General features: G+C 31.7%; 99 protein-coding genes, 2 pseudogenes, 1 riboswitch and 1 other annotated feature (1 of these 103 running past the window's edge). Of the genes and pseudogenes, 25 read left to right on the top strand and 76 right to left on the bottom strand.

Translation table 11 applies throughout. The features are described from left to right. From EDC18_RS03080 to truA, 3 genes are all read right to left on the bottom strand, one after another. Positions 1-144 carry the 5' portion of a hypothetical protein gene (locus EDC18_RS03080; protein WP_132250188.1) on the bottom strand. 477 nt of this gene lie to the left of the window's left edge, so only the first 144 of its 621 coding nucleotides appear in the window; its start codon is at positions 142-144; the stop codon falls past the left edge of the window. Positions 145-285: 141 nt separating this feature from the next. Next, on the bottom strand, positions 286-813 hold the full coding sequence (locus tag EDC18_RS03075; protein WP_132250186.1) for a hypothetical protein: 528 nt from the start codon (positions 811-813) through the stop codon (positions 286-288). 318 nt (positions 814-1,131) lie between these two features. After that, complete coding sequence (gene truA / locus EDC18_RS03070) at positions 1,132-1,878, bottom strand: tRNA pseudouridine(38-40) synthase TruA (protein ID WP_132250184.1); 747 nt, start codon at positions 1,876-1,878, stop codon at positions 1,132-1,134. Between the two features lie 261 nt (positions 1,879-2,139). On the opposite strand from truA, the gene EDC18_RS03065 reads away from it, so the two are divergent. The 3 genes from EDC18_RS03065 (at position 2,140) to EDC18_RS03055 (ending at position 6,267) form a co-directional block, all read left to right on the top strand. Beyond that, positions 2,140-2,565 carry a MarR family winged helix-turn-helix transcriptional regulator gene (locus tag EDC18_RS03065; protein ID WP_132250182.1) on the top strand — a complete coding sequence of 142 codons (426 nt, stop codon included), beginning with the start codon at positions 2,140-2,142 and terminating at the stop codon, positions 2,563-2,565. 100 nt (positions 2,566-2,665) lie between these two features. Then, positions 2,666-4,423: an ABC transporter ATP-binding protein gene (locus tag EDC18_RS03060; RefSeq protein WP_132250180.1), complete on the top strand. Its 1,758-nt coding sequence runs from the start codon at positions 2,666-2,668 to the stop codon at positions 4,421-4,423. Further along, positions 4,423-6,267, top strand: coding sequence for an ABC transporter ATP-binding protein (locus tag EDC18_RS03055; protein WP_132250178.1), 1,845 nt, complete (start codon positions 4,423-4,425; stop codon positions 6,265-6,267). The genes EDC18_RS03060 and EDC18_RS03055 overlap by 1 nt, the downstream gene beginning before the upstream one ends. 58 nt (positions 6,268-6,325) lie before the next feature. Here the strand turns inward: EDC18_RS03055 and EDC18_RS03050 are convergent, their stop codons facing one another. Both EDC18_RS03050 and EDC18_RS03045 read right to left on the bottom strand, forming a co-directional pair. After that, positions 6,326-6,961: a DUF421 domain-containing protein gene (locus EDC18_RS03050; protein ID WP_165878457.1), complete on the bottom strand. Its 636-nt coding sequence runs from the start codon at positions 6,959-6,961 to the stop codon at positions 6,326-6,328. A gap of 133 nt (positions 6,962-7,094) precedes the next feature. Then, positions 7,095-8,564 (bottom strand): protein adenylyltransferase SelO, encoded by a 1,470-nt coding sequence (locus EDC18_RS03045; RefSeq protein ID WP_132250173.1) that lies wholly within the window; start codon positions 8,562-8,564, stop codon positions 7,095-7,097. Between the two features lie 239 nt (positions 8,565-8,803). On the opposite strand from EDC18_RS03045, the gene EDC18_RS03040 reads away from it, so the two are divergent. Next, positions 8,804-9,862: a serine hydrolase domain-containing protein gene (locus EDC18_RS03040; RefSeq protein WP_132250171.1), complete on the top strand. Its 1,059-nt coding sequence runs from the start codon at positions 8,804-8,806 to the stop codon at positions 9,860-9,862. A gap of 143 nt (positions 9,863-10,005) precedes the next feature. On the opposite strand, the gene EDC18_RS14835 is transcribed toward EDC18_RS03040, so the two are convergent. The 5 genes from EDC18_RS14835 to EDC18_RS14480 all read right to left on the bottom strand — a co-directional run bounded on the left by EDC18_RS14835 (position 10,006) and on the right by EDC18_RS14480 (position 12,161). Then, complete coding sequence (locus EDC18_RS14835) at positions 10,006-10,110, bottom strand: protein adenylyltransferase SelO family protein (protein ID WP_279230900.1); 105 nt, start codon at positions 10,108-10,110, stop codon at positions 10,006-10,008. 121 nt (positions 10,111-10,231) lie between these two features. After that, entirely contained in the window at positions 10,232-10,849 is a 618-nt protein-coding gene (locus tag EDC18_RS03030) for a GNAT family N-acetyltransferase (protein WP_132250169.1), read from the bottom strand. Positions 10,850-10,903: 54 nt separating this feature from the next. Next, positions 10,904-11,545, bottom strand: a complete 642-nt coding sequence (locus EDC18_RS03025; RefSeq protein WP_132250167.1) for a DUF998 domain-containing protein — start codon at positions 11,543-11,545, stop codon at positions 10,904-10,906. 21 nt (positions 11,546-11,566) lie between these two features. After that, the gene (locus EDC18_RS03020) at positions 11,567-11,959 is read right to left on the bottom strand and encodes a DUF8058 family membrane protein (RefSeq protein ID WP_165878456.1); all 393 of its coding nucleotides are present in this window, start codon (positions 11,957-11,959) and stop codon (positions 11,567-11,569) included. A 25-nt stretch (positions 11,960-11,984) separates the two neighbouring features. Next, a complete protein-coding gene (locus tag EDC18_RS14480) occupies positions 11,985-12,161 on the bottom strand; it encodes a hypothetical protein (RefSeq protein WP_165878455.1) in 177 nt (58 codons plus the stop codon). Positions 12,162-12,278: 117 nt separating this feature from the next. Between EDC18_RS14480 and EDC18_RS03015 the strand changes: the two genes are divergently transcribed. Both EDC18_RS03015 and EDC18_RS03010 read left to right on the top strand, forming a co-directional pair. Next, positions 12,279-12,770 carry a hypothetical protein gene (locus EDC18_RS03015; protein ID WP_132250163.1) on the top strand — a complete coding sequence of 164 codons (492 nt, stop codon included), beginning with the start codon at positions 12,279-12,281 and terminating at the stop codon, positions 12,768-12,770. Positions 12,771-13,009: 239 nt separating this feature from the next. After that, a complete protein-coding gene (locus EDC18_RS03010; RefSeq protein ID WP_132250161.1) occupies positions 13,010-14,836 on the top strand; it encodes a sensor domain-containing diguanylate cyclase in 1,827 nt (608 codons plus the stop codon). 143 nt (positions 14,837-14,979) lie between these two features. On the opposite strand, the gene EDC18_RS03005 is transcribed toward EDC18_RS03010, so the two are convergent. Continuing rightward, entirely contained in the window at positions 14,980-16,167 is a 1,188-nt protein-coding gene (locus EDC18_RS03005; RefSeq protein ID WP_132250159.1) for an aminotransferase class I/II-fold pyridoxal phosphate-dependent enzyme, read from the bottom strand. A 169-nt stretch (positions 16,168-16,336) separates the two neighbouring features. Between EDC18_RS03005 and EDC18_RS03000 the strand changes: the two genes are divergently transcribed. Next, the gene (locus EDC18_RS03000; protein ID WP_132250157.1) at positions 16,337-16,891 is read left to right on the top strand and encodes a cupin domain-containing protein; all 555 of its coding nucleotides are present in this window, start codon (positions 16,337-16,339) and stop codon (positions 16,889-16,891) included. 69 nt (positions 16,892-16,960) lie between these two features. Here EDC18_RS03000 and EDC18_RS02995 read toward each other — a convergent pair whose 3' ends face one another. From EDC18_RS02995 to EDC18_RS02960, 8 genes are all read right to left on the bottom strand, one after another. Continuing rightward, complete coding sequence (locus tag EDC18_RS02995) at positions 16,961-19,324, bottom strand: transglutaminase TgpA family protein (protein ID WP_132250155.1); 2,364 nt, start codon at positions 19,322-19,324, stop codon at positions 16,961-16,963. Between the two features lie 3 nt (positions 19,325-19,327). Continuing rightward, complete coding sequence (locus tag EDC18_RS02990; RefSeq protein WP_132250153.1) at positions 19,328-20,536, bottom strand: DUF58 domain-containing protein; 1,209 nt, start codon at positions 20,534-20,536, stop codon at positions 19,328-19,330. Next, entirely contained in the window at positions 20,537-21,475 is a 939-nt protein-coding gene (locus EDC18_RS02985; RefSeq protein WP_132250151.1) for an AAA family ATPase, read from the bottom strand. It lies immediately after the preceding gene. Between the two features lie 292 nt (positions 21,476-21,767). After that, positions 21,768-23,297, bottom strand: coding sequence for a cardiolipin synthase (gene cls, locus EDC18_RS02980; protein WP_243115047.1), 1,530 nt, complete (start codon positions 23,295-23,297; stop codon positions 21,768-21,770). A gap of 184 nt (positions 23,298-23,481) precedes the next feature. Further along, the gene (locus EDC18_RS02975; RefSeq protein WP_132250147.1) at positions 23,482-24,306 is read right to left on the bottom strand and encodes a tRNA 2-thiocytidine biosynthesis TtcA family protein; all 825 of its coding nucleotides are present in this window, start codon (positions 24,304-24,306) and stop codon (positions 23,482-23,484) included. Between the two features lie 23 nt (positions 24,307-24,329). Then, positions 24,330-25,439, bottom strand: a complete 1,110-nt coding sequence (locus EDC18_RS02970) for a cysteine desulfurase family protein (RefSeq protein WP_132250145.1) — start codon at positions 25,437-25,439, stop codon at positions 24,330-24,332. A 152-nt stretch (positions 25,440-25,591) separates the two neighbouring features. Then, positions 25,592-26,779: a class I SAM-dependent rRNA methyltransferase gene (locus EDC18_RS02965; RefSeq protein ID WP_132250143.1), complete on the bottom strand. Its 1,188-nt coding sequence runs from the start codon at positions 26,777-26,779 to the stop codon at positions 25,592-25,594. Between the two features lie 48 nt (positions 26,780-26,827). Further along, positions 26,828-27,811: an aldo/keto reductase gene (locus EDC18_RS02960; RefSeq protein ID WP_132250141.1), complete on the bottom strand. Its 984-nt coding sequence runs from the start codon at positions 27,809-27,811 to the stop codon at positions 26,828-26,830. A gap of 215 nt (positions 27,812-28,026) precedes the next feature. Here EDC18_RS02960 and EDC18_RS02955 point away from each other — a divergent pair, with 215 nt between their 5' ends. Both EDC18_RS02955 and EDC18_RS02950 read left to right on the top strand, forming a co-directional pair. Continuing rightward, complete coding sequence (locus tag EDC18_RS02955) at positions 28,027-28,860, top strand: NAD-dependent epimerase/dehydratase family protein (protein WP_132250139.1); 834 nt, start codon at positions 28,027-28,029, stop codon at positions 28,858-28,860. Between the two features lie 267 nt (positions 28,861-29,127). Next, positions 29,128-29,217, top strand: a riboswitch (glycine riboswitch). Positions 29,218-29,464: 247 nt separating this feature from the next. Next, entirely contained in the window at positions 29,465-30,820 is a 1,356-nt protein-coding gene (locus tag EDC18_RS02950) for an alanine/glycine:cation symporter family protein (RefSeq protein ID WP_132250137.1), read from the top strand. 52 nt (positions 30,821-30,872) lie between these two features. On the opposite strand, the gene tyrS is transcribed toward EDC18_RS02950, so the two are convergent. The 5 genes from tyrS to EDC18_RS14725 form a co-directional block, all read right to left on the bottom strand. Then, a complete protein-coding gene (gene tyrS / locus EDC18_RS02945) occupies positions 30,873-32,084 on the bottom strand; it encodes a tyrosine--tRNA ligase (RefSeq protein ID WP_132250135.1) in 1,212 nt (403 codons plus the stop codon). Between the two features lie 102 nt (positions 32,085-32,186). Further along, positions 32,187-32,444, bottom strand: a binding site (T-box leader). A 77-nt stretch (positions 32,445-32,521) separates the two neighbouring features. Continuing rightward, complete coding sequence (locus tag EDC18_RS02940) at positions 32,522-33,226, bottom strand: ABC transporter ATP-binding protein (protein ID WP_132250133.1); 705 nt, start codon at positions 33,224-33,226, stop codon at positions 32,522-32,524. After that, positions 33,219-34,379 carry an ABC transporter permease gene (locus tag EDC18_RS02935; RefSeq protein ID WP_132250131.1) on the bottom strand — a complete coding sequence of 387 codons (1,161 nt, stop codon included), beginning with the start codon at positions 34,377-34,379 and terminating at the stop codon, positions 33,219-33,221. Before EDC18_RS02935 ends, EDC18_RS02940 begins: the two co-directional genes overlap by 8 nt. A gap of 101 nt (positions 34,380-34,480) precedes the next feature. Continuing rightward, positions 34,481-35,107, bottom strand: a complete 627-nt coding sequence (locus EDC18_RS02930) for a response regulator transcription factor (protein ID WP_132250129.1) — start codon at positions 35,105-35,107, stop codon at positions 34,481-34,483. Positions 35,108-35,174: 67 nt separating this feature from the next. After that, the gene (locus EDC18_RS14725; protein ID WP_243115046.1) at positions 35,175-36,239 is read right to left on the bottom strand and encodes a sensor histidine kinase; all 1,065 of its coding nucleotides are present in this window, start codon (positions 36,237-36,239) and stop codon (positions 35,175-35,177) included. Between the two features lie 171 nt (positions 36,240-36,410). Between EDC18_RS14725 and EDC18_RS02920 the strand changes: the two genes are divergently transcribed. From EDC18_RS02920 to EDC18_RS02880, 9 genes are all read left to right on the top strand, one after another. Next, positions 36,411-37,340 carry an ABC transporter ATP-binding protein gene (locus EDC18_RS02920; RefSeq protein ID WP_132250840.1) on the top strand — a complete coding sequence of 310 codons (930 nt, stop codon included), beginning with the start codon at positions 36,411-36,413 and terminating at the stop codon, positions 37,338-37,340. Between the two features lie 11 nt (positions 37,341-37,351). Next, positions 37,352-38,467, top strand: a complete 1,116-nt coding sequence (locus EDC18_RS02915) for an ABC transporter permease (RefSeq protein WP_132250127.1) — start codon at positions 37,352-37,354, stop codon at positions 38,465-38,467. Continuing rightward, the gene (locus tag EDC18_RS02910; RefSeq protein ID WP_132250125.1) at positions 38,454-39,620 is read left to right on the top strand and encodes an ABC transporter permease; all 1,167 of its coding nucleotides are present in this window, start codon (positions 38,454-38,456) and stop codon (positions 39,618-39,620) included. The genes EDC18_RS02915 and EDC18_RS02910 overlap by 14 nt, the downstream gene beginning before the upstream one ends. Positions 39,621-39,869: 249 nt before the next feature. Next, positions 39,870-41,117, top strand: coding sequence for a sensor histidine kinase (locus tag EDC18_RS02905; protein WP_132250123.1), 1,248 nt, complete (start codon positions 39,870-39,872; stop codon positions 41,115-41,117). Further along, on the top strand, positions 41,117-41,764 hold the full coding sequence (locus EDC18_RS02900; protein ID WP_132250121.1) for a response regulator transcription factor: 648 nt from the start codon (positions 41,117-41,119) through the stop codon (positions 41,762-41,764). The genes EDC18_RS02905 and EDC18_RS02900 overlap by 1 nt, the downstream gene beginning before the upstream one ends. 192 nt (positions 41,765-41,956) lie before the next feature. Continuing rightward, the gene (locus tag EDC18_RS02895; RefSeq protein WP_132250119.1) at positions 41,957-43,141 is read left to right on the top strand and encodes an FtsX-like permease family protein; all 1,185 of its coding nucleotides are present in this window, start codon (positions 41,957-41,959) and stop codon (positions 43,139-43,141) included. A gap of 17 nt (positions 43,142-43,158) precedes the next feature. Further along, positions 43,159-43,836 carry an ABC transporter ATP-binding protein gene (locus EDC18_RS02890; RefSeq protein WP_132250118.1) on the top strand — a complete coding sequence of 226 codons (678 nt, stop codon included), beginning with the start codon at positions 43,159-43,161 and terminating at the stop codon, positions 43,834-43,836. Next, on the top strand, positions 43,833-44,936 hold the full coding sequence (locus tag EDC18_RS02885; protein ID WP_132250116.1) for an ABC transporter permease family protein: 1,104 nt from the start codon (positions 43,833-43,835) through the stop codon (positions 44,934-44,936). Before EDC18_RS02890 ends, EDC18_RS02885 begins: the two co-directional genes overlap by 4 nt. A gap of 150 nt (positions 44,937-45,086) precedes the next feature. Then, positions 45,087-45,311 (top strand): hypothetical protein, encoded by a 225-nt coding sequence (locus EDC18_RS02880; protein ID WP_132250114.1) that lies wholly within the window; start codon positions 45,087-45,089, stop codon positions 45,309-45,311. Positions 45,312-45,398: 87 nt separating this feature from the next. On the opposite strand, the gene EDC18_RS02875 is transcribed toward EDC18_RS02880, so the two are convergent. Both EDC18_RS02875 and EDC18_RS02870 read right to left on the bottom strand, forming a co-directional pair. After that, positions 45,399-45,923, bottom strand: coding sequence for a 3-isopropylmalate dehydratase small subunit (locus EDC18_RS02875; protein ID WP_132250112.1), 525 nt, complete (start codon positions 45,921-45,923; stop codon positions 45,399-45,401). A 15-nt stretch (positions 45,924-45,938) separates the two neighbouring features. Continuing rightward, on the bottom strand, positions 45,939-47,225 hold the full coding sequence (locus EDC18_RS02870) for a 3-isopropylmalate dehydratase large subunit (protein ID WP_132250110.1): 1,287 nt from the start codon (positions 47,223-47,225) through the stop codon (positions 45,939-45,941). 345 nt (positions 47,226-47,570) lie between these two features. On the opposite strand from EDC18_RS02870, the gene EDC18_RS02865 reads away from it, so the two are divergent. Further along, a complete protein-coding gene (locus EDC18_RS02865) occupies positions 47,571-48,452 on the top strand; it encodes a LysR family transcriptional regulator (RefSeq protein WP_132250108.1) in 882 nt (293 codons plus the stop codon). 165 nt (positions 48,453-48,617) lie between these two features. On the opposite strand, the gene EDC18_RS02860 is transcribed toward EDC18_RS02865, so the two are convergent. After that, positions 48,618-50,675, bottom strand: a complete 2,058-nt coding sequence (locus EDC18_RS02860; RefSeq protein ID WP_132250106.1) for a glycoside hydrolase family 65 protein — start codon at positions 50,673-50,675, stop codon at positions 48,618-48,620. A gap of 14 nt (positions 50,676-50,689) precedes the next feature. After that, positions 50,690-51,820, bottom strand: a complete 1,131-nt coding sequence (locus tag EDC18_RS02855) for a hypothetical protein (protein ID WP_165878454.1) — start codon at positions 51,818-51,820, stop codon at positions 50,690-50,692. A gap of 292 nt (positions 51,821-52,112) precedes the next feature. On the opposite strand from EDC18_RS02855, the gene EDC18_RS02850 reads away from it, so the two are divergent. Together EDC18_RS02850 and EDC18_RS02845 are read left to right on the top strand one after the other, a co-directional pair. Then, positions 52,113-52,487, top strand: a complete 375-nt coding sequence (locus tag EDC18_RS02850) for a hypothetical protein (protein ID WP_132250102.1) — start codon at positions 52,113-52,115, stop codon at positions 52,485-52,487. Then, entirely contained in the window at positions 52,484-53,188 is a 705-nt protein-coding gene (locus EDC18_RS02845; protein WP_132250100.1) for a polysaccharide deacetylase family protein, read from the top strand. Before EDC18_RS02850 ends, EDC18_RS02845 begins: the two co-directional genes overlap by 4 nt. 127 nt (positions 53,189-53,315) lie before the next feature. Here EDC18_RS02845 and EDC18_RS02840 read toward each other — a convergent pair whose 3' ends face one another. From EDC18_RS02840 to EDC18_RS02800, 9 genes are all read right to left on the bottom strand, one after another. Beyond that, on the bottom strand, positions 53,316-55,280 hold the full coding sequence (locus EDC18_RS02840; RefSeq protein ID WP_132250098.1) for a serine hydrolase domain-containing protein: 1,965 nt from the start codon (positions 55,278-55,280) through the stop codon (positions 53,316-53,318). A gap of 135 nt (positions 55,281-55,415) precedes the next feature. After that, positions 55,416-55,961, bottom strand: coding sequence for a hypothetical protein (locus tag EDC18_RS02835; RefSeq protein ID WP_442929342.1), 546 nt, complete (start codon positions 55,959-55,961; stop codon positions 55,416-55,418). Positions 55,962-56,172: 211 nt separating this feature from the next. After that, the gene (locus EDC18_RS02830) at positions 56,173-57,324 is read right to left on the bottom strand and encodes a hypothetical protein (RefSeq protein WP_132250096.1); all 1,152 of its coding nucleotides are present in this window, start codon (positions 57,322-57,324) and stop codon (positions 56,173-56,175) included. A gap of 59 nt (positions 57,325-57,383) precedes the next feature. Next, a complete protein-coding gene (locus EDC18_RS02825; protein WP_132250094.1) occupies positions 57,384-59,573 on the bottom strand; it encodes a sensor histidine kinase in 2,190 nt (729 codons plus the stop codon). A 269-nt stretch (positions 59,574-59,842) separates the two neighbouring features. Continuing rightward, positions 59,843-60,538 (bottom strand): response regulator transcription factor, encoded by a 696-nt coding sequence (locus tag EDC18_RS02820; RefSeq protein WP_165878453.1) that lies wholly within the window; start codon positions 60,536-60,538, stop codon positions 59,843-59,845. A gap of 208 nt (positions 60,539-60,746) precedes the next feature. Further along, a complete protein-coding gene (locus EDC18_RS02815) occupies positions 60,747-61,994 on the bottom strand; it encodes a hypothetical protein (protein WP_132250090.1) in 1,248 nt (415 codons plus the stop codon). 343 nt (positions 61,995-62,337) lie between these two features. Further along, entirely contained in the window at positions 62,338-62,946 is a 609-nt protein-coding gene (locus tag EDC18_RS02810) for a YczE/YyaS/YitT family protein (protein ID WP_132250088.1), read from the bottom strand. 146 nt (positions 62,947-63,092) lie between these two features. After that, positions 63,093-63,806, bottom strand: coding sequence for a nucleotide sugar dehydrogenase (locus tag EDC18_RS02805; protein WP_132250086.1), 714 nt, complete (start codon positions 63,804-63,806; stop codon positions 63,093-63,095). Positions 63,807-64,467: 661 nt separating this feature from the next. Beyond that, positions 64,468-65,772: an alkaline phosphatase family protein gene (locus EDC18_RS02800; protein WP_132250084.1), complete on the bottom strand. Its 1,305-nt coding sequence runs from the start codon at positions 65,770-65,772 to the stop codon at positions 64,468-64,470. Between the two features lie 246 nt (positions 65,773-66,018). Between EDC18_RS02800 and EDC18_RS02795 the strand changes: the two genes are divergently transcribed. Further along, positions 66,019-66,363 carry a hypothetical protein gene (locus EDC18_RS02795; RefSeq protein ID WP_132250082.1) on the top strand — a complete coding sequence of 115 codons (345 nt, stop codon included), beginning with the start codon at positions 66,019-66,021 and terminating at the stop codon, positions 66,361-66,363. Positions 66,364-66,636: 273 nt separating this feature from the next. Here the strand turns inward: EDC18_RS02795 and EDC18_RS02790 are convergent, their stop codons facing one another. From EDC18_RS02790 to EDC18_RS02760, 7 genes are all read right to left on the bottom strand, one after another. After that, complete coding sequence (locus EDC18_RS02790; protein ID WP_165878452.1) at positions 66,637-66,825, bottom strand: nucleotidyl cyclase domain-containing protein; 189 nt, start codon at positions 66,823-66,825, stop codon at positions 66,637-66,639. A 1,068-nt stretch (positions 66,826-67,893) separates the two neighbouring features. Beyond that, positions 67,894-68,109 (bottom strand): hypothetical protein, encoded by a 216-nt coding sequence (locus tag EDC18_RS02785; RefSeq protein ID WP_132250078.1) that lies wholly within the window; start codon positions 68,107-68,109, stop codon positions 67,894-67,896. Between the two features lie 46 nt (positions 68,110-68,155). After that, entirely contained in the window at positions 68,156-71,545 is a 3,390-nt protein-coding gene (locus EDC18_RS02780) for a tetratricopeptide repeat protein (protein ID WP_132250076.1), read from the bottom strand. A 13-nt stretch (positions 71,546-71,558) separates the two neighbouring features. Then, positions 71,559-72,350, bottom strand: a complete 792-nt coding sequence (locus tag EDC18_RS02775) for a PP2C family serine/threonine-protein phosphatase (RefSeq protein ID WP_132250074.1) — start codon at positions 72,348-72,350, stop codon at positions 71,559-71,561. 12 nt (positions 72,351-72,362) lie between these two features. After that, a complete protein-coding gene (locus EDC18_RS02770) occupies positions 72,363-73,067 on the bottom strand; it encodes a vWA domain-containing protein (protein ID WP_132250072.1) in 705 nt (234 codons plus the stop codon). A 19-nt stretch (positions 73,068-73,086) separates the two neighbouring features. Continuing rightward, complete coding sequence (locus EDC18_RS02765) at positions 73,087-75,846, bottom strand: hypothetical protein (RefSeq protein WP_132250070.1); 2,760 nt, start codon at positions 75,844-75,846, stop codon at positions 73,087-73,089. 1,069 nt (positions 75,847-76,915) lie between these two features. Then, the gene (locus EDC18_RS02760; protein WP_132250068.1) at positions 76,916-78,601 is read right to left on the bottom strand and encodes a methyl-accepting chemotaxis protein; all 1,686 of its coding nucleotides are present in this window, start codon (positions 78,599-78,601) and stop codon (positions 76,916-76,918) included. A gap of 545 nt (positions 78,602-79,146) precedes the next feature. Here EDC18_RS02760 and EDC18_RS02755 point away from each other — a divergent pair. Then, positions 79,147-80,046 carry a cobalamin-dependent protein gene (locus EDC18_RS02755; RefSeq protein WP_132250066.1) on the top strand — a complete coding sequence of 300 codons (900 nt, stop codon included), beginning with the start codon at positions 79,147-79,149 and terminating at the stop codon, positions 80,044-80,046. Between the two features lie 225 nt (positions 80,047-80,271). Here the strand turns inward: EDC18_RS02755 and EDC18_RS14720 are convergent, their stop codons facing one another. The 14 genes from EDC18_RS14720 to EDC18_RS02685 form a co-directional block, all read right to left on the bottom strand. After that, entirely contained in the window at positions 80,272-80,448 is a 177-nt protein-coding gene (locus EDC18_RS14720; protein WP_279230899.1) for a type II toxin-antitoxin system RelE/ParE family toxin, read from the bottom strand. Between the two features lie 124 nt (positions 80,449-80,572). Then, positions 80,573-80,881: a type II toxin-antitoxin system Phd/YefM family antitoxin gene (locus EDC18_RS02745; protein WP_132250064.1), complete on the bottom strand. Its 309-nt coding sequence runs from the start codon at positions 80,879-80,881 to the stop codon at positions 80,573-80,575. A 152-nt stretch (positions 80,882-81,033) separates the two neighbouring features. After that, positions 81,034-81,624, bottom strand: a complete 591-nt coding sequence (locus EDC18_RS02740; protein WP_132250062.1) for a 4Fe-4S single cluster domain-containing protein — start codon at positions 81,622-81,624, stop codon at positions 81,034-81,036. After that, on the bottom strand, positions 81,581-83,422 hold the full coding sequence (locus EDC18_RS02735; protein WP_132250060.1) for an AAA family ATPase: 1,842 nt from the start codon (positions 83,420-83,422) through the stop codon (positions 81,581-81,583). The genes EDC18_RS02740 and EDC18_RS02735 overlap by 44 nt, the downstream gene beginning before the upstream one ends. 5 nt (positions 83,423-83,427) lie before the next feature. Beyond that, positions 83,428-84,543, bottom strand: coding sequence for a hypothetical protein (locus tag EDC18_RS02730; protein WP_132250058.1), 1,116 nt, complete (start codon positions 84,541-84,543; stop codon positions 83,428-83,430). Further along, complete coding sequence (locus EDC18_RS02725; RefSeq protein WP_132250056.1) at positions 84,521-86,737, bottom strand: hypothetical protein; 2,217 nt, start codon at positions 86,735-86,737, stop codon at positions 84,521-84,523. The genes EDC18_RS02730 and EDC18_RS02725 overlap by 23 nt, the downstream gene beginning before the upstream one ends. Continuing rightward, entirely contained in the window at positions 86,727-91,610 is a 4,884-nt protein-coding gene (locus EDC18_RS02720; protein WP_132250054.1) for an AAA domain-containing protein, read from the bottom strand. The genes EDC18_RS02725 and EDC18_RS02720 overlap by 11 nt, the downstream gene beginning before the upstream one ends. 171 nt (positions 91,611-91,781) lie before the next feature. Then, positions 91,782-92,138, bottom strand: a complete 357-nt coding sequence (locus EDC18_RS02715; protein WP_243115045.1) for an inorganic diphosphatase — start codon at positions 92,136-92,138, stop codon at positions 91,782-91,784. A 4-nt stretch (positions 92,139-92,142) separates the two neighbouring features. After that, positions 92,143-93,231, bottom strand: a complete 1,089-nt coding sequence (locus tag EDC18_RS02710; protein WP_165878451.1) for a radical SAM protein — start codon at positions 93,229-93,231, stop codon at positions 92,143-92,145. A 1-nt stretch (position 93,232) separates the two neighbouring features. After that, complete coding sequence (locus EDC18_RS02705; protein WP_132250050.1) at positions 93,233-94,657, bottom strand: B12-binding domain-containing radical SAM protein; 1,425 nt, start codon at positions 94,655-94,657, stop codon at positions 93,233-93,235. A 9-nt stretch (positions 94,658-94,666) separates the two neighbouring features. Continuing rightward, positions 94,667-96,148: a B12-binding domain-containing radical SAM protein gene (locus tag EDC18_RS02700; RefSeq protein WP_165878450.1), complete on the bottom strand. Its 1,482-nt coding sequence runs from the start codon at positions 96,146-96,148 to the stop codon at positions 94,667-94,669. 4 nt (positions 96,149-96,152) lie between these two features. Beyond that, positions 96,153-96,770: an AAA family ATPase gene (locus tag EDC18_RS02695; RefSeq protein WP_165878449.1), complete on the bottom strand. Its 618-nt coding sequence runs from the start codon at positions 96,768-96,770 to the stop codon at positions 96,153-96,155. A gap of 17 nt (positions 96,771-96,787) precedes the next feature. Then, positions 96,788-97,930 (bottom strand): amidohydrolase family protein, encoded by a 1,143-nt coding sequence (locus EDC18_RS02690; protein WP_132250044.1) that lies wholly within the window; start codon positions 97,928-97,930, stop codon positions 96,788-96,790. Between the two features lie 117 nt (positions 97,931-98,047). After that, positions 98,048-98,236 carry a hypothetical protein gene (locus EDC18_RS02685; RefSeq protein ID WP_132250042.1) on the bottom strand — a complete coding sequence of 63 codons (189 nt, stop codon included), beginning with the start codon at positions 98,234-98,236 and terminating at the stop codon, positions 98,048-98,050. A gap of 131 nt (positions 98,237-98,367) precedes the next feature. Between EDC18_RS02685 and EDC18_RS02680 the strand changes: the two are divergent. Further along, positions 98,368-98,514 (top strand): annotated as a pseudogene (locus EDC18_RS02680) (IS3 family transposase); the annotation flags it as partial. 518 nt (positions 98,515-99,032) lie between these two features. On the opposite strand, the gene EDC18_RS14935 reads toward EDC18_RS02680, so the two are convergent. The 6 genes from EDC18_RS14935 to EDC18_RS02655 form a co-directional block, all read right to left on the bottom strand. Further along, positions 99,033-99,419 carry a DUF6273 domain-containing protein gene (locus tag EDC18_RS14935; protein ID WP_371829306.1) on the bottom strand — a complete coding sequence of 129 codons (387 nt, stop codon included), beginning with the start codon at positions 99,417-99,419 and terminating at the stop codon, positions 99,033-99,035. 509 nt (positions 99,420-99,928) lie between these two features. Further along, entirely contained in the window at positions 99,929-100,135 is a 207-nt protein-coding gene (locus EDC18_RS02675) for a zinc ribbon domain-containing protein (RefSeq protein WP_132250038.1), read from the bottom strand. A 321-nt stretch (positions 100,136-100,456) separates the two neighbouring features. Continuing rightward, positions 100,457-102,112 (bottom strand): DnaJ domain-containing protein, encoded by a 1,656-nt coding sequence (locus EDC18_RS02670; protein ID WP_165878448.1) that lies wholly within the window; start codon positions 102,110-102,112, stop codon positions 100,457-100,459. 21 nt (positions 102,113-102,133) lie between these two features. Next, the gene (locus tag EDC18_RS02665) at positions 102,134-103,324 is read right to left on the bottom strand and encodes a tetratricopeptide repeat protein (RefSeq protein ID WP_132250034.1); all 1,191 of its coding nucleotides are present in this window, start codon (positions 103,322-103,324) and stop codon (positions 102,134-102,136) included. 29 nt (positions 103,325-103,353) lie between these two features. Further along, entirely contained in the window at positions 103,354-105,072 is a 1,719-nt protein-coding gene (locus EDC18_RS02660; RefSeq protein WP_132250032.1) for an Hsp70 family protein, read from the bottom strand. A 27-nt stretch (positions 105,073-105,099) separates the two neighbouring features. Next, entirely contained in the window at positions 105,100-105,651 is a 552-nt protein-coding gene (locus tag EDC18_RS02655; protein ID WP_132250030.1) for a nucleotide exchange factor GrpE, read from the bottom strand. A 276-nt stretch (positions 105,652-105,927) separates the two neighbouring features. Between EDC18_RS02655 and EDC18_RS02650 the strand changes: the two are divergent. Next, a pseudogene (locus EDC18_RS02650) lies at positions 105,928-106,050 on the top strand (IS3 family transposase); the annotation flags it as partial. A gap of 301 nt (positions 106,051-106,351) precedes the next feature. On the opposite strand, the gene EDC18_RS02645 reads toward EDC18_RS02650, so the two are convergent. From EDC18_RS02645 to EDC18_RS02600, 12 genes are all read right to left on the bottom strand, one after another. Next, a complete protein-coding gene (locus EDC18_RS02645; protein WP_132250026.1) occupies positions 106,352-106,663 on the bottom strand; it encodes a type II toxin-antitoxin system RelE/ParE family toxin in 312 nt (103 codons plus the stop codon). After that, complete coding sequence (locus tag EDC18_RS02640; protein ID WP_132250024.1) at positions 106,653-106,913, bottom strand: type II toxin-antitoxin system prevent-host-death family antitoxin; 261 nt, start codon at positions 106,911-106,913, stop codon at positions 106,653-106,655. Before EDC18_RS02640 ends, EDC18_RS02645 begins: the two co-directional genes overlap by 11 nt. 829 nt (positions 106,914-107,742) lie before the next feature. Next, the gene (locus tag EDC18_RS02635) at positions 107,743-107,925 is read right to left on the bottom strand and encodes a hypothetical protein (protein ID WP_165878447.1); all 183 of its coding nucleotides are present in this window, start codon (positions 107,923-107,925) and stop codon (positions 107,743-107,745) included. Positions 107,926-108,131: 206 nt separating this feature from the next. Continuing rightward, positions 108,132-109,076 (bottom strand): DUF2971 domain-containing protein, encoded by a 945-nt coding sequence (locus EDC18_RS02630; RefSeq protein ID WP_165878446.1) that lies wholly within the window; start codon positions 109,074-109,076, stop codon positions 108,132-108,134. A 464-nt stretch (positions 109,077-109,540) separates the two neighbouring features. Next, on the bottom strand, positions 109,541-110,086 hold the full coding sequence (locus EDC18_RS02625) for a hypothetical protein (protein WP_132250018.1): 546 nt from the start codon (positions 110,084-110,086) through the stop codon (positions 109,541-109,543). Between the two features lie 13 nt (positions 110,087-110,099). After that, positions 110,100-111,272, bottom strand: a complete 1,173-nt coding sequence (locus EDC18_RS02620) for an amidase domain-containing protein (RefSeq protein WP_165878445.1) — start codon at positions 111,270-111,272, stop codon at positions 110,100-110,102. Positions 111,273-111,825: 553 nt separating this feature from the next. Beyond that, complete coding sequence (locus EDC18_RS14905) at positions 111,826-112,326, bottom strand: recombinase zinc ribbon domain-containing protein (protein WP_341472704.1); 501 nt, start codon at positions 112,324-112,326, stop codon at positions 111,826-111,828. Positions 112,327-112,332: 6 nt separating this feature from the next. Next, complete coding sequence (locus EDC18_RS14900) at positions 112,333-113,205, bottom strand: recombinase family protein (protein WP_341472703.1); 873 nt, start codon at positions 113,203-113,205, stop codon at positions 112,333-112,335. Positions 113,206-113,279: 74 nt separating this feature from the next. Beyond that, complete coding sequence (locus tag EDC18_RS14930) at positions 113,280-113,429, bottom strand: SPOR domain-containing protein (RefSeq protein WP_371829309.1); 150 nt, start codon at positions 113,427-113,429, stop codon at positions 113,280-113,282. Positions 113,430-113,438: 9 nt separating this feature from the next. Continuing rightward, on the bottom strand, positions 113,439-113,570 hold the full coding sequence (locus tag EDC18_RS14830) for a hypothetical protein (RefSeq protein ID WP_279230893.1): 132 nt from the start codon (positions 113,568-113,570) through the stop codon (positions 113,439-113,441). A gap of 237 nt (positions 113,571-113,807) precedes the next feature. Further along, positions 113,808-114,458, bottom strand: coding sequence for a nucleotidyl transferase AbiEii/AbiGii toxin family protein (locus tag EDC18_RS02605; protein WP_132250014.1), 651 nt, complete (start codon positions 114,456-114,458; stop codon positions 113,808-113,810). Positions 114,459-114,544: 86 nt separating this feature from the next. Next, complete coding sequence (locus EDC18_RS02600) at positions 114,545-115,138, bottom strand: type IV toxin-antitoxin system AbiEi family antitoxin domain-containing protein (protein WP_165878444.1); 594 nt, start codon at positions 115,136-115,138, stop codon at positions 114,545-114,547. Between the last annotated feature and the right edge of the window lie 205 nt (positions 115,139-115,343).

Here is a 115,343-nt window from a genome sequence, read left to right as displayed (position 1 = left end):
GTCTAATGCACCAAAGTATTGCATCTCTCCAAATTCAATTGCTAACTCAGTTGTTTGTGGAATTGTTGCATCAACAAATGCTCTAAATGTCTGTCTAGTATGTATTACCCCACTCTCATCTTGTGCTCTTATTGTGTGATTCATACTCCACCCACTTATATCCTTTATATATAATCCTCTATAAAATTCTATGATTCCTATTTGAAATATATTATTTATAAGTATAAAAAAAGCCAAATACCTAAGTAACTAGATAAATGACTTTAAAAATAATTCGTTATATGGTTAAAATTGATCTAAATGACCTACTCTCAGGACCTTATATTCTCCTGTATCAATATCTAAATCATAAATGTTAAAGTTTGTTTTTATATCGAAGCCTTCACTATGTTCCGCTAAGTTTAAAGAAGCAGAGCCTTCTTCACCACTTACTATTCTATGAAAAACATTAGTGGACCATACAAGTACAGCCCCCTCATTGCAAATAACTTTCCCCTCTGATACAACTTTATTAGGTGTTACAGTAAAGCTTTTCATAACTTTATGTTCCAATGAATAAATATCTACATGCCTTGTACCGTAGAGAACCATTAAATTATCTGCTTGGTGCGGATGCATATACCAAGGCCTCTTAACATCACCAATAGCTCCTGGTGAAACTGCAGCACTTTTATGTATAACTCTGTCAATTGCATGAATATCAGGAATATGAGACTTAGGCAAGATATCAAAATCCACTCCTGGAGTTCTTCGAAATTCTTTTAGTTTTATAATCTTATAAAACCCCTTTACTTCTTCAATAATATAGTCCATAATAAACCTCCTTAACAGCCGTTTATAATACTATTATACCATTTATCAATATAATTTCAAGGAACTAATTTTTTTTATCTTTTAATAATTGTTATCCTCGATATACCGTTATACTTTCTCTGTTCACCTCCTAACGAATTCCTTGGAAAAGGGCGATTACCAATACCAGCTTTACATTTTTATATCCATATAATATATGGTCAAGTTAATATATTTATAACTTCTTGTCTTTTATCTATTACTTTTTATTATTCTTTAATAAATAAAGCTAAGGTTGAATTTTTCTCCCTTAGCTTTATCTAATATATAAACAAACTATTAATATTCTACATCAATTAAACACAATGCATGTCCCATTGCTTTATGCCCGATATCTTCTTTCTTTTTATATTTAAAAGCACGCTCTATAGAATCTATCTTTTTCTGACCAAGGCCTATTTGAACCAATGTTCCTACTATGATTCTTTCCATATTTAGTAAGAAACCATCTGCCTTTATTTTTATGATTACTTCATTGTTTGTTTCTTCAATATCCAATGCCATAATATTTTTTTCTGAACTATTCACTTTACTTTTAGTTGAAAAAGCACTAAAGTCATGTTCACCCAAGAAAGATATTGCAGCTTTTTTCATTTTCCCTACGTCTAAAGGACTTTCCATCACTTTGACATATTGTCTTTCAAACAATGGGCGATTACGCGTATCTTTTTTCCACAAACGGTATTCATAGGTCAAACTTTTTATATTATACCTACTATGAAATCTATCTTCTACTTCTTCAACCGATATCACAACAATATCATCTGGTAAAAATTCCTCAAAATAATGATAAATACCAGCCTCAGTCATTTTTGAATCTGGCACCTTAAAATGTACAACTTGTTGTAGGGCATGTACACCAGCGTCTGTATTAACAGCACTTACAACTTCTATTTGAGATTCAAACAGTTTAAAAAGTATCATTTCTAACTTACCTTGAATGGTTTTATCATCATTGTCTTTTGTTTTTCTAAAACCTTTATATCTTCTACCATCATAGGCTACAACCATTTTATAATTTTTCATTTCTTTAACACGTCCTTTTTATAATAGTTCGTAACAATAGACTTATTCTACCATAGCTACACAAATAATACTATCTAACTATAAAGAGTTGGCTTATAATACATTCATCTTCTATAAAAGTCATCTATATTCTTCACATATTATCATCTTTTTAACATTAATACTATTATTTTGTCATATAAACCTAAAAACTATTGAAAAGTATAAAAAAACAAATTATAATAGTTAGTACACTAACATAATTTCTAATAGGGGTGCATAATGGAAGATAAAAGAACCATTGGTTTTGAACTAAGAACCTTGACCAATTTAATAAGAAGGCGTATGGAAAGTCGCTCTCATTTAAATAGTATAACACCGATGCACAGTTGGGCAATCACATTCCTATATGAAAATCGTAATAAAGATATTTTTCAAAAGGACTTTGAAGACGAATTTTCAATCAGACGTTCCACTTCAACTAAAATTCTACAGTTAATGGAAAAGAATGGTCTTATCACCAGACATTCTGTAGAGTATGATGGAAGACTAAAAAAAATCGTACTGACTCAAAAAGCCATTGAGTATTATTTTATCATCGCTGAAGAAATTAATTTATTAGAAGAACTGTTTATAAAAGGTATTTCCCAAGAAGAGTTAGATGCTTTCTTTGCAACCATGGATAAGATAAAAAAAAATCTAGAATAAGTCGCAAATGAGTCGGCTTAAAAATATGATTATATTGTTAGCACACTTACAATTTCAAATCTAACAATCTCAATAATTAAGTATAAAGGAGAAAACTTTAATGGTAAAAATTTTTAAATATCTAAAGAAAAAAGAATGGGCAATCATTGGTTTTAGTCTTATTTTTATTGTTGCTCAAGTTTACTTTGATCTAAAACTACCTGACTATATGGCAGAGATCACATTATTGGTTCAAACAGATAGCAATGCACTCTCAGAAATTTTTATAGCGGGAGGATGGATGTTACTTTGTGCACTACTTAGCCTAGTGGCTTCCTTTATTGTTGGATACTTTGCTGCAAGAGTTGCCGCTGGATTATCCAAAAGACTACGTTCCAAATTGTTTAGTAAAGTAGAATCTTTTTCTATGGAAGAGATCAATGGTATTTCTACATCAAGTTTAATAACACGTTCAACTAACGACATTACCCAATTACAAATGGTTGTGGCAATGGGCTTACAGGTTATCGTAAAAGCGCCTATTCTCGCAATTTGGGCCATTATAAAAATATCAGGCAAAAGCTGGCAATGGAGTGCTGCTACTGGTGGTGCTGTAGGGGTTTTACTTTTAATGATCCTAACAATTGTTATATTTGCCATACCAAAATTCAAAAAAATTCAAGGTCTTACAGATAATCTTAATCGTGTTACAAGAGAAAACCTTTCAGGTCTTCGTGTTGTTCGTGCCTATAATGCAGAAAGCTATCAAGAAGAAAAATTTGAAAAAGCTAATGGTGAATTGACATCTACCCAACTCTTTGTTAATCGAGTAATGGCAATCATACAACCTGGTATGGGTGTCATTATGAGCGGCTTGAGTCTTTCAATTTATTGGATAGGTGCTTATCTCATTAACTCAGCAGGAATGGGCAATAAGCTAATACTATTTTCTGATATGGTTGTTTTTTCTGCCTATGCTATGCAAATTGTTATGGCCTTTATGATGCTTACAATTATATTTATTATGCTACCTCGTGCAGCTGTTTCTGCAAAGCGTATTAATGAAGTTTTAGATACAAAGCCAACTATTATTGACGGTCATATTACAGATTCAACTAATGGTATTGAGGGTGAATTAGAATTTCGTAATGTGAGTTTTAAGTACCCTGACTCTTCTGATTATGTCCTTAAGAATATTAACTTTAAAGCACATAGAGGTGAAACCGTTGCCTTTATAGGTTCAACTGGTAGCGGTAAAAGTACATTAATTAATCTTATTCCTAGATTTTATGATGCAACAGAAGGTGAAGTTTTAGTAAATGGTATCAATGTAAAAGACTATCAACAAAAATCACTACACAACAAACTTGGTTATGTGCCCCAACGGGCTGTACTTTTTAGTGGCACCGTTGCTTCAAATGTTGGTTACGGTGATAGTGGCTGTAATACATATTCCCTTAATGATATTGAAAAAGCCCTATCAATTGCACAAGCCTCAGAATTTGTTGAGAAGATGGAAGGTCGATATGAAGCTTCTATATCACAAGGTGGTGCCAATGTCTCAGGTGGTCAGAAACAACGTATTTCCATTGCTCGTGCAGTCTGTAGAAAACCAGAAATCTATATTTTTGATGATTCCTTTTCTGCTCTTGATTATAAAACTGATCGAATCCTTAGAAGTGTTCTTAAAAAAGAAACTTCTAATGTAACAAACCTTATTGTGGCTCAAAGAATTGGCACCATAAAGGATGCTGATAAAATTATTGTCCTTGATGAAGGAAAAATCGTTGGCATTGGCAAACATCACGAATTACTGGAGTCTTGTGAGGTTTATCAACAAATTGCATATTCACAATTGTCTAAGGAGGAACTGGCATAATGAGTAGAAATGAATACACTATCGGTGATCATAAAAAACACAACAGGCGTCAGAGCCATTTAGGAGGACCTCCAGGTATGCGACCAGGAGAAAAACCAAAAGAATTTAAAAAAACTTGGGGCAAATTAATGAATTATTCCAAGTCATATGTTCCTGCAATTATAATTGCTCTTTTATTCTCTGCTATAGGGACTGTTTTTACTATCATTGGGCCAAGTCAACTCCGTAAAATAACAGACCTCATAACTGCCGGACTTATAACAGGTATTGATATTAATGCCATTGTAACCATATCTACAACTTTGGTTATTTTATACGGCCTTAGCGCAGTATTAACTTTTAGCCAAGGATTTATTATGGCAACAATTACTCAGAGAATTTCTAAAAGCCTACGTACTTCAATCTCTAAAAAAATAAATCGTTTGCCTCTAAAGTACTTTGATACCAATAGTTATGGGGACGTTCTCAGCCGTGTAACCAATGATGTGGATACCATTGGTCAGACCATGAACCAAAGTCTTGGTACCCTTGTAAGTGCTATAACATTGTTCTTTGGATCTTTATTTATGATGTTAATCACAAATGTGCTTATGACAGTGGCAGCTATTTTTGCTACCATTATTGGTTTTGTTCTGATGATGATTATTATGGGTAAATCTCAAAAACATTTTATGCGCCAACAAGAGTACTTAGGTGCTATTAATGGTCATATAGAAGAAATTTATGCCGGACATAATATTGTAAAAGTATATAACGGTGAAGAAAAAGCAAAAGAAACTTTTGAAAAAATAAATAACGATCTTTATGAAAGTGCCTTTAAATCTCAGTTTTTATCCGGTCTTATGATGCCTATTATGACTTTCATTGGTAACTTAGGATATGTTACTGTTTGTGTTGTAGGTGCTGCCCTTGCAATGAATGGGTATATTACTTTCGGTGTAATTGTTGCTTTTATGATTTATGTTAGGCTTTTTACTCAACCTTTGTCACAAATGGCTCAAGCAGCAACGAATTTACAGTCAACAACGGCAGCTAGTGAACGTGTTTTTGAATTCTTAGAAGAAAAAGAATTAGAAGATGAAAGCCATAAAAGTGAGATTCTGACAATAACACAAGGCAATATTGAATTTAGAAATGTGAAATTCGGTTATGACGAAGACAAAATTATTATTAACGGATTTTCAGCTAAAGCAAAAGCTGGGCAAAAAATTGCTATCGTAGGTCCTACAGGTGCAGGTAAAACTACAATCATCAATCTTTTAATGCGTTTTTATGAGACCAATGAAGGAGAGATTCTCATTGATGGTACACCTATTAGCCAATTAACACGTGAAAAAGTGCATGCATTATTTTGTATGGTACTTCAAGACACTTGGCTCTTTGAAGGAACTATTCGAGAGAATATTGTTTATAGCAAACCTAATGTGAGCAATGAAGCATTAGAAAAAGCCTGTAAAGCTGTTGGTATAGATCATTTTATCCGTACATTACCTAATGGTTATGATACGGTTCTGAATGACAAAGCCAATCTTTCTCAAGGACAAAAACAATTGATTACTATTGCCCGTGCTATGATTGAAAATGCGCCTATGTTGATTCTTGATGAGGCAACAAGTTCTGTGGATACTAGAACAGAACTTCTTATTCAAGAAGCAATGGATAAATTAACAATAGGTAGGACCTCTTTTGTCATTGCACACCGACTTTCTACCATTAAAAATGCTGATTTAATCCTTGTTATGAAAGACGGAGACATTATTGAAAGTGGCAAGCACGATGACCTTCTTGAACATAATGGTTTTTATGCAGAATTGTATAATAGCCAATTTGAGCAAGCATCCTAATTAAAGAATCCTAACTTAACCCAGCCTATAAAAGCTTTAGTCTTAAGGTTTTATAGGCTTATCTTTTTTGTTTCATTTCAATAAAAAACTCTCCATTCATATAACTGCAATAAAAAATATCCTTAATTTTTTTATACCCTTTAATGTCTAATTCAGATAATAACCACTCCTTATTCTTTTTAATAATTCTTAAATTATCATCTAATAAATCCCCATCTTGAATCAAAGGTACTGTAAAATTATCTCCCTTTTTAAATATAGATAAGTTACCAGATCTTTCTAAGACTGCATATTCTACTTCCCTTATATCTGAAATACCTTGTTCTCTTAGCTGAAATAACATATCGTCAAGATCATATTTGTTTTTTTTCATATTATGCTGATTCAACTTGCCCTCTTCAATAATCATAACAGGTCTTCCTTCTACTATATCTCTGAAGGCTTGACTTTTTAGTTCAATGGATTCCAGGCTTAATTGAAGGAATCCTAGTAAAAGTATGGGGGATATACCTCTAATTAATGATACTTCTAAATCCTCAATTGCAATAACTGCTAATTCTGCTATCATTAAGGATACGGCGAAATCTATTATTGTCAGTTCTCCAAACTCTTTTTTTCCAAGTAACCTAAATACAAATAATACAACTACGAACATTATGACTGTTCTCATTAATATAGTTACTATTTCGCTCATACTTCCCACTCCTTTTGTCATTATTGAACGTTCAGTATTAACTATTAGTTTTTCCATAATATTACTTTATATAACTTATAATAAAAATTCTCTCGAAACTTTCGAGAGAATTTATTGTTTTGTATCTCTATAATTAAGTGCCACAAAAAGTTCGATAAGAACTACAAGATGCATCAGGTAGTGTTGTATAAGCCTCTTGTTCTTCAGTATAATCATATGGTTTGGAAAGAACTTCCAATAGTCTTTCCATAACACTACTATCACCATTGTTCACTGCTGCTTCTAATGCTTCTTCTACCCTATGATTTCTGGGAATTACTGAAGGATTATTTCTTTTCATTAATTTATAAGAATCTTCTTTTGATTCTTTTTGTCTACTTCTTCTCTTATCCCACATTACTAACCACTGACTAAAGTCTTCTTTGTCAAAGAGAGCTGTTCTTTCTATCTTATTTAATGTTAATCCACGAAATGTATTTGTAAAATCTACTTTGTATTTTTCCATCGTTATCAACAAATTTTCTATGAGTTCTTTATCTTCTACTTCCTCATTAAATAGACCAAGTTTAGCTCTCATTCCAGAAAGCCAATATTTTTCATATAACTCACCATATTCTGTAATGGCATCTTGAGCCAATATTAAGCCTTCATCTTCATCTATGTGGAGTAGTGGGACTAATGTTTCAGCAAGTCTCGAAAGATTCCAACCTCCAATATGAGGTTGATTACCATAAGCATATCGCCCTTGCCTATCAATTGAACTAAAAACAGTTAAAGGATTGTAGGTATCCATAAAAGCACAAGGTCCATAATCAATACTTTCCCCACTGATGGTCATATTATCAGTATTCATAACACCATGGATAAAGCCAACCATTTGCCATTTTGTAATCAATTGTGCTTGTCTTTTTATCACTTCTTTAAGAAGGTAGAGGTATTTGTTTTCTTCTGATTTATAATCTGGAAAATGTCTTTCCAAAGTATAATCGGCTAATGCCCTTAAGTCATCAACTGATCCCCATCTTGCAGCATATTCAAAGGTACCAACTCTTAAGTGAGAAGCTGCCACACGGGTTAGAATTGCACCTGGTAAAACTGTTTCTCTAATAACGTCCTCACCCGTGGTTACAACTGCTAAGCTACGAGTCGTTGGAATCCCAAGACCATACATGGCTTCACTAATAATATATTCCCGTAACATAGGGCCTAAGGTTGCTCTTCCATCTCCGCCTCTAGAATAAGGTGTTCTCCCAGAGCCTTTAAGTTGAATATCTACTCTTTCACCAGAAGGTGTTATTTGTTCACCTAATAAAATAGCTCTGCCATCTCCTAACATTGTAAAATGCCCAAATTGATGACCTGCATATGCTTGTGCAACAGGAAAGGCATCTTTAGGTATATAATTTCCTCCAAGAATTTCTAATCCATTTTTATGTTCCAATGCGTGAGCATCTAAGCCAAGCTCTTTTGCTAGTTTATTGTTTATAATGCTAACTTTTGGTGCTTTTACAGGCATTGGTTTAAGATGTGAATAAAATATTTTGGGCAATTGAGCATAACTGTTATCAAAATTCCATATTATATCATCTTTCTTATCAATCATTTTATCTCCTTCTTATTTATCAAGTATTTAAACTATTATTTACATAAAACAATACAGTATTATTTTCTTCTAATGAAAAAATTATTATACTATTATTTATTAGTATAAATATATTATATATATCTATTTTAGCTTATTACAAGAAAACATAAAAAACTTCTTATATTATTATATTGACAGTTTTAAATCCTTAAACTATAATATTACATATGTAATATTATAGTTTAAGGGGGTTTACAATGATAGCTAAAATGAAAGTTTATTTCATTATTACCTTAATAATTACTACACTCCTTGGGTGTACTCAAAGTTCAAATACCAACACTCATGTTGTTGATGATGCATCTAATCAAATACTTGTTGATTTTCAAACGAAGGTTGATGACTATTTAAATAACTTGGAATTCAACGGTTCAATTTTATTAGCAAAGAATGGACAAATTTATGTTCATAAAGGATATGGTTATTCAAATGGTACAAATCTTCAAAATACTGAAGATACAATTTATTATATAGGGTCTATAACAAAACCCATTACTGCTATGGCTATTATGCAGCTTCAAGAAGCAGGAAAGCTGAATGTAATGGATACCATTGATAAATACTTCCCTGATTTTATTGGGGGCGAGAAAATTACCATACACCATTTGCTTACCCACACTTCTGGTTTAGACAGAAATAATTATTTCAGTATAGTTAATGAAAATAGTATTATGTCCGATGATTTCTTTAATCAATTTTATGAATTTACAAATAGTCTGTCAAGAAATGCTTTGCCTGGTGAGAGATATTCTTATAGCAATACAGGTTATATGATATTAGGTAAAATAATAGAACTAGTAAGCGGTTTATCTTATGGTGATTATATCAATGAATATATATCGAAACCTCTAGATATGCCTGATACAGGGTTTACAATATACCCTCCAGAAAGACTAGCTAATCCCTTTACATTTACATTTAAAACAACTTATTTTCATCCATCATTATACTATTCAACTGGAGGTATTTATTCTACTGTAGAAGATTTATATGAATTTGTTAGAGCTATTAAAAATAATACACTAATTAATGAAAAAACCACTAAAGAAATGCTTACTCCCTATAAGGATTCCTATTCTTATGGGTGGATTATAAACAACACAAGAGTAAGCCACAATGGATATATTGATGGGTATCACTCCTACCTTTTTTATAATATGAAAGATGATACAGCTATTATAATTTTGTCTAACGATCATAAATCAAATATGGATGCTATTATAATAAAATTCATAAGGTATATGGCGGATATTTAAGGTGCTACGAAGCGAAATCTTTATAATCATATTTATTATAATTAAAAGTTCTCTCAAATATGAGAGAACTTTATTAGTTAAATATGGTTAAATTACTAGTACCTATATCTTCATAATATATTGTAAAATAAATTGGATATTCATCACCACTGCTCCATTAATGGTGTTATTTGTTCGCCTAATAAAATAACTCTGCCATCACCTAACATTACAAAATGCCCAAATTGATGACCAGCATAAGCACCAATAGAAATGCTACAGAACTATTAAAAACCAAAAATTTCTCATACCTATTAGGGTAATGAGAAATTTTTTATGCTTATATATTAAATTTTTCAATACTCTCAAAATAATACGAGAGAACTTTTATTAACCTATTGTATTAATTACTTGTTGATATAATGCTTCTGTATCATTTATATCAGAATGAATAACCTCGTATACTTTCTTAATAGAACCCATTATATGATTCTTAGTTAGTATCATATTATTAATTGATTGATACATAAGATACATTTCAAATCCCCCATCATTAGTTGGAAGTTTATACTCCATTGATACAATAGATGCTCCAAGTTTTTTATAATAATTTAATCTTCTTTCTTGATTGATATCATTTCCGTCAGGCATTTCAACCTCCATAAACATACCTATGTATTCCTTTCCAAAATACTTGAGTATCTTATTGAAAAATTCACTTCCCACCCCTTTGCCTTTATATCCTTCTTGAATGACTATGTAGTCAAGCCATAGGGTCTTTTGATCATTTATTATATATACAAATGCATAGCCATTTATCTCACCTTTTTGAGCCTCTTTTAATAAGAGTAATTTATAATCCCCTGTGATCATCAATTTTTTTAGCTGTTCTAAACTTTTTCTTTCATTTTCTGGAAATGCTTTAGAATATCTTATATATATGTCTTCTAAATTATTTGTATCTCCTTCCAATACTTCATAAACTGCATTTGTCTTATTTAAATACATAATTTCTCCTTTGTGTATACACAGTAAGTTTTAATAATTCCATTCCTATATTTCTTATCGCTCAATTCTATCAAAAAAAGCAAACCCATACATCCCCAGAATAGCATTGAATACTACTGCACTGTACACACTAAAGCGCTCAACAATTCCAAAATATGACTTTGGCACTATAGCCATACCCATTGGACCTATGAACATACATACTAATGCAATAATTGCCCATATTCCTAAAGACTTATATTTCCTATCTTTTTTAAATCCACCGATAATAATTAAAACAAGAGATACAATGGACAACATAACAACTAGCAAGGTTATAACATATACATGCATTATATCTTGAAAAGTTCCTCCATACCCACTATCTGATAGAGGAAAAAGTGCATATCCAATTGCTGATACCCAATTCATTACCGCAAAAAGATATATTCCCAGCCTTAAAGCTCTATTCCCTTTTCCTTGAATAATGATACAAACCAATACAACATTTAAACAAGCAAACAAAGCATATACCGAAGCCAATCCATTTGCAATCATAAAAGATGGTGCATTTATTGCTGTTAGATCGCTTACTGCTTGACTCATCCAATCATATCCTGGATAATACATCGCCCCTACACTTGTATGTAGAATATAAAAAACCAGACTGATAATTCCTGATAAACAGAGCCAATTAATTAATTTTTTCCTTTTCATATCTAGTCCCCCAAGATTACTTTAATTCTTAGCATTCTTATATCTACCATTAGCTATCCTAAGCATTGATACTAGAAAAATAAGGGATGCCACTAAGAAAATTCCAAACATTATAACCAATCCATACTCTTTATTTTCCAAAAAATAACCTGCACTATTTGGTATGGTATAAAGCAACATCCCCATAGAAATAAAATAAATATGTACGCCCCAATGTTTACTTTTAATTACGCCTATCCCACCAATTATTAATATAATTGCTGTAGCGATTTCTGCTAACAAGTGCATCCCTAATTCAATAGGCTTAGATTCCAATTCAGGTATATTTCCAGTAATATAAAACATCATCCACATACCAAGCATTGATATTCCCATCCCTATAGAAAATATAGATGCCATTTTTTCTTGTTTCATCATAACACCTCCCTTTTTTTTACTTTTACCCTATAAATATTGTAATGATTAATGCAATTATTGATACAATTGTTAAAACACCTAAAATCATATGCCCTTTAATAGCATTTTGAAATGACTCTCCTCCATAATGTATTGAAAATCCACAGCCTGCCGTTAAAACCAGTAATAATAATGTTACTATAGCCAAAACCTTTGCCATACTGTACACCTCCATTCTTTTTACTATAAATTTTTTATTTTTAAGTATACGAACAAGTTTATATAAATATTATAATGAATAATATATAACTATACTAACTTAAAGGTTTGATATACAATGAATTATTTTATGAATTTCATAGGTAACATTATAGATATAAGTAATTTCTGGACAGAAGATGAGCGACACTCAGGGTGTTATAAGATTATATCTGTACAAGATGGTTTTGATAGTATTGTTAATTTTGTTGTAACACCACAAACTTATTTTACAAACCGTGAACAGTTAATTGAAGGTGATTTAGTAATTGGATTTTATGACCCAAATGTCCCATTGCCCTTAATATATCCGCCACAATTAGAGGCAGTGGTAATGTCAAAGGCACCTAATTATTATAACATAAAAGTAGATTTTTTTGATAATCAACTGCTAAGTGGTGATGGATCACTAAAATTAAATATAGGTCCCATTACAGAGATATTACTTGAAAATGGGCAAACCTTTACAGGTGACCTTAGAAATCGCTATTTGATCGTAACCTATGGACCTACTACGAGAAGCATACCTCCACAAACTACACCTTATGAAGTTATTGTTATGTGTAGATAAATATGCAGAAATGAGTGCCTCAGAATGATTTCTGAGGCTACTCCTTTAATTTGTGCACCAGATCCAACTAGTCTAGTGCCCTATTAATTATCATTGTAGGATTATTTCTTTTAACAAAAATTTACAACAGATGTCATATTATTAGAAATAATAATTGCTCTTACAAGATAATAATTGTATAATACATTTATAATACATATTACCTACTTTACAGATAATATTCTTTTTGAGGTGTGCTAATGAAAATCGAAAAATTATTCTTGCCAATAGTCTTACTCTTTTTAATTATTATAATAATATTACAAGTAACTTACAATAAAAAACCTGTTTATTCAGAAGCTTCCTATGCATCTCACAATCTAGTAACACTTAATGGCCCTTGGGAATTATATTGGGGTGAGCTATTAGAGCCAAAAGAATCGGACTTTAACAATTATCCTAAAACATTTATTAATCTCCCTATTGAATTAACTGCATTATCTATAAATAACCAATCTATTAATTATAATGGTTATGCTACTTTAAGGTTAAATATTAAAGTTGATGATATAGCTCAAGTTTATGGATTAAAAGGAAATTACTTATCCTCTGCTAATAAAATATGGGTTAATGGAGAGCCCTTAGTATCTAATGGTAATGTAACTAAGAGTAAAGAAGCCTATGCGCCTTATTATTTTCCTTTAGAAGTTTTTTTTACGACAGAAACAGAAAACATAGAGATTGTCATTCAAATTGCTAATTATCATCATAGAAGAATACGCCTAAGAGAAATTCATTTTGGCCCAATTAATAAAATTATTCAATACAGTAGTTATAACATTATAAAAGAAGGTATTATATTTGGAAGTTTGCTTTTAATCACTTTTTATTATTTTGTTCTATATTTTTATCAAAAACGAGAATACTCATTGATCACTTTAGCACTAATATCTTTGATAATCGCGCTAAGAGTATCCATTGTAAATGAGAGAGTCCTTGTTAGAATTTTTCCAAATATTCATCCTGAGCTATTAATGAAACTAGGGTATTTGTCTGCTTTTTTATTAATTCCTTTATTAATAATATACATAAACAAAATTTTCAAAATGGGTAAACCAAATGAAAACAAATACATTGCTTATTTCTGCCTTGCTGTTTTTATAATGATTGCTTTAACAAATGTTAGAGTATATGATTTTATTTTCGAATATGGTTCTTTTTTGTTTGTCATTTGGGGTACTTATAAACTTTGTATCTTAGTTAAAACAGGTATCACTAATAACATTAGGGGATTTCATATTATGCTTACAGGAGGCTTGGTAATCTTATACTCCGGTCTAAATGATATCCTAAGAGAATTAACCTTTATAAATACACCGGAACTTCTATCTATTGGCATTGTTTTTTTTATGATTCTTCAATCTATATTCTTAGCTTGGCAATTTAAAGACGAATATGAAAGAGCTTCTGCTTTATCTATAGAAAATGATAGAATATTAATTCAGTTAGAAAGATTAAATAAAGATGTTGAAGGAAAAATCGCTGAAAGAACTAAAGCTTTAGAGATTTCAAATAGCAAACTAAAAGCTTTATCCAATATAGATCCATTAACTGAATTAGGCAATAGGCGCTATTTTAAAGAAAAATTAGAAAAAGAATGGAATGCCTCTATACAAACAAATAGAATTCTGTCCATTATAATGCTTGATATAGATTATTTCAAACAGTTTAATGATACTTATGGACATTTAGAAGGTGACAATTGTTTAAAAGCAATCGCTAAAACATTAAAATCAATAGTAAGACAACATAAAGGTATTGGTGCTCGTTATGGTGGTGAAGAGTTTGTTATATTGCTTTCTAATTCAAATTATGATCAATCAAAAATAATTGCTGAAGAAATTAGACATAGCATATTAAGCCTTAAAATACCTCATGAAACATCTACCGTAAGTGATTATGTAACTGTGAGTTTAGGAATACATTCTAATATTATAACCTCTAAAGACACGATGAGTTCCTTTATTAATAAAGCTGATCGTTCTTTGTACTATGCAAAAGAAAGTGGTAGAAATAGGTCTTGTTAGTACAGTAAATTATTTTACGGATTTCATAGGTAAAGTTATAGATATAAGAGTCTTCCAGTATAACTAGAACTCATTTTATACTCTAATGAGTTCTAGTTAATAATTTGGATATAAAATTACACTTTCAACGAAGCTTATGGTTCTTACGTAGTAAGAGGCATCGGCTGATTTAATATCCCACTTTTATGTACCGCTTGTATGGCCTTTTTCAATGCGTCTTCATCTTGGACTAAAGCCAATCTTACATAACCCTCGCCTGATGGACCAAAAGCACTTCCTGGGGTTACAATAACCCCTGCTTTTTTTATCATATCCATAGCAAAATCTTCCGACTTTTCATAATGATAAGGGATTCTTGTCCAGATAAACATTGTGGCTTCTGGCTTATCTATTTCCCATCCGATTTTTTTAAAGCCCATACATAGAATATCCCTTCTCTTTTCATAGGCCTTTTTCGTTTCTTCTACACATTCTTGACTTCCTGTAATAGCCGCTATAGCTGCTTTTTGAAAAGGTAAATACATACCATAATCAATATTTGATTTTAACATTTTTAAACGAGCCACAACTTCACTATTACCAACACAAAAACCTATTCGTGCTCCTGCTAATCCATATGTCTTAGATAAGGAATTGAATTCAACACCTACTTCTTTAGCCCCTGGAAACGCAAGAAAACTACCTGCTCTTCTTTCATCATACACTAACTCACTATAAGCATTATCATGAATTACAATAATATTGTGTTTTCTTGCAAATTCAATTAGTTCTCTATAGAAACTATCTGGTGCCATAGCCGTAGTAGGATTATTGGGATAAGATACTAGAATTAATTTTGCTTTTTCAGCTACCTCTTCTGGAATATCTTCTAATTGAATGATATAATCATTCTCTTTCTTCTGTGGCATATAATACAATTGCCCGCCTGCAAGAAGTGGTCCATCTGCAAATACAGGATAACATGGATCAGGAACCAATACTGTATCCCCCTCGTCAATAATGGTTAATGAGATATGAGCAAGCCCTTCCTGAGACCCTAAAAGGGAACATATTTCTGTCTTTGGATCTAGTTCAACATCATATCTTTTTTTATACCATGACTTCACTGCCTCTAGTAAAGAATCTTGATCATTAATAGCATATATATAATTGTTTTCATCTGCAGCTGATGTACATAAAGCTTCTATGATATGTTTTGCTGGGGGTATATTAGGTGTCCCTATGCTTAAGTCAATAACCAATTCCCCGTTTTCTAATCGCTTTCTTTTTATATCCAACAATTTAGTAAAGATACCTTCTCCAAATTGATTCATCCTCTTTGCGAACTGCATACTATTTACTCCTTCTCCATATAAAATATTAATGTTATGTACTATTCTACTTGAATTTTGAGTTTTATACCATAGTTTTCAAATTAAATAATTGTACAAACCGAACCAAATCACCTCTATTAAAAAATAGGCATATACTATTATAAAGTTTTTATAAAGGAAGAAACCTATGTATAATAATTATAAGTCTTATTTTTCATATCCTTATTACCTTAATACACAAAGATTTTACTCACAAAATATGAACCTTGATTATAGTATCCATTCATATCGTAACACCGTGAATATGTCAATGTATGACCAAGATATAGAAGAAGAATATACAATGTTTATGGATTATGGCCCAGAACCTTATGTTGTGGATATGGAGGAAATCACTAAAGAAAATAACACTTTTCGTACTGCTTTATGGACAGGAGACTATTTACAATTAACCTTGATGAGTATAGATGTTGGAGATGATATCGGTTTAGAGGTTCATCATGACCATGATCAATTCTTACGTATAGAAGAAGGTCAAGGGATTGTTCAAATGGGTGATACAGAAGATCAGTTGGATTATGAAGAAAGAGTTTATGATGACTTTGCTGTGTTTGTACCTGCAGGTAAATGGCATAATCTAACCAATACTGGTAATACACCACTTAAATTATATTCTATTTACGCACCACCTGAACACCCACATGGTACCGTTCATGAAACAAAAGCAGATGATGACCATTAAAGGCAATATTTATTAAAGCCCAAAAAAATGCCTCTACAGTAATATCAACTACTGTAGAGGCATTTCTAACTATATCAGTCCAGTAAAAATTTTGTATACAAAGTATTTCATCAACCCTAACCTCTTTTTGCAATACCCTGGAAATGTAAAATAAAAATTCTTAACAACCTGTTTTTCTTTTCCATCTATAGGCATATTGCTATAGCGGGCTTTTATGAATATTTCTGTTATTTCTTTATAGCTTATAGCTTCTATTTTAAAGCTCTCATCTATACGTGCTGAGAATTGGAGTGGTGTTTCTCCTGGTTTTATTTCAAACCCTTGAAGTGATAGAATTTTTAATAAATAACTGTATACCTCAATGACACTTTGTTTTGGCATAAGCTTTTGTATTTTATACAGACGTAAATATCTCCTTAAGTTAGGCACTATAAGTATCCAAAGTATAAACACTACAATTATTTTTAGTATAAATTTTGAATTTTTTTTAGTACTGTCTCTTTCAAAATATGTGTTGGATAGTGTATCAATTGCCTCAGAAAACACCTCATTATTCATTAATCCATTATCCACTATCTCTTCTTCAATATTTTCCTCTTGGAAAATACCACTCTCTTCTCCTAATATTTCCTCAACTGCCTCATATAAATCTTCTGAATATGACGATGTTGGTTCAAAAGGAATCCAACCGAATCCTTCAAAATATACTTCAACCCATGCATGTGCTTGACCATTTGTAATTTTATAAGTTGTTCCTTGTACTGGATGAGCTGGTAAAAGATAGCCTTCTACATATCTAGCCGGAATTCCTAATGAACGCACAAGAACTGTCATTGCTGATGCGTAGTAAATACAATAACCTTCCTTTAAATCAAATAAGAAATAATCTACAAAATCACGATCCTTCGGGATGTTCCCTGGCTCTAAAGTATATCTATAGTTATTTGAAAGATATGTCTCTATAGATCTTACTCGATCATAATCATTGGTTGTAGATGATGTTAATTCAATAGCTAAATCTCTAATTCTTTCTGGCAGTTTATCTGGCAATTGAAGATATCTATTGTATACATCCTTTGATACTTCTTCTAGTCTTTCAATATCCCTTCTTAACTGACGATTACCTCTTGGCGATGAATTTTGAAGATATCCCTTGTAAGCCCCTCTACTACTGTTTCTCAATAATTGTACAACTCTATTGTTGTTATTTATGATATATAGCTCCACTGTGTACTTAAACTGTTGATTCAGAAAATCATCACTAGAAAGTATACCATAGGAATTCTTATTTAGATTTATTGGATCTGAATCAAATATAATACTTTCAGTCATTGAAGGTATTATTATACTTTGGGTTAATAGATTTTCATAGGTAATATCTATTGATATTTTATTATAAAACTCATTAAGTATATCCATATTATTTGTTATAATTTTACTCCCCTGTGAAAACTCAAACAAATCATCATTAAAACCATCCAATTGAACATTCTGACCAAGGGTAGTCACTTCAGATTGTTGGCTTTCCCAGGAAACCCCTGTGTATATCTCTCTAACTGCCCCTTTTAAATATAGACTTCCTACAGGAGAATCCACTGTCATTACAAGGGTATCATCTAACGATATATTTCCTTCCAGCAATGAGCTTTCATCTCCAAATCCAAAACTTAAGGTGGTGTCCTCTGACATACGAAGTCTTGTTTGAACATAGTTTTGGGCCGATTCTATTGTAGAATCCATCCAACTCCAATCAAGAGGTGCATCACTTGACGGCATCAGATAAGCAAGTAAGAATACTAGCCCACAAATAGGTATGGAGAAAAGTAAAAAGGCAACAGGGGCTGTGTATGAATTTCTTTCACTAACATTGGTATTTTTTATATAAATATGTTTAAAATAACAAATTAAAATCAAAAAAACAAAAGTATAAAATGAAAGATAGCTTACAAAAGAATCAAAAATCCATTGTACTGAGAAAAGAGTAAGCCCACCAATTAATAAAACATAGAAATTAAATCTTTTTACAGAAAACAGATATACAACTATAGATATAGTAATACTTAAAACCACTAATAAATATTTTTCATATTCAAGATTAAGGGGTACTACTCCATTAATATAATTTATAGCCCATAGAAACATAGGTTCTATCTTACTATAAGTCTCTTCAAAGGCTATCGGTTTATTAAGAAAGTAAATAAAACCACCTATTACAACAAGAATTGAAGAAATCACAGTAATTATTAATGATATTTTGTTCCAAAACACAATTGTACATAGAATAGATGATATGCCTACAAAGATAAACACATCTTTTATGCCATAAGTCATATTTAAGGTAGCTGTATTTGCAAAAACAAAACTAAAACTTAAAAAAACCATTATTAATAAATTTACACTATAGTCAATAAAACTGTTTTTAAATGCCTTCACTGTCTACTCCCCTCTGTCATTAAAAATGTCCTTTAGATTATCACCTATATTTATGTTATAAACTTTTATACCTGCTCCTGATAATTCAGATAGTATTTGTTCAACACCCAGTTTTTTTTCTCCTGTAATTTTTTCAGGTGATACATAGATCAGACTTATATGATATCCACTTGACATTATCCTGCATATGGTCTCATAAAGGTCTTGATCCACGATTGAGGTAGAAAGAAAAATATCAGGCTTACTCCCACTGTTATTTACCTGACTATAAATAATATCTTTATAGCTAATTTCCTGATTAAAGGTAACTTTTCCAAAAGCTTGATAGATATTTTCAAAATCTACAAGATTATTGCAATCATAACTTAAAAACGCCCCGTCATAATAGATAAATCTCACATTTGCACCATTTTTCAAAGTACACCTTAAAGCAGAAACAACAGCCTCTATGTGTTTGTCCTCAATAAAAGCATTCTTAGCTGGATCAGAAACAACCCTTGTTAAATCAACAATAAATATTGCATTTGCTCCAAAAGTACTTTCATATTTTTTAACCATTAATTCATTAACTTTGGCAGTAAGTTTCCAATGTACTTTTCTTAAACTATCCCCATAATTGTATTTGTTGATCTCATCAATAACAGAAACATCTTCATAAAAATTACCTGAATTTGATATTTGGTCAGGTAAGTCTTGAATATTTATACCAATACTATCAATATCTACAACCCTTGGTAAAACAGTTACTTTCAAAGGTCGTTTATTTCTTCTTACAAATTTAAAAATACCAAGGAAGTCTTGTATTTCTATATCACTTACGCCTACATCAAAAGCACCTCTATATTTGAACCGATGTTCAAAACACAATTCTCTCTTGCTAAAGGGGTGTATAAATAGATTTTTTATACTGGGTTCGGGTATTAATGCACCTCCCCCATTATAAAATCTAATTTTTACATAGGGAAGAATAAACAATCCTCTGTTTACAATACAAAGACTTAAGGTTACTTTGGCACCCTTAACAATTGTACTGGTATCAATGTTTTGATTATACTTAAACACAAAATAACCGGTAAATATATGAACAAATGATACAATAGGAAGAGCAATAACCGTGTAAAATAACATATATGGTATTCTGCCACCATGAAAATATACAAAAACAAATGCTAAAATAAGAAGGCTGATATATAGTACCCTATTTCTTTTCATTTATTTCACCACTGGAATTTTTATATTATTTAATATTGATACCAGTATATCCTCCGCTCGGAGTTTTTTAAGTTTTGTTTCTTGCTTTAGAAGTATCCTGTGTGAAAGTACTGGCACCACCATTTTTTTAATATCATCAGGAATAACATACGCCCTATTATTGTAATAAGCCCAAGCTTGTGCAGCTTTAAATAAAGATATGGAACCTCTTGGACTTGAACCTAGTAATATATTAGGACTCCGACGTGTCTCCCCTACTATATTTACAATATAATCACATAAGCTTTTATCTACATGGATATTTTTAACCTCTTGTTGTATAGCAGCAATATCACTACTTTTTGCAGCTGGGTTAAGTGAGTGCATTGGGTTTTTAAGTTGGAGTTCAGATAATATTCTACTTTCTTCATCTGCTAATGGATAGCCTAATGATATCTTTATAAAAAATCTATCTAGCTGTGCCTCAGGCAAAGGATATGTTCCTAGATATTCCACAGGGTTTTGTGTTGCTAACACCATAAAGGGTTGGGGCACTTTATATGTGTTCCCGTCAATAGTAACTTGGTTCTCCTCCATCACTTCAAGTAAACTTGCTTGGGTTTTAGGAGATGTCCTATTTATTTCATCTGCAAGAATTATTTGACTCATAATTGAGCCTGTTCGGTATTCAAACTCTCCAGACTTTTGATTGAATAATGTAAACCCTGTAATGTCTGACGGTAGAATATCTGGTGTAAATTGGATTCTCTTAAAACTTGCATCTATTGATTTTGCCAGCGCGGATACAAGGCTGGTTTTTCCCACGCCAGGTACGTCTTCAATAAGAACATGTCCATTACAGACCATTGAAATTACCACTAACTCAACGATTTCTCTTTTACCTATTATAACTTTTTCAATGTTTTCAACTATTCTATTCAAATGATAGGAATTATTCATCTTACACCTCTCAAGGTCAATCTATAATATAAATTCTTTCATAGTTAAATCTTGTACTAAACTTAGTAAGGCTAATCATATTTCTCTAATTAATTTTACCTATTCTAAGGACCATATACAATACTTTCTGTAAAACTCTATAATTTACCATTATTGTTGATTATCTGTAATATATTAACTCAGCTTATGCCTCTTACTTCGCAAGAGACACAAGCTTCGTTGAAAGAACCCTTGGAAGAAAGGTTCAAAATCATAAACAAAGGGCTGGAAATATATTCCAGCCCTTTGTTTATTAAAAAAGAGGTGCAAAGACTCTAAGCACTGCATCAAATAAACTTCCAAAAAGTCCTTGTTTGCAATTATTTACTTTAATCTCTTTGCTTTTATCTATTGTTTCAAGGGAATCTTTTTTCAGATCCATAATTGAAGGTGTTTTATATAAGAAGGTGCCACATTCAAAATGGAGATATAAACTACGATAATCCATATTGATTGTACCTACAACCCCAAGCTCATCATCACAGACGTAACTTTTCCCGTGTATAAAACCAGGGGTATACTCATAAATCTTAACCCCGGCCTTTAACAATGGCAAGTAGTTGGATCTTGTAAGTCTAAATACAATTTTTTTATCTGGGATACCGGGGGTAACGATTCTTACATCCACACCTCTTTTTGCTGCCATACAAAGGGCGGACTTCATTTCATTATCTATAATAAGATAGGGCGTAAAAATATAAACATAGCGTTTTGCTTGAGATAAGAGCTCTATATAGATATTTTCACCAATTGCTTCATTATTAAATGGTGAATCTGAAAATGGTTGTACATAACCTATATCTTCATTACTCTGTATGTTCTTAATAGGAGGTTTAAAGTTTTCTAATACATCATTGCTTTTTTTAAAAGCATTCCACATTTCTAAAAACATCAATGTAAAACTCCAAACACCTTCCCCCTTTAATCGGACGCCTGTGTCTTTCCAGTGCCCAAATTTTAGTTTCTCATTAATATATTCATCTGCCAGATTAATACCACCATTAAACGCTGTGTGCCCATCAATGATTAATATTTTTCTGTGATCACGATTATTAAGAATCACAGAAAGGATTGGCCTAACCTTATTAAAAGCCATACATTTAATACCTATTCTCTCCATTTTTTGACTAAAGTCATTAGGCAATACAAAAAGTGATCCTACATCGTCATATATTAAACGAACATCTACACCTTCTGCCACTTTTTTAGTAAGTATATTAAGAATACCATCCCACATCTTTCCTTCTTCAATAATAAAATACTGAAGAAAAATAAAACGCTCTGCCTTTTCTAACTCCAACAACATATCTCCATACATTGTTTCCCCAAGAGGATAGTAGGTCGTTGCTGTGTTTTTATAAATAGGGAAAAAACTTTTGTTATGTATATACCGAGCTGTTCCTAAAACACGCTCACTCATATCACCTATTTCATTTAAAACCCCTTGGTCTACCTTTATCAGTTCTATTGTTTTTTCATATTCTTTACTTAGGCGAGCATGCATCGCTTTAGATGCCCTTTTATTTCCAAAAAACAGATAAAAAAGGGCTCCAGATAATGGCAATGCCATAATAAGAATAATCCATCCAATCTTAAAAGAAGCATTATCATCCTTTTTAATGATATATAAAACAATGAGTATACTTAATATTGAAAAGATGGCACTCACCCATGCATAATACCTTGTGAGCCTTATTAAGAAAATTATAAACCATACCATTTGTACCAACAGTATTACTGATGTTATAAGTATTCTATTATTAATGATTTTTAGTATTTTCATCAAAATATCCCTCTAGTGTTTAGAAAATTTTCAAAATACAGTGATTAATTCTTAGTTGGTAAAATTATATCATGTTGTTATACAATATACAATTTGTAACTTCTTAGCATTAAAAAAATAAGGCTTTGAAAATAAAACCTTATTTTAAATCTTTACTTAAATTAAATGGTTCAACCTGTCAACCTTATTCATACTCTTCTAAAAAGCTATGCTTCTCTCCATTTTTTCGATATCCTTGAATGGTATCCATATTCACATTATGGGTACTGTTAAAAATATTCATATCCACATATGGATTTTCTTTTTTCATCTTTTTAATCAAGGCTTTCATCTCTCCTCTTTTAGAGCCCCCACCTTGTCCATCTAATACACAGTTCTCAGTAAAACGACAAGCACATTGAATGAATTTTAAATCATTGTGTTTCATCCATTCAATTATAGCCGCCTCTTTCACCATATATAAAGGACGAATAAGTTCCATTCCCTCAAAGTTTTGACTATGTAGTTTAGGCATCATGGTTTTTATCTCAGAGCCATAAAACATACTCATTAAAGTGGTTTCTATTACATCGTCAAAATGATGTCCTAATGCAATTTTATTACACCCAAGATCTTTTGCATTTTTATATAGATAGCCTCTTCGCATCTTTGCACATAGGTAGCATGGACTTTCATCTACAGATGCAACAACTTCAAAAATATCTGTGTCAAAAATTCTAACAGGGACATCTAACATCTTTGCATTGTCTTCTATTCTTTTACGATTGATAGGATTATATCCTGGATCCATTACCAAATACTCAATTTCAAAAGGGTAAATAGAGTATCTTTGAAGCAATTGCATACATTTTGCTAATAACATAGAATCTTTTCCACCTGAAATACAAACGGCAATCTTATCGCCTTCTTGGATTAGATCATATGTTTTAATGCCTTTTAAAAACTTAGACCATATGGACTCTTTAAAAGTTTTATTTATACTTCTTTCAACTTCTTGTGCTCGGTTCATTTCTTTCCCTCTATTCTATAAACCTATTTGACACTATCCTTAAAGGCAGTTTTAAATGCCTCTAATTCTTCCTTTGTGGTCAAATGGCTTAGGCTAATTCTTAATGTTGATGTAGCGCCTTTTTTATCTTTTGTTAATGCAAAAACTGCTCTAGATGGTGTGTACGGCGAACTACAAGCTGATTTAGTTGATACATATATATTCTTCTTTGCTAATTCATTTTTTACCACTTCTGCTTTAATACCCTTTAATGTAATGTTTAATATGAAAGGTACTGATTGATCAGTGGAATTGATTCGTATAAAATCAAACCCTTTAAAAAAACTTCTTAATTCTTCATTTAGACTTGTTACATATGCCAAGTTTTTGTCACGATTTTTTTCAATCTCACTAAGAGCAAATGCTAATGCATCAATTAGCCCTAAGGATGGCGTACCACTACGAAATGGCGATATGCTTAAACCTCCGTGATGTAATGGTTCTATAATAACATTCTCTTTTAATACCAAAGCAGCACTTCCATTTAAGCCATAGATTTTATGTCCTGCAAAAGTATAACTGTCCACATATTTTAATGATTGAAAAATCTTACCCACAGCTTGGGTACCATCTATGTGGAAAAATGCAGAAGATTCCTCTTTTATGACACGGCCTATATTTTCAATATCTTGTATTATCCCCATCTCACTATCCACTTGGCATAAGGCTACCAATAATGTATCTTCTCGTAACAAACCTTTTAAATGGGCTATATCTACTTGACCTTGTTGATTAATATCTACATAATCAATTTCATAGCCTTCTTTTGCCAATTGTTCAATAGGACCTAAAACAGATGAGTGTTCTAAAAAACTAGTAATGATATGCTTTCTTCTTGCCCCATATTCCTTTGCAATACCTTTAATGGCAAGGTTATTGGATTCCGTCCCTGATGACGTAAAAATTAATTCTTGAGGTTGTATTTGCAAACATTTTGCTATTGCTTCTTTCCCTTGATTTAATTGATTTTTTGCTTCTTCTGCCAAAGGATTATTTGAATTAGGATTCATTGGATAAGTTCTTTCACAGTTCATAAAGCGTTGAATAACTGCTTCACTAGCAGGGGTATTCGCAGCATAATCAAGATATATCATACTATATTCCTTTCTATTACCTACTTAAACACACTCATTATACAAGAACTTTGTAGATTTCTCAACTGTATTTAAATAAATCATTTTAAACTTGCCAAAACAAGCACCCCAATGGAATGCTTGTCAATAAGTGCTGCTTTATAACGATCATTTTATTTACGTCTTTTTAGAAAATAAACCTTTAGATAATCACTTTCTTTAAGTGCCTTGTTAACACGAAAATCACTAGGCAAACCAAAAGATTCTACAATCTCAGCTTTTTCACCTCTAGCAGCGAATCCTTGTTGGATCATTTCCCAAAACTTTTCCCTTTTTAGTGCACTATGATTGGTAGAAGCGATAAGCATACCCTCTTTTGATGTCATATCCAGTGCCTTTGATATCAGTTGAGCATAATCTTTAGCTGCACTAAAGGTATGTTTTTTGGACCTGGCATAACTAGGTGGATCTAGAATAACAATATCAAAATCCTTGTCTTTTTGTTTGCCACGATTAAAGTAGTCAAAAACATCCATAACGACGATTGACTGTTTACTATCATCTATCCCATTGATTGTCATTTGTTCAATGGTCAAATGGGTACTGCGTTTTGCCAAATCCACACTTTCAGTCATACTGGCACCGCCCATTAGGGCAAAAACAGAAAAAACGCCTGTATAAGAAAATGTATTAAGAACTGTCTTACCTTTTGCATATTTACTCATAAGGGCTTTTCGAACATCCCTTTGATCAAGAAAAACCCCTACCATAGGTCCATCATCTAGGTTTACAGCAATATTAACACCATTTTCTTTAACGATTAGTGGAAAAGTTGCTCTTTCACCTTTTACAAAGTCCTCTTTATCTAAATCATCTCTACTTTCATTGAATCTTTTTTTCTCATAAATGCCTTTATAATCTACAAGTTCACAAAGCATGTCAATAATTTCATCTCTAAAAGTATAAATGCCCTCACTATACCAATTGAAGAGGTAATACCCATCAAAATAGTCTATGGTCATTCCACCAACTCCGTCACCTTCTCCATTGAAGACTCTAAAAGCAGTTGTGTTGGTATCTTGATAATATCCACTTCGATTATTTATAGCTTCACTTACTTTGCTTTTGAAAAAGTTTCTATCAATATGTTCATTTTTCTTCCAGGACAATAGCCACCCAATACCTTTGTTCTGGTTGCCAAAATAACCTTTAGCAATAAATTGACCCTTGTGATCTAATAGTGTGAATATATTACCTTCTTTATATACTGATGCATTATAGTTAATGAAGGATTCCTTTAATAGTGGAAACCCCTCCTTGTATTTGTTGTCATATTTTTTCTGTGCTCTAATCTCTGTCATTGTCTCAACTCCTTGTATTACCATTTTACCACAGCAATTCCATAAAAACTATTTCCAATCTGATAATAATGTTTCTCCACGATCTGTTGCTGGAGCTGGGGTAATAGATAATGAGGATATTTCTTTACGCCATTCAGGCGTCATATTGACATTCATAGCTGCAAGAGAATCCTCTAGTTGTTCTAAATTTCTTGCACCAATGATTGGAGCCGTTATTGCTGGATTAGACATGGTCCAAGCAACAGCAAGGGTTGCTGGTTTAATCCCATGTTCAGCAGCATATGCACTAAATCTTTCTGCTACAACGAAATTCATTTCATCATTATATCGATCTGTATATCTTTTCTCTTCAACGAGTCTGCCTTGATTTGGTCGTTTGTTTACACCATATTTACCTGTAAGGAGACCTCCACCTAGAGGACTATAGGATATAACCCCCATTTGTTCTGAAAGGGCAAAAGGTAAAATCTCTACTTCTGCTTGGCGCTTAACCAAATTATACATCGGTTGTGTTAATTCGAAGCGAGCAAGTTGTTCTTTTGCAGCAAGTCCTAAGGCCTTAGCCATTTGCCATGCTGCCCAATTGCTTACAGCAGGATAAAGTATCTTTCCTTGCCTTTGAAGATCATCTAGTGCTTTAAGGGTTTCTTCCATTGGTGTATTCTCATCAAAGTTATGAACAAAATAGAAATCAATTCGATCGGTTTTTAAGCGTCGCAAACTATTTTCAACTTCAAGCATTATATGACGACGTGAAAGCCCTCTAGCATTGATATCATTTCCCATTGGAGAATAGACTTTTGTTGTAAGTACGATCTCATTTCTACACTCTGAGATACATTCTCCTAGTATTTCTTCAGAGCGTCCACTACTATAAGCATTTGCCGTATCAAAGAAATTAATACCTACTTCACGACAGCGCTTAAACATAGCTTTTGACATTTCCTCATCAGCATTTTTACCAAAGGACATTGAACCAAAACATAAATTAGAAACTTGTATTCCTGTTTTTCCTACTGTTTTATAATTCATAATTCTTATTCTCCTTATATAAGTATTTTCCTACGTTATCACTATAAAACTTATTATATCATTTTTTACCAGACATAATATCATCAACTGCTTATTTAATAGATTTTTTTCATTTACCAAACTCCTTTAAAATTTTGAATAGGTATGATAAAATGTAACCCATTATAAAGTGAACTCATTTATGAAATTACACTTAAAATATAAAGGAGATTTGTATGAAAAAAGTTGTAGTAACTGGTGGAAATGGCAAAACTGGCAGATGGGTTGTGAAAGAATTTTTAGAACAAGGGTATGAAGTCATTAATGTAGATGTTCATGCAAGACCTGATGATTTAGGCACTCCCATAAAGGTTGATTTAACTGATTTGGGACAAGTATTTAATGCCTTAACAGGTGCTGATGCAGTGGTACACCTAGCAGCAATACCAAGGCCAAGAGGCTATACAAGTCAAGTGGTTTTTCAAAATAATGTAATGTCAACTTATAATATTCTTGAAGCCGCGGCTGGATTAGGCATTCAAAAAGTTGTTATTGCTTCTAGTGAATCTGTTTATGGTTTAGCATACACAGGCCCCAATTATGTCCCTATGGATGAAGAACATCCTTTATCCCCTATTGATAGCTATGCTTTATCTAAAATATTAAATGAAAAAACAGCTGAAATGTTTAATCGTAAGACAGGCATGCAAATTGTTTCCCTAAGAATTGGTAATGTTATGGAACCAGAAGATTATAATAGATTCCCTAGCTTTGAAGCCCAAAAAAGAAAAAATATTTTATGGAGTTATATTGATGCACGTGATGTTGGAAGTGCTTGTCGTTTAGCCATTGAAAAAGATGGTCTAGGTGCAGTTATTTTAAATATTGCTGCAGACGATACAAGCATGTCTGTAGATAATAAAGAGCTTATGAATACATGTTATCCTAATGTAGAAGATTTAAGAGAACCTATTGAAGGATTCAATACATTGCTTAGTAATAAAAAAGCCAAAGAATTACTAGATTGGCAACCTATACATTTTTGGAGACATTATGTTCAAGAACAATAATGAGCTTGTACCCCTTACTTTCTAGTAGGGGGTACAATAAGATTTATAAAATTTTAAAATTTACATTGATTCCTTAAAGGGACTCATGGTAAAATTAATATACATATTAACGAAGCTTATGAATCATGCTTTGCACGAGACACGAGCTGCGTTGAAAGCATGATTTTCAAATCCCTGTAAACAAATTTTAAAATCATACTTTCATACACAATAATTTTATAAACTTCGAATGAAGATAGTGGAATACATTCTTTGTAAACCGTTATTGGACGAAACTCTGGAGAGACTCATTGAGCACCGAAGGGGAAAGCCTAATTTTTAGGTGAAACTCTCAGGTAAAAGGACAGAGAATTTTCATATAGGTAGGATACTATTGGTAGTAACTATTTTTAGTTATGCAATAGTTTTTTCCTTTTGAAAAATCTTAAACCCCAGAGACTAAGTTAATTCTTTAGTCTTTTTTTTGAGTTCTAATTTAAGTAGTATCTTTCCAAAACATAATAGGAAATGGAGGCGATTGGCTACAAATTATTTTTACATAGATAAGCTTTAAAATATACAAAAGTTTTTTAAACAAATAACTCAAATCAATTGGAGGTAACACATGGATTTTTTAATGGAGATCATTGCAAAAATTAATAGTTTTTTATGGGGTCCTGTTATGCTATTTTTCTTAGTAGGTACAGGTATTCTATTTACTCTCAAATTACGATTTATACAAGTAAGAAAAATCAAATACATTTGGAAGGAAACTTTCGGAGGTGTTTTTAAGAAATCAGATAAACCTGATGAAGATGGTATATCCTCATTCCAAGCCCTAACAACAGCTATTGCAGCTCAGGTAGGTACTGGAAACTTAGCAGGTGTAGCTACAGCTATTGCCGCTGGAGGCCCCGGTGCTATTTTTTGGATGTGGGTAAGTGGTTTCTTAGGTATGGGAACTATTTTTGCTGAAGCAGTATTAGCCAAAGTACATACAGAAAAAGTGGATGGTGAAATAACTGGTGGTCCAGCTTATTATATTAAAAAGGGCCTTGGCAGCAAATTCTTAGCAAGCTTTTTTGCTGTTTCTATTGTCTTAGCTCTTGGGTTTATGGGCAATATGGTTCAATCTAACTCTATCTCTGATGCAGTATACACAGCTTTTAATGTTCCTAAATTAGTTACTGGTCTTGTTGTAGCTGCTATTGTTGGTCTAATCATTATTGGGGGAATTAGTAGAATTGCCTCCTTTACTGCAAAGATTGTTCCATTTATGGCTGGACTATACATTATAGGTGGTTTAGTAATTATTTTAAGTAATTATGTTGAAATTTTACCTGCTTTTAAAATGATTTTCCATGGTGCATTTAATCCTATGGCTGCTACTGGAGGTCTTATAGGTGCTTCTGTAAAAGAAGCTTTCCGTTATGGTATTGCTAGAGGTCTTTTCTCTAATGAAGCTGGTATGGGTTCTACACCTCATGCCCATGCTATTGCAAAAGTAAAACACCCAGGTCAACAAGGCTTAGTTGCTATTATGGGTGTAATTATTGATACAGGTGTTATTTGTACATTAACTGCTCTTGTTATTATAACAACAGGTTCCTTTTCTACAGGATTAACAGGGGCATCATTAACTCAAGAAGCTTTTACAAGTGGTTTTGGTGGATTTGGTAGTACCTTTGTGGCCATATGTTTATTCTTCTTTGCATTATCTACCATTATTAGTTGGTATTACTTTGGAGAATCAAATATTAAATTTATTTTTGGTAAAAAAGGCATTACACCTTATAGAATTCTAGTTTTATTGTTTGTTGTTATAGGAACTGCGATGCAGGTAGAAATTGTTTGGGAACTAGCGGATACATTTAATGGTCTTATGGTAATTCCTAACTTAATAGCCCTGTTAGGGTTGACATCTGTTGTAGTTAATATCTTCAAAGATTATGATGAAAAGTTAAAGAATAAAGAACTATAATATCTTTAAAAAACTCCTTACTGGATTATTCCCAGCAAGGAGTTTTTTTAGATTACTTTATAAATTTTACAAACCTTTTCTTCCCTATTTTCATAACATCATTACAGATTATCACTTTATCTAAATCATCTATTACTAACTTCTCCCCATTTAACTGAACACCATTTTGCTTAACCAATCGGATAAATTCACTTTTACTTTTAACATAATCCATCTCAATTAATTGTAAAATTATATCGGCAATAGTATCTTTATCTATCTCTATTAAAAGCTCTGGTATCTCATCTGGAATTTCTTTTTTACCAAAGGCTACCTCAAAATATGCAATTGCTTTTTCTACATCTTCAGGTGTATGGTAAAGAGAAGTTATAATTTTTGCTAGACGCAATTTGACATCTCTAGGGTTTACACCGTCTTTTAATTCTTCTTTTATTTTCTCAATAACATCTGGATGCTCATCGGTAGTAAGCTCAAAATATTTAATAATTAGTTCATCCGGAACTTCCATAACTTTTTTAAACATCACTTCCGCTGGTTCACTAACCCCAATATAATTACCAAGACTTTTACTCATCTTTTCAACACCATCTAATCCTTCAAGAATAGGCATAAACATAGCAATTTGTTGTTCTTGATCTAATGTTTTTTGAAGGGTTCTACCCATCAGTATATTAAATGTTTGATCCGTTCCCCCTAACTCAATATCTGCTTTAAGTTCAATTGAGTCATAAGCCTGCATTAGCGGATAGAAAAATTCATGAATCCCTATTGGTGTTTGATTTTGATATCTTTTTTGAAAGTCATCTCTTTCTAAAATTCTAGCAACAGTAGTGGTTGCAGCAAGTCTAATAACATCTTCAAAGTTAAGCTTTGACAACCATTCACTATTAGATCTCACTTCTGTCTTTTCTTTATCTAATACTTTGAAAATCTGCTCACAATAGGTTTTTGCATTTTCCTTTACTTGTTCATCTGTAAGGGCAACTCTACCTTTAGCCTTTCCAGTTGGATCTCCAATTTTGCCTGTAAAATCACCAATAATAATTATCACTCGGTGCCCTAAATCCTGCATCTGCTTCATCTTTCGCAGAACAACGGCATGACCTAAATGAATATCTGGTGCTGATGGGTCAAGTCCTAGTTTTATTGTTAGTGGTTCATTTGTATCAAATGATTTTTTTAATTTTGTAAGCAACTCTTCTTCACTTACTAGGGTGTGTACCCCTTTTAGGATAATTCGTAATTGTTCTTCTGGTTTTAACATATTTAACATCTCCTTGAAATATAATTTTCAATATTTGCAAGGTCTATAAGAAAAGCCGAAAAAAATAAAAAGTAGGCATAAAAAAACTCGCCCTTTTGTTTCCAAAAGGACGAGATGTCTTCTCATGTTACCACCTTAATTTATAAGCAACTCACATTACTTACCTTATTAAGTACATCACCATAAGGTGAGATACCCTAGCACGATAACGGATGCTGATTCCCGTTGCAGCCTACTTAGAAAAACCGTTCGGTGCAAAGCTCAAAGATGTATTCACAACCATTATCCACGCACCTCTCATCAACCGGTAACTTTCTGTTTGGCATCCTGACTGCTACTAATTCTTATCACAGCTTTTATTCTTATACTCCGAAATGAGGACTAACCACAAATCTTCGTTATGCAGATATTAAATTAATAGTATTATATTCAATTACTTATGAGATGTCAATAGCTTTTCTTGAGAAGTCGCTATGAATTCGGCCATCTTTTATTTCAATAATACGATCGGTTTTTTCAGCTATTCTTCTATCATGGGTGATGATGACAAATGTAGTTTTAAATTCTTTGTTTATTTTTCTAAGCAAATCATAAATCACTTCACTGGTATCTGAATCTAAGTTGCCTGTTGGCTCATCAGCTAGAATAAGTTTTGGGGTATTGATTAAAGATCTGGCAATTGCAGCTCTTTGTTGCTGCCCACCAGACATATTACCTGAAAGGTTATTCTTTACTTTGGTCAAACCAACTAAATCAATAAGTTCATGGGCTCTTGCTTCTAATCGTTTATCTACCTTACCATATTTGATATAGTGTGGCATTAAAACATTTTCAAGTGCTGTGAATTCAGGCAATAAGTAATGAAACTGAAATATGAATCCAATGGTTTCATTTCTTAGTGTGGCCAAATGATTAATATCCATTTCATCCGTTCTTTCACCATTGATAAAAACTTTGCCACTTGTTGCCTTATCTAGGGTACCCATAATATTTAAGAGCGTACTTTTACCACTCCCTGATTGACCTATAATGCTATTAAATGTGCCTGATATAATTTGTAAATCTAAATCAAAAAGAACTTGAGTTTTAATTTGTTTACCATATACTTTAGTAATATTATTAAGCTCTATTATTTTATCCATTGCGTATCACCTCAATTGGAGAAAGCTTTTTAGATTTTAATGCGGGTAAGACAGAAGCAACTGTGGATGCTGAGATAGCAATAAAACCTGATAATCCTATAAACCTAATGTTAATAAAGATTGGTACAACAGGTGTGCCATCTGCATTTAAAGCAAATGTACTAAAGGACCATAGTAACACAAGACCTAATAAAATTCCTACTATCCCGCCTACCATGCCTAGCATTAGACCTTGAAATATAAAAACCAAGCTTGCGTTTTTATCATTAATACCCATTGCCTTTAATATTCCAATTTGCTTAGATTTTTGTAATACTGTAATAGCCAATACACTTGCAATACCAAGAACCACAGAAATAACAACAAACACTTGAATCATAAGGCTAGAAGTACTTTGTCCATTAAGACCACTCAAAAGCTGTTCATTGGCCTCTTTCCAGTTACTTAAAGCTATTGATTTATTATTTATGGCTTGACTTATCTTCTCTGTTGCTTCTGTTGCATTAAAAGGTTCTTTTATTTGCATTTCAAGGGCTGATACTGCATCATCTTCATATTCAAATATTTCTCGTGCTAAGTCAAGTTCTCCGACAACCCAGCTATTATTAATAGCAGCAACCTTCAAATCAAAAAGCCCTGATACCACCACTTCAGTGAGCAAACCATCTGGTGTTAAAATTTCTATTGTATCAAATACATTAATTTTATTCTCTTTCGCTAATAACTCACCTAGCATAACTTCATTAGCCTTGGGAAAGCGTCCTTCAACTAAAGCCTTATCGAAACGATAAATTGTATTGGCTTTATTCATTTCAAATCCACGAAAAAGAACCTGTTCAAATTCATTATCAAAAAGCAAAAACGCCCCCCTTGTAAGGGTTGGTGAAATAGCGGTGATTCCTTCATATCCTTGCATAGTTTTATTCTCAATATCAATATAATCTACTATTGGTTCATTCTTCACAGATGATTGAATTGTGATATGAGATGCTTGGCCTATGGTGGCATCCACTAAACTAATCTGCAACCCTTGAATTAAGGATCCAATGAAAATTTGTACTGAAATACCAATACCAATCCCTAACGCTATTAATATTGTTTGACCTTTATTAGATGTAAGAAATCTTAAAGCAATTCTAAAAGCTAATCTCATACCAACTTCCCCTTTGCTATAATGGTAGACTTTAACTTTATTATAAGTCAATAATTATTATTAATCAATAATTATTATCATACCACTATACTTTAACCAACCTAAATCAAATGATTAAAATAAAAAATAGCAAGTTGGGTTCGATCTCTTAAGCCCAGTTTCTCCAAAATCCCACTTATGTAATTCCTTACTGTTCCCTCTCCTAAATACAGTTCCTGTGCTATTTCCTTGTTTGAGAGACCTTTGGAAACCCATGTAATGATTTCAAATTCTTTATCTAAAATCCCATAGCTTTGGTAGTCCTCTTTCTTTCCTTGATTAGACATAACAGCGGGTAGCTTATTGATAATTTCCTCTCCAAAAACATTCTGTCCAGAATAAACAGCATTAAGTGCTGGTATGATACAATTGTAATGTTGTTTTAAAATGTATCCTTTTGCACCTATCTTTAAAGCTTTAATAATGTATTCATCATCTGCAAAAGTGGTCAGAAAAAGAATTTTTGCTTTTGTAAATCTCTTTAAAATTTCTTCACCCGCTTCTAATCCACTCATTTCACCCATTCTTATATCCATTAAAATAATATCCGGTTGATGCTCTTTATAGAGCCTTACGGCCTCTTCTCCACTGTTGGCTATTGCTAGTACTTCAAACCCTTCATTAGCTTCAATAATTGTTTTTAATGATAATGAAACAAGACTATCGTCGTCTACAATTATAATTTTCACATTTATCCACCCTACCCTTTTAAAGGAATTTTTATGTAAATATATTACATTAATATTCTATGTATAATCATGGTTTCATAAAAGATATGAATATTTTAAATCCTTTAGATTGATCAAAATTGATAATCCCATTTAGTGATGCCACTCTCTGCTTTATGCTCTCAAGTCCCATTCCTTTAAAACTCTCTATTTCTCCTTTTTTCTTTCCATTATCATATATTATAAGCTGGAAAAGTTTTGGATGCTCATAAAGGCCTATGGAAACAAAATCTCCATTAGAATGTTTTATCACATTTGATAATGCCTCCTTAATAATGGCTATAATAGCGTACTTTGCCTTGGCTGGCATTTCTCCATGTATTTCATAGTTTAGTTTTACTTTACAAAAAGTAAAGTTTTTAAGTATCTTTTGAATCTCCCCGTATAGGTCAATGGAATGATCATGAAGGTCATGAACACTTTTCCTTATGGAGTTCATACCTTCATCCAAAGTGTTCTTAACCACCCCAAGGCTTTTTACCGTGTTCTCATCTTTACTTACAGCCATAATAGCTCCGATTTGTAATATGGAACTTGAAAGAAGGTGCCCAACATTATCATGTATTTCTCGTGCAATCCTATTTCTTTCGTTTAAGGTAGCAAGATTCACGTCTATATCTTGTTTAATAACAAGCTCATTTATTTTTTCTTCAAGAGATAATGAAATTTCTGTTAAGTAATCTCTTTGAGTAATATAATCCTCTCTAAGTTTATTTTCTTTTAGCGCACGTACTTTTAAAAAATAAACAATAGTACAGATAAGGATTAACACCCCATAGCTTCCTGAAGAAAACTTATTAATGTGTAATATATATGGTATTAAACCTATGAATATTAACATTTGAATTTTTGTATGTAATAAATCATAACTTATCAAAGGCAAAAAAAATACAAACTGGGGATAGAATACTGCACAGATTAAATAGCCAATAAAAGCTATTTTAGCGAATGCCTCGTCACTAAAATATTCTATTAGCCCACTAATAGCAATGGCTACTGCCATGGCAATAATCCCTTGGTAAGGTGAATATTCAAACAAAAGCATACCAGACGCACCAGCAAAAATAATTATCTTATTTAAAATATTGCTCATGTTAACCTCCAATTGCTATTTTTAACTTTATTATAGCACATCAAAGACTATTATCAAGATAATGATATATCCTATATGACAATTGTCATATTAAACTTATTACATCTAACACTGCCTTTTACTAGAGATTTCTAATACAATAGGATTATAAAGAAAGGGGACGATAATATGATAGTTAAAATTGAGAATTTAGTTAAAAGATATGGCGATTTAATCGCTCTTGATCATTTGAATATTGAAATAAAAGAAGGTGAAATTTTTGGTCTTCTAGGCCCAAATGGTTCTGGAAAGACAACAGCTATAAATTGCCTACTATCCCTATTAAAATTTGATAAAGGATCTATTGAAATCTTTGGTAAAGAAATGACGCCATCTGCCTATGATATAAAAAAAGACATTGGTATCGTTATGCAAAATGTAGCTGTTTTTGAAGAGCTCAATGTCTACGAGAATATTGATTATTTCTGTGGTCTTTATGTTACTGACAAGAAAAAACGCAAAGAGTTAGTTGAACGTGCCATAGAATTTGTAGCATTAAAAGACTTTGTAAAATTTCAGCCTAAAAAATTAAGTGGTGGTCTTCTAAGAAGGCTTAACATTGCCTGTGGAATTGCTCACAATCCAAAGTTAATCATTCTAGACGAACCAACGGTTGCAGTTGATCCTCAAAGTAGAAATAACATTCTAGAAGGTATAAAAAAATTAAATGCAGAAGGCGCAACGATTATTTATACTTCCCATTATATGGAAGAAATTGAACAACTTTGCTCTAGGCTAGCTATTTTAGATAAGGGAAAAGTCATTGCAACAGGTACTAAGGAAGAGGTTAAGGGGATGATTTCACTTGGAGAAAAAATTGTTGTAGAAACCTTTAACATAAATGAAAAACATTTAGATAAAATCCGTCAAATACCTAATGTTATTGATGTTGAACTAAGGGAAAATATCTTAACCATTAAACAAAATAATGGCGCAAGTAACCTTGTTAATATAATGACTTTTATTGCTGAAAATGATATTAGTTACGGTAAAATTTATTCTGAATTGCCAACTCTAAACGATGTGTTCCTTGAAATAACAGGGAAAGAACTAAGAGATTAAGGAGGGATACTATGTCATTTCACATTTTTAAATATAGTTTAAAATCCTTAATAAAGGATAAAATGGCCTTATTCTGGATGCTTTTCTTCCCTCTTATTTTAGCTACATTTTTTAACCTGGCATTTGAAAATCTTATGTCTAATGAAAATTTTCATCAGGTAAAGATTGCAATAACCACTGATTATGAAATGCCTGAGGGTCTAGAAGAAGCAATGAAAGAAAGTAATCTTTTTATTATATCCTACACAACAGAAGATGAAGCAAAAGAACTTCTATATGAAAAAGAAATTACAGGGTATTTAAAAAACACAGATGAGCTAGAACTAATAATTTTTTCTTCCGGGATTTATCAATCTATTACAAAAGTATTTTTAGACAACTATGCTCAAATTTCAGCTACTATTTATAATATTATTGAAGGAAACCCTCAAATTATCTATATGGGCTTTTTAGAAAATCTTCAGTTTGAGGAAGGGTTTACGGAAGAGATTCCTGTAAATAATTCAATGAATATGCTTGTGATATACTATTTTGCTTTATTAGCTATGACTTGCTTGTTCTCCTCTATTGCAGGATGTTATGCTGTGGGCATAACTCAAGCAAATCAAACATCACTAGCTGCTAGAATAAATGTTGCCCCAACACCTAAACTTAAAGCTTTTTTATCACTGATTTCTGCTACCATTAGTTTTCAGTTTATGTCCGCATTGATTGCTCTCACCTATATAACCCAAGTTTTAAAAGTAGACTTTGGTGATAGAATCCTTCATATCATTATCATTTGTTTAGTGGGGTGTTTTACAGGTACCATGTTTGGTGCTCTGTTTGGTTCAGTTACAAAGTTTAAAGCAGAAGTTAAGGATATGTTAGTGTCTAATATAACCATGGTTATGTGCTTTTTATCCGGCTTAATGGTTTTACAAATTAAATATATCGTTCAGGAAAAAGCACCTATTATTGCTTATATAAATCCTGCAAGTTTAATTACTGATGGTCTTTATGCACTTTACTATTATGATACTTTTGAAAGATATTACCTTAACCTTTCCTTGTTAGGTTTACTAGGAATAATCTTCTGCACTATTACTATCCTGATTTTAAGGAGGCAAAAATATGCAAGTATTTAAAGTTTTTTATAAAATTGTACCTAGAAAATTCTTAGGCGTTTTCTTAATCTATACAATCATTTTTGTTGGTCTTGCAACATTTTTCTCGAGGAGTGGATTGAATCAAACTGAAAATGCTTTTGAACTTTCAAAGGTTAGAGTTTCTGTTATTAATGATGATCACTCGCCCCTTGCTAACGGGCTAGAAAACTATATGAATAGTATTGCCAGACCAATAGAAATAAATAGAGATGAAGAAAGTATTAAAGATGCACTATTTTTCCGCCAAACAGAATTTATTGTTATTATTCCTGAAGGTTTTCAAGATAAATTTACTTCCTCTGACCATATTAAAATTAATACAATGTCTGTTCCTGATTCAATTAGTTCCGCATACGCACAAACCATTATTGATAGTTACTTGAATACTGCAAGACTTTACATCTCAGCTTATCCTGAAATGCCTGTTGAAGAAATCAATACAAGAGTTGCTGCAGATATTTCTACAGAAGTAAATGTATCCTTCCTAAATATAGAAAATAATAATGGCAATGGCCTTTCACACCTTAACGCTTATTTCAACTTTTTATCTTATATATTAATCGCTATGCTAATCTCTATGGTTGGGCGCATAATGCTAATATTTAATAATAAAGAACTTAAAATGCGTAATTATTGTGCACCTTTAAGCAGTAAAAATTATAATTTTCAACTGATTTTTAGCAATTTGTTAATCGCTTTTATTGTTTGGTTTGTCTTTGCCGTTTTAGCTTTTGTTATAAACAAAGGCACTCTTAATCAAACTGGATCGTTTTTATTTCTTATTAACTCATTTGTTTTAACAGTAATTTGTTTAAGCATAAGCTTCTTAGTATCTACATTTGCAACAAAAAATTCAATTGATCCTATAGGAAATTGCTTATCTCTTGGATTGTCCTTTTTAGGTGGTTCCTTTGTACCACAAGCACTTTTAAGTGATCAATTAAAAATCATTGGCGTCTTTAATCCAATATTCTGGTATATTCGAGTTAATGATGCTATTGGAGAACTTACTAGTATGACACAGTCTTCACTTCAACCTATTGTTTATGGTATTCTTGTTCAATTGGCTTTTGCTATTGCACTGTTAGCTATTGCATTAGTGATTATTAAACAAAGACGTCAAACTCATTAGTAATATGCGCATCACTCTTTTTTCTAATTTTGTTAGATAAATGCTGTGCTATAAATCAACTTTTTACTTTATAGAAAGTCTGTCTATATAAAAACATTTTATAAAAAAGCAGTTCGTCTATACGAACTGCTTTTTATAAGAAATTTTTTATTTTATATGAATCTTTCGGATGGTAGTAATTGTATTGAAAAATCAAATTACCTATGCTACTGTATAGTAATAAAAAGATAATCTAGAGGTATTCCATTTATGATAATAAAACAATGGCATCGAATATACTTGTTTTCTAAAATTAATATGATTTTAATTTTCGGTTTTCTAAGTATTATCTTTAATATTAACCAATCCACCATGATATTTACACTAATAGGTGTTATGTTAATCCTCTGTTGTAGCCATGAGTTACTCACTGATGGAGATTCTATTAAAGAAGATAAAAAAGAATGGGTTCTTAATAGCATATTTCTTTTTACCGAGATAGTGATTGGCATTCTGACCTTTTTGATCCTTGAAGATTGGTATAATGCAATGTTTATATACATATTGGTTAGCCCATCCTATCAATGGATTAAAAAAATACGTATTTTTCTTCCATCAGTTTGTTATTTATCCTATTCTATATTTTTTACTTTAACAAGTGCGCTTGATATAAAAACAGTATCTTATACTTTTTTATTATTATTTTTATGTCTTGTATTGTATTACATAGAGAAACTTGTATGCTTATATGAAATCAAAGAAACTCAAATATTAAAAAGTGTAAAGCAAAGTGTTCTAAACGAATTGCTTGCTAAAAATATAAGTAAAGAATTAACTGAAAAAGTATATCTTGTAGAAGAAAACGCTAGGTATGAAGAAAGAGAAAATATTGCTCGAAATATGCATAATGCCGTAGGCCATACCATAACTTCTGCCATAATGGCATTAAATGCTACAAAAGTCATATATGATATGAATCCAAGCCTAGCTAAAGAGAAAATATCAGTTGCAGAAGATCGAATGCATAAAAGTTTAAATGAAATAAGACAAGCGGTACGAATACTAGATAAAGAAATTAATGAACTATCCATAAAAGAATTATCTAATATGCTAAAAATTACTTGCGAACAATTTATGTTAGATACTGAGATACAAATTGTATATAAATTTTATGATGCTCTTGAAGATGTTTACATTAATAACCGCCATTGTGAGTTTTTACACTCTTCTTTATCCGAGGCATTGACCAATGGCGTAAGACATGGCAATGCGACCAGATTCTACGTTGAGATGATATATGATTCACGTCATGTTAAACTCATTGTAAAGGATAATGGAACTATTTTTAATCAATTTCCACTAGAAGAACAACAAATCCGTTTAGAAAATGGATATGGATTAAAAAAGATTCAAAATTATATAACTCGGTGTGGTGGTAATACAAAATTAGATTTTCAGGAAGGATTCCAAATAACCATGGAATTACCTATAATTTCTTCAGAAAAGAGGTGGGAATAATGATTAAAGTATTATTAGTTGATGATGATACAGAATTAATGGATAATCTGGAACTCATCTTAACTTATCAAGGTAAAATGAGTGTGGTAGGAAAAGCAACAGATGGAAAAGATGCATTAGAACAATTAAAACATATGAAAACAGATGTTATCTTACTTGACCTTAATATGAAGGGAATGGGTGGCATTGATGCTATTCCTTATATAAAGAAAAGCTATCCTAATTTAAAAATCATGGTTCTTACGACATTTTATGATGATCATTATATTACTGAAGCGATTAAAAAAGGTGCTGATGGCTATTTATTAAAAGACAGTAATCCTGAGAATATTATAGATGGGGTAAAACATATCCTTACAGGTCAAAGCATCTTAGATAATAAGGTTATGAATCAATTGGCAAAGATGATGCTATCTAAAAAGGAAGTGAAACAGGAGCACTCCCTCAACTTCTCCCAATTAACCAAAAGGGAAATGGAAGTATGTACACTTCTATCTGAGGGAAATACAAATAGTGCAATAGCTACTCAATTATATATTTCCCAAGGCACCGTTAAAAATTATATTTCTTCAATTTATGATAAACTAGAGATTCGTGATAGAGCCACTTTAGTTGTGAAATTACGAGAATGTCTTAATAAAAATTAAATTGAAAAACTTTAATACAATGAGGTCATTAACAGTTCAGTAGTCTAAGGGATTAGGCTACTTTTTATTATTCTTATAAGTGAAACTAACTGTATTATGCTAATATAAAGTATGACTTCAGTCACTTGTTGACAAAAAAACTTAATGATAGACTATTAACAATAATTTTTATTTAGGGGGCTAATTGATAAGATGAAGAAAACATTAAAACCAATGACTTATCTGAAAAATAATAAAAAAAGAGCAATGATTTTAATTATTAGTTTCGCTATTTTTATAACTTTAATATATGGATTGCGTTTTTTTGTTAATCCCATGAAATATACTCTTGAGAATATTGTATTGGGCAAATCAAATCACATGCAGGGGGTATTCATTAATCGGAACGACATATTGAGTATGGATATTTCCCTATGGGATACAGACTCTACCTCAACTGTTCTTGAAAGGATAACCGAGGTAAATAGAGGCGTCAAAGAATTTGGTGAACAATTAGCGTTAAATGAACACATTGATTATGTTATTCCTTTTTCTAGCTACCATATTAATATTCATACTTTAATATCAAGTGCCAGTTATTATATTCCTCTAGTAGAAAAAGAACAAGTTAACACCATTTGTGATTATTTGAATATTACCCTAAAAGAGGGTGCAATGCCAAAAGAGCCTGGAGAAATTATAGTGGATGAAAGAATGGCCGCCAATTGGAATTTAAAAATTGGGGACAGCATAAATAATGACAACACAAAGATATCAGGAATTGTTAAATCCGATTTTTATTTTGCAGTAGGCATTCATTTTGATGAAGGGTTTATAAAAAGAAATCTTTTATTTTTAAATGATGGTTATCTACTCAATCTACAAGATTATTTTTATAACTTAGGTTATTCTGCATCCTATTTCAATAACGATGATGCTATTCGTATCCTTTGGGATATGGAAGGTGGAAAACAAGAAGTCAATAAGCATTTTGGAGATTTAGATCCCGTACTTCGATTGGTATCTTTAATTACTACCTTAATTATCGCTGGGACTTTATTTCTCGTGTATCAACTACATGTCCAAGACCGATACGAAGAATGGTGTTTATATCGCTCCTTAGGCTTTTCACAAAGAGACATTTATTTGTTAGCAGCAAAAGAATTTATATTTTGTCTTGTAACTGCTATATTGCTTGCAATTGTCCTCTGTTTTTTCCTTATTAATGTGGGTGGGCTCTTTATGGACAGTCGTGGAATCGTTTATCGCTTTTGGATGCCTGAGGTATTTGGACAGATTATTGCAGCGTTATTGTTTTTAGCAGGAATCCTGCACATACCTGTAATAAGCGGAATGCAAGAAATCAAAACAATTGATGGTTTAGATGATGATTTTTAGAATTTGGGAGGGATTTTATGTTTGAAATAAAGAATTTATCCTTAATATATGATATGGATAAAACAGAAAAGGTTTGCGCAGTAAATAATGTATCACTATCATTGCCAGATACTGGGTTGATTGGATTAATTGGACCATCAGGTAGTGGGAAATCCTCTTTTATGTACTGCTTGTCTACTTTAAAAGTTCCCACAAGTGGAAGTATAAGTTACCAAAGAAAAGACTTTGCTACACTAAGTAATAAAGAAATGGAGCTAATCAGAAGACAAGAATTCGGCTTTGTTTTTCAGAGGCATTTCTTAATTGGATATATGACTGCCCTAGATAATGTTATTGTAGCAGCTAATAAAGAAGACGGCTCAAAAGAAAAGGGTTCAGAAATATTGAATCAACTGGGTATTAAAGCTAGTGATATTAGAAAAAAACCAAAGCAGTTATCTGGTGGCCAAAGGCAGAGATGTGCTATAGCAAGAGCATTAATGAATTCTCCAAAAGTTTTATTCGCAGATGAACCAACAGCCTCCTTAGACCATGAAACTGCCTATATGGTTATGGATTATCTTAAAAGTTATGCTAAGGAACACTTGGTACTAGTCATTACCCATGATAGAACCATATTAAAAGATGTTGATATGGTTATTGAAATGTGGGACGGAAATGTTAGTAATGTTAGAAAAGGAGGCATATTCCTTTGAAACCCTTCTCTTCTTTCTATTATGTAAAAAACAATAGTAAAAGAACCATACGTATTATCATTATTATAGGATTATTGGCCCTTTGTTATCTAGGAGGGGTATATCTTGACAATATTAAAACTGAAACAATTGCAGTTATTGATCATCAATCCTCCTTCGTAACGGTGAATGCTTCTTATAGAGATGAAAATGGGCAGCAATACAGAGCATTCTTAGAAGAAGTAAAAAATAATAATTCAATTGAATATTTTCAAATAGGCTTTAATTATGTTGCCCACAGAACAATGCTAGGGTTTTTAAATAAGAATACCGCATATACTTTTACAAAGGAAGATTTTAGTAGATTTAATTCCTATATGAATTATGTAGATCAAGCATTCATTCCAAAAGATAATATGATTATAGTATCAAAAAAACAAGGAAATGCATTAAAGGTCACTATAGGAGATACTATAAGCTCTGATAATGAATTTATTAATGCCTATTACGGTGGTGACTACTATGAGGTTGGTCCACTTATGGATGTAGATGCATTTATAAGCTATTTTATTACATCAGATTCAACGGACTCTGCAAGTATTTTGATCTTACCAAATCCAATATATCCTGAACAGGAATATAAGCAATTTATTCTAAGCATAAAAAATAAATATGATAAACTACAAATTATAGATTATGAAGAGTTGCTAAAAAATGCAAAAACGAATTTTCAAATTAATGATATATTTTTTATAGCAAGTATCCTTTTATTATCTATTGTATTTATAATTACTACTAATGCTGCATTTGTGGGCTTGTATGATCGACGGATATCAGAATTTGAGCTTTATCATTCATTAGGTATTCCCAAGAGCACCATTAGAAAAAAAGTTATTGGTGAGATCCTTCTAATGAATGGAATGGGTATTTTATTATGTATTGCAATATGCATTACAACCATATTTTTTCTTAATTTTTTTATATTTGAACCTGATGGGTTACGGTTGAGATACTATGCACCTATTGCCCTATCTGCAACAGTAATAAGTAATATTGTTATCTTAGGTATTTGTATACTTTTAAGACTTCGTACAATCTCAAAACTTAAGATGGCAACATAATTTTTTCTATTTTTCCCTTATGAACAACTCCGATTTTATCATTATTTTATAAATGTTCATATTAGTAATTCTCCTTAAAAATGTTTGAGATGATATAGGTAACAGTTTTTTCTTAGAAGGAATAAACTGCTACTAAGGAGGTGCTCATCTATGCATTGGCAGCAGGAACTTCATCATTTAATGGATCAACCAGTAGGTGTTTCTTTTATTGATGGTACAGGTACTTCAGGTATACTTTGCGACGCTTATAACAATGAAATATACTTGTTAGAGTATTTATACCACTCTCAATTTGCAACTAAACATTATGCCTTTAACCAGATACAGGATATCCACCCATTTCCATCATGTCATATTCACCATAATCTTTACTAGCTTCCTCTTACGTACAACTAAAACACCTGTAAAACATAATGGCTTTACAGGTGTTAATTTTACAATAACTTCATTTTTGATTACAAATTAGTAATTCTTATCAGCGTAACCAACCCAGCCGCCTTCTTTAACAAGTACCTTGTCAAATTCGCCAACTTTAAAGTCAATTGTTTCTGATTGATCTTGGGCCGTTACAATAATCTTATCGTTATCCACATCGATTTCTATTTCTGTGTCTTTTCCTGCGTAATTTTCGAAAAGATAGTCTATCTTATCTTTTGATAATTCTATTGCAAACATACCGCAATTATACATATTTTGTCTAAATATCCTAGCAAAGTTCTCTGCAATAACCACATTGATGCCATTAACTTCTAACGCCCATGGCGCATGTTCCCTACTTGAACCACAACCAAAATTTTCTCTTGTTATAACGACTGCTTTGTCCTTAATATCTTCCCCAACATTAAAACCCTCTAGGGTTAAATCTTCCAATAAATACGGTTTTAATGCCTCTTTTGTAATTTCCGTAAGATATTTTGCAGGAATGATTTCATCGGTATTAATATCACTTCTATCTAAAAATAAAACTTTTCCTTTGAATTCTTTCATTTTGCCCTCCACTATCTATGCTTTAAATATTTGTGAATTTTTTATTTTTCCTTCAATTGCTGAACTTGCAGCAGTTGCAGGACTCATAAGGTGAACGGTACCACCTTTACCCATCCTACCATTAAAATTACGGTTTGTTGTCGCTGCACAAGCTTCACCTTCAGCTAAAACACCATTACTCATCCCAAGACAAGCACCACATGTTGGGTTTGTCACACAGAAACCAGCATCTTGGAAAATCTCTATAATGCCTTCTTTTAGAGCCAATGAATAAATAGCTGGCGTTGCAGGACTTACAATTCCACGTACATCATCACTAATTTTTTTACCTTTAAGAATGCTTGCTGCAATTCTTAAATCTTCAATACGACCATTTGTACAACTTCCTATATAAACTTGGTGAATGTCTGTGCCTTCCATCTCATTTACTGATTTTACTTGGTCAGGCTTAAACCCAAAAGTAACCATTGGCTCTAATTCAGAAACATCATATGTATATACTTTTTCATAAGAAGCATCTTCATCAGAAACCCATTTAGAGTACTCTTTTAAAGCCTCTTCTTTGGAATCAAATTCATCTTTAATAAAGTCCCATAAGTATTCAACTGTTGTCATGTCAGGATAACATACACCACAAGTACCGCCAGCTTCTATAGCCATGTTACATAATGTCATACGTGATTCCATTGACATACCATCAACAACTTCACCTGTAAACTCTATAACCATGTTAGTAGCACCATTTACAGTTAGCTCTTTAATAATAAATAGAATAAGGTCTTTTGCATAAACACCTGGTTTTAATGACCCATTTAGTTCGATTTTTATTGTTTTTGGATGGTGGAATGCACATACACCTTTAAGTATTCCTACTTCAAGATCTGTTGTTCCAACGCCTGCAGCAAATGCACCAAAAGCGCCATGAGTACATGTGTGTGAATCACCCATAATTATTGTATAACCTGGTCTTACAAATCCTTTTTCAGGAAAAATAGCATGACAGACACCATTTCTTCCAATATCAAAAAAGTCCTTAATATTATTTCTTTTAGCCCAATCACGTAGAATTTTCCCTTGCTCTGCTGTTTTTGAATCCTTAGCAGGGGTTACGTGATCTATAACCGCTTTAATTTTTGTTGGATCAAAAACTCTATCCAATCCTCTTGACATAAGGTCTGTTATAGCAATTGGTGTTGTAATTTCATGACAGAAAACCCTGTCTAATCTTAGAACATGCGTATCAGGAAATGGCATGTCTACTCTGTGTTCATCAAATATTTTTTCAGCTATTGTTTTACCCATCTTGTTCTCCTTCTTTTCTACTCGAAATTTTTAAATTAAATTTGGATATATTTTATATTATATACTCTAGTAATAAAATTTCAAAGTCATTTTATGATTTTATTAATTTTACATCTCACTAATGTCTTGTAAACTACAAATATAAAGCTAAATTTCCCAATATGTATCATTGATTGTTTAACTAAATTAATTTAAACATATCCTTATTATATGCTATAATAATATATAAGTTAAATACATATTAATTATACTTAACATAACCACAAGTTATATGACTTGTACATTACTTAGCTTATGCCTCTTACTTTTTAAGAGATCCAAGCTTCGTTGAAAGGATTGGATTAAATGCTACAAACTGAGCTTTATAAAGTGTTTTATATTGTTACAAAGCATGGAAATATTTCAGAAGCTGCTAAAGAGTTATATATTAGTCAACCAGCTGTTAGTAAATCAATAAAAAAATTAGAAGAGTTAACAGGTTGCACGCTTTTTATTAGAAGTTCCAAAGGCGTATCTCTTACCTCTGAAGGGAAGATATTATATGATTATGTTGAAAAAGCTTTTGATCATTTAATAACGGGTGAAAAGATTATTAATAAAATAAATAACTTGAAAGAAGGATTAGTTAAGATCGGAATAAGTAATACCTTATGTCAATATTTTTTTATGCCTCACTTAAAATCTTTTCACAAAAGTTATCCTGAAATCAAGATACAAGTTATTAACCGATCTTCTCCTGATACTTTAAAACTTCTTCAACAAGGCATAATAGATTTTGGTATTATTAGCATACCAAATACCCAAGACAATATTACTTTTATCGAACTAATGAAAATACATGATATTTTTGTCACAAACGATCAAAATCTAGTTAGAAAAAAACTTTCTATAGAAACATTGAATAACCTTCATTTGATGATGCTTGAAAAGAAAAACCTAACCAGAAAATATATAGATGAATTTGTAGAAAACAATTCTTTACATCTAACACCAAAAATTGAAATAAGTAGTATGGATTTTTTAATTGAATTTGCTAAAATTGGACTTGGTGTAGCTTCAGTAATAAAAGAATTTGTTGCTCCAGAACTGGCAAAAGGAACCTTATATGAAATACCAATTTCACCTACGCCGCCTCCTAGAAAAATCGGAATAGTTGTACAAAAAAACATTCCATTAACTCTAGCAGCTAACTCTTTTATTGAACATATAAAAAATGAAATACCTTAATAAAGCACTCCCCCCAACCAAAGATAAAGGTATTACCTCCATCCACTAACTCCCATCCTTGCTGCCCTAAAGCATTTAGCCTAATCAATATATCTTTTTCCTAATATTAAATAAAGGTAATGAGTATTTAGGATCGTATGCCACCAAAGAAAGGGATGTTATAAGTTAGTAAGGGAATGGAAAAATACCTTCATATTGAATCTGCCAAGTTTCATTTTTCGGAAAACCAGGGTGCTTCATATTACTTCCTGAATATCCAGCCGCCATGATTGGTATTGCAAGTAATAAAGAGCCATTTCCCGGCAAATACAGGGGTAAATCACTTCTTGAAACCTGCATATTGTTACCACTTTCAACATAAGCATTTTTTTCTGTTTCATATAATAAAATATTTAATGCCTTCTCAGGATTTCCTAGTCTTGTTTCGGTCATTGCCATCATAGCAAAATCCCATCCCCACATGGATTTAAATTGCCATACATCGTATATCTTTTCCAACGTATTTTCCATGATTTTCGGATCAATTCTATCTCCCGGTAAAAGACCTAATGCAGCTACCATAGAAGGATGGTCTTCTGCATATTGTTCATATGTTTTAGGACAATTTTCATGTGCTAAATAGACACCCTCTTTTACCGTTGGTTTGGCCATATTTTGAGCTACTTCTTTCCATTTTTGAGGTGTTGTTTTATTCAGACGTTCTGCCCACTTTTCAGCAATCCATAACCCAAATCTCCAATATTCTATTTCAAATGTTGGGTTTTTGGTATCCTCTGGTTTATGACATTCTTGGGCAGGAATCAGTGGCCCAACAAGGTCATACGCCATTGTTTCCTTGTTATATACAGCAAAGTCTACCATATATTGGGCAGTTTCTTTTACCATTTCCCAATATTCCTCTAAAAAACTTTTTTCTTCTCCACATAGATAAGCTAATTCCAGTATATATATAATGTGAGGTTGCTGCCAGACCAGTAATGTAGCAATTGTAGAAGGACAATCAATGCCTTCTGGACCAACCATTTTGGGCCACTTTGCACCTTTATATCCATTTCTTGCTGCATTTTCCTTGGCATTTTCTAAAATTGTTTTATACCACCCTAAACTTCTTTTTAAAAGAGAAGTTCTACCCCATAAAGGAAGGTATGCTAGATGCCATAAATACATTTCTAAATGGGACTTGCCATACCAGCTATTTACTGTTAGCCCAGTTTCTTGTGGCGGCATAGTTGTACAGGAATTAATAGCACTTAAATAAAGAGATAGAATTATTCTTCTTTCCAGTTCATCCGCCCTTGAATCCTTAGATCCTTCAAAAGATATGATGCCACCCTCTTCCCAAAATCGTTTCCATCTCTCTTTACTTGTATTGAAACATTCTTCAAAATGACATCCCTTTTTTATTTCTTCAAGTGAAAAGGAAAGGGTAAACTGAATAGTAGAACTTTCACTTTTGCCTGTGAAAGTATGTGAAGCTACTTGTTCAAAGGCAATAATACTATCCCCTTGTAGAAATATATAACACTCGTCTTCGTCTAGCTGATGATGAAGATATAAAACATTATCCTTGTTTTTTAATACATCTGTGGTGTGCTTTTCCTGTGCATCCCATATGGAGCCAGTAATATTATGAGAGCCATAAGGTAAATCCATTAATATTGTCAGTCTTCCATCTTCACAAGCTTCAGAGTTGATACGAAAGCCAAGGGTATCTCTTTCTTGATGGACAAGAGTTGTCACTTCTACCTTTGTATTATCTATAATAAAGGTACTATATAATATCCCACTATATAAATCTAGTTCTTGTTGTATACCACTTAACTGCTCAGATGTTATCTCTTTTCCTTTATATAAAAGTCCAATTCGAGCCAAATTATATCTGTGTGGATTTTTCCTAAGCCAATTATAAACCATTTCATTGCCTGGTTTCATTTCAACACCATAGCGAAAGGTTCTTCCATTACAATCATACTCAGTCATTACTAAATCATCTAAGGTAAATTTTTTCTTACTGCCCTCAGCCAAAGTTGTGTGCCATCCCCAATCGCTCATGGTTAATAATGGAACATCTGCATTTTTTTGTTCTTCATAAAGGGACTGCATCCCTGTTACATCAGCTGTAAAAGCTATACTTCCATTACCCACTGTAAGAGGGGATTGAAATACCACTTTTTGTAACTTTGGGTTATGTTTTAATATGAGCTTCTTTCTATCTATCTGCATTTTTTCTCCCACCTTTATCCCTTCTCCACGTCTCTATTGGTAGTTGGTGTGTATCTATTGATTCTTTTCCATCCTGATTGCATATAATAAGCTTTTTTTTCTCTCTCTTGAATATGTGCAGTCCATTCATATGTCTTTGGCCACTTTTTAAAGATTTTAGCTGCAGTGTAAATAAAGAGAAGGGAGAATTTTGTAGACTTTGGCGCCCATCCCTTTGAGGGAATCATTATGATTTTTACTATGTCATTCTTTTTCTCAAGGGTATAGTGTCCACCTATTCTTCCTGTGGATGGGTGGCCTTCAATTTCAAAGCTTCCCTTTAGAATAGTATTGTTTTCTAAAGCTTGGATACTTGGAAAGGCTTCTTTGAACAATAATGTAATTGGATAGATTGTATTATTCCTGGTAATACCCTTTATAGTAGGTTGATCATTAATCCATTCTAATTCAAAATCATATTCCCCACATTTGATCTGATTTTGTTTGGATTTTACTTCTAAAGGTTTTACTTCATCATCAATAGCAGGGTTAAGAGTTGCTATTAGTGGTTTTGGGCTGTAACGGGAAAAAAGCATATTTGTACCATCAATGGGTAAAGGCAATTCATCAGATTTATGTAATTTACCATTTATATTTATTTCAATTTCAGTATGTTTTTTTCGAACAAAATAAAAATCATGTAAGAGTACTAAAGGCATTGCAGAAGGGTTTTCTGCTGCATCACCCATAGGGGCAAGTAATCCAAAGGGCTTTCTTTTTTTGGGATTATTCTCTTTGATTTTTATTATTATATTTCTACTGTTGATATCTTTAAATTCATAATATGCTTGAACCCCACAGTCATTTACTTCATAAGAAGCTCCCAGCAATTCACTTTCAACCATATTAGCTAGTCCTTTACCCACAATATCATATTTTTCTGGATCAAGTTTTAGGCTTGGTTGATGATAGATATCTACCTTGCCATCCTGCCTCCATCCAATGACCAAATGACCTTTTCCATGGATATTATCCTCGAATACTTGGGGCTCAAACCCTATATAAATCATATCCGGGTCTTTTTCGAAATTCACCAGTAATAACCTTTTCATGGGGGCTATGTCAATCTTAAATGGATTTATTATATATCTTTTTTCCTGTTCCAAAACGCGTCACACTCCTTAATGATTTATATTGGATTCTAATGAGTTAATTAATTTTAATTATAGAACACTTTCCATATTATTACAATAAATACAGTTTTGGATAAACCATTTTACTCCCTGATAACTTATATTATAACTGTTTCTACTTATCTTACCCTGATAAAAAGCACCTAACTATTTTAGCAGATGCCCCGATTAAAGGTCCTACATTTAATTTATCCAATTTGAGTAATACATGCTCTATTCTTTTAATATTATTATAGTAAAAATAATGTATGGGTGGATTAGTATTATGAAAAAATATCGAGAAATGATTCTATCAAATAACAGGCTTTATGTTACTTTCTCTTCTTTTTTAGTAATCTTTATTTATTTGTTATTTATCTTTGGATATAATGTTTTTATATATACCAGCCAACAAGTAAAATACGAAAATCTCTTTTCCAATTATCTGGAAATAAAAGAAGAAAATCAAATGTTAAGTGCTAACTATGAGACACTTCAAGAAGTAAATCAAATACTAAATGATGTCTATGAAAACCTTCAAGAACAAACCATACATTTAGAACAATATATAGTGGAGTTAAAACTAAGTATGGAAGAAATCCTACATAAAAACACTCTGCTTATGGAGGATAATTACACCTTAAGAAAAAAGCATCCATAGGTACTAGAAAGACCCCGAGAGTTGGAAATACAACTGAAGAAAAAGTTGTTTTTCTTACCTTTGATGACGGACCCAGTGTTAATACGGTTCGCATCCTAGATACCTTAATGGCTTATAACCAAAAGGGGCATAATATCAAGGCAACTTTTTTTGTGAACGGCAATGATACAGCCTTTGGCAAAGAAATTTACAATCGCATTGTAGACGAAGGTCATGCTATTGGAAATCATACATATAATCACAATTATAGTATTAATTATACAAGTTTAGATTCCTTTATTCAAAATGTTGAATCTCTTGAGGCATTGATTTATGATACCACGGGGGTCACGATGGATATTTTTAGATTTCCAGGGGGATCCAACAACACTGTACATAAAAGATATGGACCACAGTCTATTATGTTGGATACCATTGAATATATAGAAAATAGAGGCTATCAATACTTTGATTGGAGTCTAGATTCAAGGGATGCTTTAGCAGTAACAGTATCAAAGGAGGAAATTTTAAGTTCTGTTCTTAATGGTATAGGAAATAAAAGAAATGTTAATATTTTATTTCACGATAGTTGGCCTAAAACGACTACAGTAGAAGCTTTACCTGAAATTATAGATTATCTAATAGAAAAAGAATATACCTTTGAATCTTTAACAAAGGATTCTCACTATATTCATTTTGAATATATTATTGATTATCCTTAGTTTAACCTTTCATGAATAATTAACTTCATCCTGATATGCTATGCATCAAAAAACACACTCTGTAGAAGAGTGTGTTTAGACTGTAGATAAATTATTGATATATGATTTTTGCTATATAATAATCCATCTAAATTACATTCCAAAAATAGAATATCCACGTTAAAATTACGGAAAACATTGCAAAGAAAGTATAATGCATTCTAGTCACTAACTTCCAGTAACCTTTAATCCATGAAGCTAGGGAAAAATATACCATTACTCCTGTCACTAAAACTATAGAGTATGAAACAATTACATCTATTAATGAACTTAATAGAGAAGGCTGTGTATACGCTGGCGTTGGTAACCCATATACAGGATTGATTTCACCTTCTAAAATAAATGTAACTAGAAAAACAAAGGTGAGTACACTTTGTAAAGCTGCTACTCTCATAGCTAGTATTGAACCTTTCGTTTTTACTAATTGTTCAACTTCCTTTTTGCGTATTTTAATAATAAGAGCCTTTATTCCCCAATATAGCAAACTACCAACGATAAATAGGACAGATGAAATAAGGAGTAAAAAGGTTAATCCACTGGTCTCATACCACTCAGCCTTTGAGTAACTCATGGGGCCATCCGTCATAAGCATGGTTTTTCCCATTGAATCTGTTCCAAACACAATGGTTCTAAAGCCACCACCATAATCGTGACTTCCCCCTTCTCTCAAATTATGATAAACGCCTGGCTCTACTTCTATGAATCTATTGCTTTCTCCTAAATGAGTAACTAATAAGTATCCCTCATTATCCGTTTCAACTCTAATTAAACCTATCATTAGACTTAAGAATGCATCCACTGTAGTAAATGACCTTCTGTTTTGGTAATACTCGCCTACAAATTCACTAGACCTTTTACCCATAGCTTCAGTTGGTTCAAGTGCAATTATTTCTTCTGATGGAAAATAGCGATCTAGAAACCCCTGAAATATTTCTATGTTCACAAGTGGATTTCCTCCACTATGAGATATAAAAAAGCCTACTTGCTCATCAGGTATCAAATAAAGACCTGTATCATAGAGCATAGTTCCGCCTGGATGGTGGAATGTGTGTCTCCCATTAAAAGTAGCTTTAATAAATCCATGAGCCATACCGTCTAAGAGGGGATGATGGGTATATTGCTCAGCAAACATTTTCTGAACAGTTTCCTCTTTTAGAATGCTGGCCTCTTCGTATTGTCCGCCCTGAAGATATGCGAGCATAAATTTAGCCATATCTAGTCCACTACTACTCATACTTCCTGCTGGTTCAGATACAAACTCGAACTTACCTTCTCTAAATTCACCATTCACATAACGATATGCCTTAGACAGATTATCCTGCAAATCATTAGGTACTGGCTGTCGGAAGGTACTGTTTTTCATCCCTAAAGGGGCATATATATTTTCCTCAATATATTGTGCAAAAGGAACCCCTGACACGACCTGGACAATATAACCCGCTAATGATGTGCCATAATTAGAGTAAGCACTAACTTCTCCCGGATTAAAAACTCTTGCAGGTCTTTCTTCACGTACATACCTAGCTAGAGGAATTAAATTCTCTTCTGAAAGGGAAAAAACATCTGTCATATAATCTTCAAAACCTGGTGTATGGGACATTAAATGTCTAAGCGTAATGGGCTCTGCTTCTCCTTTATTTCCTTTGTATTCAATTCTATTGGGGATCTCAAAATCTAAATATTCATTTACATCCCTGTCTAAATCCAGTTTTCCCTGCTCTACAAGTTGCATAATAGCTGTCCAAGTGAGTAACTTTGACGTAGACCCAATTCTAAAAAGAGTCTTTTCAGTATCTACAGGTTCTTTTGTATCATAATCTGAATAGCCATACCCTTTAGCCAAAAGGATTTCTCCATCATAAACAACTGAAACTGTTAAATTAGGTATATTAAACTCTGTCATCTTCTGACCTATAAGGGTATCTAAAAACACCTCTACATCCATTGCCCCTAATGATGTACTAGAAGCTGAAACGGTTTTCAAATTTATATCTTGAAGCAACATACAACTAATAATTAAAACACAACATACCAATCTTTTTAACTTATCCATTTTATATCTCCCTTTCACTTCTCATTCTATAGCTTAATTCTAATTCAGAATACACTGAATAACAAGTTACATCAGTCATCAGTTCAAAATGACATTTGTCAGTTTTAGAAGATATATTTAATGATTAATTTCTATTTAAAAAATTATCTGTCCTGGTTTATAACCTTCTGGCAATTCCTCTTCAATCACAAATTTAAAATTGTCATCTCGTAATATAGGCAAAAACACATGGTAAGGAATCCTTGAGAACTCACAAGCATAATTACTTGCCCCAAACCACTTGCCTTCTTTACTACTTAGATTTAAATTTCTAGCGAATTTTGTGTAGTTTGAGCAATCATGAACCACTAAATCCCATTCTTCTTCATCGGCTATTTTCATAAATTGTAGGGTTAATTCTCTACTCCAAGTTGGAGAGATATAGCCTTGTCTGGATATATACATGTTTTCCCCACTGTAGTTATCAATGTTGTTCTCATTTAGATGAAGTTCAGCACAATTAATAAAATCTAAGTTAGTCTCTAAGATGGATTCTTTTTTATTAAAAAAAGCTTCAAAAAATTCAGGAGTCTTTGGTGTTTCAATCCCTACATTTTTAATGTATTTTTTTTGCAATACCAATATTTTTAATAACTTTATCTGAACAGTTATTAGCACCCAAATTGAAACGTATCTCGTCAACTTAGGGACGTTTCTAGTGTCATCCTTCTATGCTTTCTTAATATACCTTATTAAGTCTTATATTATCTTTAGTTAATTGCTTGTATATTTTATCATAATTTTTGATACACTGGTTATTATTTTTTTATATTATTAAAAGCCCTCATTTTGTTAAAAATATGAGGGCTCATATCTTACGCTTCTATATTTACTTAAATTTTTCAAAGCCCAATTAAGGCAGTAATGAGTTGAAATCATAGTTTACATTATTAATTCTAACCTGACTAAAGTTTATATTCTCAATTTTTAAGTCTTGTAATGCCTTGTCCGTTTCTATGTAACCTAATGGCTCTAACCCATAATTAGTAGCGTAATAGTAGAATGATATTTGAGTTTCACCAAAAGGTGGAACAACTGAAGAAACAACGAATACATAATGATTTCTTTCAGAAAACTCAATAATCTTGTAATTATCGTATACTAACTCAGGTTCTATAAATGGAAAGTCCATTCTGTAGTTATTTACAACCAGATACATTTCATATGACTCAGTGTTTCTATGTACCGAGAAAGTATCTATAGCTCCAAAACCATTTATGTCGTATTGATAGTTTTTGTTATATTCATACATTGTAAGCAACTTTCCTGAGGAAACTGAATTACTAGGTTGATTGTTAGATGGGCCTGCATTATTTGCTGAATAGTCAATTAGCTCAACAAATGAGCACCAATGACTTCCCTCTGACTCATACATCATCAATGCACCGATATTCTTAATCTTGATTTTTACATTCAGCCTTTTATAATTTTGTTTGATGTCATTAACATCACTTGTTGAAAGGGCTTTTGTTAATGTTTCCTCATTATTAAATGATAAATATGTTGGTCGATACTCATGTATATAATTATCAGGAAACTCAATAATTAGTGGATTAGTAAAAATACTATTCTCATTGATTGATAAGGTTATACCACCAAAATATTCATCAAAGAAAAGTTCTCCTGTAACCTCAACTTCTCCCTCTAAAACAAATCCTACTAAACTAGGTGGAACACCATTTCTTTTATCATATTCAATATCTTTAATAGTAAGTCCACCCCATACCCTATCACCATTATTTAGACTAGATAGGTATAAGTCATTCTGTTGGTTGGTTGGAACTTGGTTGTTTTGGTTGTTTTGGTTGTTTTGGTTGTTTTGGTTGTTTTGATCTTCCTGCCTATCTTCTATCTTTTCCTCTTCCTGCTGTTCTGCTATCTCTGCCTCTATTTGAGCCCTAATTGCTTCTCTTCGTTCTTCCTCTGATTTTTCTGAGTTGGAACATCCCAAGACACTTATTCCAATCACTAGACAAATCAAAATAATACTAAGTTTCTTTTTCATATAAATTCCTCCATTTTCTTATTCTATTATTCAAATCTTTTAAAGATTGAGCACTTTGTTTAAATTTCAAAATAAAAGGTCGTTCCTTTATCTAGCTCACTTTCTACCCATATATTACCACCATGTTTTTTAACAAGTTCTTTGGCAATGCATAAGCCAAGACCTGTAGATTGTGAGTCAATATTATTATTTGATCTATAATACCTATCAAATACATGGGGTATTTCTTCTGTTGAAATACCACTACCACTATCATTTATAGCGACTAATATTTTTTTATCTTTACTATGCTTAGTCGTAATAATAATTTCTCCATCTATTGAGGTGTGTTTGACTGCATTATGAAGAATATTAACTAACACTTGCCTAATTCTAATATAATCAATTTCCCATTGACTATCTATAGTTGCTTCTAATTGAGATATAATACTTATACCTTTTTTATCTGCAGTGTTCTCTATAATGATAATAGCTTCTTCAATTACTTTGTTTATATTGGTCTTCTTTCTGTTTAACTTAATTTGGTTGTTTTCTAGCTTTGACATAGTAAACAAATCATCTACCAGTCGAGATATGTATAAGATATTAGACTGAGTCCTTCTTAAATAGTTATCAATAGGAATTTTATCTCTCATCTCGGTATCTAAAATCGTATCCATATAACCCATAATACTCATAATAGGCGTTTTTAGGTCGTGTGATATGTCTGCCATAAATTTTTCTTTTTCTCTTATACTTTTTTCCAATAATTTTTTTGTGTCTATAAGCTTTCGTAAACTTTTTATGAGCAAATAACCAATTATAATGATTACTAACCCTAGGATTATTATCAAAGCTTTGAGGACTTGTTTAGTTTCTGGAGGTGGAATGATTATAGGAAGAATTATATTAGTTTTCCATGTTTCTGCCCCTTTTAGCTTCTTCACATCTGCATAACTATATACATACACATTAGGATACACCATAGGCAGAAGTTCAACCTGTTTTGGAGAATTAAAAATAACATTGGGTACTAAAATAGGTTTGAGACCACTATAATCATATGGCGTAAATCTTTCAGGATATGCATAATCTAGTGCTGGCTTTAACATTTCAAAAATTCTAGGTTCAATGGTAATGGTAAAACCCATATCCTCTATATAACCCAAAGATGTATAGTATTTTTTTGCTATCCTATACACGCTATTGCTGGTTATTTCATGAAGTTCTTCTATAACGTCATTGCTAAGATTTGAATCATCAAGCCTATTTGTTTTAACATCATACCCTTCTGTACCAATATGTTCTAAAATAGACCTCTGTCCTCGAAAAATTCTTTCCATATCTTTTTCTAATACATTGATTAGATTTACGCTAAATTCCCTTCTTCTAATTTCATCAAAATGATAAAGGTTCTCATTGAAGTATTCAATAGTTGCCAGTAGATTGCTTCCATTATAAACTTTATCAAAATCTTTAGCACTATTAGATAAACTAAGGGGCGTTCTCCAATAATACATTCCCTCATTATATGTATAATGGTCTATAGAGAGGATCTCTTCTAATCCGGTTAAATAATCCGTCTTAAAATAGGTCATAGTGAAATCTTTAAAATTTCCATTTTTTTTACTTGTAACCGTATAGTTTTTACCTGCTATTGATACTTCTTTATTAATTATAATTGCTCCATCTAGTAGATTAACAATTCTAAAGCCATCATAAATATAAAGGTCCATACTCTGTTCAAATGAACCAGGCAAACCATTTTGTCCTATATGTACTAAAAAACCTTCTTCAAAAGTTAAAATATTCTCATACCTAGTAAGAGGCATATATGAAGGAATTTCTATAAACCCTCCATCAATTGCTTTAATTACTATTGCTTCTTCTAGCCTTCCTTTACCATATGAGGTTGTAAATATAACTTCATCTTTTCCATCTGAATCTAAATCATAAAAATTAGCTGTCCACATATTAAAATCATTTATATTAAACTGGGGATGTTGGCTGTAAATAAACTCATACACCTTCTCTAAATCATAAACCCCATCTTTAGCTTCTAATGTACCGTCAGACTTTACCAACTGTCCTACATTCATTTCTAGTGAAAAAGGTTTTTCTCCTTCTTCATTAAGGGTTTCTTCATTCAATTTACCTTTAATTTCTCTTGGTAAAGCATCTTTTTTGTTTTCTATTGTACCAGTAGAACAACCTACATAAATTATTATAAGAAATATAATTAAAATAAACAATTTGGCTATTTTTTTCATTATAAGTTCTCCAAAATAATATTTTCTTCATAAAGCGTTCTACAGTTACAGTCTTTTATTTGCAATGCTTTAATAAAACGATTTACAAGCAAAGAATACTTCTGAAGAATCTACTATAATTCTATAATAAAAATCAAGATTCAATAAGCCTTTTTGCCATATCTTTAATTAATCTTTAATAACTGTAATAGTTACTCTCCAAATATTAGACACAAAAAAAGATATGTTCCTTCCCATATCTTTTCATTATATAATCAACTATCAATTACTTATTCTTTTAATAAATACCCTTCTCCTCTAATATTAACAATAGGGTCTTTATCACTGCCAATTAGTCTAATTTTATTTTTAAGATTACTTACATGTACCTTAACAGTCCTACAATCATCAAAAGCTTCAGTTTTCCAAACATTTTCATATAGTGTAGTGTATGATACCTTCTGTCCTTTGAATTTTAGCAAATAGACAAGAATATTAAATTCAAGTGGTGTAATATGTATGGTCTTTTTTGAATTTGATAGTGTATACTCTTCTGTGTTTAGAATAAGATCATTAAATTGAACTAATTTACCAAGGCTTTCATTACTATGAGTATATTGTTTGGCCCTACGTAAATTAGCCCTTACCCTAGCAATTATTTCTTTGGGTCTGACTGGTTTCACAATATAATCATCCCCACCTAACTCTAGAGCCTTAATCACATTCTCTTCCAATTCTAAACAGCTCATAAATATTATGGGACAGTACATAAATTCTCTTATCTTCTTACATAAATCATAACCCGTTGCATCAGGCAATAAAATATCTAGAATAATTAAATCATAGCTCTCACTCTTTACCATTTGTAAAGCTTCAGAATAACTTCTCGCTGTAGATATACAGTATCCTACATTAGCTAAGTAAAGTGAAACAATTTCAATTATATCAGGGGAATCTTCTACCAATAATATTTTTTCTTTTGCCACCATTATCACCACACAAAAACTCATTGCACCATTTATTAAATTTTCATAATTGTCAATAGTATTATTATACATTAAAAATAGGAATTTAGTCAATGTTTTATGCTTTAATTGACTGAAAAAAGAAGCTACGAGTGAGATTTCAACCTCTTTTCGTTGCTTCTTTTTAATTTCCAGTTAAGAAAAAAAACAAACCAAATGTATGTTTATTCTATTTAATTAATATAATATCATATTCTGAAGAATCTCTCATATCATCCAAGGCAAATGTAACATCCTCAAAATGACCGCCTCCAGTATGCACTCTACCAGATATTACATAGCGACCTGAATCATAAGGTAACCAAGAATGTATATTGAAGATGGTATTTTCAATTACCCCATACTCAAATGCTTCTCCTTGATCCATCATATGTTGATAACGTGTAATGACAACATCTTGCAACTTTCCAAAAACAATAAAGTCTAAAACTTGACCTTCGGGATGGTCAATCCAAGGTGATGTCGCCAATTTATTAGTATTTACTCCCGTATAAAACGGAACAATTACTGCACTGTATTGACTGTAATTAATATTTACATCTCTAATTGTTTCGTTAGTAAACCCTGATAACCTAACTGCGTCACCTATTTCTGTGCTTGGCGTTACACTAGCTGATCCACCAAGTTTGGCTTCAATATTAGCTCTCCAATTACCTGGCGTGTCAAGAATAACCAGTTGATCTCCATTAGGTTTTACGATTTGATAAACTGTTATTATATTTCCTGCATTATCTTTTGAGTAAATTTTAAGAACAATATGATCTTTATAAGGACCTTGACTATCATCTAAAATAGTAATAAGTTCTCCACTTTCAAAAAAATAATCTTCTAATGAATTCAAATCTATAACTCGTGTAAAATAATTGTTTGCCGCGTAGCCACTACCAGCGTTAAAAGTATTATCTGTAGAATAATACACTTTTTTACCATCATTAGATAAAGTAGGATTTAAGATTGCTGCAATGGAATTGGGCCAATCCATTCCAAGATTAACAGATTTAGCCAATAATTTCTTATCTCCATTATTATATGCCATGGACAGATAATATACTGGTACCCCTACTACTACTTCCTTTGATTTATCTTTTTCAATGATAAAATCAAAATTCCCACCCCCAGGATAGGTACCTACCAAAATACGGTCTGACGTATTATTATTTGTTGCAGAAGGTTGTTTACTTGGCGTATTTGTTTCCGTTGATTGCTGTGATGTTTCTCCTTCTTCTTTTATTTCTTGTCCTTCCTGTGTTTCTTCATTAGATACTTCTTGTTCTATTTCTCTATGAGTATTTTCTTGTAGCTCTGCCATGATTTCTGCTCTTAGTTCTTCATCAGATTTTTGATCAGAACCTCCCGAGCAACCTACAACAGATACTAACAATATTGCAATACAGATAATTATTACTGCTTTCTTCATTAACTTCATCCCCTTTAAATTTAATTTTCTAATTACTATATAAGCAATCATCCATACTTTCTACAGTTAAAATATAATATAATTATATGTCAAAAATTGGATTATTTCAGCCTTTTTGCTATATCTTTAATGAATCTTTAATATAGCCTTATAACTTAATTTTCTATTTTTATTAGACAATCACTTTTGGAGCAAAAAAAAGTGATCAAAGTTATACACTTCGATCAACCTCTATAATTACTATTGATGTAATACCTAACATTCTAATCATTTGTCTATCGTCTCTAAGTTCTTATGCATTGTAACAAGAAAACACTCATAAGAGCGTAAGAATATATATTTTTTATGCAGTCCCTTCTTGTGTAGGACAGTTATATATTTTTGACATTACATTATATGAAATTTGAATGGCAGGGCCGATAAATAATGCAACAACTACTGTACCGTAGGACACTGGACCTGATAACAGTAACCCCATTAAAACCGCAAAGCTTTCCCCTAATAACCTAGAAATAGCAAGACTAAAACCAAATTTTTTATGCATCACTAACATCAAATTATCTATTGGATTTGGTGCTAATTTAGCTTGAAGATAGGTTCCCCCACCAATTATAAGTAGGATGAATCCTATTATAAACAATAAAATTCTTTGAGTCATATTGTTCAGTTCTATAAACTCAAGTAACTTTAGATTAATATCAACAAAAACACCCGTAGTAAAAATTGTTAGAAACGCTGGGAAATCAGGTTGTTTTTTAGATAAGTAAGCATTGATTATCATAAGCAATGCCCCAACGATAATGACCCAATTCCCTGGTGTTAATCCTATATTATTAGATAATCCCACAAATACAGTATCCCAAGGACCAGCACCCATATCAGATGTAATAACACTAGCAACGCCTAGTGTAGCAATCCATAACCCAACGAAATAAAAAAAATACCGCTTCATCAACACACCTCTTCGTTAAAAATTTTTATAAACCTTCAAGTCACCTACTCAATTGCTATACTAGTATTTTGGCTAGTTCTTCTAACTAACTTTATCTTCTATAACTACTAATTCTATGACTTTTTGATAATGCTTCTATAGACAAATCAAAGCATTCTGTCAAATACCATAGACAGTTCATTCATAAAGGCAATATTTATATCTCGTTGGCTGTTTTCTGCTACTTTTGCAGCTTCTGCAACCTTAATAGACGACACTCTATGTACCCCAACTTCTATAATTATTTCATACACTTTAGCTATTATATCTAAGGTTTCATTGTCCATACCTGCAACTATTTTTTTAATATTCTCCAAACGGTTTTCTTTATCTCCAGGGTTGATTCTTTCTGGTGAATATCCCACTTTAAAGTCTTTTCCACAAATCAATCCCGATTCTTTTTCTAAAATTGGTATACATACATCTTCTGTTAACCCTGGATACACTGTTGATTCAAATACAATAACAGCTCCTTTTGATGTATTTTGTCCAATGATACGGCAGGCATTTATTACTGCCTCCAAATTAGGTGTTTTATCTATTTTTATAGGTGTTGGCACTGCAACGATTATAAACTTTGATTCTTTAAGTTTTGAATTGTCAGAAGTAAACTCAACACTGGTTTCTTTTATAGCCTTATCTCCCACCTGTTTTGTTGGATCTAATCCCTGACAGTACATTTCTATTTTTTTCTTGTCAACATCAAATCCGATCACCTTAGTTGTCCTTGCAAATGCTACAGCCAAAGGCATTCCTACGTAGCCCAAGCCAACAACAGTTATTTTTGCTTTTTGATCCAAAATGTCTTTTACTATTCTCATATTATCACCTACACTTAGTTATACACCTATTCTTATTATCCTAATAGCTTGCCTTTCCCTCCGCTACAGGAAGAAGGTTTAATGAAAGTCTAATTTCTAAATCCTTCAAATTAAGTCTATAAATTACATTTCAATATTAATTGTATTACGCTATAAAATATTTATTTTATATTTATTTATAATATTATATCATACTATTCAAAAATATGAAAGAAAATATTGTTTTATTTGACATCTTATTGCAAAATGGCTTATGCTTTGTTTTGTTTTGATTTTAAATATAAATTTATTCAAAATTCATTGTTTTTTGTTATATGTTTAACAAATTGATATTTGTATTTTTTCATAATTCATTCTGTACTATTTTCATCAGTCTTTTAATTTTAACTATAGTTACTGCGGAGAGGAGTCCATATATCCCAGTACAAATAAAAAACCGGTCAAGTGATTTCTCACCCAATCGGCTTACCCCTAGGGGTTTAAAAAAACTCAAACCGTAGTCTGAGAATACTTTTAGCGTTTATTTAACAGGAAATTTACCTTTTATGTTCCTCTACTTACCAACACTATAGAAAGTCATATTCTTTTTCAAAAACTCATTAACATTAAAGTTTCTTTTTTAGCTTTAATATTAAATTTTTTCATAGAGACTTATATTTAACTATTTCATAGTAAAAATTTCTTCTAGAACTTTTCCATCACAAGGATAAAATTTTAGTCCTAATATTTTGGCCATAGTAGGGGCTATATCTACCATTTCAATTGGACCTATATTATAGTTTTCCTTAATATTACTACCTGAAACTATAAAGACACATTTATAATTTGGTTTATCTGGTGAATAGCCATGAGTAGCATATTTAATATTTTCATCCTTGCAATTAACTATGTTTTTTCCTGCTATTTCGTCTTGAAAACAATATCCTTCTTTTGCTTCCACGCCATACTTAATACTTTTATCTGCGTTGAGTAAATCTAATGCTTCTCTATCATATACTTTTTCAATACCAAACTTGTCTACTACTTGAAGTTCTTGTAATATATTAGTGACTATTTCCTCAGCCTCAATATCTCCTTCTTTTATATAGAGGTAGGCACTACCTCCTGTTGATTGGAAATAAGCTCGCCACCTAGTTTTCCCATTTTTTTCATTGATTAGCCCTTTTTCCTTCAATATATTGTTCAAATACACTTTATGTTTTACATCTAATTGACCATGATCTCCTATAAGAAGAAAAATGGTATCATTCTCTATCTTGGCATCTTTAACAGCTTGAATAATTTGTCCAATTCTTCCATCCATCCTTAGTAACGCTTTTTGAACTTCTTCATTGTTAGTTCCGTTATTGTGTTTTGCATCGTCTAAATCAATAAGATGGATTTGAAACAAGTTAGGCTTTTTCTTTTTTATGGTGTCCACTACACACATAGTAGTATAGTCATCTAAACTGGGTTGTTTTATCCCTTCCCTATGTTTACCTAGTCTTAGTTCAAGATCCAAGCAATAGAGCTTATTACCATTTTTAAGAACTTTTAATGCTTGGTTTTCATTTTTTATAGCTTTTATTTCTGGCAAATTATACTTTATACTTGAATTTGCTGTAACAGGCCAAAGTAATCCTGCCGTTTTTAATTTGTTTTTCCTTGCTAGATCATATATGGTCGGCACTTTAATATCTTTCTGGTACCAATACCATAGTTGATCTTTTTCAGGTACAAAAGGTTGAAAGGGATTATTATGAATAATACCATGCTTATTAGGATACACCCCTGTTACCATAGTGGTATGCACTACATAAGTCAGAGTTGGAAAAACACTCTTTAACTCATTACTATAAGCACCTTTTTTTATAAGGGTAGAGAAATTGGGTAAACTTTGACACATCTCCCAATTATCCTCAGAAAGTGCATCTATGGACATGACTATTAAATGCTTTGCAGATTGAGTATTTGATTTATAATTCATAATAGCCTCCTTTTTACTATCTAGGTTCTATATAATATTTTAATCTAAAAAATCCATTAATGAAATAGATATAACCTAAAATTAACAATATAGTATTCCTAATATTAGCTTAGAATTAAATTAATTGAATTGGGTTCCCCTGCATTTTTAAAATACACTTCAGCAACTTGTCAGCTTTTTTAGAAGAATCTTCGTTTAACCTATGCAACAGATATTACAGAAATACATATTATTAATCCAGAAACAATGAAGGAAATTGAAGTAGAAAATCCTATTGATGCTATAAATGATAACGTTGAAATGAAGATATCACAAGAAGGTCTTAGAGTTGTAATAAATGATGTTATTCATTTTATACCTGATGAAATAATACCTACCTCTAAATTTCCATATGATAAACCATTAATAGGAAATTATGTTTTATATGAATTAAATAATGAGGCATTTTCAGGTACTATTAATTTAACAGTAAAAGTAGGAATAGAGTTATCAATGAATGTAAGAATGGGGCTTATTAAAGTATACTATACTTTTAATAATAATGAATATAAAATTACTAACTTTGAGTTTCAATTAAATTATCATTATTGATGAATAAAAATCAAATATCTTAGTAAATGAAATATAGATAATAGTTTTCCGAGTTAAAATTAATACCAATAAACTCTAATTGATGCGTTAGTTTTAGGGCTTATTGGTTTTTTACCTAATCAAGTATTATAAAAACAGGTAATTTTAGTAATCCTTTTATAGAAGTAATGATTACCTAATTGCATTATACCATATGCTCCTGATAGTTTTTATAATCCAAAGAATTACCTAGTTCCAATTGGATTATATTGGGTATCCATAAAGATGTACCCCCTAAAGCAAGGGGCTTGAATTTAAGCTATTTATTTTACTACTCTTACATTTGTACATTTTTTCATCAGCTTTCATTAATAGTGTATCTATATCCATTGGATCTTCAAATCTCCACATCTCTGTTCCAACGCTTATAGATAGTAAGTAAGCTCTGTCTGCCTGTTGCTTATATTTATTGATAGATGCCATATAACAAAATATCTTTTTCATATTTAAACAAAGCTTGATTAGGATTTTTTAATTATCAGTACTTTACTCTAACCTTTTTCTTAAGATCACATAAACTTAATATTAAAGTCCTTTTTTGTTCTTGAGAGAATACCAAAGAATCTCTTATGTCTATTTACTTCCTAACAGTCTAGAAATAGATCACAATACATTTAACATAATACTCTAAAAATTCCTTTTTGGAAATTAGGAGCTATATTTCCTATATTTTCTGATTGTCCAATAAAAATACCTTCCTCACAAACTCAAGAATATCAGCTAACATAAAAATTTTCAATTACTGTAAATAATTAGTCCTATGAGTAACTTTCATAATTTTCCAAAATAGGATATATACTATTTTTTCTTAAGTGATTTATAAAAAATTTTCAGGAGAAGGTACCATCGTAGGAGAAATTTATACTTACTGTTATATATACTCCTTTATAAGCAGCTCACATATGTGAAAATGCATATGCATAATTTTTTCTTGTCCTTTCAGAGAGGTTCTTTTACCAAAATATACTCCCCCTATACTATATCTTTGGCTATACCAATTACATGTATATAAATTATACCAATAATTTTTTTATAATTCTATAAAAAAACAAAAAATATATTCAAATTCATTTACACTTTAATTAAATTATAAATAATTGGCTCTTTATTATATTTAACAGTCAACTTATGCCTCATCTATCAAACTAATCCGAATAGATTTATTTTTAAATACAACTAGCTTCACAACTATCATTTCGAATGATTATAACTCGAATTTATCGATTGTCGTTGCTTTTTCTAAAAGCTCTAAAAACTGATTTGCCTTATACTTCCTTAGCAAATCATCACTTTTCAAATGCTCTCCCTACTAAACTAGCCACAGATATGAAGAAACCATATGGTGGCTTACTAATAAAAAATAGTGGGCCATTTTTAAAATAATAATTGGACCATTTTCAGTTGACTAAAAATTGACAAAGAGCAGAAAAAAAGAGGACAGTAAGCATTAACTCACCAACCTCTAATAATATATTTCCAATTCTACCAAATCTAATCGAAAATTGTATAAGGATTACACTCTGCAGGAGTATGCCAATTAATACCTTCCTGTTTCAATAACTCTTTTTTCTTTGCCCAATATATATGACAACGTCCCATTCTATAACCTTGTTCATCAAGTTGTGAATTAATTATATCTAGTTGTGGCTGTATTTTTTTTACTACTTCTTTAAACTCTTTGGTCTCTTCAATTGGATCTCTCTTCAACTTTAAAACCTCCATATATAGAATTTTTTATATGTACACAATAAAACTACCTGCCTATCAAAGAACCAATCCTCTTATATGCCTCATCTTCAACTGATTTCATATAGTGTTCCATCATCAAATAGCTATTTTGAACGTCAATGGTTTTAAAATTGAAACCATTTGTGTAGGATGTTTGTATATTAGTAACCTTGGAATAAAAATATTCATAATACAAGCCAAGCATATTATGAGCAATACTTCTACATTTTTTATATACATCATCCTTTTCCTCCCAATTTGACATTTTATCTAGTAACGGAAGAGAATCAATGTCCCCTTGTTCAAACAATAACCTTGCAAGAAATATTCCTGCCTGGGGATTAAATCTGAGGGCAGCTTTAAAATATTTTTTTGCCTTCTCATAATCCCTTGCACGTTCATATCGTATTCCTTCTTCGATAACATCCTTGGCAATTCTATATTTAAAGGTTGATTTTGTTGCATGATTGCTACAACTATCTCTAAGTGTCTTGGATTTATAGAAGCTTACAAACATTTCGCATGCTGCATCCTTATCACGATTAGTTCCTTTACCAAAGTAAGTAAAAATCATTTTATGGTAGAGATACTCTTCTCTGTCCTTAACATACTGATATGCATTAACATAATCTTTCTCCTTTACCATTCGCAACAAGTTCTCATCATCTCTATATTGACATAAATAATATATTGCCATATCAATGGAAACCTCTGTTCCAATCCCAAGCTCGTAGCAGTTAGATAGCAATTCATGAGCATTATTATTATTCATCTCAACAGCTTTGCTTAGAAGTGTAAATATCTTGTTTTTATCCTCATTTGTTGATCTAACACCTATATTGTTCAAAAGGCAAAAGGCCTGTCCATACAACCCTATTGAGCTTCCCTTATTCGCTGCCTTTTCAAAATACTTATATGTTAAGGAATAGTCAATAATAGTACCTTTTCCAATATAATAGCAATTCGCAAGATATGCTAATCCATCGGGAACTTCATCTGCAGCAGCTTTTGAAAAATATTCAAAAGCTTTATTATTATCGCCCTCACGACTTGCTATATTACCCAAGTTGACATACGCAGTCTTTGATCCTACTTCTACCGCTCTAATTAACCACTTACTTGCTGTGTTATATTCATTAATTTTATAATAATACTCACCAATCTCCTCTAAATGAGAAAGATCCACATTCCCCACTTTAAGCTTATGATTATACCATTTATCATACCATATGGCCGCTTGTACATAATCTTTATGCATAAAGTTACTATCTTTTTGCATATAAGCGCAACCTACCATTTTTATAGCCTCTACGTTACCTAACTCTGCAAGTCTTGATATTATACTAAAGGCTTTCCCTTTGTTTTGCTCTATACCCTCCTCACCGCTATTATAGATGTCGTAAAGCTTTAAAAATGCCTGTTCATATCCTTCATCAGAAAGCTGTTGGAAAATTTCCATTGCCATCTTCGTATCCTTTGTAACAAACCGACCATGAAATTGGTATAGTGCCGAAAGGAAACGACCATAATTTGAATCTTTACTTGATGAAAGACTTAACCAATGTACTGCCTTCTCGTAATTTTGAATTTCATTATAATATAAAGCTAAATTAAAGAATTCTCCATTTTTCTCTTCTGCTACCCCTGCTGCGTCTGCCTTCTCATAATTCAAAGCAGCTGTGGCAATTTCATTATTATTTATATAATAATTTCCAATATAATTATATACTACGGGGTATATTGAGGACACTTCACTAAATAATTGTAATGCTATATCAGAATTTTTAGAAGCTATCCCAAGTCCTTGCATATAGCATTGACCTAAATATACCTTACTTTCAAAAACACCCTTTTCTGCTGCATATTTAAAATACTTAATAGCCTTGGTAAAGTTTTGAGTCATACCCCTTCCTTCGAAATATGCTTTTCCTAAGAAATTATGTGCAATAACTGACCCTTCTTCAACTGCTCTAGAAAACCATCTATTGGCAGATTTAAATTCTTTTATCTCCCAATAATTCTGGCCAATCTCCTCTAAGTGCTCATAACTTATATTCCCTTTTTTATCTATATGATTATACCATTTATCATACCATTTAGCTGCCTGTTCATAATCCTGCTGCACAACGCCACTGTCCTTTTGCATATAAGTGTTGCCCAGCATTTTTATAGCTTCTGAATGATCTAACTCAGCTAAACTTGTTAGGTAGCTGAAAGCCTTAGATTTATCTTTTTCAATACTATCTTCACCATTCTTATATAAATTATAAAGTAAAAGTAATGCTGGCTCATATCTGATAATAGAAAGATTCTGTAGCATTTCCATTGCCTTTTTTTGATCCTTTTGAAAATATCGACCGTAAAAATAGTATCGAGCCATCAGGTAATATCCTTCACTTGTATCTTTCTTTGATGAGAGATTTAACCAATGTACTGCCTTTTCATAATTTTGAACCTCATCAAAATATAAAGCCAAGTTATAAAACTCTTCCTTATTCTCAACCGCTATACCTAATGCATCCGCTTTCTCATAATTTAAAACGGCCTTTGTAAAATCTTTTTTCTTAATATAGTATTGTCCAATATAATTAAATACTTCTGGATATGTAGATGATACTTCATTATAGAGTTGTAGCGCTGTTGTAGAGTTTTTTTGAGTACCATAGCCATACATATAGCATATTCCCAAATATTTTTTACTTTCTACAATGCCACTTTCCGCTGAATCCTTAAAATAAAGGAAGGCTTGTTGGAAATCCTTTTCAACCCCTGTACCATCAAAATAACATCTTCCTAAAATATACTTTGAATCCAAATCACCTAAGTCTGCAGCTATATTACACCAGTATACAGCCATTTCATATTTCTTTGCCTGATAATAAAAGTATGACCCAATACTGATTAAGTTACTATAAGGTAATTCAACAGTATTTATGCCAATACTCATAGCTTTAAGATAAGCTTCTGAGGCAAGGTTATAATTTATTGGAACACTCCCTTCAATTCCCCTATAATAATAGTTCCCTAGTATCAAATATGCATTTTTACTATTTTCTGCTGCAAACTTTTCAAACCATTGAAAAGCAATTTTAGAATCCACTCTTTCTACTAGATTCTTTAAATCATTCAAAGCACTTTCTGATCCATTGTCAGCTGCTGACAAAAGCCACTGCATTGCTATTTGAGTATTCTGTGTTACATACTTGCCCTCTAGGTAATATTTTGCCAAGTCGCTCTGAGCTTTAACAACATTTCCTTGCGCCGCTTGAATCAGATATTCTATACCTGTTACTTCATTGTTTGATAATGAAGTGTCTGACAAATACATATTAGCCAGTTCATAAGCAGCATCAATATTACCTTTTTTCAGTTTTGACTTTAAACTTATTTGTCTTATCCAACTTCCTAAGCCCATATTCTTCCTCCAATTAAGAAACCGTCATAACTACAAGGCTTAAATCGTCCTTGCTTCTAGATGAAAAATGCTTGTATAGATTATCCTTATATGCTTTTTCTATTACAACAAGTTCTTCCTCTGTCTCAGAATCCATCAACCATTCGCAAAAAGTCTGACATACTGGTGATATTTTGGGGTCAGTTTTGGAAAATTTGAACAAACTGCCCGCAATGCCATCAGTACACAATAGAAAACCTAATTGCTGGCTTATATTAGTGCCTACTTTTAAACGAAAATGTTCTTCAGCATTTCTTTCTGTTATAAAATACGTTTGATTTTTATATTCTCCATTTTCAGGTCCTGATAAAATTCTTAGTGAATCATCCTCTAAGGCTACAATTCCACCATCCCCAATATGACCGTAGATATATTTTTTGCTTCTATCCAAATACAGTACAAAAAGCAGCGTACATGCATAATCAGAAATGTGATCATCCTTAGAAGCTATACTAAGAATTTCCTGTATTATATAGTGTAATAATTCATGCTTTATTTCTTCTATATTGAACTCCTCAAAGGACATCCATTGATGCTTAACCGTAAAGTATTTCTCCACACCTTTTGCCACCACATAAGCACCGGCGCTGGAATGAATCTTAGAGCCGGCGCCATCGCATACGACAACAAGTCCATAATCTGACTCTATTTTACAATCATCCATATGATTGTATAAGTATATTTTTCCCCTGCATGCATTGACCTTATCCTGGCATTCTGAATGTGTTAATCCCTTTAGCCAAGCAGCAGCAACATTTATTGTCATGTCAAGTTCCTCCTACTTTAAAAAAATTCCACTGTCATACATATCTGAAAAAGGATCTTGATTAGAGCCTGGAGTTGATTTAGATATTTTAGAAACACTGGAGCTTAACCATCTAAAGAACTCTCTCATATTAATTTCCTGTATTCTACAAGCCTTACTGGAAGAAGCATACTTTCCAAGTAGTTCAGCTCCTTCTGCGTATTCCCCTATAAGTATTGATAAGCTGTATAATTTTCTATCCTCTATCATTTTCTGAGTGATTGAAATTGTTTTTTCAACTTCCTCATCATCAGTTGGGGCACCATCGCTCATTATCACCAGCCATGGTTGGTAGTAATCGGTATCCGTTTCCTTATATAATTCTTTGCGCTCATTCAAATGTCTTATGGCCATTTGTACGGCATGTCCTAAAGGTGTCACTCCTTTTGCTGTAAAATTGCCTATTCTTTTATCCAGTCTTAGTTTATCAATACTACTGAAATTACTTATTAGTTCCGGTGCACTATTTCCTACAGTTATAATGCATAATTCTGCAGCATCCCTTGCAATTTCATCTTCATACAATATATCTATAAATTCTTTTATTCCCTGATTTAGTGCGTCAATCTTGCCATTATAACTCATTGAGCCCGATACATCCAAGCATAGACATATTGGCACTCTCATAGCTGGATTCTCAAGCAAACTCTCATACTCAATTTCAAAATTTTTATCCATAATTTTATCATCCCTTCTTCTATTTTATTGAATTTATTATGTCAGTAAGCGATGGTACTGCATACTTTATTCGCACCCCGTTTCTGTCATCACATTCACTGCAACAAACCTTTATATCATAAAGCCCCTTATTAGAGTCACATTCATAACACAAAATAGACCATCCACGACTTTTTCTTTTTTCATACTCGCTAGAATATCCTCTAACTGTTATACCACATCTTTCACAGGCAATATTTGTAATGCTATCAATTTGTCTATCATAGTCCCGTTTTGAAACACAGAGCTTTCTTCTACATTTTTCACATTCCATAAATGTTGTCAAATTATTGATATGAATATTTCTCAAGGTACACGCCCTGCAATACACAGTCTTTCCTAAAGAAGCCTTTCTGGTATAATCATCTACCTTGATGTTCAAAGGCATATTGCATTTGGGGCATTTCTTGTCAACTACAAAGGTATCTCCATTTATATCCTTATAAGTTGTGATGAATATTTGATTCTTAATATCATCCTTACCAATATCTCTCTTGTAACTCTGCAATGCCCTTACCCAGTTATCTGATGTTACAGTTCTATCGTTTTCATCAAAAACTCTCCAAAACAACTGCTTAACCTGAAAATGAATATAACTCCATATACAATTGTACGCAAGTTTTCCTTCTGCCTTTTTTCCCGTCTGAGGAAAACGGAATCCACTTTGTAGCTTTCCTTCTATCATTGGATACGGTGTTGCTCCCGGTATCAGTATCATAAAAGCAAGTACACCCAAAGCATATCTTTCATCCTCAGGGCAACGTAAAAACTTGCTGAAATCTCTCACCTCTCCATTTTCTGACTTAAAAATCTCTGGAGGTGTGAACAACTCAGTGCCAACAGGACAAGGGTATTTTTCAATTTGATAACTATCAGTATCAACAAAATATATTTCCTGTGGATTTTGAATCAGGATATTCCCCCCATTAATATCTCCTAGCAAGATATTATTTTTGTGAAGCTCTGATATAGTTTTAAATATGTTTATTAAACATTCAACCAGTTCAGATCTGTTATATTCCTTACACCTTCCCTTAAAAATAGTTTTTGCTATATCCTTACCACTAGCCTGTGCCATTATATAGCCAACAAATTCACCAGATTTATTTAATATAATATCAATTGGCCAGCATACATTCTTGATATTGGGTTGATGTTCAGTCATCAGGGTGAGTTTGTCCTTTCTCTGGGTAGTAATACATTTTTCAAAATACACCTTGGCAATTATACCTGGTTGACTGGTGGTATATATATTCCCCTCTCCACCGCCGTTAATAAAATCCACCAATTTAATGACGTTGTTCTGCCTTAATGTATACACCTCATCGCCACTAGCTGGAATATGCGTTACTTTTAAAAGTGTATTAGAATCAACCACGCATGACTTACTTAATTTGAATAAGGGGGTAAATTCTTCCTTTTGGGGTTTATGCTTAACTCCCCCAACTAGTCCAGGATTTATAATATATATTCCATCTCTATGTGCTTTCTGCATACCACTAATAAGATTTTGTTTATCCGTTATAACACAAAAGTTTTTATCATTATGTAAATTATTTAAAATATTCAGTATATTATCGTCATCTCTAGCAGAATTGTCTTCAGTCTTTATATATGAGTAAACCTTTAATTCCATGTTAGAATAAATAAATTGAATAATTGCATCTTTATCATGATTATCTCTATTAAGTGTAAAATAGTCATTTAACGTCTCATAAACATAAAAGAGTTTTGCTTCATCCCCATAGGACCTTAAAATAGGGATCAAGCTCTTTTGCAAAAACACTCTTGCTGATTTAGATGCAAGACATCTATAATCTACAAGAATATTAAAATCTCTAACGATTCTTCTTAATTCTGCTTCACCAAGATTTTTACAAAAAAAACTTTCCATTTTCATAGATTTAATTTTTTCAGAATTATCTTTAAACTTTACTGTCTCATCGTTATTTTGTTCTGTATTTTCTGTGTTTATAGCGTTTCTTTCATAAGTTTTATTCTTATATATATACTTTATTATATCTATTCTTGTATCTTTCTTAAATTTACCTCCCGAAACATCTATTCCAAGGTGTCCAATCGCTACAAACAGCTTTTCCTTGATTGTTTCTATACTTTCACCATAAAATATATCGTTTTGCAGTTCCTTACAATATTCCTCTATAGATATTTTATTAGACTTTAGCGATATAATTGTACTTTCACTATACTTGTCTGCAAAATCTTTGGCTTTCTGAATTATCTCGTCATACTTTAATTTAAAATCCTCGTACTTCTCCGGAAATTTCATTTTAAAGTTGAATACAAAGCATTCCAATATAAATAAATCTTTATGTACTTCACCTATATTTTTATATTTATTTCCCTCATCATAATGACTTAGTCTGTTTCTTATCTCCCTAAGCAATAATATCTCTTTATGAATATCAACATTAACTAACCATTTTTTTAAAATGCCATTCGCCTCATTAATTTTAGCAAACTGAACATAGTTTAGTTTTTTATCCACGCTGTTTGCCTTCAACAATTCTTCTGAAGTATCACCAACTATTTTAAAATCATTCCTATAGTCATCGACTTTTAATTTAATCATAACTTGCTTTATCCGGTTAAAGTCCTTGGTTGATCTTATTATCTCAGCAAAAATATCATTTATATTATGATCCAAAAGCCTAAGAACTTCCCCCTTGAAGGCATCAATTTCATAGCTTTTTTCACTTGCCAAACAATTTTTTTCCATGAATACACCTTTCCTTTTATATTATATTTATACTTCTATAAGTCCTAATTATCTCCATTAAAAGTATCATTCTACAAACAAAACTCACTTGGCAAACTGGCTTTTACTCCCCTGAGAAAGGGTAAAATACGTCCTTCTGTCCATCTAACAAAACTTTTTATACAAATCACTATATCTGTTTAAATTCAATTAAGTATTGTTATTAATATTTATTTTAACATATTTAATTTAAAATTCAACAAAATTCAATCTTCTGCTAAATAAATCTTAAATACTTAATTTCACAACTTAAATTGCATAATAGATAGATTGCCTATGGGTCTAAAAAACAAGTTTTCTCTTAAATACTTTATTTGTATATTGGAATCCACAATCGCTATGAAACAAAGGTTTAGCACACTTTTATCGTAACCAAAAAAGACTCCCTTAAAGTAGACAGTACAAATTATTTATTTGCACTGTCTACTTTAAGGGAATCATACCAAACCGAGTTTGAGGGAACATATAACACATTACCATATTTTATTGAAAACCTTAAAACCCTTTGATATCAAGCTATTTCTTCTACAGAGTAGAGAAGTGGTACTTACCTCCTCCGAAAACTTGAATAAAGTTGTGCCCCTTTCCTATACATAGTTTTGTTGTCTATATAATCATTGGTACTATGGGCACTTCTGACTCCCTCTTTACAGGTTATAACTTCACCTTTTGGCTTATATACAACCACTTTACATCATTGATGTGTAAAGTAGGGTCTCTCCAGTTCCTTCAAATCCTTTATTGACGTTTTTCATAACGCTTCAAGGCACAGATTACTCTGTACCTTGGTTACTAGCTACTGAGCGACTTGACTCTTACTCAGACTGTACTTGCACCAGTTAGCATTTGAAAGCTTAGCTGGACGCGACTATCAACACAACTGTCTCAACGTGTGTGTTAGCAAGAAAGTAATAATGATACACATTAATATTGATGTGCGTATTATTGAACCTACTTATAAAAGGAACACCTTTGAAATAAGGCGCATATCCTTTTATTAACATATGTCACTACTTTTATTTATATCTACCTATTCATATTTGAATCTCATTATACTTTCTTGTAACTCCACTGCTAAATCAGCTAAAGCTTGACTTGAACTGGATATTTGTTCCATAGATGCTGTTTGTTCTTCAGCAGATGCTGAGACTTCTTCCGTACCTGCTGCATTTTCTTCAGCAATTGCTGCTAAGTTTTGCATAAGGTCTGATAGTTGATTCTTGGTCTCATCCATAGTTGTAACTGATATTACTGATCTATCAACAATCTCTTTAACTTTTTCTATTTCATAAGCAATTCCAGAAAATTTATTTTTTGTTATTTTTACACTTTCTACTTGTTCTTTAATAATATTCAAGACCTTTTCCATAGTTGATACAGCATTTTTTGAGTTATCTTGTAATTTTTTAAGCATTTCATCAATTTCCTTAACTGAATAGGTAGATTGTTCCGCTAGTTTTCGAATTTCATCTGCCACTACAGCAAAGCCTTTGCCTGCTTCCCCTGCCCTTGCAGCTTCAATGGCAGCATTTAAGGCTAAAAGGTTTGTTTGATCTGCTATCCCTTTAATAATTAAACTCGCTTCTCCAATTTTTTCTGCACTTTCATTTGTATCTATAGAACTTTGATATATGTTTTTTATTGATTGATTGGTATTACTTGTCTTCTGTGTAAGATCTTTTATTATATTAATGCCATCATCCTTTAATACTGTCAATTGTTTAGTCGATTCATTTATTCTAGCCATATCTTTTAAATCTTCTTCAATAATTTTATTTAAATCAGCTGTTTTTTGCACACCACTTTCTGCATCCTTTGCTTGATCATTAGCCGTATTCGCTATTTCTTCAATTGTTTTAGATACTTCTTCTATAGAACTAGAAAATTGCTGAGTAGTTGCAGTTAATTCCTCTGAAGAAGAAGCCACTTGTTGAGATGTGTCTAATATTTTTTTTATTAGGTCTATAAGATTATCTTGCATTTGTTTCAAAGCCCTAGCAATTCTTCCTATTTCGTCCTTTCTATTAAGATATATTGAGGATTTATTGTCTTTATTAAAGGTCAAGTCATATTGTGACATTCTTTCAATAGTCTTTGATAGATTAACAATGGGTAATGCAATCTGCTTATTTAATATAAAGACAATAAGTATAACAAACGAAATAGCTAAAATAGCTACTAGAATAGTAATCATCATTATTGTTTTTTGTAAGGATGTAATTTCAGCTTGAAACTTTCCTACTTCTTCTCTTTCTGCTTCTTGCAATAATTTCAAATAGTGCTGTACATCTTCTACTGCTGGAATGGTTTCACTTTCAAAAAGATAAATTGCTTCTTCAACCCTTCCATTTTCAAAAAGATCTATCACCCTATGCCCACCATTATGTGCCTTTATATGGGGACTCTCTAAAGCTCTATATATTTCTAAGTTATACTCTTCTGGTGTATATGAATAATACCATTGCCCTAAATCACATTCTGTGTGATCGACAGAATCAGGTATTTCTCCCGATATAAACATAGAATACAAATTGTTTAACCATCTTAAATGATCTACTTCTTTTTCAATAAAAAAAGAAATATTGTCCATATCCATATTAATTTCCTGATTAGCTTGATTGATTCTTTCTGCAGTAATTGTAGAGAATGTAACCATACCTATCATTAGTGTGATAATTGTTAGAAAAGCTGCTAATAGTTTTTTGAAGATTGTCATAGTATTCTTTCCTCCAGATGTAATGTAGTTTTATGTAGATTTATGAATCTTAAACACATCATTTACTTCCTTAAATATTTTTAGAGACTATAGTCTTCTAACCCATCGATACTATTTACAGCAAATCCTTTTTAGCACAGTTAGACCGATCTATCTTACCCCTTTCTGGCGCAACACCTGACATAGTTGGATCCTTATCTTTTATACCATATGCCATTAATAATTATGTAGCTATAATTTAAAAATACTCAATTTGAAAAAATTTATATTTATTTCTTTAACTATGAGTAGGTACTCTAAGTTACTAATTTTTATTTTATAGCAAGTAAATTTTTGGAATATTAATCACCTGTTAATTTTATGTAAATTTTAACTTTGACTGCGTCTTACGACTTTAGTTCTATTTTTCATTATTACAAATTGTGATATTATTAATATTACACCACGATTAGTGATTTGTAAATATTTATTTTTCCTAATTATGGATATACTACTAGCTATATATTTCATTTAGTGATATTATTCTATTATAAGGGGGTGCCGCTATGGACAATTTTGGAATTAGTTTAAAAAGTTTAAGACAAGAAAAAAATTTACGTCAGATTGATCTAGCAAAAAGTTTAGGTGTAGGCCAAACGACAATAGCTAATTACGAACAAGGTATTCGATTTCCAAATGAAGCAACCCTGGTTAGAATTGCAGATTTTTTTAATATTTCTTTAGATAGTTTGTTAGGAAGACAACCTATTATTATAAATACTGAAAATAATAATAAATCTACGCTTACTATTGACCAACCTATTCTGGTATCCTCTATTATAAAAAATTATATACATGCCTTATTAAGTAACAACAAAGACTTAGGAATAAAAATAATTCTAGATGCATTTCATCAAGGTGTAAATGTGCAGGATATATATATGAAGATATTAGAACCTTCTTTAAAAGAAGTTGGTAGATTATGGGAATGTAATCAAGTTCACGTAGGACAGGAGCATTACTTTACAGAAATCACTCAGTCAATTATGTCAAAACTATATCTCGATACAACATCCGTGGATTCAAAAAAACATAAAATTATAACGATGGCTGTAAATGGTGAATACCATCAGATAGGCATTAGAATGGTAACAAATTTATTAGAATTAGATGGTTGGAAAACGTACTATCTAGGAGTAAATATCCCTTCAGATAGCATTATTAAAATGATTGTAAAAGAAAAAGCAGATGTACTAGCAATATCAGCTACTATGCCTTTTAATGTTAATTCTGTAACTGCTTTAATTAATACCATTCGTTTAACTAAAAGTTGCAGCAACGTTAAAGTAATGGTTGGCGGAAATGCATTTAATACAAATGTCGATTTATGGCAAAAAATTGGTGCAGATGCATATGCTGGAAATGGCATAGATGCAGTTAAGATTGCTAATAAATTAGTAACTTAAAAGAGCCAAATCACTAAAAAAATAAGCTTCGAATATTTCCAAAGATTTAGTCGGACATGTGTTAAAGGGTTTTTCTCTCTACAAAGATCTAACATTACCACAAAAAGAACCTGCCATTACTCTGTAAAAAGCTTGTTTACCTTGTACAGTTGATGGCGGTTCTTCTCTTATCTCCTTGTTTGACAAAAAAGCATCCAAATTTAATCTAAATACTTTGTTCAATTTTTATATCAGATTACGATATTCTCTTCTGCCATCTACAATGGCATATATAATTACTAACTTATCAGCCTCATTTATCTTATAAAAAATAAGATGTCTTTCAACAATCAATACTCTATACCCTTGCTTTTTTAGAATTGAATACCTAGGAACACTTCCCGACTCAGAGAACTCTTGAATACAATTAATTGCTGTTTAAATCTTGTCTAAATATCCAAGTGCAATATTAATATCACTAGAGTCATCTGCAATATAGAAAATAATATTACGGAGCTGCTCTTCTGCTCTGTCTGTACGTTATATTTTATAATTCATCCAACTTTCCGCCCTCCTTGAAAGTTTGTTTCCTTTCTAGTAAGGACGTACGAAGATCATCAAATGAATTCTGCATTGGTGCCAATCTTCCATTTTTTACATCATCTTCTGCCTCAGCAAGTGTTCTGAGTAGTTCTAGTTCCGACTTCATCTGATAATAAACCTGCAATCCAAGAACTGCTGTATCACCTCGTCCATTTACAGTAATAATAACGGCCTCTCTTGATTCTTTGCATTGCCTAGAGATTTCACTATAATGATTTCTTAAATCTGCCGATGGCCTAATTGCTGTTTCCATCCTATCACCTCATTCCGATATTTCTATAGTCATATGATATCATAATTTGACTATTTTATCATTTTATTCTTCTTGTAGGTTTGATAACCAGTTCTTTAATGAATCTTAATTACCGAATAATTTTATGGTGGTGTTACAAAAACGCTTGACCATTACAATACATCTCCTGATATAAACACCCCTGTACTTTGAGCTATATTGACTTCAACTCTTTTTTCTCTGACTTTATAAAACCAATCCATGTCTTTTTTATATCTATCAGTCAACAAATGGATTCTCTGATTTTTTGAACCAATAAGATTTCTATTATTGTCTATTTGCTGTTCATCAAATTTTCCATCTACAATCAAGTCGATACTATAAACCAGTTTTTCATCCAATAATTCTACAATTTTTCCTGTAAACAATATTGTTCCTAAATTATTATTGCCTATCGATTTAGCTAACTCGCTTAGTCCTTCCTGCAGAGTTGGCTCTCCACCAAGAAAAGTAACTCCTTCAATTCCGTATAATTTTTGCGACTCTAAGGCAATATCAACTATTTCTTGTAAAGTCATAATATGAGCAGTAACTATCGGTTGTAATTCTGTATTACAACATCCCTCACATAATATATTACAGCCTTGGAACCATATAGCCATTCGCTTATGTGGTCCCTCAGCTTCAGTGCACATATTAATATGAGCAACATTCAATTTCTTACTCAAATCTAAAGGTAAGTCCTTCCTGTTTTGTTTCAACATAAATTTTACTTCCTCTCAAAGATACTAAATCTTCTTTATGCTTAAATAAAAACATTGCTAAAGCATCGAGTAATCGATCATTCAATGCATTTAAAATATCTCGTCCACCTTTGCTCTTGTCAGCATCACCTATTACATAATTTATAAATGCCAATTCATCATCAAATGCAAGCTTCATATGATATTTTTCTTCAATTCCCTTTTTAATAGGTTTGAGCTTTGACTGAGCAATCTTCAATCTAAAATCATCATCTTGGATAAAATTGAAAGGTACAATATTACTGTACCCGATTCTTCCAAGCAATTCTGGTCGTTTAATTTCTTTATTAAAATACTTCTTTACTATCTCAATAAATTCACTTGCCACATCAACTGCACCAGGATCAACTTCACTAGCTCCTAAATTAGAAGTAAATATAATCACACTTTCACTAAAATAAACAGTTTCTCCCTTACTATCTGTAAGACGACCATCTTCAAGAATTTGAAGGAAAATATCAAGAATACGTGGATTCGGTTTAGCTGCCTTTTCAATCTCATCAAAAAGAATAACACTAAATGGTTTCTCTTTAATCGCATTTGTAAGTTGTCCACCTTCCTCATATCCTACATATCCTGGAGGTGCTCCAATAAGCTTCTGATCAGAATTTTCTTGAGCATATTCACTCATGTCAAAACGTATACAAGCATCTTCATCACCAAATAAGAACTTAGCTAACGCCTTTGAAAGTTCTGTTTTACCAACACCAGTTGGTCCAACGAAGAATAAAACTCCTTTAGGCATAGAACGGCTTGAAGTTTTATGTATGCCAGTCATTCCCATATATGCCTTTATTACAACTTTTTCAATCTTTTCAATCGCTTTTTCTTGTCCAATTACTCGCTCGCCAAGTTTATTCTTTATATTTTTAACTTCTGAATATACGAGTTTTTCCCAAGGATTATCTTTTTCTCCATATTTAAATAGCAGAAACAGCTTATCGAAAGCCATTTTGCCTTCTTTTCTAGAAAGTCTTGCCAACTGCATCAGTTCTCTATTGGTAAAATCATTAAGCATATCTATATACTCATTGATTTTTTCACATTCCATCAAATCTTTTCCCTTTTCTGTTATAACATTAAAGGAATAAGATATTTTTCTCATCATTGCTTCACGCTCTTCGCGATCAGGTTTTGGTAATGTTATTGTACTTACTTCAGGATTACCTTGATAAAATGCAACTGGAAACATTGCCAATTTATTAGTAATTAAGATAACTGTGCTTTCGTTCACATCTGTCGAATTATAATCTGGCATCTTTTCCCTAATCGCTTTGCCTAAAATAGTAAGTTGCTCTCTTTCATCCGGTGGTAGCTGAGAACCAGAAAACATAAAATCTGCCCAATTCAAAATAAAAGCAACCTTTTTATTCTTATTGATCAAATTCTTCATTACAATGCTAAGCATTTCCTTAATATCAGTTGTATCAATAGAACCTGATTTATTCTCATTTGTATTTGCAGACGAATCTCCTAATATATCAGATAGTTCCTCATTATCTAAATAAGCTTCACCTTCTACATCGACATCTTCAACAAGTTTCAAATTTCCAATATCATCCTTTGTACCGTCTACCTTATCCCAACAAATTACATTATCATAATTCATATTGTTTAGGACTTGTTTGATATAAGTTTTCAAATCCATAACTTGACATTTTTCGTTCAGGTACACATCGCCAACATTGCCATCAATTATAATACAACGTTTAATACCTATTTCTCTTTTTAAACGATTAAATGCATTATCAATCGCCATCTTTTTCACCCCTTATTCTTATTATAGTCAATTGTTTGATATTTCATTGTTGAGTTTTTGTCTGGGTTGCTCCAAATCTCAGTCTGTTTTATGACCTTGATGCCATACACGTCTTCTAATTCATCCATAAATGGTTTAATATCTTTTTGACATGCTTGACCTTCATAACCATCAAATCTATACTCAAACTTGCCATCCATAAATACTTTAAATTCTGCTTTTGCTCCACTTGGTTTTTGTGCTAGAATATTAACCTGATTATTCTCTCTATCAATTTTGATTGATTTCACATCAACAAAAAATCCTCTCTTTTTTATGGCTTGAACAATAATCTTCACACTTTCACGTCTAACCTTCTCGTTAACAATTTCTGCATTAGCCAGTTCTCGTGCCTTTTGAACTCTTTCCTTAGCTGTTCCATCATTTTGACTTACAATCTTTTCAATTGTTTTTTCATCAATCTTCTCATCCCTAAGTTCAGTCTTGATTTCTTCAATTTTCTTTTCTTCAACTGCTACATATTGCCGATTATCAGCTGAATATTTCATCTTCATCGCTAAAGAATACAAAGAATCATAAGATGCATCCGGATTATCCACCCATGCCAAATAAACATACTGCCTTATAACTTCATCTGTAATCATATTGATTTTTTCTTGTACATCATAATTTATTCTAATCCTTCCACTTGCTAAATCCTTAAGTTTTTCTTGGTAAGTAGCTAGTTGACTATTCATTAATTGATTAAGTAGTGATTCCATCTCAACTAGCTTAGTGTCGGCTAACGTAGTAACCATAACTTCCAATTCTTCTGCCTCATTAATGACTTCATAAGCATTAGCATGACTACCCATATAATCCGAATCAACAACTACTCTTCCCAAACTCGCCTTTTTCTTTGCTTTGCTTAATACTGAATCAATTTTATTTTGAATTTGTTGCTTTATCTTTGTAATTTCTTTCCTCAATGCATCCGTTTGAGAATTAAGAAGTCTTGTTGATCCACTCTCAAGAACATCAAGCATTCTATCTAGCTTACAAAGTTGGCTGCTAGCCATCTCGCAGATACTCTGGCACTGAATTGAAATTCCCTGATAGTCAATTCTTACTGCATGACTCATTATCCATTCCTCCTAGTTTTTCTACTATTTGGCACCACTCTTTTATTCTCTGCTCAGAATACTTATTATTTCTCTTTCCTGTCGGATGTTGAAACTCATTTCTACATTTTCTCACAACATGCATCTCACTCAATTCATCTTCACTCAAGTATCGAGTTATACCAGCATTTGACAGCAAATCATACGTCTGAGCATTTTGCGTTCCAAATAAGCGATTGAGCTCATATTGTAGTCTTATGTGTAAATCACATATTGCATCTTTATAACGGGATTTTTTAAGCCTTTGATTAATATAGTTCTTATTAATATTGCTTGGATTCTTTAAAGCTTCTATTTCAATAGTAACTATCTCTCTTATATCTGTATATCTTTCATTAAAAGCTAACAAAGCATTGAATTGTTCAACTGCATACAACCTATATTTTTCTAATTTTTTAAGCATATCATTATACGTAGCCAGAACTTGAATAAACCTATCTGCATCAATATCTAACTCGGCTGCATCTTCAATAACATCAGATATCCCAGTTAATTCCTTTAATTCTGAAAGAGATTGTCCAAGCAATACACACTGCCTTCCTAACTTACTTTGACTTGATATTGTCTCACCATTTAGCACATCCACACAATACGTCTTGAATATGTTGATTACTCCTAACACACTTTCAGCACTATAATTCAGCCCTTCCATAGCTTCATATGCAATTTCCTCGCCCTCAGTTACAATAAGATTTCTAGAGATTGAACTTAAATAATCAAAATCATTCTGCTTTAATATCTTATTGAGGCTCTCTCCTAATGTATTTTTTGCGCTAAAATTATCAATAGTAACCTGTGCACAAAGATCATCAAATAATTCTTGAGCCTTACATATTACAAATTCATGCCACCATTTTTCTCTAAGGAACTTATTATTCAACTTAAGGAATATACCGACCTTATCCTCTATATTTTTTTGCTTTTTCAACAATGAAAATGTGAACTGTTCTGCATAATCTTTATAAGTTGATATTTCTGTGAGTTTTTTTATTACATTGCATCTCTTTATTGGTTCTTCAGTTTCAATACATTTTAGAAATACGCCTCTCAGCACTTGATTCGCACATTCATCAGACATGCGTTGTGTGATAATCAAATTAATCTCACATTTACTTTGGAATCCTTCTAATTCAACTTCAAATCTACCTGGAATAATTTTATACAGCGTACCGTTTTCAAAATAACATGCATATCCTTCTATCCCACTTTGTTGAAATATCTCTAAGACTTCGTTCTTATCTATAATGCATTCACTATTCTTCATTTCAATACCAGTGCTCAATGACAATTGATTTTTAACAGCCAAAACAGTGAATAACTGTGAAGGCATTGCAATCTGTTCAACATTATATACATCTGAGTAATCATATCTAGGTATCTCTGGTAAAGTATCATCAGGAAAATGATACTTTTTCTTTGCACCAATTATGTTTGATATTATTTCAATTGAGTAATTCTCGCTAATGTATGTATTTCTCGCTTTATCTTTCGCTGATAAATACATTTTCTCCTGATCAATTTGAATAACAACAGCATCCTCGAGCTTATATACAAAAGCCTCTGGGTTTTCATGTTCACACCCAGTGATTGCTTCACCTTTTCTAAAACCATAACTATGCATGTTTTCAGAAATAAATAGTTCAACATCATCACTATTTAGTTGTACCTTGCCAATACAACCTTCATCAATTGTAGCGCTGTCAAACCTAAATAATCTATAGTCAGACTTTATCATAATATTTTTTGTTGCCAAATCATAATATACATTAAGCTTTTTAATACTATTGTTTCCTGTAGGAATAGTTCCTTCAGCAAATAATCTTTTACCTAGTTCCGTCACCTCAAAGTCGGATATATAATACATTTCCAATAAATCAACTCCAAAATCACGGTTCGCCTTCATTCTAACGATTCCTAAGTCAATCATGTTGGCAAGCTCGCCACAAAAAATATAATGAATGTCGTACGGAACACCAAGATTCTTAAGTGTCACAACCAATTTTTCTTCAATATTCTCAGATTCACTAATTAGCTCTAGCAATATATATGCGATTCCTGATGCTTTTCTTACCTCCACATATGATGAATTTGTAACATATTGCATTATTGGAAAAGACCATGCTGTTTCAAAATTTAAGAAATACTTATTTTCCATTCTTCTTCACCTCTCCAATAATATCAGAAGCTTGCAAAATTTTACCCTTTGCCTGAATGGTACGAATGATCTCCTTATATACAGGAAACGAATGTCTATCGAGTTCCTTTCTTCCGTTTATGTCAGGCAAATCAATGCTACTTTTACTTAAAAACTCCTGTGAACCCACAATAATTAGCATGCATCTTGCTCTAGAAAGCGCAACATTAATTCTCTCAAACTGATCAATAAACTCTGTACTATATCTATCTCCTCTAGGATTTCTGACCATTGATACAATAATGATATCCCTTTCATCTCCTTGAAAATCATCAACGGTATTAATAATCAGTCTTTCCGCCCTCTTGGTAGATACATTTGGGAACTTAATTCCTTTAATATTATTCTTTATATGACGAGCCTGATCACGATAAGTACAAATAACACCTATACTCTTTCTTTCGTCTTTCCTGGAATCTTTTCTGATTTCACCAGACTCAATCATTCTTCCATACTGTTCATTAATCAACTTTAGTAATTTGCTTATAACATCTGCTTCCTGTCTATTAATTTTAGACGATGATTCACTATCTAAAGAAGACTCATACTCAGTACAGTTTACAAAATGTATGTGATTATGAGGCTCAATCAAAGTAACTCCATTCGATTTAATCAACAAATTATGCTGCTTAAGGTCATTTTGGTTACTCAGTCCTACAGTCAATCCTTTTCCATTTGCACTATAGAAATGATTAAAAACATCCATAATATCACTGTGGCAACGATACTGTTTATCAAGCATTATCCGATATGAATTAGGAACCTTTTCAAAAAGTTCTTTAAAGAAACAAGTTTCATACAACTTCTGATAATGTTGATTCAAATCATAATCTATTATTTCTGGATTAAGTCCCTCAAAATCGCCCTTTCTCATATGTTTCAAGTCATATAAAGGTGGCAACTGACGATGATCTCCAACTAAAATCACTGTTTTTCCATATAGAACCGGAATTAATAAGTCAAGGAACGATGATTTACTAACCTCATCAATAATCACAACATCTATTCCAACATTTCGTACATTAATATTTCCAAGCTTATACTCCCTTAAAGCCTGCATTGAAGATTCGCTATAATACTCTCGACTTGTACAAGTCATTCCAAAAACATTGGCGTTATCAAATAGTTTCTTTGTATAGCTAACTCTATCCTCTTCGAGAATCGCTTCATCAGCAAGATAGTTTCGAATAGCTTTATACATTGGAATTCTTGATTTGTTTTCCTTTTCAAGAGCATCTTGATTCCTTTCAATGTCACTCAAGCGTCTATTAATTATTTCTATTGCAGCCGCAAAATCATCTGCCGGATATTCGTCATATATATCAAAATCCATAAAAAAATCAACGATTGCTGTTCGAAGTTCCTGTTGCTTCCTTCTATAATCTAAATATGAATTATCTTCATTAAGCTGTTCAATCATCAAAACTTTATTATTTTTATTAATCTTTATCACCGAAATTTCATCATCAACGGCTGCTTTTTTCTTAGAAAGCTTGTCTACCAAATCATTTATTATCTTTCTCTTTTCATAAATATACTTGTCCATTTTTGATTTTATTTCTACTAGTTCCTGCAGAACATTAGCTCTGCTTACACTATTAGAAAGTTTATCTGCTGTGATAAGCAAGGCAATAGTAAGAGACGAATAATCTATATCACTTTCTGCATCCTTTACATTTTTCAATGATATAAGTTGTTTTCTTAATATTTCATATTCCTCTTCCTTGCCTTCAAAAATTATATCCGTATCAGGATCTCGTAATGCATTAATCTTTGAACGAATACTTGCTTTTTCCTGTTCAACACTCATTGAAGCACTATTATCTTCAATGGTCTTAAATTCATCTCTAACTTGATCCAAATCAAGACGATAGATTCGACTAACCTTTTCTGCGTCAACATCAGTGAAAATATCATATTTAGAAACAAGCTCATAAAAATACTTACCTATTTCAAATAAAACATCACCTTTATCAATTTCTTCATCAAATGTACCCTTATCCATGTAAGAAATCAGAATATCATACTGTTCCTTCTCCTCTTCCAATGGTCTTTTTGAATTCCGCTTTGTCTCTACCTCATGATCAAGATCAGAAATTTCTCTCTGAAGATTTTCTTTCTCTGTTTGCACAGCACGACAATCCTTTTCCAATTGCAACAACTGATTATGTCTAAATCGTAATTCACTCATACTCTCACTAAAATTACTCTTCATTTCAGTGAAATTTTCATATTGCTGAATTCTTTTATCCAATCGACTAGAAATGCTTAGATAAAGATTATCTACCAATTTTTCAGGGCTGTATTCAGTTTCCTTATTTGACATTGAAGGGACAAGTCTTAAAGGACGAATCTCAGGTATTTTAGGCAATCTCTCAAATACATTATCAATTGCCTTGTGTGTCTCACTAGATACAAGAACCTTTTTTCCCTGTTTTACAAACTGTGCAGTTATTTCAGCTATTACCTCAGTCTTTCCTGTTCCAGGAGGTCCCTGCAATAAAAACAGACTGTTACTAGCAAGTGCTCTTCTAACAGCTTCCTTTTGACTATCGTTGAGCCTGTTTTCAAACCATTCTATCTCGGTTGAATTAGTCTCAGACTTTCCAAGTGTTTCAGGCACAAAAAAGTATGAAGCCAGAAATGGATTCTTTACATATCCATGATAGAACGAATATATCGCTTTCTCTTGTCTTTCAATCTTTTTCTTTTCAGCTCGATTATCATAGATCAAAAACTTGTTCTTCATTAGCAAATCTGTCTTAATCAAATCAAAATTAACATCTTCAGCCTTAAAATAAATATAAAAATGCCTTTGAGTTGTTCTTTCTTTCTTTTTATCTATTTCCTCAGCTTTATCCTTATCGATTTTTTCCTTAAACTCTTTCTTTTCACCTTCTATTGCAGATGCCAACTGAATCTTAAGAAGTCTCTCCTTTTCACTACATAATGCCTCAAGGTCTTTAGATTTTTGTAATCTTTGGCTTTTCTCGAAATCTGTTTTAAGTTTTTCATTTCTATCAAAGTACCATTGTGAAAGCGGTATATTAGCTATCTCCTCTTTTTCTAACACTATCAATTTTTCTATTTCATCAATAAATTGCTGTTTGACTTTTTCTAATGCACCATCCTGTTTTTTTCTCATTTTGTTATTTTTTTCTAACTGTTTTTTTTGTTTGTCATACTTAATATTTATTTCTTTTACTCTTGCAGAATACCTTTTTGCAATATTCTTATCTGTATTATGCTCAACATCTGCTTCATAATTGTAATCTAATGACTCAAAATATTCGTCAATCGCTTTCTGCATTTCTTCATCAAGACGCTTATCTTCCTTTTTTTCATATTCAGAGATTACTTCCCTAATAATCCCTCTGTACTTCTCGTCTACAAAAGAATCACTTCGTCTTAACTTCTCCTCAAAAAAACTAATAATATCCTCACAATCAGGTTCTATGTCAATAGCTTCAAAAGCAACTCTATTTCCTAAATACAACAAATTTTCATTAATCCCGACTGACACATCATTACACGGATTGTTTTGAGATAGTGCAACTTGTGTTCTGCTAAATCTCCTTAAGTCTCTTTCATAATTGCTTATCTTCTTATCTCTTGCCAAGAATCTATTTATCTCAGCTAGATTTTTGCTTATTTCAACCTTGATCAAAGAAAACTCTGCTGCACCCTCTGTGTATTTATCTAAGAGGACCTGATCCTTCTGAATAAAATTCTTGTTTCCATCAAGCAAGTGACTTTCATAGGTTTCCTCATTCTTTCTATATTCAGACCTGCTAATAGAATAGGCATGTATATAGCTAACATTATCAATACGTTCACTTCTTTGCGATTGAATATTCAAAAAATACTTTCTAAAGTAAACATATTTTTTCCATTCTTCAAAAATAATTATGGCTTTCTCCGGATTCTCAATAGGATATACATTTTCGCACAATGACAAGACCTTATCTCTTGTAAGGAACGGCTTATACAAATCTCTGTTATCCAGACCATAATCCGGTAGATTTTTATCATTTTTCCCAATTGCACAGGCTGCTGCACTCTCTATTCTTAATTCTCCAAATTTTTCAACATTTTCATCTATGAGATCCAACCCCTTAACAACAAACGAAATGATGTTGTTTCTAAAAACAAGATCGCCAACAAGTACAACATCAAGCTCCTTTGGCAAAACCGATGATACTATTCCGCTCTTCTCAGGTCTAATTACCATGTTATATATACATTCATAAGTTTGGCCAAACTGACTAAATGTTTCTATTGATCTCTCAAAACTAGGTAAAGATACATAATATGTACTTTTTATCGAAGGGAAACACAGGCTTACAAACTTTCTCAAATCAGTAATGTCGTTTTTCCCGTGAAGTGATAATTTACGATGTACTTTTTCAAATTGTTCCTCCAGAGGTTCAATGTAGACATCATTTCGATTTCTACTTCCCGATTTTAAGTATTGTGCAAAATCTATATATAAATATTCAACGCCACTCTTTTGGCTTTGCTGATCAAATTCTCTCTGAGCATATTCAATATCATTTCGAATTTCTCGTTGTTCAAAATTGCCGTTCTCATAATCATCCCTCATTTGTTCAGCCTGATGGTCATCCCGCTTAGAATCTTCACGCTGAATTCTTTCTGATTCAAATATTTCATCAACCGATGGGACATTATCATCATCACCTGGATTCTCATAATTTGGTGTATATAATGACGAATCATCATTAATACTATTTATTAAAGCTGCAATACCTGTGCCTACTATTCCAACGCCTACTATTCCTGCAATAATTTTCGCTATATTTCTCTCATCTGCCATTTCTTTTTCTCCTCTCCATCCTTCACGCAATAAGATGAAGTGCAATTTTGATATCCTGAATTTACTGCATCTGTTGCAATTGAATCATGCTGCTCTGGGAAAATTGTTACTCCTGAATCAATCAATAATTTCTTCATTTCACAAGATAAATCTTATTTAAGCAGATAAGTCTTAGTATCTTCTACTCAATAATCCTTTCATCCCATCAGAGCGATTATGTTCTTTGTATATTAAATCTATTTCACTCTCCGTGCATCCATACAATATTTTGATTTCCGAATCACCTTTTATAACATCAACAGAACTTATAATTGCAACAGGCTTATTAATTTCACTAGTGCCCACCCAAACATCTATTCCAGAACCATCAGAAGAAACTGTCCCCTGAAGAAATCCATAATCTAGTGGGTATACATAGCTATTGTATTTCGGATGAGTGCTCCCCTTGGGGCGATCAATCTCTAACTTATATTCAGAAAATAATTCATCTAACATACTCCAAAAATCTTTATCAAATTGGTTTAACACTTTTTTACTCCCCTTGTTCTGGACTAAAGAATATTGTTGGTAAATACCCATCATGAACAGAATTAAATTTCTTATTTGACAGTTTTATATTACAGTCTGATTTTTTATTAAATTTACCTGGACAATAGGGATCTTTTCTTTCAAGTCCTCCATTCCACAAATATCTTCTATCAAATACACCACCTGAGCATTTTTCTGAATAAAAACATAGTTTACATTCATTAGGAATCACCTCATATATTACTTGTTCAATACTTCCATTACTTTCTAATTTTTCTAAAACATTTTCTTCTTTAATATTAGCAACCGTGAAGCCTTCACCTATTAAGTAGGTACTTGGAGTAATACTTCCATCCCCAAGGATGCGGATACTTCTATCTCCTGATGGATCCTCTATTGTATTTCCAGTTAAGATGGTAGAAAAAAGAGTGTCATTTATCGAAAGTATACTGTATTTTTCTGCTATATACTCAATAATTTCTTTGCACGTATCATATTCTATTATGTATTCCTTTGACTTCTCATCAATCCCTTCTGTTGGTCTAAAAATATTCATACGTAGTATAGCATGGTATTTTTTAGCAATCTCAAATAATCCGTCAATATTTTCCTTTGTAACATTAACCTTACTTCCTAAAAACACAATTGTCGAAAACTTATCATATTCATAGCACAAACCTAATGTATTTATGGCCCATTCATATGCCTTAGCCTGTCCACGTAACTTACCATGTTTTTCTCTATCCGCAAAATCAAGGGATACATCGACTTCATCTATTGCTTTGATAAAAATATTTAAGTTTTCATTATCCCTAGTGGCCTCGTATAAATACCCATTTGTAGTTAATGCCTGTCTGATTTTAGGATAATTCATCCTTATATATTCAATGAGTTTGAACCAATCTTTGCTAAGTGTATTTTCTCCCGTTCCATAGTTAATAGCACTAATTCTTTCATGATTTTCATCTATAAACTTAATCCAATCCATAAAACCTAAATCATTACTGCCTTTTCTCTTTTGTTTACTATAACAAAATTGGCACTCCATATTGCACTTCGATATAGTTCCCCATCCAACATTCCACTTTCTCATTTTATACATCTCCTATTTTTTTTCGAATTTCAAATATCTCGCTATTGGCAAATGATTGCCATTCACCACCAGAAATTATACTTTCAGCAACATTTCTATGATGAATCCCTATGGTTCTATCAAACTCTCTCCCCAATCGATTGACTTGTTTTTGTAATTCTTTCACCATATGGGTATACTTTTGGAAATCCCAGTATAGTTGTTCAACTTCTGTATCCTTAAATTTATAGTCATAATACAAATAATCACCTGTCAGAAGACCTTCTTTTTCAACTAATCGTGCCATAGGACTTCCAGTTAATATGTGTAATCGTTTTGTCAATTTACCTAAATCATAATGATGCAGTACATCAAAAAGGAACTTCAAATTTTTCTTAACTGTATCCCTCGTTGCAAAGGGATCAAACGTAATAAGTCCTGGCAGCATATTGATATTTCGACTTGTTATTTTGTCTGCTGCTATATAATTTTCTTCTATGGACTGTTGTTTACAATAGCGTTTAAGTTGGTCTTCATCTGCAGACTCAAACCCTATGCATAACTGATCCAACCCCGCATCTAGTAGGTTATCTAAGATTGTTCCATTCGTGGCAGCACGCACGGAAATAGCTGCTGAAAAAGTTATTGCAAACGGAAGCTCTTTAATTACCTTCTTAATCTCCATGGACCGTTTTTCTGCAAATTCAACAGGTCCTAGCAAGTCATCGTCGGATGTTGCAAAACGTGTAGTTCCATACAAAGTATTCAATTCAATGATTTGATCTTTAACTTTATCTAGCGAAAGTGGCTGCCATTTGTTCCTTACCCAATTACCACACGATTGACTACAAAATGTACATCTCGAATGAGGGCATCCCCTGCTCGTTTCGATACTATATGTATGTCGTCCTGCAATCCTTTTTGCTTTCACATAGTTACTAGGCCATCCACACCTTTTTCTTGTATCACTATTTTTAAAAGCATCATCTTGTTCCTTAAAGTTTTCATAAGTGGCAATTCCCATGTAGTTACCATTGACATCCTCAATCCAATCTTTGAGACATTCTTCTGCATCCGTATAACAGACATAATCTACTGGCCAATTGTTACTAAAAATTTGTCTCCATGCCATTTTAGCAAACCAACCACCTATAAAAACTTTTCCTCCAAAGGAGGTACTTCTTAATTGATAAACAAACTCAAAAGTTAACCTTGCAGATGTTTGCATTACGGATATCATTACTACGTCTGGCAGTACCTGATTAATCCGCTCAATCATTCCTAATATGCTGTTTTCATGATTCACAACCACTTCACAGGAATTTGATTCAAGTATCGTCTCCACAATGCTAATCCCAACGTATTCATCCTCAATATACTTCCATTTTTCTGTAAACTTGGTATATTCTTGTTCGTAAAACGGCATGTTAATCAAGTATACTTTCATACTACACACCTAATTTTCAGTATAACGCTCATTTTCAATACATATTTTAACAAATTCATCTCCAGCCTTTTCTAAAATATTCTCTTTTGCCATGGATACAAGCCTTTTTAATACCAACACATCATCTTTTAACATTCTTTTGTATTGTGTATACAAGGTTTCATTACCCAAGATACCTTTTGCCATCAATATGTCTGCATACTGGTAATATTCCTTCATATTATTCCCACACCATACGTCATACAACGTTTTAATCTGAACAACTATCGGACTCATATACTCACATTCTACATAAGGAAATCCTTTTCTGTGGCATAGTCCTAATTCAACTAATTTATTTACTATTGAATCTGTTGATCTTATCCACAAATGTGAGTTAATCCTATGAAATATAGAATCTTCCATATGTCTTTCAATAAAATTACAATTAGCTTCAATACCGTCTATATCAATTATAGGATTAAACATAATGAAATTTGCTAAACATGTAATACCATTATCTTTTAGATACTTAATTGCTTCGTCACTTTTTGAGATATCAATTCCCTTGTTAAAGAGTTTTAATGATTTAGAATCCGCACTTTCTGCACCAATTCCTACAATAGTTGTCCCCATTTGCTTTAATAGCTTAGCTCTCCTATCTGTAATATCATTAGGCCTAGCAGACAAACGGAAGGATATGTTGATATCCTTTAAATATTCTACTAGTTCTTCAAGGAACTCATCCGAATGCTTTCTAAAAAAGTTATCATCTACTATTTTAATAGCCTCAATACCATATGTTTTTTTCAATTGATGAATTTCATCAGATACAGATTTTGCACTTCTATATGTCTGTTTCACTCCACATGAATTTAATTTATAAAAGCTATCAATGCTACAAAAGCTACATTCTCCATAACAGCCCCTGCTTGTGGTTATAGCTAAAGGTTGTCCTTCTAAATCTTCTAACCCTAGGTATCGATCCTGAAATGGTAATTCATCTAAATCAAATATTCTGTCACGCCGTATAAAATGATTTCCACCAATTCTTGTATATAAACCTGGAATCCCAGTTTGGTCTCTTTTTTCAAGCATTTCAAGTGAAGTAATTTCTCCCTCACCCACAACAATTGCATCCAACCAATCATACTGTTTAAGCAAATACTCCTTATTTAAAGATGCATAGTGTCCACCAGCATATACATAACATGAACGATTAATATTTTTAATATATGTACCTATTTCAACGAATGATTCATGACTAGTGACAAACGGAGAAATACCTATAAACAGCTCGGATTTCCTATCACCTTCTTCCATCCACTGCTTAATTAATTTTTTACACATATCCATATCCAATCTTTTGGCATACGCATCTAATATCTCTACGTGCATATTATGCTTTTGTAGAAATGCCTTAATGTAGGCCAACCCACAATGTTCTTCTGGCTTTCTAATGGATTCTCCTGGTAGATTGATTAGCATTACTTTCACTTTAGTATTTTTCACTTTCCTAAACATCCAATCTTTTTTTATATTCTGTTAAAATTTTTTGACACATTTCTTCAACAGATCCACTAAAACACTCTATTACTAGTACCTTTTCTCTTCTATATACACTGTATAGTGACTTTAAAATCTCCTCATCTTGTTTCGCATATAGAGCAAAGTTATTTATCAATTCCTGATCAATCTCTGATAAATCTTTTTTCCCGTCAAGGTTTTGTCGGATTTTTTTTTCATTATATCTTAGATGCACTGCCAAATCTGGTATAACTGCATAGCTTTTTAATTGCTCGTATCCACTTTTTAGCACATTAATAACATTTTGATCTTTATTTACAAAACCATGTGTATGCAGATGACCTAGTGATGCATTAAAAGACTTATCCCTAATTATCGATCCTTTCTCCAACAATTTGTTCACCATTAATTCAGCCAAAAAAAGATCTGACATAAAAAATAGTTCCAGTTCTTTTTCCAACTTTTGACTTCTCACCTTTTTAATCTCATTTCCAAAATCACTTTCTGAAATAACACTTTTAATATAATGGCTACCTGTCAATTGGGCTAATCTTTTTGCAATGGTCGTTTTTCCTGTTCCTGGCATACCTTCTAATAAAATATACATACACATTCTCCTTAATACTATATACGCATCATTTTCCAATTCAAATTTCCCTCAAACAAATCCTTTAACACTGTATCAACATTCGTTCGTTGTTCTTCTATCACAACAAACTCAGATAATCTGCCTTCCTCAATAATCCCTGAATAGTGTTTCCTATTATAAATGCTTGCAGGTATCTCAGTAATAGATTGGAGAATCTTTATATCGGCAATACTTCCATAATACTTTTTCAACATTTTAGCTTGTTCGATAAGCGAAAAGCTCCTACCAGTTCCCAACCCATCTGTTCCTAAACACCACTTGATATTCATCTGCTCCAAATCATACACATTTGGCATTTTAGTATTCAAAAAGATGTTAGATATCGGACATATAGCAATTGTAGCTCTTCTTTCACTCACAACTTTCAAAGCATTATTTGATGTATATCCGCAATGTACTAAAATTGTTTTTTCATTTACAAGTCCTAGCTCGTCGAGTACGTACACCGCTTCTTTACCATACATCATATCTTCTCTTTGTCTCGTCTTTGCATCTTCCGATATATGTATAGAGATAAACTCTGCCCCTTTGCTTATACATTGAGTTGCAACTTCTAACGTCTCACGGTCATTAGCGTAAAGAGAATGGAAAAAAACACCCACATTACATGTCTCACTTTTAAATTTTTTGTTATATAATAAAAAACCATTTAGTCCAGCTTCTGTAAATGTCTTTAATTTTTCACTTTTCATCAAAGGGTATCCGGCCATGTTGTTTATACCGTATTGTTCCGATATTTCCCCTGATCTTGCTGCACAAAATCCAGAGATTCCATTTTTAATATTTGCTTCTATGGTGTACTTAGCACTTTTATTCCATTCTGCCTGCTGCTCTGATTTTGAGCGAGAATCATTATAGTCTTTGGTGTAATCAAGATATTTTTCCAAAGTCCAATCGTCTCCATCAATATTTCCAAATATACTTTCACCTAGATGGCAGTGGATATTAAAAAATGAACATATTATAAGCTTGCCCCGCATATCAATTGTATGTGTGACAGTCCTAGAAGTATCAAATTCAACGATTCTATGATTATGAATAAGTAAATTATGTTGTTCTATAAAATATTGGCCATTTTTTTTAATTAGAATGTTCCCATTTACCAGGTTGGTTTCCATTATTCACCTCTTACTAATTATACATATATGTACACCTGTTTTATTCACAGAGCCGAGTGCGGTATAGTCTAGTCGAAATATGATCTTTCCTTATTGAATTAACCTCAACTACATCACTTATAACATTTGGTTTAATTCGTTAAAACTTCTGATTCTTAATATGAATCCCAGTAAAACTGGTAATATGATCTGGTCAGTTTTGTATGTTGGATTCACTCTATCATCCGTAAGATTTTTAAGCCCACTTTCAATTTTATATACTTTCTTTATATAATTAACCATTTTTGCAAAGTAATTCTTTCTCATTTTCAGTGCTCCGTGTTGTACTATTATAGCATGAAAATGCCGTAAAATACTCCAATTTGTGACATTTTAAAAAGCAACTAGAATTTTAGGAAAATGAATGATTTCAGAGTTTTGAGACTAAATTTCTGGGTTTTTGGGGTACATTAAAATCAGAGATGTACTATTTAAATAAGTTTCATAGTATTAAAGAATTAGAAAAAGCAATCCATGAATATATAGAATTTTATAACACTATACGATTACAGAAAAAACTAAAAGGCTTAACTCCCATTCTTTAGCTTGATAAAACGTTAAATCTGAACAAACTAAACAAAGGTTACCTTTATGAGTTACAATGTGCACCTCTAGTTTATTACCCGATGTCAAATAAAATTCATCACAATTCCGATATGATGAATCCAGTTCTTTTATAAAATTTCTTCATCTTCCATAGATAGTATTTCTTTTGTTATTTAATAGATGACACATTTATTTATTAATAAGATACAAACCTATTTAGGCCATCAAATGTAATTCGAGGATTCAAACATTTTGAGTCAACTGATATTCTGTTCTTTTCAGATCTGATGGTTAAAGTGTTAAAAGTAAGTTTACTAAATCACATAAAATGTATAGCTATGACTAAAGCATCCATGTCTATATATTGTATGCGAATGTAAAGCTAAGTACTTTTGACACCATAACCACTTATTATAAGTTGATGTCCTGTAAAAATACAATCTTCATCAAACCGAGTTTTACTTTTACTAGCTTCTGGGGATGTATGGCTTACTTTTAATTCTATCGCTTTGGGTTTTTATGGTGTAGTTCCTCCTCTAGTTATGATAAATGGATTCGATTTCGTACCTGATCCAGATTTAAAGATTACAGAGGACAGATTTAAGGACAAAGCGGGACGGACACCCCCAACCCCACAATTGTTCGCATTGCTGCCGTTGATACCGCCCTCGTCATCGACGTTGCGCACATCATTGGAATAGGAGGCGTAAGGGGAACGCAACCAATTATACCAGTATTGGGATGATGATACATCTTCATCGGGGCTATTCTGCACTGCTTTGGATGTCGGTTTTGCTCTATACTCCCATCCTCTGTCATCTACATATTCTTTGATTTCTTTTACCGATAGGAAAAATACTTTATCCTCTATATTTTTGTAATATGCACTGTCATAGTTTTGCACTACTGTTGCAATATGAAAATCTAAATTATGTGATTCGCTTCCTCCATCTCGTTTATTTTTATCAATGTCTGCTAGTAATACTTTATGGGTTACTGGTTATATCAGATTTCTTTCTTGTGCTGTGAAGTTTCCATCAGCTAGGAAGCCTTTTTCTTCGTCGTATGGATTATCTCCTTGCCACAAATTTTCTGCTGTCGGTGAGTTTTGTATCCAGTTAATTTTTTGTTCACTGCTGTTGAGCCATTGTCGGATATTAGAGGGTTCTCATTCATTGCTACCCTGGCATATTCTAGCGGAGTCTGTGTGATAATTACCTGCTGCATCGAATGCTTTTAAACTTAGGATATGTTCTGCATAGAGCATAGGGTCACCGTTTTCATCGATGTTGATAACTCTCCATAGGATAGGTTCGTCGTAATAAGAACCAAATTGGATATAATTTCCGATTTGAACACTTGTTTATTATTTGCAAACCAATCCTCATCAATATTAGCTGACCAAGATGTATTTTAAGCTATACCCACGTTATTGTCTTCTACCATTAAACCATCTTGCTTATTAATTCCCAAAACTTCTTTACCACAAAAAGTACAAAATACTGCGCCTTCAATAAGCTTCTTTCCACATGATAGGCATATAACTTCAACCTTTGTACCACATTTATGACAGAATAAAGCTCCATCTGCCAACTTCACATCACATTTTAAACAGATCATTAAGTAGTTCCCTTTTAATATTTTTTAATTTTGCACCTTTAATTTATAAACATGCAAACAATTAAACAACTAAATAGTTTTACAATTATTTTAGTACCCTTATTAGAAATATATTTTTAAAAAATTACAACTTCAACTCTATAAACTTACCAGGTTGTACCCATAATCTACCTGAAAAATATTCTTTATGTTTTAATAACCATTCATATCCTTCAGGATATTTTTATAAATACTCTTCCTACTTCTTTTTATAATCATTAGTAATTACTTTGTTTGTTGGTTTTATGCTCTTAGGAATCCCCCTTACCATTCGTTTGAATGTTAGTCATTTGAAATAAGAAATCCTATAAATGCACCAATAAATAATCCTATTCCTGGGATTATAAGTGCACCTATTATTGCACAAATAATAATAGTGCCACATCCACCATTAGATGAATTTGAACTATTTGAGTACGTGCTTGTACTTGAACTAGTATTTATGTAGTTACTACTATTCTCTGAAGTAGGCCTTGTTATTGTGCTTATTGTGCTTGAATTACCCTTTTCTGTAGCTATGGATAATAACTCATCCAAAAAATCTGAATTCAACTTATACAGTTCTGAATACATAGCTTTAACTCTTTGTATACTATTAATAATCTGGCTATTACTTGCATAATCTAATTCTTTTATAATATCTTTAAAATAATTATCTCTCTCTTCATCTAACAAATCGTTTGACAGCCATAATGCAACCATTCTTTTAATACCATTAATTACAATAGTATCCTCTTTAAAATTATTCCATTGGTTATAACGTCTTTTGTTTTCTTGTGATATTCGATATATATCTTCATAAAGCTCTAGTTCATAATTATATAATAAGTTATAATCTCTCTTTAGTATATCTATAGATTCTATTACATTACTATAATCGTTATCTATATAACTTTGTATTACCTTTAAGTTTTTATCATAATTTTCCTTAAGTTCATCTTCTTCATACTCATCACTATTTAAATAGTAAAATATTGGTCCTTTTAATGGAGAAAGTATCCTTTCATCTTTTGATAATAAATTACATAACTCAAACGCTTGCTTTAGTTTCTTTGAATTGTTATATAATTGTTCAATTTCCTTATTGCTATTATTAATTTCAAAAGCTCTTTTTGATATTTTTTCAGATAAATTATATATTTTAGCTTCATATAATTCATAAGCTAGTTTTGCAAACTTCCATGCCACATATTCCTTAGCCTCTATTTGATCTGGAATTATCTTTTCGATTTCACAAATTGTCTTTTCAATATTATGTAAATCGTTTGCAAAAATATATACTTTCACCATTTCAAAATAATATATAAAATCTTGAAAAGAATCATCTCTATTTTTCCCTATGCATTTCTTTAAAAAATCAATTGCTTTGTCATACTCTTCTTTATCTATGTATAATGTCGATAAGGCTAAAATTATATCATCATTTATAGAGTCCAGTTCATAGGCCTTTAACCATGCTTCTTCTGCTTTATCATAATCTAACTTTACTTTATATATATAGGCAAGATTACTATAAAAAGTTGCATTATTAGGATTTATTTTAATTAACTCTGTAAATTGAACTAATGCTGCATCGTACTGTCCATCATGAATCAATGCTAGTCCTAACTTGTTTTTTGCAAAGGTTAGATTAGCCTCTATGATTAATATCTTTTTATATTCTTTTATTGCAGTTTTATAGTCTCCACTTTCTAATGCATTATTTCCTATCGTATCGTGCTCAACTATTTGATCTTTATATTGAGAAAAAGCATCATATTCAGCTCTAGATATTGGATCTATCAACCTTTCATACGCTTCTCTAATCTTTTTAAAATCTTCTGGTGCTTTCTCAGGAGGATACTTTCTTAACATTTTTACATATGCTTTTTTAATCTCTCTATCATCAACTTTATTATCAATTTGAAGAATTTCATATAAACTTTCTATTTCATCCACCCCCAATTAATTTTAATATTGCTATTTATTTAAAACATATTTAACTTTTGAATTCACAAAAATACTATCTGGTACATCTAGTTTTAGTTTATTTAAAATCTTCTTAGATTTATCTACATTTCCTTGTTTATATAACATCAATCCATAATTATACAATGAATCATCATAGTAGTTTCTTGTATTATAATTATTTATATAAATCGTATAGTATTCTTGTGCTAATTTATAATTATTACTTTTCTCATAAGAAACAGCCATAAAATATGTAGATTCTGCTACTATATTTTCTTCAACACCCTTACTAATTATATATTGAAATCTATCTATCGCTTCACTATAGTCCTTAGCTCTAAAATAAAAAATAGCATTATTGAATACTTCATATTCATTATCACTAAAGATTTTATTATTTTCTAAATCTTCATTATGCAATATATTGTCTGCATTAATCAAATCATTTTTTTCTTTTTCATATTCTAATTCACTTATCAACTTATTATAATTCGTTTTACTTATATCAAGAGCTCTACTGTATTCTTGTATCTTTTTTTGATATTCTGTAGTTCTATTTGATATATCAATAAAATTATTATTCCTTTGATAATATAACGTAGATATTATCATCAATAAAAAAAATAAAAAAGAAACTATTATTTTATTTTTGAATATATGAGTTTTATTTTGTAATACATCTTTGCAATTGATTTCATTTAAGTACAATAAATACTTATAATTATCTTTGTCCATTGTAAGAGCATATTGAATATGTTCCTTTGCTTTGCTATATTCATTTAATTCATAATAACAAAGTCCCAATATAACATAAGGTTCAATTAATTCTTCATTTTCTTTTTTAATTTCTTTTAAAATACTTATTGCATCTTTGTATTTAAAATTATTAATATTATCAATTGCAGAATTATATTTTTTAATAACCTTCTTAAAACTATCACTATTAAGAGTATCTAAATAATAATTCGCCCTGTTATTTTCATTGTCAAATGCTACACTTTTAGACCAATAAAAGTAAGCTTTGTCAAAATCACAAAGCATATATTGACAGATGCCCATTAAATTTAAAGCTTGCACATCCTTGGCACAATATTTTAAGCATATATGAATTAAGTCAACCGCTTGTGAAATTTTATTGTGTTTTATAAGTTCTAATGCTTTAGTATAATAAATATTTGATATTTCAATTAAATTGTTCATTTTATTACTCCCAAAAGACACCTCATATTTTAATGAATGTCAAAAAGCAAATCCGTTAATTCCTCATCATACTTTTCAACTAATTCCTCGTCATTATCTATTACTGCTTTTTTAAGTTTATTTAAAACCTTTTGTATCTTTTTCAAATCTGTCTCATTTATCTTTTCTTGCTTTATTTCATATAAACTTATTGTACTTTTAACCTTAGGGGCTAACTTACACTCTTTCCATTTATCTAAATTCAATTCTTCAAATAATAAAGTAGTTTCTTTATTTATACTTTGTGTATCAATTATTTTACTTATAGATTTTTGATTACTTAATATTTTAGCTGTTACTTCTAGTATACCATTCAAATTATAGGTAAAAGCTACTTCTATAGCTTCTTCTCCTGCCGGAGCTTCTGGAATTCCTTCTAACACAAATTCTCCTATCTTTGTATTTTCTATTACTAATTTGGCCTCTCCTTGATATACATCAACGTCTACACTAGTTTGATTATAATGCATAGTGTAATATGTTTTCTTTGCTGTACAGGGTATTTTGCTATCCCTCATTATAATAGGATCAAAAATACCTGACATCAATCTACCATTCCCAACATCTGCAACAACATTTGTCCCTAATGTATACCTACACACATCTGTTATTAAAACACTGTCCTCAGAACTAATTTCATCATTTTTAATTCCTGCTTGTACTGCTGCACCTAATGCCACAGCTTCATCTGGGTTTATATCTGTTTTTATCTTATTATTAAATTTTGTATTCAATAATCGTTTTACACAAGGTATTCTACTTGATCCCCCTACAGCTAATACAACATCAATATCTTCTTCATTGTATCCTGAAGCTATAAGGGCATCTTGAATTTCTTTATCCGTAGATTCTACCAAATCCATGATAAGTTCTTCAAATTTATTTCTAGTTAGTTTAATATTAATTTCTAGTGGATTTTGATTTTCATCAATAGCAACAAAAGGCAATTCTATATCAGTTACGTCAATACTTGATAATTCAATCTTAGCTCTTTCAGCTGCATCTTTTATTCTTGCCATTGTCTTTTTATTACCGCTTAAGTCTATACCATGTTTTTTCTTGAAATCTTTTATAATATAGTTTTCTATTCTTTCATCAAAATCTTTACCCCCAAGCATATTATTTCCCCTACTAGCTTTTACATCTAGTACTCCCTCAAATAATTCAAGAATAGTAACATCAAATGTACCACCACCTAAATCATACACTAGCACCTTTTCTTCACTTTCTAAATTATTAATCCCATATGCAAGTGCAGCAGCGGTGGGTTCATTTATAATCCTTTCTACCTTTAATCCGGCCAGCGCTCCTGCTTCTTTTGTTGCTTGCCTTTGTAGGTCATTAAAGTTTGCTGGCACAGTTATTACTGCTTCTGTTACTACTTCTCCTAAATAGTCTTCAGCATATTTCTTAGATTTTTCTAAAATCATAGCTGATATTTGTTGGGGTGAAAATTCTTTTTCTCCAAGAGTAACTTTTTCACTACTTCCCATTAATCTTTTTACTTCCATTACAGTTCTTTCTGGCTTTAATACAGCTTGTCTCTTTGGTGATGATCCTATAATTATTTCATTATCATCCGTAAGCCCCACTACTGAAGGTGTTATTCTAGATCCTAAGTCATTTACTATAATCTCTGGCTTGCCATTTTTAATGTATGCAATTTCAAATGTTGTAGTTCCCAAATCAATTCCAATTATTCTACCCATATATAATTACTCCTAATCCCTTAATATTTATTTAACTGCAATTACAGCTGCTGTTCTTATAACTTTTCCATTAAGCGTATAACCTTTTTTAATAACATCAATAATTTCATATTTATTTTTTTCATTATCATCAACAGCTTCAATACATTCATGTAATTCTGAATTAAATATTTCTCCTACTGTTGGTATTTCTTCAAATGATAACTCTCTCAATTCCTTTCTTATAATTTTCATTACACTATTTAAGTTATTGATTAAAGCTTCATTTTGAGATTGTATTGCAAACCGATAAATACTATCTATTTGATCTAGTATTATTAAAACCTTTTTGGCAAATTTTTGCCCCTTATTTTCTTCATTAGCCAATTCTCTTTTCAATGAATTAATCTTGCTGTTTTTACCTTCCAACTCTTCTCTTAACAGCTCCATAGTTATTGTATTTTTTTTACTAATTTTATCAATGTTACTTATTTTATTTTCGACTTGCATTAAAGGTTCGTACAAATCATTTAACGGTTGTTCATTTATATTTATTGATTTTTTTTTGAATTTTTTCAATTCCTCTTGTAAAGAAATCAATTTTCCTCCCCCTTTATCAAAATAATACACCTTGACAAAATTATTATACATAAAAATCTATAATTTTGCCATATTTTTCATAAAAATACTTTTTATTACCCCCCTTGTATAACTAAATCATTTCCTATCGAACATTCAAATTGATTTCTTTAAAATAATTTATAATCTAATATTTCATTTCTTATTACTGTTCTTTTTTATAACTATTAGTTTATATCATCAAAATAGTGGTTGTTCCATCAGTTATTCCATATTTTACTATCTAATAAGTTTAATAGTATCAAGGAATTAGAAAAAGCAATCCACGAATATATTGAATTTTATAACACTATACGATTGCAGAAAAAACTAAAAGGCTTAACTCCGATTGAATATCGAAATCAAGCCTTAGCAAGCTAATACTTTTATTTTTTTACACTGTCTACTTGACAGAGGTCAGTTCAGTTTGAGGGAATATATAACACCACTTTCATATTCAACTTTAAACATTAAAACCCTTTGATATCAACTTATTTCATCTCTATCAACACGACTGTTTCAACGTGTGTGTTGGCAAGAAAGTGTGATAATTATATGCAGAATATAGGGGTTTTGCGTAAAAGCAGAGCCCCCTTTAACTCCGGGGGGTCTGCTTTAAATTGGAAATTGAACCTTTACGCAAAATACTATTTTAAAATTAAAATAACTACATTAACAATTGTTATATAAGCTCAGTATAGTTTCTGCCACCATATATTATCCTAAGTACAATAACAGACTTTTCTTCATTAATAATACGATATATTATAAGATAATTCTTAATAGCAATTTTCCTATAAGATTCTTTGCAAAGTCTTGCATCATTACACAAGCTATAAATGTACGGATTATTTACAAGAGCTTCATAACTTATCTCAACATCATCGAGAAAAGTTTTTGCTGCTTTAGGGTTAACAAGTTCTACTGCAATATAATGAATGATATCATCTATATCCTTATAAACTTCTTTTGAAACAATAATCTTATAAGGCATATTTTTCTCTCAATTTTTTAATAGATTCAAATCCATCTATTACTTCACCTTTACTAATTGATTTCTCTGCTTCTTCTAATTTTCTGTAAACATCATTCATTAACATGTTTTTTTCATAGGTTTCCATACTCATAATAACCATATCACCATATCCATTTTTAGTTATAAAAACTGGTTCATTAGTTTCACGACATATCTCTGAAAGTTCTTTAGTTTTTTTTAAGTCTCTAATTGGAATTATCTGAGGCATAATCTCATCTCCTTTATATCTGTGAGTTAATTATACCATAATTATGACCTAAATAACAAGATTATAATACCTATAAAATCAAGAGTAAAAGATCCCAATGCAATTTACCCTACTATGAGCAGATGTATTTCTGATATCTTATTATTTAGCATTTTCAATTTTATATACTTTCTTTATGTATTTCACTATCTTTACAAAATAATTCTTTCTCATTTAAAGAGCTTCATTTTTTGATATTGTAACATAAAAACATAACGAATTACACGGAATTAGTGACATCTATTATTATATCTGGCAAGACTGAAAAAGAAACGTTTTGAGAGATTTGAAGCTAAACTTCTGGAAAAAAGCAAGGCACTCTACAAAATTGAAGTAGGGTGACTTGCTTCTTTATTGTTTTACTGGAATTTTGGGAGCAAAATATCTCTTTGATACAATAAAATTTACCATATTTTTGCTACTTCTCAGATTGCAACTCGTTTTATTCTAATAAATTATGATTGACAACTGGTTAAATATATATTCCGAATCTACACCTTTGACATTTATTTCAACAGTATATCTTAGTTGTATAGCACAGAAAATCGCATACGATACCCGCTTTCATCGCCTTTGTCACTCATGGTATATGCGCGTGCCTTCACAGCTTCAAGTGTTAGATCTTCAATATGAAAAATCGGATTGTCTACAATTTCCCATAATTCATTCGGAACAAAATGGAAACGCGGTATTGGATAAAGTTCAATTTTATAATTCTTTGTATCAACAACTGATGTAATTCTTACTGCATCAGATTCAGAAAAGTTTGATACCCTCCACGCCATATTATTTAAGCCTTTACACCATAATGCGACAGATAATTAAATTCCTGATTGATAAAACGCACGGATGATTCAAAGACAAAACCCCTTGGAAGCTTTTGAGGAAGATATGCACCAAAATCTTCTTCCTCATAAGCTTCTTCAACAGATAATTTATCATCTCTCAACTCGGGTATTACAGGGCTAAGCACAGAAAATTTGGCTGCTCCCCCTGAAATAATGCCATAAATCAGCTCTGGGAACATTTCTTTGTATTTTCAATAAGCACCTCATCGCCTGCGTCGACACAATTTCAAGATAATAGCCTACATTTTATAGTCAAAATGGTGCTACGCACCATCTTAACTATCGGCCGCGCGGCCGTTATATGAAGTCAAGTACGGAGGCACATAATGAACTAAAATCTAAGTGGAATTAAGGACTTTGTTATCTGTATGGACTCCTTATAGTCTTCATGATATAAGAATGATTTAAGCCCTTTCTCTGAAACATCTAGGTTATTCTTAGGACCAATCATTATCTTTTTGACAACAGAATTAAATTGATCTACAGAAAAATTCAGTTCAATGTACGGGATAACGATACCGTTTGATGAGCGATGATTTAAATACTGCTTTAATAAATTCTTATCTTCTAATAAAACGGTTAATCTTGTCTCTTGCTCCGGTTCAAAATGAATTTGTTTAAAATTAAGAGAATAAAACCTCAGTATTCCTGCGTATTCAATCAATAACTTATTTATCATATAGCCACTAAGCAAACCTTGTCTGTAATCTATAACAGCTTTTTTCATCAACTTAGTAATCTTCGTAATAATTTCAGTTTGCTGTTCTTCATTATATATTACTTTACTCAGGTTTATTTTTACCCTATCAAGAGCTGATACTTTATGCACCTCTCTATTGGATTTATAATCCACATCTAAATTCTGCCTTGATGCACTAATTAGTTCAGGTGGATTGAAAGATATATTATATCCATCTACTTGTGAATAATACGACCATAAAGGTAATAAATCATCTTGTTCAGAAAACGACATAATGAACACTTGTTGACCATTCCAAGTCGGACGACTCACATAGTCAAATATTTTATTCATTTCTCTACTATTAAAATCAAATTCCTTATAGCAGATATTTGAAATAAGGTCTAGCGTATACTTGACTTCATTCCTATCATTCAGAAAGTCAGAATCTGATAACCACAACTTTCTGTTTCTAAGAATGCTCATCAATGCATGAATATCTGTATAATGATGGACTGAGTGACCAAACGTATCTTCAAAGTATGGATTTTCACTAAAGCTCATATATTGCTCATAAATATCTTTCCATCTTCTCAAAATATCACCTCTCAGCATTCGCGACATATTAAGATTTTCAAAGCCTTCTTTATAGATTAGCACTCTAAATTCTTTCATTACTTTTTATGTAGAATTTTTTTATCTTATTTTTAATAACTGACGTCTATTGTAAGTATAATTATGGAGGAATGCGTGAAAGCAGCCCCCCCGAGGGTCTAAAAAACCCACAAACTCTAGTCTGTGTGAACATATTTAATACCTATTTGATTATCCTAAATCTTAAACCCCTTAATTCCAACCTATTTCTTCTCTATTAACACAACCGTCTCAACGTGTGTTTTGGTAGTAAGGTGATAATAATACGCAGAATATAGGGGTTTGCGTATTATTATCCTTCTTTTTTGTTCACTAAACACCCTTTAATTAAAAGAGCCGTCTCTACGACAGCCCTTTAATTTATACTTTACATTAAATCATTAACCATACTTATTTACTTTAATTAATTATCCAGGATATCCTAATACAATTCTCCAAGGCGAGTCTTCAGTTTTTTTATCTAGAAAAAATTCCCGTTCAAAACCCCTTAAATCTGGGACAGCCATATATACTCTTGCTTCATCAGTATATACCAAATCACCATAAACCCAAAAGCCTATTCTATCAAAATACTCACCAAAGGTAAAGTTTCCCATATAATATCCTTTATCTTTTAAATCATCCACTGTTTCAAAATACACTCTAATACCCTCTAATTCAATCATTTCATATGGATTTTTATACCAATTATATGGATGTTCTTCAAAACCTTTCTCTCTTACTTCACTATGTTTTATAATTTCTTGCCAATCTCTTTCCTTCTCCGCCTCAAAATACTTATAAATAACTTCTTTTGCTTCTTTTACTCTATCTGATTCTTCCTCTTTTACTTCATTATCTTCTTTTATTACATCTGTTTCTATATTACTATTTATTTTATTTTCTTGACTACAACCAGCACTTATCATAATTAATATGATAATACTTAGTAATATAGTAATTTTTTTTAACATTCAATCATCCTCCTTATTTATTTCCATATATTCCCCAGTAAACCGTTGGTAGATTTCCAATTACATAATCATGTTGTGATAAAAACATGTCTACTCTTGCACGTTCAAGACTTACACTACGCTGAGTTATCAAATAATCCATACCAACTTCATTGTGGTACGCTCTTCCTGTTACAATTACGCTATGCCCCCATTCTCTGTGGGTAGGAAGAAATTGTATAATATCTCCTATTTGGAGACTCAATTTCGGGATTTGTATAGCATTTATTCTTGAATTGCTGCTTGAAAGATAGTTATATAATAGATGAGCACTAGTCCAAGAAGATGATCTATTACCTGAGCTTATATAAAACCAATTATGATCAGTATGACTTGCTCCTACGTGTTGACTAATTCCTCCACCCTCATACAAGCATTGTGATACAAAATTTGTACAATCTCCACCTATCGTTTCAAAGTTAAAATACTTTGGATTAGGATTTCTAGCATGTGTTCTAGCATAAGCTACAGCCCCTTCTCTGTTATATGTTGAAGATACTGATACAAAATTTGACACATTTAATGGCTCAAGTCTTGAATATGGTGTATCCTCTTTATCTTCTACACTCATTTTATTCACTTCTTGCTCCAATATAGTATTATATTCATTCAAATTATCAACATTATTAATATCTAAGTCAAGAAACTCTAACTCACTTTCGATCAAAAGGCAAATAAATCCATCAATTGATCTTATTTTAAAGTTTTTATTTTTTTCTAGTACTATATCATAAGTATCTCTGATAAGTGTTTCAATATCTGGAGTTACATTGTAATTAAATTTCTTATCTATTGTTACATTAACATACGCTACATCATCTCGAATTTCAATAGTATTGAATGTAAAATCTTGGGTTTTATTTATCTCTTGTAATTTATGCTTTGTAGCTAGTAAAATTCTTCTATTTAAAACTGTATTTATAATTCTTTTATTTACTTCCATATCAGTCTCATTATTATCTGTAAAATATTTATTCATAAGTTTAAATTCCTGGTCATTATTTGCAAAAGCATTCTCGTAATCTACAAAAAAATTAACAATTAAGTTTTTAATATTTTGTGTTTCATGTTGTTCATTTGCAAAAACATCTCCCTCAAATGTTATTAATAACATTATAACTAATAATAAACTTGTAATTTTTTTCATAAGTTCTCCCTCTTTCATAATTTAAATTTGTTTTATCTACTAAAATTTTTCACTCATAAATAATTGACCTACTGATATTCATAGTTCCTTCAATAAGAATTGTAGCATTATATACATATGCATATGATAGCATCCTATATTGATAACCACTTGGTACATACCAGTTTTCTCCTAATACAGCTAATGTCCCTTCCTGGTTAGTTTCCCAACGTTTTACTGTGGTCCATCCACCATTATGGTATCTTTGTAAATGGATTTCAATTCTTATCCTATCTACATTTCTTGCATCTACTATAGATGTTAAGATTGCTTTTCCTTGATTGGAAATATTAAAATTATTAAAAACCTAAGTTTCAAAACTACTAAAATAGATTTTGTTGGTACTGTAAATATATAATAATATGTTTCTTCAGATATTAACACCTCCTTTTTGCTTACATATATATAACAAATAAAGCAGTATTATTCTTACACTTTTTTATTAATTTTTGTATTTTTGGAATATTGCACAAAAAAAGACCGACTAGGTAATTTCTCACACAGTCGGCTCCTATTAAATTTTACATTCTATAACCGCCCCATCCATTAAGGATAAGATGATCATTCCTCCATCAAATACAACCATCTTCTCAATAAGTATATTTAATAAATCTGCATCAAACCTTACTAGTGGCTCTGCTTTTTCTATTATCTCTATAAACTGTTTTGCCTTATACTTCTTTAGCAAATCATCACTATCCAAATGCTCTTCCCACTTCTTTTTAAAATAATCTTTATTCTCTAACACCATATTAAATGTATTTATAAATGCTTCATACAAAACCTTATCATCTATGTGCTTATTATCACAAGCCTTTTTACCTTTTATTTCATACTTCCTATTACATCTCCAAATATATCGCCTTAGTCTTTCATCTGTTGAGTTCCAAACTTTCCTTCCAAAAATACTACCGCAGCATCCACAAATAACTTTTCCAGCAAAAGGGTTCTCCTTACACGAATAATCTATCTTGGTTAGTCCATACCTTTCTACATAGTTTTTTCTTCTCTCCATCTCTAGCTATACTGTTTCCCACATTTCTTTATCTATAATAGCTGGATGGCTTTCTTCTACATAGTACATTGGTACTTCACCTTTGTTTTCTACCCGTTTCTTCGTAAGGAAATCCACTGTATAGGTCTTTTGAAGTATAGCATCTCCTTTGTACTTTTCATTTGTTAGCATTTTTCTAATACTACTTACATACCATTTAGTTGTTCCATTCCAGTTTTGTATTCTTTCCTCTTCCAATTCTTTGGCTATTCTATTGGCACCTTTTCCATTTAGGAAATCTTTATAAATTCGTTTAACTATTTTAGCTTGTTTTTCATTAATAACAAGGTTTCCATCTTCATCTTTATCATACCCTAAGAATTTTTTATGGTTTACAATAACTTTACCTTGTTCAAACTTTCTCCTTATGCCCCAAGTGGAGTTTTCACTAATACTTCTTGACTCATCTTGGGCCAGTGAACTTAAAATAGTTAATAGTACCTCACCTTTTGAATCTAATGTATTGATATTTTCCTTTTCGAATAATACCCCAATACCCAGCTCCTTAAGTGTTCTTACATAATTTAAAGTATCTAGAGTGTTTCTAGCAAATCTTGAAATAGACTTTGTAATGATTACATCTATTTTTTTCTCTCTACAAAGGTCTAACATTCTTTTAAATTCTGGTCTGTTCTCTGTTGTTCCTGTTATGCCCTTATCTGCAAAAATACCGACAAAGTCATACTCTGGGTTTGAAGTGATAAGTCTTTTATAGTAAGTGATTTGATTTTCTAATGACTCACCTTGCTTAGTGTTATCTGTTGATACCCTTGCATAAGCACAGACTTTTAGTTTTTTATTTTCTACCTTTTTAGTTGGTTCAATAATTCTTACACGCATTGCCTTGCCCCCTTTCTATCATTTGGTTAGTACCATTAATCACTCTGTTTTTGATAGAAGTCAAGTTATATGTGCTACTTATGAAACTCTAGAATAGTGGCATCAAACCCCGCTTTTCTAAGGTTCTCTACTTGCTTATTTGCATTTTCTTTCACTAAAAAAGAACCTGCCATTACTCTATAAAAAGTTTGTTTGCCTTCTACAGTAGATGGTGGTTCTTCTATATTAGATGGTTATTGTTCTTCTATGCCTAGTTGTTCTAAGATAACTTTTGTAATACCTTTAATAATCTCATTTCTTTTTGAATCAAATATTTTATTGTCTTTTGTACTGTCAATAAAACCTATATCTATTAAAAGTTTCATTTGTTTTATTTCTCACATTTAAAAAGCTTTAAAACTTAAATCAGTTTAAGAAGGCCTTTTTATTTTTACATTAATACTTATATTAATCTCAATATACGTATATTAGTAATTATTCAAAACGAAACCTAAGATTTAATTTTAGGTTCTAGATACAAACTTTATCAATATCCTTAATGCATTAATTACTTCATCATAAGAAATTTCTTCTGCATATCTATAATCTCTAGTATACTTTATCTATCTTGATTTCAATGAGTCACTTTTTTGAAGTTCTTCAATTCTTTTTTCAATATCATTAAAAATGTGAAAAGTTTCTCGATGTTTTGCAGTCTTTCTTAAAGCTTCCACAAAAACCGAATTATCAAATTTCTGAGTTTTGGTCAAAATGTAGACATCATAAAAATCCCTTGGTCTAGTATTTAACTCTCCTCTTCTTACTATTGTTTCAACTTTTTCAGCCAGCACCGTTTCAATATTGTACGCCCACACGCCAATGGTACCTTCTTCAAAAATCATCTTGAACAAATAGAATACTTCTTTGGGTGTTATGGCATCACCTGTAGTAATATCAATCTGAATTGGTGTAATAATCGTGTCATAATCTGCTTTTATACTTACCCTATATCCACCATATACATCCTCATCCCTTATGGAATCAATTCCTATAAATGAAAACACTACATTATCGTTGACTTCTAAACAACATATTTCATTAATAGCCTTAGTCAACGCATCGCTATTAATTGGGTAATTTTTAATCGTTGCATCCATATCCATTGTTGCTCGATTATCAATGCCAACTAGTGCAGCAATTAACATCCCTCCTTTCAGAATAAACTTGTCATTATAATCTGATATTGATAATCTCTCAAGAAACCGTTCAAACATATAATTCTACAAAATAACTTGAGCAGAGATATCTTTCTTCTTTGCAAGATTTCTAATTTTTGCCTTTAAACTCATGGCTTTACCATTCATAGTAGCACCTCCAAGTAATTCTTTAGAACTGTTTCTATTTTAAGACTTTTAGCATAGTCCATAAGCAGAGAATAATCTACCCGCTTCAATTTTACAAATCTCTTCAATGCTTCATTCAAAATTTGAATATCTACTCGGCTTCTGCTCCGCACTATATCGCATATTGTTCTTTCAATATTATATACTTTTATAGGATTACTAAATGGGGTATTTACATCAATTATTCCTAAATCATATAAGTCTTTCTTGATGTAATAAACTTTAACTCGCTCAGAAACATTATCCACTACTTTATATCCACTAGGTACAGTTGCAGAATATTCAAATGGTGTCCTATCTGATAGTCCATGTAAAAAAAGTGCCGTCTCATGTGAATATATAAATTTAGGATACTTACTTTGGATTGCATACATTTCATCGTGAATAGCATCGTTGGATACATAAACCCCTCTATCTACTCTTTCTAGTTTACCGTCAGCCACCATCATTGAGAGATATATTCTTGGAATTTCATATTTATCAAGATCAGAACTTAAAATAGTACCGTGACCTAGTTCAATTAGCTCTTCTAATTTTTTTAGGTAATACATGTCCATCGCCCCTTTTTTACAAACATACTTATATTATATGGTAAGTAAGTATTTTTGTAAAGACGATTGCAACTTCATTTAAAAGTTTACCTATGTTTAATCTCTAAAAAAAATGGTTCTATAATAAATGTTGGGGTGTAAAAACCTCAACATTATTTTTTTGTAAAAAAATAATGCACTTATCCTCAATTCCCTTTAACATGTT

Origin of the sequence: Natranaerovirga pectinivora, assembly GCF_004342165.1 — a bacterium.
GTDB lineage: Bacteria > Bacillota > Clostridia > Lachnospirales > DSM-24629 > Natranaerovirga > Natranaerovirga pectinivora.
The sequence above is the reverse complement of the archived record's forward strand: the minus strand, read 5'-3'. Positions and strand labels throughout refer to the sequence as shown.

Coding starts and splice junctions, on each gene's coding strand:
- EDC18_RS03075 (WP_132250186.1), bottom strand. CDS start 813: ATGGACTATATTATTGAAGAAGTAAAGGGGTTTTATAAGATTATAAAA.
- truA (WP_132250184.1), bottom strand. CDS start 1,878: ATGAAAAATTATAAAATGGTTGTAGCCTATGATGGTAGAAGATATAAA.
- EDC18_RS03065 (WP_132250182.1), top strand. CDS start 2,140: ATGGAAGATAAAAGAACCATTGGTTTTGAACTAAGAACCTTGACCAAT.
- EDC18_RS03060 (WP_132250180.1), top strand. CDS start 2,666: ATGGTAAAAATTTTTAAATATCTAAAGAAAAAAGAATGGGCAATCATT.
- EDC18_RS03055 (WP_132250178.1), top strand. CDS start 4,423: ATGAGTAGAAATGAATACACTATCGGTGATCATAAAAAACACAACAGG.
- EDC18_RS03050 (WP_165878457.1), bottom strand. CDS start 6,961: ATGAGCGAAATAGTAACTATATTAATGAGAACAGTCATAATGTTCGTA.
- EDC18_RS03045 (WP_132250173.1), bottom strand. CDS start 8,564: ATGATTGATAAGAAAGATGATATAATATGGAATTTTGATAACAGTTAT.
- EDC18_RS03040 (WP_132250171.1), top strand. CDS start 8,804: ATGATAGCTAAAATGAAAGTTTATTTCATTATTACCTTAATAATTACT.
- EDC18_RS03030 (WP_132250169.1), bottom strand. CDS start 10,849: ATGTATTTAAATAAGACAAATGCAGTTTATGAAGTATTGGAAGGAGAT.
- EDC18_RS03025 (WP_132250167.1), bottom strand. CDS start 11,545: ATGAAAAGGAAAAAATTAATTAATTGGCTCTGTTTATCAGGAATTATC.
- EDC18_RS03020 (WP_165878456.1), bottom strand. CDS start 11,959: ATGAAACAAGAAAAAATGGCATCTATATTTTCTATAGGGATGGGAATA.
- EDC18_RS14480 (WP_165878455.1), bottom strand. CDS start 12,161: ATGGCAAAGGTTTTGGCTATAGTAACATTATTATTACTGGTTTTAACG.
- EDC18_RS03015 (WP_132250163.1), top strand. CDS start 12,279: ATGAATTATTTTATGAATTTCATAGGTAACATTATAGATATAAGTAAT.
- EDC18_RS03010 (WP_132250161.1), top strand. CDS start 13,010: ATGAAAATCGAAAAATTATTCTTGCCAATAGTCTTACTCTTTTTAATT.
- EDC18_RS03005 (WP_132250159.1), bottom strand. CDS start 16,167: ATGCAGTTCGCAAAGAGGATGAATCAATTTGGAGAAGGTATCTTTACT.
- EDC18_RS03000 (WP_132250157.1), top strand. CDS start 16,337: ATGTATAATAATTATAAGTCTTATTTTTCATATCCTTATTACCTTAAT.
- EDC18_RS02990 (WP_132250153.1), bottom strand. CDS start 20,536: ATGAAAAGAAATAGGGTACTATATATCAGCCTTCTTATTTTAGCATTT.
- EDC18_RS02985 (WP_132250151.1), bottom strand. CDS start 21,475: ATGAATAATTCCTATCATTTGAATAGAATAGTTGAAAACATTGAAAAA.
- cls (WP_243115047.1), bottom strand. CDS start 23,297: ATGAAAATACTAAAAATCATTAATAATAGAATACTTATAACATCAGTA.
- EDC18_RS02975 (WP_132250147.1), bottom strand. CDS start 24,306: ATGAACCGAGCACAAGAAGTTGAAAGAAGTATAAATAAAACTTTTAAA.
- EDC18_RS02970 (WP_132250145.1), bottom strand. CDS start 25,439: ATGATATATCTTGATTATGCTGCGAATACCCCTGCTAGTGAAGCAGTT.
- EDC18_RS02965 (WP_132250143.1), bottom strand. CDS start 26,779: ATGACAGAGATTAGAGCACAGAAAAAATATGACAACAAATACAAGGAG.
- EDC18_RS02960 (WP_132250141.1), bottom strand. CDS start 27,811: ATGAATTATAAAACAGTAGGAAAAACAGGAATACAAGTTTCTAATTTA.
- EDC18_RS02955 (WP_132250139.1), top strand. CDS start 28,027: ATGAAAAAAGTTGTAGTAACTGGTGGAAATGGCAAAACTGGCAGATGG.
- EDC18_RS02950 (WP_132250137.1), top strand. CDS start 29,465: ATGGATTTTTTAATGGAGATCATTGCAAAAATTAATAGTTTTTTATGG.
- tyrS (WP_132250135.1), bottom strand. CDS start 32,084: ATGTTAAAACCAGAAGAACAATTACGAATTATCCTAAAAGGGGTACAC.
- EDC18_RS02940 (WP_132250133.1), bottom strand. CDS start 33,226: ATGGATAAAATAATAGAGCTTAATAATATTACTAAAGTATATGGTAAA.
- EDC18_RS02935 (WP_132250131.1), bottom strand. CDS start 34,379: ATGAGATTAGCTTTTAGAATTGCTTTAAGATTTCTTACATCTAATAAA.
- EDC18_RS14725 (WP_243115046.1), bottom strand. CDS start 36,239: ATGAGCAATATTTTAAATAAGATAATTATTTTTGCTGGTGCGTCTGGT.
- EDC18_RS02915 (WP_132250127.1), top strand. CDS start 37,352: ATGTCATTTCACATTTTTAAATATAGTTTAAAATCCTTAATAAAGGAT.
- EDC18_RS02910 (WP_132250125.1), top strand. CDS start 38,454: ATGCAAGTATTTAAAGTTTTTTATAAAATTGTACCTAGAAAATTCTTA.
- EDC18_RS02905 (WP_132250123.1), top strand. CDS start 39,870: ATGATAATAAAACAATGGCATCGAATATACTTGTTTTCTAAAATTAAT.
- EDC18_RS02900 (WP_132250121.1), top strand. CDS start 41,117: ATGATTAAAGTATTATTAGTTGATGATGATACAGAATTAATGGATAAT.
- EDC18_RS02895 (WP_132250119.1), top strand. CDS start 41,957: ATGAAGAAAACATTAAAACCAATGACTTATCTGAAAAATAATAAAAAA.
- EDC18_RS02890 (WP_132250118.1), top strand. CDS start 43,159: ATGTTTGAAATAAAGAATTTATCCTTAATATATGATATGGATAAAACA.
- EDC18_RS02880 (WP_132250114.1), top strand. CDS start 45,087: ATGCATTGGCAGCAGGAACTTCATCATTTAATGGATCAACCAGTAGGT.
- EDC18_RS02875 (WP_132250112.1), bottom strand. CDS start 45,923: ATGAAAGAATTCAAAGGAAAAGTTTTATTTTTAGATAGAAGTGATATT.
- EDC18_RS02870 (WP_132250110.1), bottom strand. CDS start 47,225: ATGGGTAAAACAATAGCTGAAAAAATATTTGATGAACACAGAGTAGAC.
- EDC18_RS02865 (WP_132250108.1), top strand. CDS start 47,571: ATGCTACAAACTGAGCTTTATAAAGTGTTTTATATTGTTACAAAGCAT.
- EDC18_RS02860 (WP_132250106.1), bottom strand. CDS start 50,675: ATGCAGATAGATAGAAAGAAGCTCATATTAAAACATAACCCAAAGTTA.
- EDC18_RS02850 (WP_132250102.1), top strand. CDS start 52,113: ATGAAAAAATATCGAGAAATGATTCTATCAAATAACAGGCTTTATGTT.
- EDC18_RS02840 (WP_132250098.1), bottom strand. CDS start 55,280: ATGGATAAGTTAAAAAGATTGGTATGTTGTGTTTTAATTATTAGTTGT.
- EDC18_RS02830 (WP_132250096.1), bottom strand. CDS start 57,324: ATGAAAAAGAAACTTAGTATTATTTTGATTTGTCTAGTGATTGGAATA.
- EDC18_RS02825 (WP_132250094.1), bottom strand. CDS start 59,573: ATGAAAAAAATAGCCAAATTGTTTATTTTAATTATATTTCTTATAATA.
- EDC18_RS02815 (WP_132250090.1), bottom strand. CDS start 61,994: ATGAAGAAAGCAGTAATAATTATCTGTATTGCAATATTGTTAGTATCT.
- EDC18_RS02810 (WP_132250088.1), bottom strand. CDS start 62,946: ATGAAGCGGTATTTTTTTTATTTCGTTGGGTTATGGATTGCTACACTA.
- EDC18_RS02805 (WP_132250086.1), bottom strand. CDS start 63,806: ATGAGAATAGTAAAAGACATTTTGGATCAAAAAGCAAAAATAACTGTT.
- EDC18_RS02800 (WP_132250084.1), bottom strand. CDS start 65,772: ATGAATTATAAATCAAATACTCAATCTGCAAAGCATTTAATAGTCATG.
- EDC18_RS02795 (WP_132250082.1), top strand. CDS start 66,019: ATGAAGGAAATTGAAGTAGAAAATCCTATTGATGCTATAAATGATAAC.
- EDC18_RS02790 (WP_165878452.1), bottom strand. CDS start 66,825: ATGGCATCTATCAATAAATATAAGCAACAGGCAGACAGAGCTTACTTA.
- EDC18_RS02780 (WP_132250076.1), bottom strand. CDS start 71,545: ATGGGCTTAGGAAGTTGGATAAGACAAATAAGTTTAAAGTCAAAACTG.
- EDC18_RS02775 (WP_132250074.1), bottom strand. CDS start 72,350: ATGACAATAAATGTTGCTGCTGCTTGGCTAAAGGGATTAACACATTCA.
- EDC18_RS02770 (WP_132250072.1), bottom strand. CDS start 73,067: ATGGATAAAAATTTTGAAATTGAGTATGAGAGTTTGCTTGAGAATCCA.
- EDC18_RS02765 (WP_132250070.1), bottom strand. CDS start 75,846: ATGGAAAAAAATTGTTTGGCAAGTGAAAAAAGCTATGAAATTGATGCC.
- EDC18_RS02760 (WP_132250068.1), bottom strand. CDS start 78,601: ATGACAATCTTCAAAAAACTATTAGCAGCTTTTCTAACAATTATCACA.
- EDC18_RS02755 (WP_132250066.1), top strand. CDS start 79,147: ATGGACAATTTTGGAATTAGTTTAAAAAGTTTAAGACAAGAAAAAAAT.
- EDC18_RS02745 (WP_132250064.1), bottom strand. CDS start 80,881: ATGGAAACAGCAATTAGGCCATCGGCAGATTTAAGAAATCATTATAGT.
- EDC18_RS02740 (WP_132250062.1), bottom strand. CDS start 81,624: ATGTTGAAACAAAACAGGAAGGACTTACCTTTAGATTTGAGTAAGAAA.
- EDC18_RS02735 (WP_132250060.1), bottom strand. CDS start 83,422: ATGGCGATTGATAATGCATTTAATCGTTTAAAAAGAGAAATAGGTATT.
- EDC18_RS02730 (WP_132250058.1), bottom strand. CDS start 84,543: ATGAGTCATGCAGTAAGAATTGACTATCAGGGAATTTCAATTCAGTGC.
- EDC18_RS02725 (WP_132250056.1), bottom strand. CDS start 86,737: ATGGAAAATAAGTATTTCTTAAATTTTGAAACAGCATGGTCTTTTCCA.
- EDC18_RS02720 (WP_132250054.1), bottom strand. CDS start 91,610: ATGGCAGATGAGAGAAATATAGCGAAAATTATTGCAGGAATAGTAGGC.
- EDC18_RS02710 (WP_165878451.1), bottom strand. CDS start 93,231: ATGAGAAAGTGGAATGTTGGATGGGGAACTATATCGAAGTGCAATATG.
- EDC18_RS02705 (WP_132250050.1), bottom strand. CDS start 94,657: ATGAAAGTATACTTGATTAACATGCCGTTTTACGAACAAGAATATACC.
- EDC18_RS02695 (WP_165878449.1), bottom strand. CDS start 96,770: ATGTATATTTTATTAGAAGGTATGCCAGGAACAGGAAAAACGACCATT.
- EDC18_RS02690 (WP_132250044.1), bottom strand. CDS start 97,930: ATGGAAACCAACCTGGTAAATGGGAACATTCTAATTAAAAAAAATGGC.
- EDC18_RS02685 (WP_132250042.1), bottom strand. CDS start 98,236: ATGAGAAAGAATTACTTTGCAAAAATGGTTAATTATATAAAGAAAGTA.
- EDC18_RS02675 (WP_132250038.1), bottom strand. CDS start 100,135: ATGATCTGTTTAAAATGTGATGTGAAGTTGGCAGATGGAGCTTTATTC.
- EDC18_RS02665 (WP_132250034.1), bottom strand. CDS start 103,324: ATGAACAATTTAATTGAAATATCAAATATTTATTATACTAAAGCATTA.
- EDC18_RS02660 (WP_132250032.1), bottom strand. CDS start 105,072: ATGGGTAGAATAATTGGAATTGATTTGGGAACTACAACATTTGAAATT.
- EDC18_RS02645 (WP_132250026.1), bottom strand. CDS start 106,663: ATGCCTTATAAGATTATTGTTTCAAAAGAAGTTTATAAGGATATAGAT.
- EDC18_RS02640 (WP_132250024.1), bottom strand. CDS start 106,913: ATGCCTCAGATAATTCCAATTAGAGACTTAAAAAAAACTAAAGAACTT.
- EDC18_RS02625 (WP_132250018.1), bottom strand. CDS start 110,086: ATGTTAAAAAAAATTACTATATTACTAAGTATTATCATATTAATTATG.
- EDC18_RS02620 (WP_165878445.1), bottom strand. CDS start 111,272: ATGAAAAAAATTACAAGTTTATTATTAGTTATAATGTTATTAATAACA.
- EDC18_RS14905 (WP_341472704.1), bottom strand. CDS start 112,326: ATGGAGAGAAGAAAAAACTATGTAGAAAGGTATGGACTAACCAAGATA.
- EDC18_RS14900 (WP_341472703.1), bottom strand. CDS start 113,205: ATGCGTGTAAGAATTATTGAACCAACTAAAAAGGTAGAAAATAAAAAA.
- EDC18_RS14830 (WP_279230893.1), bottom strand. CDS start 113,570: ATGAAACTTTTAATAGATATAGGTTTTATTGACAGTACAAAAGACAAT.
- EDC18_RS02605 (WP_132250014.1), bottom strand. CDS start 114,458: ATGTTTGAACGGTTTCTTGAGAGATTATCAATATCAGATTATAATGAC.
- EDC18_RS02600 (WP_165878444.1), bottom strand. CDS start 115,138: ATGTATTACCTAAAAAAATTAGAAGAGCTAATTGAACTAGGTCACGGT.